Genomic DNA, 115,022 nt, shown 5'->3' with positions numbered 1-115,022 from the left:
AGGAAGCCTATTCAATGGCGATGCTGTTACTTGAAGTGCTGGGCGAATACTCACTGAGTCGTACTATTCAGCTGTTTGCGACCGACCTGAGCGAATCGGCAGTTGCGAAAGCCCGGTTGGGAAGCTATACGCGGGGAGAGGTGATGGATGTATCGCCCCGGCGGCTGCAACGGTTTTTTACCAAAGTAGATGATCACTACCGCATTAATAAATCGGTTCGGGACCTATGCGTGTTTGCGCCCCATAACCTGCTGAAAGATCCACCATTTTCACGACTGGACCTAATTAGCTGTCGAAATCTGCTGATCTATCTTGATACACCTCTCCAGCGCAAAGCCATCATTACGTTTCATTATGCACTGAATCCCAATGGCTATCTGGTTCTGGGTAAGTCAGAAACAGTGGGCACATCGGCTCAGCTTTTTTCGCAGTTGGAAAAGAACTACAAGGTATTCACACGCCGAAATGATGTCGATAGCCGGGCCACCTTTGCCATGACGCCCCGGCAGCTTGATGGCGAAAATCCGGCTCGTCCAATTAGCGTTCCTAAAATCATAAACCCGTTCAATGGCGAAATGGGGTTACGGAACGTGGCATTCGGCTTGACGACAAATTCTGCCTTTGATCTGGATAAACTGGTTGATAACCTGTTGCTTAGTCAGTATGTGCCGGCTAGCGTAGTGGTTAATCAGGATATGGATATTCTTCAGTTTAGAGGCTCAACGGGCTTATTTCTTGAACCCTCTCCCGGCAAAGCTAGCCTGAATCTGATCCGAATGGCTCGCCCTACGCTGGTATTTGAATTGCGAAACGCCATTCATAAAGCACATAAATCGAGTGAGACCGTACGGAAAAGTGGACTGGAATTCAAAGTGCGTAATAAAACGCACTACGCATCGATTGAAGCCATACCCTTGGATACGGCGACTGGTGAGCGGCTGTTTCTGATTATTTTTGAAGAGATAGAACCGCCGACAACTCCCGTTACGCAATCGACCAGCGCCCGAAACAAACGGATCAAAGAACTGGAAACGGAACTGGCCAACCTCCGTGAGGACATGCGTTCGATTATTGAAGAGCAGGAAGCCAGCAATGAAGAGCTCCAGTCGGCCAATGAGGAAATCATCAGCAGCAATGAAGAACTCCAGAGTATTAATGAAGAGCTGGAAACCAGTAAAGAAGAGATCGAATCTACCAATGAAGAATTGCTGACGATCAATCAGGAACTTCAGGTACGAAATGACCAATTGTCGGAAGCGCATCAGTTTTCGGAAGATATTTTCCGAACCATCCGGGAGGCTACGCTGATTCTGGATACTGAACTGCGGGTAAAAAGTGCCAATCCAGCTTTTTATCGGCTGTTTCAACTTACCGAAACGGCAACTGAACGGCGGCTCATTTATGAACTGGGCAACCGCCAGTGGGATATACCCGAACTTCGGTTGATGCTGACGGATATTGTAACTTCAGGAGCGCAGTTTCAGGGATTCGAGCTAACCTATTCGTCGCCAGAAACGGGCGATAAAATTCTGTCGCTCAATGCCCGTCGGGTTGTTCGGCAACAGGATTCTATTCTCCTGGCCATTGATGACATTACCGAGCGTCGAAGATCGCAGGAATTGCTGGCCGAACGGGAGGCTTGGTTTCATCAGATTGCCGACAACGCCCCCACACTCATCTGGGTGACGGATGCCGATGGACATATTACGTTTCTGAACAAAGTCTGGCTCAATTATACCGGACGGAGCATGAAAGATGTGCAGGAGCATGGCTGGGTCGAGAGCCTTCATCCCGACGATCAGGCGGTTTATCAGGTTGCTTACAACCGCAACATTAAAGTTCGGCAGATGTTTAACTCAGAGTACCGTCTCCACCGACGCGATGGTGAATACCGCTGGATGCTGGAAAATGCGCAGCCTTTATTTTCCGCAGATGGTACATTCAAGGGTTATATAGGCTCATCGGCGGATGTTCATTTACAGCACGAGATCAATCAGGAATTGGATCAGCGCGTGCAGAAACGGACTGAGGATGTGGCTAAGCGTACCCGGCAGTTGAGCACACTGGTCGAAAACACACCAGATGTGATTACCCGTTGGGATAGTAATCTACGGCTGCTGTTTGCCAACCATGCGTTTGTCGAGAAAACCGGACAATCGATCGGCGATCTGCTGGGTAAAACCAATGCCGAAATGGGCATGACCGACGACATTGCTGGCCCTTATATGGCTAAACTGCGGTATACATTCGATACGGGCCAATCGCAGGAGCATTATAACGCGTTTCAGACGCAAAGTGGGTTGGCTCAGTTCTATTCGCGCATGGTGCCCGAATTTGGACCCGATAATACGATTGAAAGTGTTCTGGCCATTGCCCGCGATATTACGGATCTGCAAAAGGCCGAACGTGAACTCGAAACGACGGCACTGAACCTCCAGGCCGTTCTGAATAGTTCACCGGCTGCTATCGGGTTTCTAAAGCCGATTCGCGATAGGAACCAGATCATAACGGATTTTCAGCTAGTTGTCTGCAATGCAGAATTTGCGGCTGTTGCCGATTATACAATTGAACAATTGATAGGATCAACCCTCGCTCAGTTGGCTGAAAAACTCTGGCAGGAACAGACCTTGCCCAACGTTCGGCACGTTCTGGAAACCGGCGAACCGTTTCAGGAAGAACGATATGAACCCACCGCCGATCAATGGATGCTTATCACTTTACTGAAATATGATGATGGTGTAGTACTGACCGGGCGGGATATCAGCCTGCTGAAAAAGGCAGAACAGCAGCAGGAACAGTTACTGACTGAATTAGAGAAATCGAACGAGAGCATACAGATTCTGGAACGACTTCGGCAACAACTCCGTGAAAGGAGCGAACTCCTGCGCAGCACCTCGCACGATCTGCGGGGTAATTTTGGTATTATTCAGGGGGCCGCTTCCCTACTCGATTTTGCCAGTTCTGATGACGAACGGCGGCAAATGTTGGTTATGCTCCAGCGCAATATTCAGCAGGCTACCCAACTAATAACCGAAATGCTCAACATGGCCCGGCTGGAAGCAGGGCAGGAAGAGTTGCACATCACTTCGTTTGATGCGGCTGAGTTACTCAACGAACTGGCAGAAAGTGTACGACCGCTTGCCAGAGAACGAAATTTGTGGCTCAAGGTGGAAGGCGATGAATGCTTGATGGTTGAGAGTGATAGCGTAAAAGTTCGTCGCATTGCTCAGAATCTGCTGTTGAACGCCCTGAGTTATACGAATACAGGAGGGGTGTCAATAAGCTGGAAACCGGAGGCTGACCGCTGGCTACTGATAATTGCCGATACAGGACCGGGGTTGCCGGCCCCACCCCATACGAAAACGGGTGAAGGTATTGGGCTGATAATTGTCCGGCAGTTGTGTGAATTACTGGGTGGCCAGATGGCGATAGAGAGCCAGCCCAACAAAGGAACACGTTTTCTGTTATGGTTTCCTCAGAGGTATGGCCGGGATTGACCCTATACCGGACAAATCAGTTATTGATTTTGGGCAATACATCAGCCCTTAAATCGCCAAAGTGTAGTTACTCAGTTAGGGATATGTGTATGGAACTAAAAGTAATCTACTGTTTGTGGTTGATGATGAGCAGAATTACAGGTTTTTAGTTGAACTGATTTTTAGACGGCTTGTACCTCAATATAGCGTACGCTTTTTTCGGGTGGCGATGCCTTTCTGGATTATCTGACCACCGATAGCACAGGGCAGGAACCGGGTTCGAATCGGCTACGGCCCAGCCTGATTCTATTGGATATGCACATGCCTGACCTGAACGGTCTACAAACACTGATGGAACTGCGTCGGAATGAATCCTGGCGTCGTACTCCCGTCGTTATGATGCGTAATGCCAGTTCGCTGGAAGAACGCGATGCCAGTTATGAAGCTGGAGCTAACCCCTTTTTAGTAAATCCCGCTGGGTTGGAGCCACTTCGGGAAACTCTGGAGATGGTCTGTCACTAGTGGCTGCGGATGAATCGGCTGCCCTTTGCCTAGTTAATTATCCGCTGAGTAGCGGCATCAGTGTAACAAACTGTGGACTCAACAGTTTATCCAGCGGAATTTTGGGATCACTACATCAATGAATCGTTTTTTTCGGGAGAATGGGCTATCAGTTGTCCTGCTCATTATTACAGTACTTACACTGGTAGGCCAAACGTTGGTTGGCTGGGCGGTTTTCAATGAGGAACTTCAGGAGTATGGAAAGCCTCCGCTGGTATTAGCAAGTTATCTTACCAGCGGACACTATATCGAAGCCGTCTTTGAAAATTGGGAAAGTGAATTTCTACAAATGGGGCTCTATGTGCTGCTGACAGTTTCCCTGTTTCAGAAAGGCTCTTCCGAATCCAAAAGCCTGACCGAATCTGAAGAAGTGGATCGGGAGCCGCAACCCACTCGCAAAGGAGCGCCCTGGCCCGTTAAACGGGGAGGGTGGATCTCGAAACTCTATCAGAATTCGCTTAGTCTGGCTTATTTTCTGCTTTTTGCCCTTTCGTTCTGGCTACACGCGCTGGGTGGCCTCAAGGAGTATAATACCGAACAGACCCTGAAAGGGAAAGCCGAACAGCTCACACTCGTGGAGTTTATGAGTAGTAGTGATTTCTGGTTTCAATCGCTGCAAAACTGGCAGAGTGAATTTTTGTCGGTGCTGTCAATCGTTGTCCTTTCTATTTTTCTTCGGCAGAAGGGCTCCCCGCAATCCAAGCCGGTCGATGCATCGAATGATGACACGGGCGAATAACCCATTTTACAGTGCTGAGGAGGCTTTCCGTTCTGAAAATACTAGTTTTTGTCGGCCTTTTCTTCTGTCTGGTTTTATATGTCCGAGCCCTGCAAACGATCTTCAACGAGCCTTCGTCTGATATTATGCCGAGAGGTAAGTCACTGGCGTAATAATAGGCCGTTTGAGTAGTGAGGAGATACGATCTTACAGACGACCTATGCGCCCTTGTTATTGATCAATGTCCAGAACTATACGGCCAAAAAACAGTTTTGTCCTTCGGTTTTAAGGCTTGAAGTTCATGGGTTCGAAGCTGTAATAGTCCAACGTAATAAGGACGGATTTGCTGGTTGAATTTGGACTGATCTGGTGTATAAGTCTGAGGACGGGCTCGAATAAAGCATTGTATTCGATATAGAGATAGATCAACAGGCTGATAAGTAGTAGTACCATCGGCCAGATAATGCGCTTTATAAAACGTCGGTTCGATTTCATACAGGAAGCAGGATGTCCCTCGCCAATTGTCGGAGAAGTATCATACATAAGTTCAGCAGTGGAATTGAGTTAGTGACAATGAGGGTATGGGGTTACTGGCCAGCAGCGATCGTTTTTCAGACCGTTATCTTATTTTTTGGCAGCTATATCTGACGTTTGGATGCGTAGAAAGTTAATCAAGTCATCAACTTAATCCGACGCAATGGCAAAAGCAGATGAACTTAGTTACTGGCAACCTTTTACGAAAGCAGGTCAAACGTCGCAATGGGTCAGCGGTCTGAAAGATCATCTAAACCAAGCTACTCAGCTAGAAGATAGTCCCTGGCAATTTGATCGGGGCAGTCTGCAAACCTGCCTGACGCCCAGCTCATTCTGGATCGTATATAGCTTTGCAACGGCTGGAAAACTAGCGATTCGAACTTGTTTTGATCCGCAAACCATTCATGCTGTCAAACGTGGCAAGCAAACCGAAACAACGGTTGAATACCGTATCGATGGATCACTGGGAGCGTTTCGGGTAATGATCGAGCGATGCGTTGACGAGCCCATGCTACTGCGGTATACAACTTCGCTGAAACCGAATCAGGATTTTATTGTAGAAGCTTTCCCTCGTGACGTGTACCTGCTGAACAAAGACGGCGATCCCACCACTACCGAGGGAATGGTATATGTAACCCAGAGTGGCCCAACGGCTGGGCTCACGTATTTGTCCGTTACAAAACCCATCGAAGGTACGCTGCTGTATTTCCAGAATCTGACCGCCCTAAATGATTACTGCCAGCAAACGCACACGGACCCTTCTGGAACGGTGGACGCCCAGTGGCCTGAAGTTGGCTTTTCGCTACCAGCTGCTGAACAACCTCTGAAAGCAGGCAAGGAAGTGATTATATCAGATGCCTTTCTGTACCTCAATGAAGGTATTCCCGCCAACGAGTTTGAGGCTGCCGACATGTTTCTGAAGGCTATACCCTATATCTACCGCCAACTTCCCAAGCCCGAACCCGTTTATTTCGACTGGCCCAAAGCAGCTGAACAGACCATTCGGGCGCTGGCCAATTCGCCGGAATGTGGCCGACGGATCAGAAATCAGTTTTACCTCAATGCCTATGTTAGTGCCACGCAAAAACCACCCGAAAGTATGGTTCAACTGGCTATTCTGGTTCCGCTTTGGGAGTATCAGGAATGGCTGGAAAAACCAGTACCGCTGGTCGAGTTGCTGCAAAAAGCCATCCCCACTTTTTTCGATGAAAAAAAAGCGACGCTTACCCGCTGGCTACCCGGCGAGTCGTTTAAAAAAGATGAGCCCAGTGAAGAAGAAGATATTAATAAGATTGACTCCTGGTATCTGTTACATATTCTGATGAATCTGGGACGGCTGGCCGATAAAGGGAATACCGAAGCCAAAGACTTGCTGTTCCGTTCGCTGGAATTTGTGATTCGGGCTGCCCATCATTTTGGGTACAATTGGCCGGTCTTTTATGATAGTCGAACATTGGCCGTGATCAAGGCCGAAACCAGCGAAGGTAAAGGGGGCGAGTTGGATGCGGCCGGTTTGTTTACGCATGTTATGGTTCAGGCCTACGAGCTGAGTAAAGATCCGCGTTACCTTCAGGAAGCGGAGCAATCGGCCGAACGGCTACGGGGCAAAGGCTTTGAACTGCTTTATCAGTCCAATATCACGATCATGAGTGCTCTGACGCTGGTTAAGCTCTGGCGAATTACGGGCAAACGTCTGTATTTTGATCTGAGCCGGCTGAGCATTGCCAACGTGATTGCCCGTATGTGGATCTGGGAGTGCAACTTCGGACTTGGGCAGTTTTGCAGCACATTCATGGGTGTAGCACCGCTGAAAGATGCGCCTTACCTGGCCGCTTATGAAGAGGCTGAGATCATGGCTACCATGCTCAATTACCTGAAAGAACTCGGTAATGATGTTATCCCGGCTGCTCGGCTGGTGTTTGCCGAATTTATTAAATACCTGCTTCACCGGGGCCGCTATTATTTCCCGTCGGAGCTTCCAGCCGATATGATTTGTTCACAGCCCCGTGAGGGCCGGATGATCCCCGATTTACCAATACCTGTGGAAGACATCTCGACGGGCTGGAAGCAGGTTGGAGCCGTCGGACAGGAGGTATATGGTGGTGCGCTGGCCTATATCCTGACAACCTATGCTTATAAACGCTTCGAGGGCGTGCCCGTCATTATATACTGCAATTATCCTATTTACCAGGCTGACTATCAAATAATTGATCGGAAAAGTGGCTATGCTATTTTTTGTTTAAGTGGTCTGCCTGACTATACCTGTCAGGTGCGGATACTGGCCAAAGGAAGCAAGTTGCCCGCTATCCAATTGCTGGACGAAGACTCCGACAGCCCCAAGCCATTCATGGTTACCAGCAAGGATAAAACGTATCAGGAGTTTACCGTTCCGGGTAATCTACGGCTTCGGTTGGAGTGGGGGCCAACGCCTAAATCGCTTCGGACAACACGGAAGGTCAGCGAAAATCGGGTGCAGAATCAATCGTCAATAAAAACAAAATAGAGCATCCATGAATCAGTCACCAATCCACACAGCGGTTGAGTCGGTGGTCGGCAAACGCATTTTAATTACAGGAGGAACCACCGGAATTGGCAGAGCAATTGCGGTCCTTTTAGGGGCATACGGAGCCCATATCTTCACCTTTGGCCGACATGAGGAGCCCCTAAACGAAGTGATTGAGCAAATCCGGCAGGGGGGGGGGCAGGCAAGTGGTATACTGGCCGACATCGCCAATACCGATGATATTCAGCGGATATTCGAGCAGGCCGATCAGAACCTGGGTGGGCTGGATATGCTCATCAATTGTGCGGCTCTGGCAGCAGCGTCAATTGAAGAAATGGCTGATGCCGACTGGCGGTATGTGATCCAGACCAATCTGGTAGGGTATCTGGCCGCTACTCAGGAAGCACTGAAGCGAATGAAACCTCAAGGGCAGGGGCATATTGTACTGGTCGGTTCGATGAGTGCCAATGTCCGGGAGGAAGGCAGTTCGGTGTATGTAGCCACCAAATCGGCCATTCAGGGATTTGCCGAAAGTTTGCGCAAGGAAGTGAACCCGCACGGTATTAAAATCAGCCTGGTAGAGCCGGGTGCCGTGGGGTCAGATATGCAATCGACTACGCCCGAAGAGGAGCGGGAACGGCAGCAAAAGGGGGATATGCTTCGGGCCGAAGATATTGCCGTTTGTGTCTATTACATTCTGACCCAGCCGAAACGTTGCGATGTGGTTTCGGTGCAGATTCGGCCTCATCTACAACTTATTTAATCACCGAAGGCATGTCTTTCCCGGTTGACAAGCTGATTTTTTGTCCCCACGATATTGACCTGAGCTTTTCGCCCTTACGACAAACCATTAAGGACGAAACGTATGTACTGGGCGCGTTTAACCCCGGTCTGGCCCAGCTGCCCAATGGGAATCTGCTCATTATGATCCGGGTGGCTGAGGCCCTTAACCAGCCAATCATTGGTGAACAGATTCACGCGATTCGCTGGGATGAGCAGGCTGGTTATCAACTGGATGCCTACCCTCTCCATAGTGTCAATGCGGCCGATCCGCGTAAATTTCAACTATTGGGTAATCCGTATAAAGTAATGGCACTAACGTCGTTATCGTGGTTGCTGCCCGTTGAATTGACTGCCGATGGAACAAGTGTTGTGCAGATTCATTACGACAAAATCATAGCGCCCCAGCGAACGCATCAGGAATACGGAGTTGAAGACGCCCGAATCACGAAAATTGATGATACGTATTACATGACCACTTGCTCGGTAAGCGCAGAGCGGCATTCGACCACACTCTATACCTCCACCGACGGACTCAATTACAGGCTGGAAGGCATTATTCTGGATCATCAGAATAAAGATATGGTCTTTTTTGAGGGAAAAATCGATGGCCGGTTTTACGCACTTACCCGGCCTCTGGGCGATTTATATTTTGCGACAAAACCAGCCAGTCCCTATTATGCCGGCCCAACCATCAATCTGGCGCAATCGCCCGACGGGTTGCATTGGAAACCTGTCGATACCCCGTTGATCCGAGCCCGTAAAGGCTCGGCATCAACCATGAAACTCGGCGGTGGAACACAACCTATTCTGACCGATCAGGGCTGGTTAATGCTCTATCATGGTGTTCAGTTGCAGGGTGTTGTTGGTATTTATCGCACGTTCTGGGCCTTGCTGGACGCCCAGAATCCGGGGCAGGTTCTGCATATAGAGGACGTGCATCCCATACTGGAGGCCAGCCCGGAGCTTGTTGAACCGATCAAATACCAGCTTTATTTATCCGACGTCGTATTTACTACGGGTATCCTTGATTCGGGCGATCACTATATCGTTGCTTCGGGTGAGTGCGACCTCGCCTGCCGTATCACGCATCTGCCAAAGAGTCTGTTTCAGGTGCCGGGTTAAAATCGGAAGGTTACCACTCAACTACTCAGAAATGATTGAATCGAATCAATACAAGATGGGTGAACTCGGCTAATGATAGCGGGTGACGAACATAGGGTATGGGGCAGCCGGTTTATAACTGTTGCAGCAGAATAGAAAATAGCCATCTGCCAATGACAAATGGCTATTAAGTACGCATCTGGATCAGAGATGCATTTCCAACTTGAATGTTCTGTAAACGCGTATGAATAACCCGTTGGGATCAACTAGGGTAACAGCAAAATTAGATGAATCCTCCGAAAGGATACTTGTCCAACCGATTAGAAAAAAATTAGAATTGATTAGAATTGTATTAGAAAATCAACCCTGATAATTAAATGTGGAATAGTCTATTTTACTGGCCGTTAGCAATGAAAAGTGCTGCCTTGCCTGACCCTATAAGTTCACGCCCGTGTATTACCTCATTGCATAGTCGTTGGGCGTCGATGAGCGCATAGGCATAGGGAATATGAAGGACGCGACCAGGCGGGTTAGCTGATAAATCGGCATCCCAAAGACCAGCCTGATGCCAGTAATCAAGATGGTCCCAGTCGGGACGGTCAATAATCGGGTACAGACAGATACCCCATAACGGTACACCTGCCTCCACAACAGCCGCACATTCCTCGGCAATCATGGTTATCCATTGGGGGCGATGCTCGCCCGAATGGCTGGTTTCGGTGAGCGCAATCGGCTTCTGATACCGATGGTGGGCTTTCATAAGCAGTTTACGAAGCGGCAACCAGCGTGGGTCAGGTATGGCGTCGCCCCAGGGCAGATAGTCAGTAAAACCAAGTATCCACTGATTGTTATAGTAATAATTGAAGCCCAGTATATCCAGATAGTCGGGTGAGCCGCCCAGATCGGGAGCCAGATAACCCGCCAGCATATCAACAGCCTGGAATTGGGCTTCGTCGGCAATGGCTGCTTCTATGATCTGGTCTGAAGTAGCCTCCAGAGGAGGGACGATTTGAACCAGCGGCTCGGTAGTCAGAATGCGAACGGTAGGATCAATTTCACGCATGGCGGCTACGGCTTCAATATACGCTCGCATCAGTCCTCGTTTCACCTCCCAACCCTGATTGATGCAATATGGCGTGGTTCCCCGTGCATCGCCACCTAGCCAGGAAATGAAACTGACTTCGTTGATAGGCGTTACAATCAGGTCTTCGTCGGGATAGTGGTCACGGTAAAATTGGACAAACGCGCGGCTCAAATCGGCAAAACGACGGGCAAACAGGGGATGTAGGGGAGTTAGGTCGTCGGGATAGCCAAAATGACACAGATCCCAGATTTGCTGAACACCGAGTTTGTGCCCCGTATCCAACAACGTTTTAACCATACTCCAGTCGTATTGATACGCCCGTTTTTCAACCTGGCTCCAGCGGATTCCTTCCCGAACGGTTCGAATCTGAAACGGTAAAAGCCGACGGTAATCGGTCTCGATCAAGTCCAGGTGTCCGGTTTGAGTTAGTAAATCGACCCGATGACCGAAACAATTCAACTGATCGGCGCACTCGAAGCCCGCCCACCAGAACGACTGGAAGGGGTTGTTGTGGTGTAGTGAAGAATCCATAAATGTCAATGCGGTGCAATTCCAGATGTGTCCTTATCCGAAAGAGCATTCACCTGGAAATTGTTTGCGGATTGTCGGGCTAGCACTATGTGGGCGGACCGTCTGCTAACAATTCAGATGTGAAACCAGTCTGTTCGGATAGGATTCCAGCGCGTCGTTAACAACCGTACGCATACACCGTTCATACTCCTGCGACGATTACCGCACATTGCCTTCAGGCAATGTTCATCATTTATATCCTTCAACAGCCCATGTCCGTCCCAAATTTGAAAAAAGAAAAGGCCAGTCCTGTTTCTTCACTGCCTTCAAAGCCCACCCCGTTAATCGATCAGGAGATAACCGATCTAGTGTGTTTTTCTCATCTGCGATGGAACTTTGTTTTTCAGCGTCCCCAGCATTTGCTAAGTCGGGCTAGCCGTCAGTGGCGGGTCTGGTTTGTGGAAGAGCCGATTTATGGCGAAAGCTACCAACTGGAGCTTCGCTCGATTGACCCAAACCTCACCGTAGTTGTTCCGCATATCCCCCATGGCAGCAGCCCTGAAAAAAGCCTTGAACTACAGCGAAGAGCGGTCGATCAACTCATGGCTCAGCATTCCATCCAGGATTTTATAGCCTGGTACTACACTCCGATGGCATTGGCTTTCAGCCGCCACCTGAAACCCCAACTGATGATCTATGACTGCATGGATGAGCTTTCGGCTTTTTTAGGGGCTCCGGCGAATTTGCTGGAACAGGAGAAAGAACTGCTCAAACGGGCTCATCTGGTATTTACGGGTGGGCTAAGTCTATTTGAAGCCAAGCAGGGCCGGCATGAGCATGTATTTGCGTTTCCCAGTAGCATTGATTTTAATCATTTTTCACCCGCCCGAAACGAACTTCCTCTACCTACCGATTTAGTGTCCATTCCGGGGCCTCGTATTGGTTACAGTGGTGTCATTGACGAGCGAATGGATCTTCATTTACTCCGATCTCTGGCTCAAAAGCGGCCCGACTGGCAGTTTACGTTGTTGGGACCCGTGGTGAAAATTGACTGGGCAAACTTACCACAGGCACCTAATATTCATTACCTGGGCTTTAAGCAATATGCATCGTTGCCGCATTATTTTTCTCATTGGGATGTAGCCATCATGCCATTTGCCATCAATGAAGCTACCCGGTATATAAGCCCTACCAAAACCCCCGAATACCTGGCGGCTGGCCTGCCCGTTGTATCGACGCCAATTCATGACGTGGTTAGTATGTATGGCCATCTAACTCCTGTTGCCATTGCGAATTCGCCTGATGCCTTTGAGCAGGCTATTGCCAGAGCCCTGCTCGAAAACAACTCGTGGGAAGAAGTCGATGTGTTTCTGTTGAGCCATTCCTGGGATACCACCTGGGCTGCAATGAGTCAGCTTATTCAGTCGCAATTAGCCTTGCAGTTCGAATAAAGAGTCGAGTAATCAATTGCGAAAAGTGAGGCAATGGGCTGGGGATTGGGGCACTCTGCACGGAATGTAGTGGCCAATCTCTATCTATACTATTATGAGCGAGCGAATGCTGGTTCGCTTTGTCACGATATACCCGTTAAATAACAGGCACTAAAATAGTTTTGTTCTGCGAGGTACAAATTGTACCTCGCAGAACAAAACTATTTTAGTGCCTGTCTGCCTAAACGGTTAAACAGATGCAAGCTTACGTCAACCGACAAAGCCAATTTTAACGTGTGTGCCGTCGCAGTACGGTTTGTTGGTACTACCACCGCACCGGCAGAAGGCGGTTACTTTATTTTTCTGAGTTTCGTGGCCGCTGGCATCTTTTACCCTGAGGTTCCCATATACCAAAAGCGGGCCATTGGGCAAGGGCTCTACAATGCTTCCCGCCTGAATATCGTCGATTTTAACCGGCTCTTCATTTCGGTAATAACTTAGTGCTTTCGATGGACAGCGATCAACCTGGTCAGCAATGTGCTGTGTCGTTGCCCCATCCATATTGACCCATGGGCGTTTTCTTGGGTTGAATACCTCGACCAACTGCGTCCAGCAGATTTTGGAATGAATACAGACGGCCGGTTTCCAGACCACGGTAATCTCGCCATTTGTATAGGTCTTGGTAATGTCGGGTGTGGGGGAATGTTCAGCTTGGCTCATACAATTTAGTTGGTTTGCTTGATATACAGTTTCGGATTCAGTCGCTTCCGTTTGCTGAAATCTGTATACCGGAAACTGTATTTATTTCCCCCATTCGGACGGATTCTGTCGCCAGGCTGCTAACGATTCCATCGCGTCGGCTGGAATATAGTCAAGTGCCTGAGCCTCTTTCAGGAGCGCGTCATAATTACTTAAGCTAACCAGTGGCACACCTTTATTGGCAAAATTCTGATCGGCTATCGGAAAGCCATAGGTGAAAATAGCCGCCATACCCAGCACCTCTGCACCAGCGGCTCGTAGGGCATCGACCACTTTAAGCGAACTACCGCCGGTCGAAATTAAATCTTCAATAACGACTACTCGTTGACCGGCTGACAGATGGCCTTCAATTTGTTTGCCCATGCCATGTACTTTGGGTTCAGGCCGAACGTAGCAGTAGGGCAGGTTTAGTTCGTCGGCCACCAGCACCCCCTGCGGGATACCTGCAGTGGCTACACCCGCAATCACATCAGCCGTTGGAAAGTGCTGCTGAATGGCTTGAGCCAGGGCGTTTTTAATAAAGCTACGAACCTCAGGGTGGGCGAGCGTAATCCGATTGTCACAGTAAATGGGTGATTTCCATCCTGAACTCCAGGTGAAGGGCTCAGCAGGGCGGAGCCGGACGGCCTGTACAGCCAATAGATGCTGGGCTACCGTTTTTTGAATGAGTGAAGAATCCACAGAGTCATAAAATAGTAATGGTCAAAAGTAAGCAAACTCCTTTGGTCCATCAGCACCGACGTGCGAATAATCGATCGATCCTTGCTTTTCAGACAAACAGAAAGACGCGCTTCGGTCGGTTCATGGGTTAATTGTTCCGTTTCATTGGATGGGGTATTGTGAACAGGATATGTGTTCCGTCAACTTTAACAGGCTAAAGGAAAAATACAGATGGCTTACGCTACTAAACGAATCCACAATATAAGAACCGGGCAGACAATTCGCTTCCTGAAAACGAGCGAGGATACCGATGGGGAGGTGCTGGATATGGAGGCTACCTTCAAAGCGCACTCCAGGGAACCTGCATCCCATTACCACCCGTCGCAGGTTGAAGATTTTACTATACTCGCTGGTGAGTTAACCGTTCGGAGCAATGGTCAGACACGGGTTTACAAACAGGGTGAGTCATTCCGCATTCCCAAACAAACAATCCATTCGATGTGGAATGAGGGGGACCAGCAGACGGTAGTCAACTGGCAGGTTCGACCGGCGTTGATCACGGAATATTTTTTAGAAACGGCTACCGGATTGGCGAATGAAGGCAAAACCAATGAAGATGGGGTGCCGCCGTTTTTGCAGGCGGTTCTTCTGCTGAATCGGTTTATGACAGTTTATCGGCTCCCGAAGCCTGCCTTTGCCATTCAGAAAGTGATCTTTACCGCGTTAACACCAGTAGCCTACTTATTTGGCTATCGGGCAACGTACAAAAAGTATATTGACTGATAAGGGGCGATGGAGTGACAATTCGGTTATTTTTCACGATTCAAATGTACTTTGACCGTATCGATTCGAGTGCCATCCATAGATACTATAGTGAATGTAAAGGGCGAAAATTCAATAACCTCGCCAACCTGTGGCACATCTTCGTGGGTGGCCAGAATAAGTCCACCCAGTGTATCATAGCTGCCTTCGGGGATGTTCCAGCCGTAAGTTTCGTTCAGACTATCGATTTCATGACGGGCACTTAGTAGCCAGGTCCGTTCATCAAGCTGTTGCTCAATCCAATCTTCGTTGGTGTCGTATTCGTCCTGAATTTCACCGAAAATCTGCTCCACCATGTCTTCTACGCTCACAATGCCCGCTGTTCCACCGAATTCATCGACTACCAGCGCGAGGCTTTTCCGCTCAGACAAAAACCGCAGGAATAAGTCCTGCGCGGGCATGGTTTGGGGAACGGTAATGATTGGCGTAATGATTTCTTCAATAGTGGCCGGTTTTTTGAACAGGGCCAGCGCATGGCAGTATCCGATTACGTCGTCGATGGTATCGCGGTATACGACAATTTTTGAATGACCACTGTCCTGAAAAGCCTGCCGGAGGTCTTCAACCGAATCGTCGACGGCAACAGCCGCAATTTCAGTGCGTGGCACCAGACAGTCACGTACGCGCACATCCCGAAACTCAATGGCGTTGTTAAAAATCTCGGTATCGACCTCAACTTCTTTTTCAGCGTCGGCTTTTTGATTAAGCTGCTGGAGATACTGGTTGAGATCTGTCAGGCCAAAAACGGGCCGAATTTCCGGGTTTCGTTTACCGAGAATGTACCGAATGAAAAAGCGAGCCGTCCCAACTAACACCCGAACAATAGGAGCAATGGCTTTATAGATTACCCAGAGTGGAACAGCAAGCCCTTCCAGAAATCGGTCGGGATGAATGAGCGCCAGACTTTTGGGAATGTAATCAGCAAACGGCAAGAAAATGATGGTGAGAATAAGCGTCTCAATGGCAATGATGACAAACTCGTGCGCTGCCCAGGCAGGAGGCAGTATCAGTGCCAGTAATGGATTCAAGGCCATGACACCTAATACGGTGTACAGAACCAGAAAAAGCGTGTTTCCGGTTAGCGTGGTTCCAATAAACAGAATTGGATTTTTCAGGAAGCCCGATACTAATTTTTCGCTTAAGGGACCTTGTTTGCTGTGGAGTTCAAAGTACAGCCGGTTTACGGATACATACGCCATTTCGACGGCTGAAAAAAAGCCGGCCAGGACCAGAGCAAGTAAAGCACCAAACAAAAGGGCGTATGATTCCATAGGCATAATAAACGCAGCGTGAAGAATCGCAATTCTTCACGCTGCGTTATCCGTCATTTCTTTTTTTTTTCCGTTCGTCTATCATTTGTTTGATGGTAGGAGAAACGGCTTTTTCTCGTTCGAGTCGTTTATTTTTGAAATATTGGAAAGACAGCAGAAAGCCCAAGCATAACATGAGTAACCAGTAGCTTTCGGCAAACGATGTGCGCTGATACTCCGCAATCCAGAGAATCAGAAAACCGGCAGCCGCCGACAGGAGTAAAATCTCAGAAAGTTTTAGCTTCATGGTTCATTAGCCGTCAATATCTACCGACTGACGACCGTAGGCTATCGACTCTTTTGGAATTCCCGATATCGACGGACTGTCGAAATACTCAGACCAAGTACAACGACCAGTGTACCAATCCAGAGAATATTGATCAGCGGTTTTTCAACGGCTTTCATGACGATATAATCGCGTTGGGTACGGTTCACAGCAAATGAGAATTTGCCCGTGCGCGGGTCAATTTCGTTCAGTTGAATACGAACACCAAGTTCATCGCTGATTTCGGCGGGGTGGGCTACCATTCGGTTTTTGATAACGAAGGCGGGGGTGAGCATATGCTCGCCATTTTTATCGAGCACCCGTACATTCGCCCGAACAGCCGCATCTTCTGGCCCTACTTCAATCCCATCTACTTCGTTCGTGCGTACCACATCGTCCAGAATAGCCACATAGTCGTTCAGGAAGAAGGTATCTTTGATCGCTACAGAATAGGTTTCGGTTTTTTCCCACTTGTTTTCAGCATTCGGGTCAGGCACCGACGATACATAGGTGTACATATCTCGGTCGACCTTATGCCGAATATCAGGCGATGCCAGCAGACCCATTCGTTCGTTTACCTGAGCGCGTGGATACAGGCTAAATACTTTTCCCCCTGGCTCTCGGTATTCAACTTCATAGTAAGTGTTTTCGGGGTAAAGAGCCAGGGTATCCCCTTTTTTGTAATAGACTTTGCCATTCTGCTCAATATCCCGTTGGGCAATGCCATGAAAATCACCTTCGATGACCATTACATCCTTGCGGGAAAGATACCCCGGTACGTCGCGGGCTTCGATACGCTGGCCCCGGTAGGTTAGCTGGTAGGGGCCCATGCGTTCGGGTTGATTCAGCCAAAGCAGTGTATTCTCCTTATTTTCCTTATTATCGTTCTTCGTGAACTCATCCTGTTTGGAAATGAGTAAACCGGTCGTATTCAGCGAAATGACTTTCGAAAAACCTGCCGAATAGAGAATGCCCAGCAGCATCAGGGCCATACCGATGTGGGCAATGGCTCCGCCCGAAAACCGATAATTGCCCCGGATAACACCAATCAGGATAGAACCGTTGGTAACAAGCGCAAAGACTGAAGCCACCAGCAATGCCATGAAAACCGGGTTTTTCATCGATCCGAAGGCAATCAGACCGGCGCTAATGAGTAGCGTAATGATTCCCGGTGTAATAAGCGCATCCCACTTTTTTGCTTCGATTTTCCGCCACCACATAAACTGTCCCACGCCCGTTAGCAGGCAGATGGCAACGAAAAACCAAATCTGGAATTTATTGTAGTGAGCAATCTGATCGGCGGGGAGAGCCAGATTCGTGATTTTGCCGAACGATTCCAGAATCTTCGTGTACACTGGGATCGACGTAGTGGCAATTACCTGAAATGCGGCCAGACAAAGAACAGTGGCTCCCATAAAGAGCCAGAACTCTTTGGTATAGACTGAGGCTTCTTTTTCATCGCTAGGTATGAATTTCCATTTGCTGGCTGCCAGTACAATCGAAACCGCCACAAACACCAGCAGATAGATCAACAACTGGCCGGAAAGGCCAAGATCAGTAAACGAGTGAACCGATGCATTACCCAAAATACCACTACGGGTCAAGAAGGTAGCATAGAGTACTAATAGGAACGTGCTGATGGCCAGAATGATAGCGGTTTTAAGGCCTGTTGAGCTACGCTTGGCAATCAGCATACCGTGAATAGAGGCCACCATGACAAGCCAGGGGACATAGACCGCATTTTCAACGGGGTCCCAATTCCAGTATCCGCCAAAGTTGAGTGTTTCGTAAGCCCAGTAACCGCCCATCATGATACCTACGCCCAGGATCATAGCACCAAAAAGAGCCCAGGGGAGTGCTGGCCGAATCCATTCAGAAGGCTGATTTCGCCAGAGACCCGCTACACAAAACGCAAACGGAACCAGGGTCAATGCAAAGCCAAGAAATAGGGTAGGCGGATGAATGACCATCCAGTAATTCTGGAGCAACGGATTCAGGCCGTTACCATCTTTCGGGATAAAATTAGGGTCTGTAGCGAAGATCGGCGCATCGGGTATCGCATCCCGGAGTAGCAGAAAAGGCGATGAGCCAATTTTAAACGAATCCCCAAAAACAACGCCCAGAATCATGGAGGCAAGGAATGCCTGGACCAAGGCAAAAATAGTCATCATGGGCGCTTCCCATTTCGACCCGGCGGTACGAATCAAAACAGCGCCTAGCACCGCATTCCAGAATAACCAAAGCAGGAATGATCCTTCCTGGCTTTCCCAGAAACAGGCAATCATATACTTGATCGGAAGTGCTCGCGAGGAGTGGCTCCAGGCGTAATGATACTCGAAATAGTGATTGAAAATGATGTAGAACAGGCAGACCGCAACCCCCACAACCGCAGTCCCATGCAGGTAGAAAGCCCAGCGTGCCAGCTTCCTCCAGTCGTCCCGTGTGGGTGGCTCTGTTATTTGAACAGTGGGCTTCGCTTTTCGTTTGGCGGTTTTACCTCCGAAACTTGCTTCGTTGGTGGATTCACCGGCATAGGCTAACTGAGGCTCCTCGACTGCCTGAGTCTGAGTTTTAGCTGGTCGTCCAAGAGCCGACAAAAAATAACCCACCGTTGCCACCAAAGCCGTGACAAAGGATAAGATGACGAAAAAGTGGCCGAGGTTCCCGACAGTTGTGTGTATCATAACTTAAAAAGAGTGAAAGAGCGAAAGAGCGAATGAGTGAATTGTTGCCGGATTGTTTTCCGCTCTTTCACTCATTCGCTCTTTCACTCTTTTTATAGTTGTGCCGTTTTAGCTTCGTGTTCAGTCGTTTCGAGCTTGTTGTTCTGGTATTTCGACGGACACTTCAACAGAATTTTTTTGCACTGGAAATGATCGCCCTGCATCGCTCCGATAACCACAACCTGCTCCGAACGGTCGAAATCCTGAGGTTTAGGGCTATTGTAAATCACTTTCTGAGCCCGTTGGTCATTGTCGACAAGGGTAAACTCAAAGTGATTGGGGTCGATAGCCGGGTTGTAAAACATATCGACAATTTGCCCATGAGAATCCTTTTTGAGTTTGCCGACAACGTGAATCATTTTTTCGTCGCCGTCCTGAGCCATTTTTTCGGCCTTAGTAAAGGTCGTGTATACACTGGCGTCACCTGCCGTGCTGGCAATCACACCAATAGCAATGGCGATAACGATAATGCCGATAATGTGCGAAACTTTCATGGGATTAGTACTTGTTAGCTGTGGTTTGTTTGGGGCTTAATGGCTGATTACAGACGACGATTTTTTCCTGACGTCCTTTTCCAGTTTACTGATTTGGCGGTCCAGCCGAATCAGATAGATGATAATTCCAGCAAATACGGCTGCAATCACGGCAACAACCACCCAGATTTTACCATCGGCTCTTAACCGATCAGCCATTTCAACACCGTCGGCAACGGGCTGCTGGGCGAATAGATGCTGGCTGAGTAACAGAAAAGCGGCTAGTGGCGCTTTTCGTATAAATGACAATCGCATTTGACTACGAAATAGTTAGAAAAATAACGCAAAAATACACTGAATCATTCATGAACACTACATGAGTTTACTCATCGAGGGCCGCTTTTATTCGGCGATAGCGAACGCGCAGTTGGGTAATCCATACCCCCAGCAATGTAAAGCCGATAATAGCCGGATAAAACACCATCCGAAGTCTATTGTCCATGTCGTATTTGCCGAAAGCCGGGTTACCCCCATTACCAGGGTGTAGCGAATCGGTTAGTCGGGGAACAATAAAAATGAGGGGAATAAATACGGCAAACGCAAAGATGTTATAGACGGCCGAAATACGCGCCCGTCGTTGCTCATCATCGAACGATCCGCGAAGGATCATATAGGCCAGATACATGAGCATGGCAATAGCCACACTATTTAGCTTCGGATCGTTGGGCCAGGGTTCGCCCCAGGTAAAATTCGCCCAGATGGACCCTGTTGCACAACCTAAAATACCAAACAAAATGCCCGTATTGGCAAACTCAACGGCCACCACATCGTCATCGAACCGACCATTGCGAAGGTAGCGAATGGAGTAAATGGCCGATGTGAGCAGCAGGGTAATCATCCCGAACCAGAGCGGAACGTGGAAATACACATTCCGGATACTCTCGTTTAAAATCGGTTGCCGGGGCACTACGCCCAGCATACCCTGCAGAATTACATACGTCAGAATCAGAACGGCCAGAGCCTTCCACCAGTTTTTATTCATAAGGTAACGCGGGTGGGAACCCGCATCTTCAATTAAAAAGCGGGTTCCCACCCGCGTTACTTAGCTCCGCCATAAAAACGGAAACAACAACCAGGATACTGTCAGCACAATAGCGTCAATAGCCAGTACTGTACCTACCTCGCTCCAACTCACCGATCGGTCGAGACCGTCGAGTGCATTTTTGGCAATTTTCAACAACGTGAGCAACAAGGGCAAAATGATCGGGAAACTCATCACTGCCATCAACGTGGCTGGGTTTTCTGCTTTGCTGGCAATACCCGATACCAGTGTCAACGAAGAAGCAAACCCGATGGCACCCAGCACCAGGGTTAAAAGGTACAAAGGCATATCACCTACCGGGTTGCCCAGTACAAACGCATACACGCCAAACCCCAGAAACGCTAACACCAGCATCAGCAGGGTATTGTACAGTATTTTTGACAGGATGATCTGCTGGGGGCTGGCGAGTGTATAGTAATAAAGCTGTCGACTGGCCCGTTCCTGCACGAAGCTTTTGGCAATGGCATTGATGGCCGTAAACAGCAGAATAATCCAGAATAGGGTATTCCAGACAATGGGCGTCAACTGGCCACGGCGGGCATTAAAGCTTAGGTAACAGACAAATACGGCACTAACAATGTAAAGTAGCATACCATTGAGTGCGTAGCGTTGCCGCCATTCGAGCAGAAACTCTTTCCGCATCAATGCGCCCATTTGCCTAACCGATTCGACCATACCCTATTGTTTGTTACCGCAAAGTTACGGCAGGCGAAGGAAAGGAGGAAAGGAGATGAGGAGAAAAGCTGTGAAGCGTACAACAATCGGGTTCAAATGATGATCTTTGCCGTTCATTCGTTCATGCATGGATTACGGTTCAATCGGTACGCTTTGTTTCTTCTCGTTTCTGGCGGGTTTTATTGATGCAATCATTGGGGGAGGAGGGCTGATCCAAACGCCCGCCATTCTGTTTACGCTTCCCCAATATCCGGTTCCTACCCTGATTGGCACAACGAAAATTCCCTCGTTGTCGGGTAGCCTGATGGGAGCTTTTCAATACAGCCGACAGGTGGCTGTTTCCGGTCGTTTTATTGGGCCGATGATGGCCATTGCCTTTGGGGCTTCGTGGTTGGGTGCATTGACACTGACACGGGTGCCGAACAGTTTTATGAAGCCATTGGCGCTGCTCATTCTGATCGCTGTCTTTATCTACACGTTTACCAAAAAAGAGTTTGGGCAAGTCCCGCAGGGCGTGGTTACAGAGCGGCAACAGCGCATACGCATGTGGGCAATGGGGGTAATTATTGGGTTTTATGATGGATTTTTCGGACCCGGAACGGGTAGTTTTCTGGTCCTTGGGTTTATTGCCCTGATTGGTTTCGATTTTCTGAAAGCCAGTGCGCATGCTAAACTGGTCAATGCGTCGACTAATCTGGCCTGCACGTTTTTCTTTTCGCAAAAGGGCTATATCCTGTATGCAGCGGCCATTCCAATGGCAGTTGCTAACCTTTCGGGAGCGTTTCTGGGAGCCCGGCTGGCTATCTCAAAAGGTAACCGATTTATTCGGGTATTCTTCCTGCTGGTCATAGCGGCTACCATTCTACGTTTCGCATGGGATTTAACCCATTAACCCTGAACCGGGATGTGCGGGTTATGATTTAATTTTCTTCCACCATTTTTGCATGGGTCCCATCCAGTCGGGAATGTCGAGCCGGGATGGCTCCTGAATGATTGCCAAAACCTGTTGAGCTGTCAGCCGACGTTCGGGCGATACGGTGAGTAGTTTCTGAATCAGTCGCTCGCTGGCGCGAGACAGGTTAGGATTTAGTTTAACTGGCGACAGATAGTCGGCCTTTTGGATCAGTCGTCCGATTTCTGATTCTGTACTCCCGCCAAAAGGCGTATAGCTGGTCAGCATTTCGTAAAACAGGACACCCAGTGCCCAGCAGTCGGAAGCGGCACTGCTAACACCCGAAAACTGCTCAGGAGCCATCGAAGCCATCGTTCCAACTACGTGCCCCTGGCGGGTCAGGCGGGGAGCGTTAGTCTGTCGGGCCAGTCCGAAATCCAGTAATTTAGGCTGACCTTCACGCGTGAGTTTTATATTGCCGGCTTTCAGGTCACGGTGAACAATTTCCCGGCTATGCAGATAATCGAGCGCAGACGCTAGTTGTCCCAGGATTTTCCAGGCTGATTGTTCCGACATAGGGCCATTTCGACGGAGGGTTTGTTGGATGGTTGGGCCTTCTACATACTCCATAACCAGGCATGGAAGCTGACCTTCTACAAAAAACTCATAGATCAGGGCGACGTGCGGATGGCGGACGGAGGCCTGTAAAGCTGCTTCGTTCCGAAACCGTTCCGCCTGTTCCAGTCGGCTTAACAGCTTGATTGCTACGGTACGCTGTGTGGTGTCATGGATGGCCTGATACACCTCGCCCATACCGCCTGAACCGAGCCACTGTACTAACGTATATCCTCGAATAGGTTGATTCATAATATATTAAATTTCTTGTTTCGCGTCTCAAGCATGAAACTAACCTAACACCGTAGCCGCCAGTCGACTGATGTTTAGCGTGCGTGCATTGGAGTCGATAATATCCCGGTACAGTCCTTTTACCTGATAGAGCGATTCATGGGTGCCCTCGCCAATTACATCACCCTCTTCCAGCACGTAAATCTTGTCGGCATCCATAATCTGGCTGATGTTGTGGGAGATAATCAGAACTGTTCGGTCTTTCTTGATAGCATCCAGACTTTCCTTGATTTGCTCCGTCGTAATGGCATCCAGGCTGGCAGTGGGTTCGTCGAGGAACAACACGGGCGGGTTTTTCAAAAACAACCGGGCAATGGCGATGCGTTGTTGCTGTCCACCCGATAACGACCGGGCTTCGGTAGCATAGCCATTGGGTAATTTGAGAACCTGTTCGTGCAGACACGCCTTCCGGGCCGCTTCAATCACGTCTTCGTGCGTAGCTTCCAGACGACCGTAGCGGATGTTTTCTTCAATTGTTCCAGTAAAAATGTGGTTCTTTTGAAGGACTAACCCTACGTTTTCCCGAACAAACGCGCTGTCGTAAGCCGACAGTGGTTGCCCATCCAGCAATACCTGCCCTTGGGTAGGATCATAAAAACCCGCCAACAGATTCAACGCCGAACTCTTACCCGCTCCCGATAGTCCTACAAGGGCCGTCACTTTTCCCGGTTCCAGCTCAATGGTGACGTTACGAAGTGCCTGTTTCCCATTCGGATAGACGAAATCCACGTTTCGCAGTGAAAAATGCCCTTTCCAGGCCGAACTGGTCAATGTACCCGTCTGGGGTAAATATGTGTCGTTTTCGATCATATCGAAGAAGCCTTCGGCATACACAAGGGCTTCGGTATATTCGTCGTAGATGCGGTGGAGATGCCGAACCGGGGCCGATACGTTGTTGAACAGCATAATATGGAGCAGAATAGCCCCAACGGTCATTTGCCGGTTCAACACAAAATAGATAGTGACGACAAAAACCAATATAATCCCGACCTGTTCGGCCACGCTTTTCAGACCATCGAACAGATAATTGGTGCGGTGGTGACGGATTTCGTTTTCGCACAGGTTGCGGTTGATGTCGTGCTGGCGTTGCTGTTCATACGTTTCCCGCACAAAGGACTTTACAACGAAAATGGATTCCAGCAGCCCGAACAGGGCATTGGTCTTGTTTTCCCGAACCTCCTGAATATTGCGTCGAATCTGCTTCTGACGGTTGGTCTGTTCACGACTGATGTATGCGTATAGAGGCAACACCAGCGTCGCAACAAGCCCGACGCCAACATTTTTATTGTAGATCAGGACTAGCGCAAACACCGCATTGGCCAGCATCGGCACTATATCGACAAACAGGTTTTTGACGGTTTTGGTCAGGTTTTCGATGCCTTTGTCAATTCGTTTTTCGAGCTTGCCAGTCTGGTTCTGACTGAGGGCAAAAAACGATAAATGGTAAGACGCAATCCGGCGAATGGTGTAGTCATAGAGGTCGGCCGCCATCCGAAAGCGAATGCGATCACTCAGAAACTTTTGGCCTAGCTGAACCAGTAAACTCAGTAATTCTTTAGTCAAAAGAATAGCGACCAGCGTACCAACTACCCAGGTTACCTCACCTTTATCGATAGGGTGTTTCAGCAGCCCCTGAACGGTATTGACCGTGTACTCCATCACCAGGGGAGTAATCTGTGCCAGTAATGCCCCAACGGTAGTTAGCAGCAGGGCCAGCGCCAGGCTACCCCGGTAGGTGCGGATAAACGGCCAGAGTTTTTGAATGAGTAACCAGGTAGACATGGGTGTAGCTTGGGTTTAAAAATCGATCCGAAATCGTTGGATTATTTCATGTTGATGTGGCCAACAAACTCCTGTGTATTCATCCGACCATCGGACTGGTAATCGTAGAAGAGTTCGGTCATGGAAGCGACAATGTGCGGGTCTTCAGTCAGAAAGGCGGTTAGTTTGGTCGCTCGTCCACTGGCACTTGAGCCGCTACCGAGGATACAGACGCACAGCCCACGGAAGATGCCGGGTTTATTTTCACGAGGTGCACTGATAAACAGTTGGACCGGAAGCGTTTTGTTGACCTTCGATACACGTATGCCCAGTTCCTGCATTTCCTGAATCGCCTGCGAATGATCTTTGTATAACTGGCTAACGAGTAAGGCTTTAGGGTCGGTAGTATCTTCGGTCGACGAGGCTACCAGAAACCGATTATGATGTGGGATATCTTCGCGGCTAGTCAGAATTGCATTGCTACCGGGACGGTACGTTTCAACCGAAATGTGTTCGTTGACGACTTTGCCGAGGTATTTCAGAAACGCATGGGTAGCGCCTTCGTTCTGATCATTGAGGGTGACGAACTCAACGTGGGCATCGCTTCCCATATTTTGCAGATACAGAGCTGCACCTTTTAGTTTATTTTCAATATCGGTACGATCGCGCTGGAGGGCTTCGGCTTTGCGGGCGTAATCAAATTGGGTAGCATTCCGCAACTCATGGGGTTTCAGATTGGCGTGTTTAGCCACATATTCCATGCGATACGGGGCGATGCCTTCAATACGGGCTGTGTTGGATAGCACCAGCAAATCGTTTCCCTGCGACTGCGCTGACTCGACCACTTTGCCAATCCCTTCCAGGAGTTCATCGGCACCTTCCATCAACTGCACTTTTTCGTTGACTTTGCCGCTTACATCAACCATCAGCGTATTCAGTGATTGGGTAGCCTGGACCAGCAGATTGGTCTGGGTTTTGATATGCTCCATTTCCTGCTGATTAATCTTCTCTTTCTGACGATTGGCTTTCTCTGTCGATACTGTTACGAACAGGCCGATGAAAATCCCGACGATACCCCCCAGCAGACCAGCAATGTCAAGCTCGCGAATGTAGCGGTCGAGGCCGGGGCTGAAATAAACTTTCTGATCCGACCAGCCTCCGGTTTTGGGGTCGATCTGAAAGTTGGATAGGTAATGCGCTGAATCATTGAACACGTAAAACCATTTGAAACCCAGTGAGATCAGTAAAGCCACAAAAGGAATCATAAACAGGACTGTAAACAAAACAGGATGCCGACGAATGATTTCGTACAGTACGGTAAAAAAGCCTTCATCTTCAGTTTTGGGATCGACGCCGGTAAATGCGGAGGCAGTTGGGGTAGGCAGAGCGTGTTGCATATGATTTTTGATGATTAACGACATGACAAAGGTCATATCCCGCTCATTGACGAACCATCTACAAACCCCTACATTTGGCCTACAGGAAAACCTATAAATTGCATCTATATGGATTTTGTGGGAGCCTTCCTTGCATTCTACAACTTTCCGTTGTAATCTTGCGTTAATTAAACTGAATCTAAATAAACATTGGCAGTACCCACCATGAGTAAGCGTAGTGTTGCTGATTTGAAAATAGGCGAACGAGCCACTATCCAGTCGTTTGGAAACCAGGTAATGTCGCTTAAACTGCTCGAAATGGGCTGTTTGCCCGGTGCCGAAGTATGTTTATGTGGTAAGGCTCCACTCGGTGATCCAATTTGCCTGGATGTATCGGGCTATTGCCTTGCCCTCCGTAAATCGGAAGCCGCGACCATTTTTGTTGACTAAACTCCAGGCTTGTAGGGGGTAAGCTTTTTTGCCTCCCCAATCTGGCAGACTACAAACTATACCGAGTTGAGTTCCCCCGTAATTGCCCTTGTAGGCAACCCCAATGCCGGAAAATCCTCTTTATTTAATCAGCTAACCGGCCTGCGTCAGAAAACCGGTAATTTCCCGGGGGTTACGGTTGATAAAAAATTTGGAACCTGGTCGATCGATGCGCAGACCGTTGCTACCGTTGTTGACCTGCCCGGTGTTTACTCCATTTACCCTAAGTCGCTCGACGAACAACTCGTTACCGATATTCTGGCAAACCCCGACCACACTGATTACCCCGATGTGGCCATTGTGGTTGTCGATGCCTCGAACTTACACCGAAATTTACTGCTCTTTACCCAGGTTGCCGACCTGGGAGTGCCCGTCATTCTGGCGTTGAATATGCTGGATGTGGCTCATAAGCAAGCCAAGGAGGTTAATGCCGTCAAATTAGCCATGCGATTAGGGGTGCCCGTGGTGCGCATCAACGCGCGAACGGGCGAAGGACTTGACTCGCTCAAAAAAGCGGTTACCAGTCAGATTCAGGAACCAACCTTACCGGGTAAACTATTTTTTGATCCAGCCGACGAAGCGCCCGGCCTGATTGCCGATACCCGACAACAGTATGGTCTTGATAACAATTACCTAGCACTGCAATATGTGATTCAGCACGATGGGTTCACATTTTTAAATCGTCAGCAACAGATTGGACTCGATGCGCTTATTGATAAGTATCAGTTCAATGAACAAACATTTCAGGCAGGAGAAACCATTACCCGATACAAGCGGATTGCAGCCATTGTCGCCGAGACAATGACTAACCAACGACCAATAGGGCAACCTACCTGGAGCCAGAAACTGGATCGCGTGTTGCTGCATCCGGTTTGGGGATACGCCATTTTCGGCTTTATTCTCCTGCTAATTTTTCAGGCCATCTTCGCCTGGGCGCAACCCTTTATGGACGCTATCGACGCGGGGGTGGCCTGGCTGAATGGTCAGCTGAAGGAAAGTATGCCTGCTGGCCCGCTTACCGACCTGCTTACCGATGGGGTTCTGGCTGGCGTTGGAGGGATTCTGGTGTTTATTCCGCAGATTGCTTTTTTGTTTCTGCTGATCTCATTGCTGGAAGAATCGGGATATATGTCGCGCGTGATGGTTATCATGGACCGGATCATGCGGAAATTTGGGCTGAATGGTCGGAGTGTTGTGCCTTTGATTTCGGGTGTAGCTTGTGCCGTACCCGCCATTATGGCTACTCGTAGTATTGGAACCCGTCGTGATCGACTAATTACCATTCTGGTCACTCCCCTTATGAGCTGCTCGGCTCGGCTGCCTATTTATACCATTCTGATTGCGTTGGTGGTTCCGAGTCAGCGTGTGCTTGGTGTTTTTAATTTGCAGGGACTGGCTCTCATGGGGTTGTATCTGCTGGGGTTGGCAAGCGCTTTGTTGGCTGCTTACGTACTAAAGCTCTTTTTGCGCACTAAGGAACGCAGCTATTTCATCATGGAACTGCCGACGTTTAAGCTGCCCCGTTGGAATCACGTTGGTCTTACTGTCTGGGAAAGCGTTCGATCCTTTGTTTGGGAAGCAGGACGGGTTATTTTGGCTATTTCAATCATTTTGTGGGTGTTAGCCAGTTACGGTCCAGGCGATGCAATGGATCAGGCTGAAGCGCGGGTACGACAGCAACACCCCACGTTAGCCACTGATCAACTCCAGAACCAGATTGCATCCGAACGGCTTGAAGCGTCGTATGCTGGTGTGTTTGGCCACTTTATCGAACCGACAATTAGACCACTTGGCTATGATTGGAAAATTGGTATTGCCTTGTTGAGCTCATTTGCCGCCCGTGAGGTTTTTGTCGGGACCATGGCCACGATTTACAGTATAGGGGATGGAGCCGACGAGGAGGGCGTTACGGTTCGGGAGCGACTTCAGCAGGAGCGTAACCCGAAAACAGGTGGCCCTATGTACACACCTGCACTGGCCTGGTCGTTGCTGATTTTTTATGTATTCGCCATGATGTGCATGAGTACGTTGGCGGCTACACAACGAGAAACCAAAAGCTGGAAATGGCCTGGTGTTCAGCTACTCTACATGATGAGCCTGGCTTATCTAGCTGCGTTTGCCACCTACCAGTTTTTGAAATAGTATTCAGTTTACCGTTTACAATAAACCTGGCTAACGAACTAGGCAACGGTTCGCCGTAAACCGAATACTGTATACGTTTACCAAAGGACTCCTTTAGAAATAAGCGGGTAGATATGGTAAAGAATATAAAGCAGTAGGGCAACGGTTAAGCTACCCAGAGCAGTTGTCTGATCGAAGCCAAGACGATCTTTTCGGGAGGGGCGGTTTCCCCTATGCGTAATTTGTTTCACGGGTGGGTCAGTATGAAATTGGGTAGTACAAAATTGAGCGTTTGCCAGTTCTAAAAACACCGCAAAAACCCTGCTTTTAAGTGCGTATTACTACCTGTTCTGACAATCACCTGTCAACATTAGCGTGGCTGGCAGCGGCAGTTGGTTCATAAGACACCGCTGTAGACATAAAGTAACGGGATAACCTTATAGTTTACTAAAATTTTTATCGCTATTCCCAGCGGAGAGCCTCAATAACATCGGAAGCAGTCATGCCAATTGGGCCTCTTTGCTGAGCCACATGGTCGCCTGCTAGTCCATGAGCGAAAACGCCTAGTACGGCGGCTTCTACGGAATCGTAATTTTGAGCTAGTAAGGCCGTTAGTACACCTGTCAGAACATCGCCTGTGCCGCCGGTACTTAAGCCGGGATTGCCGGTTGAGTTGAAATGGATATCCCCCTCTGGGGTGGCAATGGCCGAGAAGGCCCCTTTCAATACCACTACTACGCGATGTTGTTTGGCAAAATCTCTTAGAATGTCCAGCTTCTGATAGTCATTTTCCCATTTTTTTGTTAACCGCTCGAATTCTTTAGGATGAGGAGTCAGAATACTGTTCTGAGGAATATATTTCAGCAAGTCACGATTTTCGGCAATCAGATTCAAGGCATCGGCATCCAGTACCATTGGCTTTTTAATCGATCTCAATAGTCCTTTCAGCATATCTAGTGTTTCGGGGGCTTTGCCAATACCAGGTCCAACCCCCACAGTCGCATAATCGGCTGGGGTTAGGCTACCTATTTCACTAATACCTCGATCAAGTGTGCCTGTTAGTACATTCGCTCCACCGTCGGGACGGCACATGGCTTCGGGAACCGCCGTTTGCAACACGTCGTAGCCACAGCGTGGAATCTGAACAGTCAGAAGCCCAACACCCGAGCGCAAACAGGCTTTCGCGGCCAATACGGCGGCTCCAATTTTACCATAACTGCCCGCGATAAGCAAAGCATGGCCAAACGAGCCTTTGTGTGAATAGCGGTCCCGTTTGCGAAGTAACAGGCGCGCATCCTGAGGCTGGGTGAAGTAGTAAGGAGTTGGGGCCAGATCGATGTACCGTTTACGTAACCGAATATCAACAATATGCCAATCGCCGACAAACTTGCCGTTGGCAGGAAGCATAAATGCCAGTTTAGGCAACTGAAACGTGATGGTATAATCGGGCTCAATAATCGTATCGGTAGCGTCATTGGGCTGATCGGCAAAAAGGCCACTGGCAATATCGACTGATACGACCGTGGCCGGTGAACGGTTGATCGACTCAATAACGCTCTTTACGATACCGTCCGTTGGGCGGGATAATCCTGAGCCAAGAATGGCATCAATGAGTACTTCGTTGTGCCGCAAAGCCGGAATATCCTGAGCCCGCTCAATATAATGAATGGTTTCTACGAGGAGTTTGAGCCGACGATGGTTATGCATAAAATCATCAGACTCACGGGGGGCATATCGAACAACGTATACTTCAATCGGGTAATTACGCTCAAGAAGTAATCGGGCAATCGCTAATCCATCTCCACCATTATTACCTAATCCACAAAAAAGTTTAGTAGGGGTTGTATTCGGAAATTGGCGGGCAAACCAGTCAACAAAGGCAAGTGAAGCACGCTCCATTAAATTGATGGGAGCAATGGGTTCATGTTCAATAGTGGATTGGTCAAGCGCCCGGATTTGGTTAATATTGAGGATTTTCATAAGATCGGTGTCACAAACACAGCGCAATTTTACAAAAGTATTTTCTCCTATCGAGAAAATAATGCTAGTAGTTAACTGGCTTAATTTCAGATAATTATACCTTATTTGCTCTGGCTGATTTTAACATTAGTACAACAAGGTGCATATTTGATCACGGTTTAGAGGGTAAACTTAACCATTTTCAAAGGGTTTTAGACGGTCAGGGAGTAATGTTTGTAAGTGTAGATTATTGGTCCTGAAAGTTAACCTGAAGCGTAGAAGGCTTGACGATCGTTATACTCATTTCGTCGGTTGACGTCAGTAGCATTGGCATCTCTCCGGCTACTACGTAATTCAGGTTTATTTTTGGAAAAGCCTGTTTTAAAGCCAATAAATGGCTACCTCCTAAATGGCTGTCGTTGTTGAAATGCTGATAGAGTCGTTTATTGTGATTTAGGCCCATTTGCCGGGTCACTTCACTTACACTTACTCCTAATGCATCGATGGCATCCCGAAGCCAGGTGCCATCAATTTTAGTGGCGATCTTGGTCACAATCGTAATGTTTCTCATAAATCTATAAGAGTTTGAAATATATTTCACAATATTAAGTAAAATATTACTCATTAATATTGTTTATGTAAAATATATTACTCAATTTTGCTCCTGTTATCACTAATTCTAAAATCAATCATGACAGGAATTCCATTCGAAGAAACCCTTTCACATTGCGTAGCGGATGCCAGAGAGGGCAATCAAGATGGCCACACGATTATGTGCGCCTTTGGTGAGATAACCATTGCAGGTGTTGAGTACCAGATGCAAATACAGCTTATAGCCGATAAAAGATTATGGATTGGCGAAAGTGATGTAGTGCGCTCCGAGGTTGTGAAAGTTCATGATCCCGCTCCCGGCTATAATGCCAACCGATAGTTTTTAGATTACCTCAAATCAGTAGTTCAGTAATACACTAATTCTAAAATCAATCATGAAGAACGAACAATCTGCGCTGGTGCCAGCCGATGCGCAACCGCTACTCAAGCCCTATCAGAAAGTCCACGACCTGACGGGCAAACTGGTCGATAAGTACAAGTATCTCGAAGGGCATCCCCGTCAGTACCGCTTCGACGCCAAAGAAGGTGTGTTTAACATCAACGGCGACGAGAAGCTAGGCCGAACCATCACGTTTCAGCCCATTGCCTGGCGGATATTTACCGACAATATTCTCAACATGGGTACCAAGAACTGGGCCGAGATATTCTTTGTGGACGAAAAAAACTGCGTGTCGGCGATTCTCTTCCACGGGTATTCGGTTGATAATATATTCCGATTGATCGAGCCGTTATACTACGACGATCTGACGCTGGCCGATGTGCTGGTAACGGTGGTAGCTGAGAAAAAGGAAAACAACAACATTCAGCCCAAAGGGGTGTATTACATCGCTACGTTTTCCTATCGCAATGGCGATCCCGAGAAAACAGCCGAACTTAAAGCCTACGCAGCTGATCGGCGGATATTCCGCACGGAAACCCTGACCGACATTGCCAACATCAAAACGGCGATGAACTACTACAATCCGTTTCACAACGGTACGGCTGGCGATTATGGGTTAAAGCTACCGCCTGCTGATGTAGACAGCCAAACTGGCGAAGTCGCTAACTAATCCTGATTCTTTTCTCTCATCACTCAGCCGCCTGGAGTCAGTTTCGGGCGGCTGGGCAAGCCTATTGGGTTTATGAACACGCTTCAATCAGAAATAGCCGACGGGGATCGGGTGCGCGTTGAAGTCTATCGTCGCGGTTTTCATCAGCGCAACTTCGTAGGCGTCTGCAAGGGCTGGACTGCTAGCGGTAAGGTTCGCGTCGTCGAAGACGGAACAAGCAATGTCAAAACGTATAGTTCAGAACACGTTAGAAAGATCAAGGGATGACAGACCATCAATATCGCACAATGAACCGAATCGCCCACAGCGATTTGTGTGAACTGTTTAACCTGCGCATGGGTAAACCTGCGCGAAGCATCGACGAGAAAGCAGCCCGGTTCGGAACCACGTTTCACAGCATGATTCTGGAACCCGAAAAACCAATCGACTGGACACAGCATCACGTCACTGAACGCGCTAAACTTCTTGAGATGGAAAAGTCCTTTCGGGATTTAAGCAAAACCTCGATCCTGGCCAGAGACATGATTGCGATGGGTCAACGCGAAAAGGTTGTTCAATGGATGGACACTTCGACTGGGTTGCCGCTCAAAGCCAAACTGGACGCGCATTATGCAACACCGCTTGAAAGGTTTGGTAAACAGGTCGTTATTGATTTGAAAACAACATCCTGTGAGTCGTCTTACCATTTTTTCAACCGAATGATTGAGTATGGTTATGACCGACAGGCTGCGTTTTATCTGGACGCGGTAGGCTCGGACTACAACTTTTATTTCGTAGCCATTCAGAAGCGCAAACCTTTTGATGTGTTTGAAATTAACATGGCCTTTTCAGTTGATCGTCGGGCGATTATTGATCAGGCACGGGCCAAAAACGCGCGTCTGTTACGCGATGCGTATCAGGAACTCCAGAAACCCGATGGCTGGAGGCCGTCAAGCTGGAGTCGGATTGAGCAGGAGCCTATCAGCACGTTACGGGTATGAAAAAGAAACCGGCTCTACCAGCTCCACCAGCTGGACCGACTTCCATTACCATTTTAGGGAATGAGTACCGAACCGGTGATGAGGTGATTGTCGTAACACCTGAGTTTGGGGCTATGGCTACCTGCATCAAAGGTATGAAGTACAACCCAGGCCAAAAGCCCTACGCTGCCTGGTTAGGCTGGGTTTGCGTACCGGGTTTACCCGGTGCTATCTGTGGTAATCACGGATCAATGAGTATCAGTGGCTTTGAACAGGCTGAGCCTGATACTTGGTGGCAACAGCGGGGCTATACTGAATTCTGGCTTGAAATCTACATGGTTATCTTTTCGAGCGGCATTCACTTAGGGCAAAACAAATTTGGGCCATCTTATCCACGTCATTGGCCTAGCGTATTCAACTGGCGATGCAAACCCGCTGACCATCGGCTCGTTGCTGAAGGCCCAGCTTACCGAGTTGATCATAAGTGGATAGGTTATAATCAGTGGGAAACAATGAAAAACCCACAACCTCTACTCATCGAACGACCCCTATCGATTGAAAAAGCCAAACCGACCGTTCCTGTTCAACTTCAATTATTCTGAAGTCTTCGGATCTAGCCGCTCCCCTGTGAACTCGACATTTTCAGGGAGTAGTTTTAAGCCGAATTGACCATTAAACAGGACTAAGAAGATGAAAGAATATTGGATTGACATAAAAAAGCAGCCACTACCTACCAGTGGCACAGTTATCGTTAGTGTTACCCGTCGTGAACCCATTGCGCCGGTTGCATTTACTTCTGTTGTTCGATGCGATGAAATAGGCCCTATGGATAGCTATGGGGATGTATATATGTACGCCAAAGAAATAACACATTGGATGGAGTTGCCTAAGCCTATGCTCCCCACAGATTTCAACTAACACCACGCCCGCTCCGATGGACGCCGGATAAACCTGAAAAAAGAATGGAAGAGGAAGAAAGTAAGCACAGACTACAGCTCTTACAGAACGAGCTTGTAAGTCATGCGCAGCAAGTTGAATGGACGCTACGCAATTTTGCGCCCAACTGGAAAGTATGCGTATTCGTCTGGAATCCAAAAGAACTAGATGCGAATATTGTTACCATGCCTCAAAGCATTAGCAATGAAGAACTACTTAAGGCAGTAATCCATGCTGTTCAAGCGCCATGATCCACCACTACCCGATTCCCTCTTCTTTTCACTCGCTAACCATCATCACTGTCTGCATCCTGATTCTACTGACCTGTCAGCTGATCGACTCGAAGCCGTCTGTTTCGGTTCGCGTTGTGCTGGGCTGGCTGGTTGGGGTAGGGCTGGGGCTGGTAAAGATGATCTTTGAGGAGTAAGAGAAAGGCAATAGAAAATAATTACATTTGAAGCCTTTCAACACCTTAATCTATATCGATATGTTTATTGAACTCACTACCGAGGGAGGAGGCAAAATGACCTTGAACGTTAATGCAATTTCTTGTTTTTCAGAAGTTATTTCTCAATTGAACGACTGACCGGCTAAAGCCGGTAGATTCACGAAATACGATAAAGCGCACTTGATGAGTCTACCAGCCTTTGCGAGTTGGTTGACGAATCCAAATTAAATCTAAGTCCACAGCCCCTATAATTTGACCGCCCAAGTCAGTTTTTACTATCGCAGTATCGTCTAAATCAGGATCTAATCGAATTAAGGTGCAGGAATCAATTCCATTATCGAATCGAACCCAAACAGGTTTACCAATATTTTCTAATGCTTCCTTGAGAGTCATAGTTGTTAAGAATTATGGGTTTTCGCCGATTTTAAAATTATCCGTTCCAGTAGTTTGTAAGTCCTGCGTTTCGATATAGTGTTTTACCACCTCGTCCGTCACATTACCCGATGAAGCCGCGAAATAGCCTCTTGCCCACAGGTGCCGACCCCAAAACATTTTCGCTAGGTTCTTATCTGTCGATAAGAGCTTGCGTGATGATTTACCTTTCAGGGCTTGCACTAAATCCGATACACTTATGTAAGGTGGAACCGATACGAACAGGTGAACGTGGTCTTTACTTACATGACCAGCGAGTATTTCAACCTCATTCTGTTTACAGATTTCACGAAGAATTGAACGAACATTTTCAGCGACCTGGCCCACCATCACCTGTTTTCGATACTTCGTAATCCATACGATGTGATACTTAATATCGTAGGTCGAGTGTGAAGTCTTTCTGTAATGTTGCATGTTCAATTCGGTGTTTTGCTTTAGAAAAATGCCCTGCATCTTTCTCCATCACGATAAAGTCACGCCCCGTTTCGATACAGGCAATGGCTGTAGTTCCACTGCCTACGCAGTTGTCCAATACAATCATTCCTGGATTGGTATAGGTCTCAATGAAATAGCGGAACAAGGGTACTGGTTTTTGCGTAGGATGCTGAGTGGCTTTGCTGTTATCGCCGAACAGGGCCCCGTTCCAGTTGGAAATCTTAACAACGCTTGTGGGATAGCGAGTGCCACTTTCTTTCCACTGCCAATCATCTCGGCGAAACTCATTATATCCCTCCCATGCTCCAGAATTTTTACGAACCCGGCCTACGTCTTTCCGCGCAACTTTTGTTTTCTGAGGATTGTACACAGGCTGTTTTTTATAAAACACAACGATGTCCTCGTGACAACGAAGGGGTTGCTTCTTCGCATTCAAAAAGCCAGTTGGCAAGGTCTTTTCCCAAGTCAACGTGTATTTGAACAGCTTAAGATTACTGTTAATCAATTGAGTTGTGAACGGTTGAGCAGCCGTAAAAACCATTGCTCCATTATCCTTGATGATTCGCTCATAATGCGACCACAAAGGCTCAAACGGTATAATGGTATCCCACTTGTTTTTAGTGGTTCCGTAGGGTAAATCGCAGAGTATCATGTCAATACTTTTATCTGCAATACCCTTCATTAATTCCAGACAATCGCCTTGATATATCGAATTTACTTGAAGCATTTCGAGGTGTATTTGAGCAGTTAAAATACTGAATATCAATAATATATCCTAATAATTTAACTAAAGTTTCCACCTAAAGCCGGGGGTTTCTCTCCCACTCCCAAAAACTGACAATGAGAAAACAGTATGCTTTAAAACGCTACTGAGTAACCTGCTCTTCTGACGATTTCGGCGCTGGCCGCTCCCCTGTGAACTCGACATTTTCGGGGAGTAGCCCCTCTTTAATCAGATAGGGCACCATCGTATCAAACTGCTTATAGTGCAGCGGACTCCAGTTGATGTCAGGGGGGAGCTGATCGACTGTTGTGAGTGACCAGCCAACACCGACCCGACGTTTGATGTAGTGGCCCGACACACGTAAATACAAGTCTCCATTCCCCGCATTGCAAATTGAATGACTGACCGGCTAAAGCCGGTAGATTCACCTTTTAGGCTGAAAGCCTACTAAAGTTAACTCTACCGGACTACTTCGCCGATTTTAAAATTGTCATCGGATGATTGCTGTAAATCCTGAGTATCGATATACTGCTTTACAACCTCATCAGTAACGTTACCAGACGATGCCGCGAAATAGCCTCTTGCCCACAAATGCCGACCCCAAAACTGCTTGGCTAGGTTCTTATCGGTCGATAATAGTTTACGTGAGCTTTTGCCTTTCAGGGATTGTACGAGATCAGAGACACTTATGTAAGGCGGAACTGATACAAACAGGTGAACATGATCTTTTGAAACGTGCCCTGCTAATATTTCAACTTCGTTCTGTTTACAGATTTCGCGTAATATTGATCGTACATTCTCTGCGACCTTACCAACCATTACTTGTTTGCGATACTTCGTAATCCACACGATATGGTACTTTATATCGTAAGTGCTATGCGAGGTCTTACGGTAGTGGAGCATCGTCAAATTTGACTGTTTGAGGGCGCAAGCCCTCTATGATTTGCTCTCTAACCTGAGCGAGTTTGACTATCTCCTCAATGCTGAATTTGTTAGCGCCTATTTCTTTGAGCTTTTTATCAAACGTTTGAGGGCTCATACCCATTTGTTGAGCAACATAGCTTTTGCTGATAGCAGGATGAGTAATCCACTCATAAGAAGGGTCCGCAATAGGCTTTTTGGCGTCCCCTAATCGCTCATATACTTCAACAAAAACATGAAAAATATAGGTGCTATCGGTTGTATCAGGCAAGTGTCCTTCAAGATCAAAACCGTCAAGGGTATAGTTAGCTTCAATGAAGTCACGAAGCTGATGAGGTCGCGTAAAATTGTACCGCTTATCTTGATAACGTTCCGCCATTTTGCGGAACGATTCAGGATTGGAAACCAGCAAGTCAGCTAATCGGTCTGCGTATCTCTTTTGGTATGAGTCAAGTTTCATGGCTATTCTTCGATTGTGGTGAACTTTATAGTAGCAGCAATGGGCGCAATCTTTTCATTGTATTCCGTAAATGCTTCCATCCAGGGGTCATTGATAGGGTCCATTTGTGGCTGAACCAATCCTGTTTCGCGATGGATGATTGCAACTAACTTGTCGTGAATAGCAGCTTTTGTATTGCTATAAACCAGTTTACTATCATTAGCAAGGGGAGCTTTCAGTCCGAATGTTTTGCCATTTACTGTTACTGTACCTTTGAGCATTGCCATTTTGTTGTTGTTGTGTTTAAGTATGCATCAAAGGTAAGGTGAAAATTTTAACCCTACAAGTATTTAGGTTAAAATTTTCACCTTATATCGAAAATATTTTTGCATGATTGATTTAACGGTAGTGAAACTCTAAAACGTGAAGCTAAAGCGTTCAGCTAAAGCTGAGGGTTTTTCTCCCATTCCCCCAAAGTGACAATAAAATCGATAAGTTTGTGTAAGTGATCACTAATTCTAAAAGAAGGATATGGATGAACAGTCCAATGAAACTGAAAAGCCCTGGTACGATGGATTGACGGATAAGCAAAGGCGGTTTGTAGAGGAGTATTGTAAAACCAGAAACGCAGCTAAAGCCGCACGCGATGCGGGATATTCGGAAAACTCTGATGACGAAATGGGGTATGAAAACCTCAGAAAACCTCAGATTTTAGGAGCCATTAATGCCTATCTGAGCGCCTACTTCATGACTGTTGGCGAATCGACGCAGCGTATATCGGACTTTGCGCGGGGCACAATGTCGCACTTTCTGAAGATCAATGAATCGGGCCGGGTCACGATCAATCTAGCTCATGAGGAGGCTAAAGACTACATGCACCTCATCAAAAAAATTAAGCAGAAAGTAACGACCCGCTACGATGACAGCGGCTCAACCGAAGAGGTTTGGACTGAAATCGAGCTTTACGATTCAATGGCAGCAAATCGGCTGATGTTGGAGTTACATGGCAAAGTCATTCAGCGAACCGATCATACGACGGGCGGTAAGCCAATACCTACGCAGCATCGGGTTGTTTTCGAGGACTATAGTCAAAAGTCATGACGGATTCGCCAGTTATTTTCGAGTCACGCTTTACTTTTAATCGGCTGTATAAACCCGTATTCACAACGCAGGCCCGGTATATTGATTGCTGGGGTGGCCGTGGTCGGGGTGGCTCGCATTTCGCTACGGACTACTTTTTGTACCTGATCCAGCAACCCGATTACTTTCGTGGATATCTGATGCGTGAAGTGCTCAACGATGTTCGTGAGTCGCTTTTTCGGGACATGCTGGACCGGATGGATGAAAAAGGAATTGATTACAAAAGCCGAACGAGCCGCTTTCTGGTTAACGATCATCACATGTCCATTACGGACCTGGTTACAGGTAATCGCATTTTGTCGAAAGGATTTAAAAAACAGTCTGGCAAGCAGACGGCTAAGTTAAAATCACTCGCTGGCGCTACGCATGTAATTATTGAGGAAGCCGAAGAGGTTGAAGAAGATGAGTTCATGAAGCTGGATGATAGCTTTCGAACCAAAAAGGGTAATATCCAGATTATTCGGCTTTTCAACCCACCCCGAAAGAATCACTGGCTGATCAAGAAATATTATAATTTACAGGAAGCCAGTTTAATTGATCATCAGGGCGATATAGTTGAAGGGTATTATCACGCAACGCCTAAACAGATACCCAACTTTCTGTCTATCTTTTCCACATACAAGGATAACCTTAGAAACCTCAACCCTACGTTCGTTGCCAATCTGGAGAGTTATCAGATATCACGGCCGGACTGGTATTATACGACAGTACTAGGATTAGTGTCAGAAGGGGCAAAGGGGCGTATCTATAAGAACTGGAGACCATTTCCAGCTAAAGACTTTGACTCAATTCCTTATCCATCGGCCTATGGTCTGGATTATGGATATTCTACCGATCCAGTTGCGCTCATTGAGGTAAAAGCCCATAATAACAAGCGATGGATTCGGCAATTGATTTACAAACCTGGACTTAGCAATGCATCACTGGCTACTCGCATGAAAGCCGTTGGTGTCGGCAAAAAAGTAATTGTTCCAGATAGTGCTGAGCCAAAGTCAAATGATGATCTGATTCGAGATGGATTCAATATTCATCCAGCTGTAAAAGGTGCTGACTCTGTTTTGTTCGGTATTCGTCATTTACAGGGGCTAGAGGTGTATTACACCGATGATAGTTACGACCTGGAAAATGAATATCAGGAGTACCGATGGCAACTCGATGCCAACAAGGAGCCGACCGACCAACCAGAAGATAAAAACAATCACCTGATGGACGCCTTTCGATACGTGGATACGAAATTATATACAACACCACCTCCACCAGTCCGACCTAACCGGCCGCAAAACCGAAGCTACGGCAGTGGCCGATAAAACTGTTTGGAATTTAATTTTTTGCTTATCTTTACCACATCTTCACTTATCGCCATTACCGGACAAAGGGGCTGACCGGCGGCATTAGACACTCTTCATGGGCCAGTTTAATCCGTTCGTCTGTCCGAAGTCATCGGCATTGACGACAATCCCATCTACCGATTGCCCTATTCGCTGGGATCAGGTAATTGCTTTTGCTGTACACCGCAAGGGTTCCTCCCTTTTTACACCTACCACCATCAAGGCGTCTAGCAACTGGACAGATGCGATAGCCGATACGGATGATGGTAAAATCACATTAACTCCTGCATTCTCTGGGTGGACATTTCCCAAGTCGGAAATCACAATTGAGGGGGAAAATGACAATAGTACCATTGGTGGATTAGGTTCTATCGGTGGCGGTAATGTTATTCGCCCGGTCGGGACGTTCCGCAACAAAAGTAGCGCTGCCATGAAAGCTTTATCAAGCTATACGGCAGAATCATCTAATGACTCAGCGCCAAAGGTTGAAGTCTTTTTTATTAATGTTTATGGTCAAATCATTGCCAATTCGGATGGTACTGGATTTGATGCCACAAACATTACGGTTACGGATACGTATTCCGATGGCTTAAAAAAGGACAACATGAATGACGTAAGCATGTCATTACCGTATGGTTGGTCTTTTGACGCTACGTTATACACGCCTTCGTTCGACATCAAAGCGCTTCTGCCGAAGTAATCACTCAACCCTGCATAGTAGATTCTATGCAGGGTTATATCTGTTTACGCGATGGCGGCTGATACAGTTGAGTTAAAGACCCGATCGGGTAAAAAGACGTATTCGCTTCAGAAGGCAGAAAACATTCTGAAAATTGAAGCGCAGCACAAGTTTGGCGATTATTCGCTTCCAGACAAATCCCCTTTTGAATTTGTAAATGGTTCTCTCCGACGCCGACGCCCTAAATCTGCTAACGAATCCGAAACATCTGAGCGAAAAAGCTGAGGCTTTACGCTGGCAGAATCGGGTGCGATTTCACGGGCTATCGGTTCGGGATAAAGCGGCATCGGCTTACTGGCCAACGTTCAAGCGGTGGGTGTTCGGCATGATCCTGGTGGATGATAAGCGCGATTTATTCGATACCATCTTTCCATTTCCAGTACCGACAACCCGTCTGCTGGCCGAGGCCCAGGACGCCTTCATGAAGCTGTTCGACGCCGTCAACCCTAAACTGACCATTGTTGGTCCTGAAGGTGTTGAAGCAGATTTTCTGGCCTACCTGGAAGAAATCAAGGAGCCTGATTTCTGGCGCGATGAAGCGATTGCGGCTTTGTTTGAATCCCACGAAGATTTACTTATTGAGGATTTGGCGCCGGGAACTGGAAAGCCTCGGCCCATTCACTTCCGGGTCGCGCTGGATTCTGTTATTAGTCTGGAGCTAAAGCCCGACTCGACGGCTGAGTGTATTGCCTATCATGCCGCCGATGGTTCGGCTGTCGTTATCGACGATCAGTCTTACCGGGTGTTTGTGAAAAGCAACGAAGGGGATTCGGGTTATGCCAAGCCGATTGTTTTTGCCCATAATCTAGGGTATTGTCCGGTTCGCAAGCTTTGGGATGAACGCATTCTTAATCATCCGATTGCCTCTGCGTCAATCATTGACGAAATCCTGTCTGCACTGGATTGGTACGCCCTGATTCACGTGCTGTACGATATGTTCAAGCTCTACGGGGCTATTCCTATCTACTACGGAGCCGAAACAGCGGACGACCTGCCAACAAGAACACCCACTGTTCCGACTAACGCAGACGGGACGCCGGATGCTGGCTTTATGGGGGCTTGCGAAGCCGATCGGCCATCGGGCGGCAATTCATTTATAGCACCGGGTGATTTCTGGCGCATTCCACCAGGCGGGGACTTGAAAGTGCCGCCTGTTGGCATTGTGGAGCCGTCGACCGACACACTCAAATTTCATCAGGAAGATCGGCAGATGCTCTATGATGAACTGCTCAAGTACCTGATTGGAAAAGGTGGTGAGTCGGTACTGATGAATAAAGCCGTTAATGAAAAGCAGGCAACGGGCACCTTTACCAGCATGGAAAATGTGCTGTTGTACTTATCACGCCACCTGTCAGCCGCCCGAACCCACTCGCTGCAAACCAAAGCCGATCTGCGGTATGGCGTTGGGCGAGTAAAAGTGAGTTTTAGTTTCGGGAGTGACTTCTACCTACAAACCGAAACCGAGCTATGGGATAGTTTGGCAAAGGCCCGAACAGCTGGTTCTCCACAAACGGTCTTACTGGAAAAAATTGAGCGCATCCAATCCTTTCGGCTCCGATCAGGCGGGGATGCGACCCGCTCCCAGATACTACTGGACCTGGAACCACTTCGCGAACAGCCCATCAGTTCGCTGACGGGCCTTGTCGCACTGGGCCTGATTGATGGCGAAAAGCTGGCTGTCAAAGTCAATTTTTTAGACCTCATCAGCGAGATGGAGCGCGAATACGGGGCAGACGTCTCTGAGCTCGGCTCTGCCCTGCCGTATCCAACACGCATTGATAAATTTAAACAATACCTATACAGTCATGTCCAATACACGAAACCAGAACCCGCCGGAGCCAACAGTTCCGCAACCAACAGTAGCGCCAACTGAGGGCCAAAATCCAGCGCCAACCACTACACCAACAGAGCCAGCACCCGAAATTGATCCGATCCCCCCCCAACAGCAGGCACCCGCGATCGATCCGGCTGCCTTTGCCAAAATGCAGGAGCGACTCGATGCGCTGGAAAAGCAAAATGCTGAATTAACAGCCAAAGCACATATAGTGGCCCCAGTAGTAACAACAGCCACAGTTAAACCAGTCACCGGAAGAGGTGGGGTTTGGGTTGATCAGTGGCGCACAACATCGGTCAGTGGTGAAACCATCAAGATCGACAAGCAAAAGCAGTACTACGATTCAGATAAATTCGATCAACTCAATGCCAAAGACGATCGAGGTCGTTCGGGCTTTGAAAATTTAGGGATTAGCTATAAAATCACGGAAGATTTGCGAAACAAGTGACAATAGATAGTTTTTGTTGATAAATTCGCAATAAATAACGCTAATTCTAAAACATAAAGCTTAATGCCAGAACTTGAAACACCACCGGCTCCAGCGCCTGCGCCAACGCCCACATTTGATCCCAATGCTGCGGTGTCGAATTTACAGTCGCTGGGTTACCACGTCTTCGATAAGGGGTATCAGTTTGACAAGGCCCAGGCCGAAAAGGACCCATTTTTAGGTCCAATTGTTTCGAAGGTTATCGCCGATAAAGTATCCGAAATCGGCCTACGTACGGATCAGGATATTTTTGATTCGACGGGTATTCCCAAGCAAAACAAGGATGAGAAATGGTATGATTACTTGAAGCGTGCAGCCGCCACGCTTCGCGATCAGGCTAAAGCTAATCCGGATGTTGATAAGATCAAGACCGACTACCAAACGCAGTTGACGTCGAAAGATCAGACTATCGCTGAGATTTCGCTGGTCAATGCGATTGGGGGCCTGAATCTTAATGTATCACCTGAATCGCTGGAGTCGCAGCGTGAATTGCTGGTGATGCGCGCCCTGAGTTTGCCGCACCGGATTGAAGGCCGTAATATTATCTTTCAGAAACTGGCCGATAACGGAGCACTCATTGATGTAATCGATACAACAACGGGAGCACCGATGGCAGCAGCTAAATTTCTGGAAACCCAGTTCAAACCATTTTTAAAAGTTGAACAGCCAGCGCCTGAAGGCCCAAATAAGCCGCCGAAACCAGCCAATACCAATAAGGCCATTCCAACGAATGTTGACGAGATCGGGGCCGAATTGATTGCGGAAGGGTTTATGCCGGGGCCTGAATTTACGGCGGAGGTGCAAAAGCGCAAAGTACAGTATATGATTAAATAGTACCCGCATCGAATGCGGTTCGCTTGTGTCCAAGGGGTGGACGAGGAGGCTTTTTTTATCGTTTAGTCCAATGTTTAACCGACTTCAAACCCAGCGCAAAGGGGCTGTCATGGGTGAGCGTCATAACCTCACACTGTCATGCCAGCAGGCTTGCCACTTACCCTGCCGACTGCCTATACCGCAGCGGTCGGCCGTTACAACACCGCATCGCTAGAATTCGAGCAGCGGAAAGATGAATACAATGCACTGGCGGCCTTTATTCGGTCGTCTCCTTCGCTGTTGTCGCAAACCGACATCAACCAGGAGAAGCAATCGTTTGAGCGTCCGTACCAGATCCCGGTAATCAAACGGGTTGCCATCAACCTGGTCGACGGTCGGATTTGCGATCTGGACGGTCAGGAGGCCAGTACGGACATGGTGGTAATTACGTTTACCACAAAAGGTTTCCGGGTGAAAGTGCCAACTGAAATGCTGGATCAGAACTACGTTCGCTACGTGGATTTGCTGTCTGATCTGATGTATCACGCCTGGCATGCCTGGTATGCGTTCATGGAAATCAACTGCGTTAACTACCTGGAGGCTAACAAAAGCACGTCGCTGGTAGCTGAACCAAACTTCTTTACCCAGGATAGTGCGGCTTACGTGGGTGTGATCGGCATGGATTTCTATTCAGCATATCGTTACGTGACAGGTCGTAACCTGCTGTCAGCAAATGGTAAATTGCTGGATGTTATGTCGGGCGCGTCGATGGTGACCCGTTACCGCATGGGGGCCAATGGAGCCAACAATGCAGTCAATCAGGCGATGTTCGTCGGTGGCGCTGATCCGTATCCATCGAATTTCCTGACTCCGGATTCGGGTTATCAGGAAACGCATTACCTGTTTCCGGTTGGCGCTGTGGGTATTTACCACTGGCTAACCCCAAATGCGCGTAATCGCAAGGTACAGGTAGCGGGTCAGGATTTCTGGTGGAGCGAGAAAGATCCGATGTTTGGTTATTTCAACGCCAGCGTCCACTACCAATCAAAGTGTCAGGAGAAAACGATTGGTACCGGGGGCGCGACTGAGCCTGTCTACTACGACATCTACGAATACACGATCGATCCGTCGCTCCAGAAGTCGTACACGTCGGTAGTGGGTGAATCGCCGATTATCAAGTACAATCTGGCTCCTGCTGTTATCTAACGAATGAAGGAGTCTGGTAATCGGACTCCTCGTTTTATTGTTTCATTTTAAGCAATCATATCCATGAAAAAAGCCATTGTTTATGCCCTGTTAGGCTGTTTGATACTGCTTAGCGCTGGCGTTTTTGCTCAAAGTGTCGTCGTACCCCCGTCCAAACAGGTTATCCCTACTGCAACGCGGGTATTTTCAACGACGGCCACAAATAAAATTACCTTTCAGAATGGCACGGCCGGCCGGGCAGTTTCGGTTACCAAGGGTACGACCCGTATCGTAGCGGATAAGACCAATTTCGGGGCGAATGTAGCCGTTATTCAAACAGGTGACGGTGCAGTTATCTGGTCAGGTCGGGCGAATACCTTAACTATTTCAGGAGTTAGCAGTACAACAGCGACAAAGGACAGTCTGAATCGAAAGTGGCTCGACGATAATTTAGACAGGTAAAAGGTTACTCAAAAGATTACTACTCAAAGCCCCCGCTACCGTCATTGGTGCGGGGTTTTTGGGTGAAAAGCACGCCGATTATGTACAACGTCACTGCGGTAACTGAAGCCCTGCGCGGCCTGGTTGGATTCCGGCCCCATATGGACGCATCGATGGAGCCACTGGCTGCTGACTTAACGATTTGTCGCTCCGGGCTGTGGATCGATAAAGCACACCCGCTGATTACGGCTAAAATTCTTAATAATGTAGCTGTTGATACCATTACGCGAAGCTCCGAACCTAATGATGAATCAGATAGTAATTCGGAAGCCGAAGCTGTTGATACTTTACTATCGTTTTTAATTCGGGATACAATCGACGGGGCCATCGCCGATGTACTGAGCGCACTTCGGACCCGAAAACTATTGCGTTATGAAGTCAAAAGCCTACTACCACTAACGCAGCTTTACGACGGCGAAGGAAGTATTTCGGATCTGATTCAGCCCGCAGGTCGGTTCGTAGGGCTTCAGTTAATCACTAACGATGAGGAGCTAGCCCTGTTACCGAGAAAACTGGGCTTACAGTTTACCGGACCCGTTACCGATTTGCCAATTTACGTGCAGATGGGTGATGGTAACTTGGTACAGAAAACAACGGTCAGTACAACCAATTCCAACCGGATGCAGTGGGCTACGATTAATTTAACCCTGTCAGGCGCATCGTACTACTATATTGGTTATTTTGAAGATAACCTGCCTGATGGCGTTCAAGCCATTCGCCGGGCCAAATCAATTGGAAACTATAGCTGTGGCGGCTGTTATCCACCTGATACTACGCTGTGGAATCGCTGGCGGTCATTTATTTCCGTTAAGGCGGTTCGTCGGGATAACGAAGGCGACCCCTTCGACTCAATCGACGATATGAACTACGGTTTAAATCTGGCACTGGCTGTAGGGTGTGATTTTGGTAGTCTGATTATTAGCCAGCAGATGCAACTCGCTGAGGCTATTCGTCAGCAGGTTATTGTTAAACTGCTCAGCGAGATTGCTTACTCGCAGCAAATCACTACACTGGAACAGCAGGTGCGTCAGAATGCAATGTTTGCGCTCAAAAATGGAGAGGAAGCGAAACTGGAAAAGCTACTTGATGCGCTGGATATTGATTTATCAGGCTTATCGGCTCGCTGTTTGCCTGATACAAGATCGGCAACCATGCCCGTGCGCCGTACGGTATTTAACCCCAATCGTCGATGATTGCTATTCTTGACCAACTCGACCGTATAGCTGACATTGACCTGGAACAGGTTTGTGAGCAAACGGTTATGCAGCATGAAGCGCAAATCACGGATTTTAACCGGAAACAACTGGATAAGGGGCTTAGAAGTGATGGTAGCGATTTAGGCCAGTACAGCAGCATCAAATACAAAGGACGTTTACGTCCTGTCGATCTGGATTTGACTGGCGCTTTTCGTGATTCATTCCAGGTTGACCCGGAAACGGGCGGTTTTATTATCAATGCAACGGATTCGAAAACCGAAAAGCTACAGACAAAATATGGCGAGGATATTTTAGGGGTTCCAGATCAGGATGAGGAGGAAGTAGGCGAATGGTTGCAGGATGCTCTAATTACAGAAATTGACGATCGGATATGACAAACCTTGACGCGGCCCTATTGCCGATACTGGACTCCATTCAAGCTCAAATCAATGTGTTTACCCAGGTGTACGGCCGACTTCGTATTGAGATGGTGAAAGGGGTTGATAATCTGGTATCAATCGACAAGGACAAACCCCGCAAGCTGCCTGTTTACTGGGACCAAACCAAGAAACGATCTATTCCAATCCTGCCTGACCAAAAGAAAGGGGGATTGCTGTTTTTTGTAACAACTGGCGCTGTCAAGGTTGTCAATCCAGAGCCTGGCTGGGTGATTCAAACCCAAACACAAACCAAACAGTACCCATTGGCGCTACTGGCGTGGTGGGATTCCAGCAAGCAGGCTTTTTCACGGGAACAGGTGCAGTTGGCCATAGAAACGGCGCTTGGCTCCTGTTTTGACTGGCAAACTGAATCCATCGAAGATCAACTTGCAACCCGCGTGTTTCGCGATCTGGATTACGATTTCACGAATCATGGGTATCTGATGAATCCATTTGTTGGTTTACGAATTGAGGGCACCTTAACCGTTGTCGAAAGTTTATGCAACTCCTAGAATTTGTCACCCTGTCGGCGCTGACCATTGCAGGCGTCCTATTCTGTCTAACCAAATGGGGCTTTCTGGCTTGGTATAGTGTGTACCGCAAGAACTGGATGCCGCCAGCGGACTGTTATTTCTGTATGAGCGCCTGGACGTCATTTCTGGGTTCATTATATTATTTTGAAATGACAATAGGTGAACATTTTTCTTTTTCATACACACCTACCACAAGCGATGCCTGGGTGGTTATCATTTCAGCCATTAGCGCACTGGCCATCGCAACCCTGTCAGCCTTTTTCTGTAGTATAATTATTCAACCAGAATGAATTTTATTATTTCGTACGGCGTATACCCATTTGATTTGATGGTGTCAATTGGCGAAGACACAGAAACGGTAAAAAAGCGGCTTTCGAAAACAAACTTAAGTCGACTGGATATTGAACAGACGGATGTTTATGAGATTGTTGGTAAGGGTAGAACGGTAATGTTTAGCAACGGTGCAACCCTACTTCGCCTGCCACACCTACCAGAAACCCCGTTTGAGTTTGGTGTTTTATCGCACGAAATATTCCACTGCGTTCATTTCCTGTTTGAGAAAATCGGAATTAAGTTATCAATGGACAGTGATGAAGCTTTTGCTTATATGGTTGGCTATATTACATCAGAGATTTTCCATAGAGCCAAACTAACCATACCATGCAATCCCTAACCCTACCCACTGGACAGACAATCCGGTATTATTCTGATCTTGACGAATTTCCTGCTGAGCGACGGTCGTACCTGACCCGCTACCAGATCGAAGCGGCCGAAATCGACCTTTCGCCCGAAGCCATTGCCGACCGATTGGGACTGATTTTGCAATACAATGCGGAGGGTAGAGGGGCTGATGTAGCTGTTTCGCTGCAAAATCTGCTTTTTTCCTTCAACATGATCCGAATGAATTATGCACCCGACGAACTGAGCTTTGGTGTGCTGATTTATGATGTCGATGGAGTAGCGGTTACTGATCTATCACCCGAGGGATTGCATCGAATACTAAAACCCCTACAGATTCCGCTCACTATAATTCAGCAGGTGCTGGATGACGTAAAAAAAAACTCTCAGACGACCGAATCCGTTATTTCCCTCGGTTTGCAGGGGATGCTCAGATAAGCTATCAGGAATATGTCGATGCACTGTGCGCTGATGGCATCGAGGCGACTGACGAATCCGCTGTCCGGCTCAAAGCCATTGAATTTGCTATTTTTGGGGAGACCAATAGCCCACACATACTAATGCCCGGCGACGAACGCAATGCGGCTGATGCCGATAAAAAAGCGATGGAGAGTTTGTTTGCAGCCTTAGAAGAACGGGGCGTTCATCAGCCTAAAAAACTGACCGAATTTGAGGTGTACGCCAGACTGGAGGAGTACAGAAAGAAGCCAAGAACTGAACGCTAAATTTTCCCTATCTTTACTACACTCAAAGGGGCTGGGTAAATATAGGCAAGCGTATTGGTTCGCTGCCTGTGCATGATTCATCGCCATGCGTGCTACTCGCGCCAATCTGCTGAGCTGGCTTACTGCAACAGCCAGCATCCCGTTTCCCCGAATAGTTCCTGATTGCCGAACATCAGCCCTGGTTACGTATCCCGGTGAAGAGACCCGGTTCTATATGAACCTGGCAACGCCTGTTGCGCCAAACTTAGGTGGCCCAGTCGTTACACTCATTGAGGCCCGTAATTCGGGCGCATCGGCATCGGTTACGGCCAGTCTGGAAATCGATAGCATAGCGTTGGGGCAAAGTTGTTTGTTCGGAACGTTAACCTGTCCATCAGTTTCGCCTGGTCTATATCGCTGGAAGATTGTTTGGGGGCCTTCCACCTGGACATCTTCACTGATTGAGGTACTAAGTCAGATGGACGCAGAAGTGCAGAGTATTCGGACTGTGCTGCATCACGCGAAGACACTGTTTGGGGTTCGCTACCCCTGGCTTGATTCCGAATTTACGTGCGCATTTCGGGTTCGGATGGTTCAGATCGGCGTTCCCGAATTTCCGACCGAATCCAGTTCGTACCGGGAAAGTACGACGGGTGAGCCGATCAATTATAATCAGGCATCCGATAAGGTGCTCAAATTTCAGGTACCCTATGCCGATTCCGATCATCTGGAAGGTATACAGTGGATGTTGCTGCACGATTCGATCACCTTCAACGGAATACCTGTCCGCACCCGCGATTTTCTGACGCCCTCACCGGGCCGATCGGCACTGGCCCCTGCTCAGTTTTCCGTAACCGACCTATCCTTTGCGTATCCTTTGATTTCTTAACCCATGGCGAAACGAATCAATTTTTCCGAACTGATTGATCTGGACGCTTACCACAGGGGAGTCGCCAAATTGGCGCAAGCCTATAGCCATAAGCCAATTGATGAAAAGCGACTGGCTTACCATGTAAAACAACTTCTTAAGAAAATAATCCGCTTTTAGGTATGGCCAAACGTCGCATTGAGTATCAGGAAATGGTCGATTTGGATGGCTACCGGAAAGCGGTAGCGGATGCCAAAGCAGACTATAAAGATTTTGTCGATAACGTTACCCGTCTGAATAAACAGATGGGCGACTCCATCCTGCAAAGTCTGAATGCGCTGGAAATGATCCGCAAAGGCAATGCCATGGCCGGTAGTAACCGCGAAATGGAAGAGTATGCCAAGGTGGCTATGGTGACAACGCAACAGCTTCGAGACCAACGGGCAGCATCGGCGGCATTAACAACAACGAATCAGCAGTTAGATAAGGCTTATTTCACCTTAATCGAACGACTGGAAAAAGTTGTAGCTGCCTATACTGCCAATGAAGGGGTTACAAGTCGGGACATTCAGTTAAAGAAGCGGCAGGCGGCTGAAATTGTCAGTCTGGATAAGCAGTTAAACCAGCTTAATAAGTCCGTCAAAGCGAATACGGATTCCGTAAAGGAGATTACAGGGCAGTACAATTTGCTCGAAAAAGAACTAAAAGAAGCTAGGTCCGCACTCAAAAGCCTGGATGGGGCTTTTGATCCATTGACAGGAAAAATTAACCGGACCAATGCTACCGCTGTGGTGTTGGCAAATAAAATTACAACTGCCGATACGGCTCTGAAAAAGATGGCGGCTACTATGGGTCAACATCAATTAAAAGTCGGACAATACGAAAATGCGCTAAATGGATTAGTCAATGGTGGATTTGTTGGACTAATTGGGTCGCTTGGAGTCGTTGGAATTGCTTTTACTAAAGTCATTCAAATTGCGGGGCAGGCTATTGATAAGATGAGTCAGTTCGAACAGATTCGGGCGGGACTTAAAGCAGTAACTAAAGACACCAATGACTTAGGAAGCTCACAACTATTTTTAGAAAAAACAGCCGACTCCTTAGGCATTAGTGTAGCCACATTAACCGATAGTTACAAAGGTATTAAGGTGGGTACGCGCGATACAGCACTGGAAGGCAAGGAGGCAGACCGGATTTTTAAGGCATTCACGACCCGATTGGCTGAGTTAAAAGCCCCGGCCGATAAATCTTACTCTGCCTTAAAAGCCCTAAGCGATATGCTTAGCCGAGGCAATATTACCGCAGATGACCTTAAGGATCAGTTAGGTCAGGCCATTCCAGGGGCTACCAAGTTGTTTGCAGACGCCCTCGGCGTTAGTACTGTGAAGCTACAGGACATGATGCAAAAAGGGGAACTGTTAGCCATTGATGTATTACCTAAAGTAGCGACACAACTTGAAAAAACATTCAGCGGAACAGCCGCTGAGAATGTCGAATCACTGGTAGGCGCTACGGCTAGACTGGACAATCAGACGGGCCTATTACTGGATACCTTCAATCAGACATTTGGCATTACCAGGTTCTTTGCCAGTATTAAAAATGGCATTGCGGACACATTATCAAATATGAGAGCCGCCATGCAGAGTAAAGATTGGGCCGCGTTTTTTCTGTCGCTTAATCCTAAGACATGGACGCTGGCCCAGTATCGGATAGATGTCGATAGTAGCTACAAGAAAGCGATTGACGACTTTATTTCTATGCCAGAAAACATGCGGAAGGCTAGATTAGACATATTGAAAGACTTAGCCGCAAATGCAAAAAATGTCGGCGAAACACTAGCTGGTACAGCACCCGAACGAGCACAGGCGCTTACTGATTACAAGAAATACACTGAACAGCTTACCATTTTGACCCGTGAGCACATCAAGCAAACCGCAAAAGATAGGGAACAAGGACGCATAGACGAACGGGAGTCAGACAAGAAATACCATGAGGGCCGCATTGAGGCTATCCGTAAGCAGGCACAGGAACTTTCATTGGCTGAACGAAATGCCCTTATATCTCGCTATCAAGGACAAATTAGCCAGGATCAATCAACTATTCAGAAACGGCCCGACTTGGTCAACTCCTTAACGCGAGACATTAACTACGCCAAAGAGTTTATTAAAGCTATTCAGGATGTAAATAAAGAACTGGAAAAGAAAGACAAAAAAGATGCAGAGCGGGATGCTAAAGCCGCAAAACGGGCCGCCAGCGTGGCCGCTAATCGAGCCAAACAGGAAGCCGAACAGCAACTGCGCAATTCATTGGGTGTAGTATCAGCCTCTACAGGCGAACAGTTAGGTGATTTGACCAGTAAGCACGAGCAGGATTTAGTTACCGATCAGCAGTACATAATGGCTCGGTATAACATTACTGTATCGGGCATAAATAAACGCCGGGCATTACTGATAGCGGCTGGTAAGCAAGAAACGGACGATTACGCCAATCTAAATAAAGAACTGGCTAAAGCAGATGCCGATTACCAGAAAGGAAGGGCCGATATTCAGGAAAAAGCCTTTAAGAAGGTTTTTGATGCCGCTAAAAAGGCAATTGTTGGCGATGAGAACACGATCAAAACCAATCTGAAGAATCGACTCGCTGATCTGGAAACTGCATTTGAAGCTGAGCAGGGCCGGGTTCGCGCGGCTGTTACCAAGCGGCAAATCACTCAGGAAGAAGGTGCTCAGCGCATTCGTGATCTGGAACTTCGTTATTTAGATGATATTGTCAATGCCACCGTTGCCGCTTCGGATACCCAGCAACAAGCCATCGCCCGACGGATTGATGAACTTAAAAAGCAGGGAAAAACACAGGCGCAGATCGAACAGATTCTGCAACTGGAAATTGAGGAGACGCGAAAAGCCACCGAAGAGGCCGATGTCGCCCGTGATAAACGACGGGTTGACCGGGCTAAAAAACTGGCCAAAGATGAAGAGGATATTGAGCGCGAACATCAGGATCGTATTCAGAAAATTCAAAATGCTGCTTTGGATAATCTGTCGACGGCCGTTTCGTCGTACTTTGATGTTCGGGCAGCTTTTCTGCAACAGGATCTGGATAATCTGGAAAAACAGAAACAGTACGAACTGGATTTGGCAGGATCAAATGATGAGCAGAAAAAAGCAATTGAGTCTAAGTACGCCCAGCGACAAAAGCAGATCCGTCGTAAACAGGCTGAAGATGAGAAATTAGCAGCTATCTTCTCTATCGCCATTTCAACCGCCAAAGCTGTTGCCGAAGCTTTGCCTAACTTAGTATTAGCAGCTCTGGCTGGCTCGCTGGGCTTAATACAGGGTATTGCTGTGGCGGCCAAACCCCTTCCCGAATTCTGGAAAGGTACGCAGGATGCACCCGAGGGACCCGCCTGGGTAGGGGAGCGGGGTTATGAGTTGATTGAATCCCAAAAAGGGGGTAAACCTTATTATCGTCTGGCTGCCGAAAAGCAAATTATGTATCTCAATCGACATGACCGGGTTATGACCCATCAGGAAACAAAACAGTTTTTGCGGGTTAATACCGAACTGGCGCAGGACGTTCGTTCGGCCCCAGGGGGCAGTATGTATTCTCCGGTTGTCCAAGCCGGACCATCGGAAGAGTCCATGGAACGGGCGATGCGCAATGCATTGGCGGGATTGCCAGTTGAGGAAAATCACTGGGATGAGTTAGGATACCGACGGGCGCAACGCAAAGCTGATCAGCACCGGGCTTGGGTGAAGAACCATTTCAGTTTGCCCAAAAACTAGAAATCAGATTTCGGGGTTTTCAGTGCCCTGTTTAATGATAATAATAGTGTGTACACCTGGTCATTGGTCTGATCGTAGACTTTTTGCATAAACCCTTTCGAGGCACCTTTCACGGTTTCGATCGGCCCTTGAATTGTCTTGACGCGAACAAAGAAATTATCAATTGTTGCGCGGTAGCGACCGTCTTTGATTTCTACGCTAATACTATAGTCAACGTCTGTATCCTGTGGAATGCCGATACTAGTCGGCCGAACAATAAATGTACCCTTTCCGGAAAGTTCGCCCGTTGCTGCATCACTGATTTGCAAGGAGGCATTAGCTGATTTGTAGGTTTGAGCAAACCAGCGACGGGCGCGCTGGAATAATTCATCTTTATTCGTATTACCAATCTGCTCAACAACTTGATACTGGACGCGTCCAGTCGCATCCAATGGCAAGACCTCGCCTAATTTAGTGCTGTTGGCGGGTTTGCTTTGAGCGATCACGTTTAACGATACCATCAAAACCAGAAAAACAGCTTTCATTTGATATAGTTAGTTAACAACCACAACCTTTACCAACAGTCCAAAAGCATCTGGGCTGTATATTACAATCGGACTTATTGTATTTTGAGCAACCGCATTGTGATGTCTTCGAAGGGCCTGGATCGCCACCTCCACAACTTAATAATCCAAGAATAAAACAAAAGGACATAATCTTTTTCATAGGAAGATTTGGTGTGATTTAAGGTCAAAAAATATCAATTCAACCTAGCAAGCAATCGTTCGTGTTTAATCAGAAGTTCGGCATAATCCCCCTCCTCCAATTCCCGCACCCGATTAATGGCTTCATTTAGCAAATCATTCATTTCGTTAAACGCCTTTCTCATTTGAGCCTGCGACTCCATCATACGATCATCGGCCTCTGTCATCAAGATAGCCCGTTCGGCGGCCTCATTAACCAGACGGGTAGCCTCTGTCCGGAACCGTTCAAATTCGTCTCTATCCTGTTGGTATCGGATCAGTTCAACGTCTTTAATGCTCCGCTCTAATTTGCGTTTTTCTCTGGCAAAGCTTTCCCGTTCAACCTGACGGGTGATAAAAAAAGCGAGTATGGCGCCGATACAGAAACCGATAAACATAGCACCTAAAGTACTTGATGCCCCCAAAATACTATCCACACTTTTGGCAAGTGGCGTAAACACGGTGGCAAGTGGCTAAAATTCGTATCTTTACCCTACTCAAAAGGCTCAGTAATGATACCGCTAAGGGGCAGCGCATTACTCAATGCCTTTCCGCCTGCTTATGGCACTGCCCAGCCCGTATTCCCTGCCTGATCTGTTTTATGGCTCTGCCGACGCCGATCACCGCATGTCGGATGCAGATACGTACTTTCGACTGGTTTCCCCTGCCCTCAACCAAATCATTTCGATTCGCGAACCAATCGGCTGGGATGGCGCAGAATGGACACTTGAAAGGGATACCCAATGGCATGGTATTAATTTCGAATTTACGGGCGAAGAAGCGGTTTTGCGATTCCAGCAGGTTGAAGCAATAGATTTTATTGAATTGAATTACAGTCGATCTGGACCTAATGTAACGCTTTTTCTGGAATGGGGCCTGACGGACAATACGGGCGATCTTGCCCTGCAAACACTTCGGCTCAACCTGGCCAAACGAAGCAAAAAAGGAGGAGAATTGACCATTCCGGCCGAACGTTACAGTGTTCACCCTGATATTCGGGCGGGATGGGACACTGTGCTTTCCATGGACCAAAAAAAATCTCTGATTAATGACAGTAGCAATAATCCGGTTGCAATCACTCCTCCAGCGCCATCTATTCTGGTTCTACACTCGCAGCGCATCAAAAAAACAACGACAATTAAACCGATGCCTGATTTTCAGGATACGGATTGGGTGAGTTTTCAGAATGATGGAACGAGTGTTTTGCAAGGAGGATCTGTAGGGCAATCGGTAGGGCAATTTCAGGCATTTCGGCATTTCTTACTCTACTTTCCGCTAACAGTAGAACGGGCTTCACCCGCCGAGGTGGATACTTATTTAGGCAATAACCTGGAAGTTGACACATCATTACCCCAGTCATCGGGTCATGCCCTTTTAAAGATTGCAACTGATGGAGAATATACATTCTCCGTTGTTATTGATTTTCAAGTGGACTGCCGATTGCAACGAGCTGCTATTTCCATTTCTCCGCCTAAAATTGATGATTATACGCTGAACTGTTATCTGGTTGTAGGTAATACAAAACATGTAGTAGGTTCGCAAATAGCTGGATCGCCGGGTAGTCGGTTTATGGGAGTAGCAAGGTACACGGCCAGTCTAACATACACAGAAAAACTCCCCAAAAATACGGATGTTTATTTTTATGCAGAACTGGTAATCAATCCAAGCCGGGCGAATTGGCGCGGAACCGACGTACGTCTATTGGTATACTCAGCCTCGATTAACATCACCGCAAACACCTACGCACCGCCATCAGCCTGTCCAGCCTATCCGGTTTTTGACGTATTATCCCACTTCATGGCCTGCCTGACAGGCCGCCAAAATGCAGTTCAAAGTAGTTACTATTCGTTTGCTGGTAACGATCAGCCGACTGACGGGGGCGGCTCGCACCGTCTCATTACAAACGGCTACTACGTACGGGGTTTTACAGGCAAGCCAGTTCAGAACTCCATGCAAAAATTCCTGTCGAGTTTGCAGGCGATCGATGCGATTGGTTTATCCTACAAACCGACGGATGATGGGGATGTGCTGGTCATTGAACCTATTGCCAATTTCTACCGGGATAACAAAATGCTGAGCCTTTCTTCGTATTCAGTTATCGAAGAGGAGACGGCTGGTGAGTACCTAAATACGGGTGTGGAGGTTGGTTATAGTACCTTTCCCGATGAGGGGCCACAGGTGCTCGATGAGTTTAACACCAAACAGCAATACGCTTTGCCGATGCGCGAAGGAGCGACCTATAGTGCCGTTTCGGATTTAATTGCCTCGGGTTACGCACTGGAGATGACCCGGCGCGCGCAGTTTTCGGCGCAACCGAACGATTCAACAACTTATGATGATAACAACTTCATTGTTTGCGCATCCCAGCTTGCCCAATTAACCCCCGAACACAGCGAAGTAACAGTAACGGCCGTATTTTTTATGGTAGCCGGCAAAGCCAGTCTTGTATTTGATCTGTTTTACAAACCCGCCTGGATGGCAAAAGGGGTTACATTTCTGGTATCAGGGACTGAGCATAACGATGGGGTTTATAAGGCCATTGATTATCTGGATAGTTACGTTGGCAATAAAAATCAGGCAGTTGTAACGCTGGATCGACAGATTACGGAGGAATTGGTCGTAGCTACGTTATCCGTATCGATGGATTTTGCGTTTCAGGCCGAACGGGATGAAAGCTTTGAATCGGTAACGGGTGTACTTGATCCGGAGACGACTTATAATCTCAGGCTGGCGCCCCGGTTTAACCTCCTTCGTCATGCGCCCTACATTGCTGGTGGGCTAATTTATAGTAATGGCTCGGAGCCTATTCGCTGCACGTATGTCAAGAATAACGGAACGCTTCGCACCAAACTGGCAGACAATGCAGAGGGTGATTTGAATATTGACAGTCGAAAACTCATTCAGCATAATGACGACTTAACGGTAGCCGATCTAAAATATCCAATCAAACCAATCTGGAAACCGGAACGGATCAAGATTAGCACGAAATTGAGTACAGGGCAAATGCTGTTCTTACGGGCCTGTTTGACGGGCGCTCACCCAGACCCTACACTTCATTATGGATTTATTGAACTAACGGGTAGTAATGGAGTTATTGAAGGATTCCCACTAAGTATCAGCTTCAAACGGTCGACGGGCGAGGCTATATTGATACTACTTAAAAAATCGCTATCTTTAAGCCAGTTACAAGGGCAAAGGGGCTGCTCGTTCTATGGCGCATATGTGTTTAATGTCTTTGAGGCATCACAACCTGGCGCAATAGACCCCTGGATCGAACAATGTACGTTCGATAATTTCCAGTAAAGCAGCCATTTCGTTGCTCATGCCTACTCCCCAGAAAATTCTCCCTGGCGACTCGCTTGAAACAGGCTTTCGGGCGAAGTACAATTCTACTGTCGGGTCAGTTTCAATCGCTGCACAAATTAATAGCAATGGCGTTGTCAGCTTTTATGGGCTGGATAACGCCCTTTTATTTTCTGTCAATCTAGGATCGGTACTGGCCTTTAAGAGCGACATACCCCCGCCGTATGATGGGCACCCACAATCCTTTAACTCCGCTTCAGAGGAGAGCGAGGGGGTGCTCAAGTTGGCTAACGAGGACGAGGCAAAGGCTGGTACTGACGAATTTAAGGCTATGACCCCCGCCAAGACATTGGCCATGTTGCTAAGTTTTGGTATTGTAAAAGTTAACGAAAATGGGGGGATTGTTTTTAATACAGGTCAGTTAAGTGACCTGCAAACTGTTCTTGGCAACGGTGCCGATACGGACATTATGCCGTTCTTCCGGGGAAGCATTGCGGCTGATGTTCCAGATAAACCGACTGGGGCGAAATATCCCTATCTATCGGTTGCTCCCGATGGTCAGTTTTATAAGGATGGCACAACAACACCGACCGATCCGACCGATCCAACAGACCCCACCGATCCCACCGATCCTACGCCGACCGACCCAACGGCTGACGAAGAAGAGGTTTGGGACAACTTCAAACACTACGACGAAGTAGCTGGAGACCTTGGCGATATATTCGTTACCTGTGACCGGGCCGAATTCACACCCATTGATAATGCACCTGTTTCGCGGGGTGTATGCCGCATCATCGATGCAGCCCATAGTAACCCACTGCTTTGTAAGGAAGGCTTAAGTATTCAGTTACAGGTCGAAGAACTCTTTACAGATGATCAATGGCGGGTAACTACGCATGCCGTGTCTAACTGGCGGTTGGTCAATTCAATATCAGGCCAGTCCATTTCATCTGGCGGCCTGTTTGCCATTGCTCAAAACTCATTATCATCTGACGGGTCAAACGGAGTCAGGGCCGACGTTGCCGATGGGTTCGGGACCGTAGAGGGGGTTATTCAACTATCCAAAAATAATCCTCCTGTATGGGACATTCCGGTAGCGTTCCTGACGGGCTATAAGGATCAAACCAACTCATTTAATTGGGCGGCTAATCATGCCAGAGACCAAGATAACGATAACCTCACCTGGTCGATGCAGTACTCAACTGATAACAGTACGTGGGGGGCTATGCCTAGCTGGGCAACGTTTGACGCTGGTTTACGCAAGTTCACCTATACCGCTCCTGGCCTTTCGGCTGGCGGGTATTCGAGTACCTACTATTTCCGTCGTATCGTGAACGATGGACGCGGAGGGATCGCGTATGATCCATTTTTCTTAATAATAACCTTAGCTCCATAATGGCATCTGTTTTTTCAGTTCGACGACGCATCGTAAATAAGAAAACTGGAGCGATTAAGCTTGAAGAAACGCGGTGGGGTAGCTATTCCAGTACACTAACCTGTACGCAGCAGGAAGTGGCCTTTTTGACTTTGGGGGGCACTCAAAAGATGGGTAACACCATCGCAACGCAACCCGTACCCGAGCAGGGTAAACACCTCGAACCAAGGGACTGTACCGGAGCATCGTTACCGGACATATTCGTGACCTGTACGCGGGACGATTTCACCCCCTACACGACACCACCGCCAACCACAAACTATAACTCTGATGGTGCATTAGGAGGGCACTTTGTTGTATGAGTACTTACTACGAAAAGCGGATCAGTGCCGATGGTACTGTTTCGTATCGCCCCGAATCAACGGCAGGAAGTGAATATTTTAAAGGTGATCCAATATCCCAGTTACCACCGGGTGCAACGGCTGTAAGGCTGGCCAGTCGGGTAGGTCGGCCACATACCTACGAAGCGGGAAAAGCTCAGGTAAACTTTATCGACATTGGCGGCAGTAAGTCAAAATACTTTATGTCGGTCGACTTTCGGCCGTCAACCATCAATCATGCCCAGTGGATCAGGTTCGGCAATAGCAAGATTTCCAAATGGTGTAGCGATCAGGCAGACGGTACAAACAAATTCAGTGACCTACCAGAGTTCCGAAAGTTTGACTATTCAGTAGAAGGCGGTGTATTGGCGAATCCGTCGGGCGGCCCGCGCCTTGCCGGACACTATTTCTATACGGCAACAGCTACCCAACTGGAAGCCGCTTTTATGAACAACATCCCGCGCTATGGTGCTGGCGCTCATTGGATGGCAAACATAGAAGAGTCTAACTATTGGATATGGGACTACTACGACAACCCAAGTCCTAACTACCCTCCTTGGGATGCTGTTAAAACCCAGAAAATAAAGTGTTACTCCGATGGTGTAGAACGGACGCTGGAGCAATTACGGGCTGATGTTGGTAGACGCACTGCTGAACAGAACGTCCGTCGTTCTATCGGCTTTGCCCTCTTCCTGCAAGTAGCTGGCCGTGGTGGTGCTTACGCGGCCTTTGGTTCGTCGGCCTGGCAAGGGGAACCCCGCACCAACTGCCTGACCTACATCAACCGCTTCCTTGATGATGCCTCGATCGATGTGAGGTACGTAGAAGGCTATACAGGTGTACCGGGCAAGGTGACCTTCTCAGGCGTGACCAATGGGCAGGCTTATAGCCGTACCTACGAGAACATGACGGGGAGCTTCTATAAGTTTGAGACGTTCCATCTGGATTACCATTACTATTTCTCGTATGAGTACTTAGGCAGCAACTTTAATGCAGAACCCGATTACCCGACCCTGTACGCCAACTCAAAAAACATTCACCCTTTTGCGCGTGAGGTTGGGCATTGGATGGCTAACCGGATCAGGCTACAGGATGTACACGGCGGTAAGCTTATTCCATCGGTTCGTATGCATGAGCTGGAGTATGAAGGCGATGGTTCATACAAAGAGCGCACACCGGCCGGTTTTGGCCTAAAACCCAACGCATGGGGTGATGGCGGAAACCCGAAAATTTACGTAATACCCTACGTCATACGGATCATGCGTATGGCTCACCACTTCTTAGAGGGCGAAACCGAGGGGTCAGGATTCCACATCTTTCACGCTGAAGGTGCCCCTAATCAGGGTATTGTGTACAGCTTCACCCAGGAGAAGTATAACCTTCACCTGCACACGGTTTCGGCTCTATATGCAGCCGCAAGGGACATGGAAACGATTTTAGACAAAATAGTAGACACTACCCTAACGTGTGACATTGATATAAAGATCGGTAATACAGGCTCTTTCCAGTCAGTCAATGGAGCAACAGCCTATGCGTTCGGTCCTGATGGTTCACGAGGTACAATGTTGCCCTGTGCGATTACTCGGCACAAAACTACCAGTGAGGGGCTGTACGTCATTTTCATGATGGCCATGGATCAACCATGGGGAACGACTCGCACCGACGTTATACGCATTCCCGGAGTCGGAAACGGGAATACCATCAAATGCACGTATAAAGGACCGGACTTACAGGTGTTTGAAGTCCTGTTCCCTTCTGGCGTTTCAAACACTGAATTCACCGCACAAAGCATCATACCCGCCTGGACAAAGCCCGGCTATGGTGGTATCGTAAACAGTTAAACATTTATCAGGATGGCGTTAGGCATTCAAATACTCAGAGTTTGGAAACGTGTCTTAAATGTGGAAGACTATAAGGTTTCGGCAGAGCGAGACACCTTGGTTTATCCGTTAACGGATGCTGGTGACGCGAAGTTGGCCAGTGATGCCGAAAAAGGGTACCTCAATTTAACGGTCGACAATGGGGCTATCATTCCCAAAGGCACTATACCTCCATTGGTAAAACCAGACGCGCCCACTGGCGGTGGTGGCGGAGGTGGTGGCGGTAGCGTTCCGGCCTATAACTGGAAAGAACAGGCCGAAAACGGTACGGGTACAGGAGACTGGTATCATGGCGATGCCGTAGGTGATGGCAACGTTCGGGGGCCATACGGCAACAGTTCGCAGTACCTTGAATTTTATCCCAAAGGTGTACCGATTACAGCCAATAATTACAAGCTTGAAATGCGGGTACAGACCAACTATGATACTGGCGCAACGGGCGAGGTTGGTAAAATTCGGGTCATCATCAATAGCGGCTCACCAATCGACATTGAGAACGTGCGGGGCATGGGCGGTAAGAAGAGCACCTACTACCTGGAAAACCTGACCCTCAGCGCAGGCGATAACAACAAGATCCGCTTCGAAGGTCTGTTCCGGGACTATGCGATTGACTACATCATTGTTTCACGTCCAGCCAGCTCCTAGTTATGCGACTCATTAAACTCCTTTCTATAATACTGCTGATGCCCCTGCTGGCATCGGCACAGCTTTTTACCTGGGAGGGTGTACCGGGCCAGCCCACGACCAAGCTATTTACGCTACAGTCCGACTGGAGCGGTACGGTTACCGTTACCGCCTATTATTCGGACGGTGGTCAGAAAGTACCGGATCGACTGCAACCTAGTTTTACCAAAACAGGACTAACCATTTCAGCGCTGTTTTCGGGAACGGCTACGTCGGGTCTCCCCAACAAAACATTTGTGGCTATTGCCACGGGTAACGTGGTTAGAATCCGGGGGAACTTAGTTCTAAAACCCCTCGCCGATCAGGTCTTTGCAGTTGGACAGGCCTCGGCCACAACGCCTGGCTACCTGTCGGCTCAGGACTGGAATACGTTCAACAATAAGCAGAACGCATTAGGGTTTACCCCGTTGAATCCAGCCAACAACCTGTCTGAGTTAATCGCCAATGCAATGGCTGTTCGGGCTAACCTGAACATCAAGAGCATGGCCAGCCAGGAAAACTTTCAGGTAGCCATAACCGGGGGCAACATCAACAACCTAAGTACGCTGACGGGGGCAAGCGGTGTGTTTTCAACGTATCTACAAGCGGGTGGTGTACGGTTGACGCCGATCAATAACAATAGCCAGAATCTGGTATTGGGCTATGATCAGAGCGCAGGCAAAACGTTTATCAATTCCTGGAACGGCAAGCCGCTGAATCTGAACCCTTCGGGAGGGCAACCCGTCAATGTCGGTGCAGCGTTGAACGTGACAGGCCCTATCAGTACGTCAGGCGATATAACATCCACCATCGGCACCATTACAGCCCCTTACCTGTACATTCCTGAATACACTAATGTGGGTGGTGGCTTCTACTCGTCAGGTCCTGCGCTGTTCGACAACGTAACAACGTTTTCAAATACAGTCACGGTTAACTCAAATCTGATCGTTACCGGACCAATTACGACCACAAACACAATCAATGGGGTAGCCGCATCGAAGTTCCCCTATCTGGATGTAACCAGCTCGATACAGGGGCAACTCAATAGTAAGGGGGATGCGTTTCAGTCGGGCAATAATGTATTTACCGGTGACAATGAATTCGATGGAACCACAAGCTTCTTTGGCCCTGCAGCGATTAGCGGGGGAGCCACCTTCGATGGAACCACAAATTTCAATACAGGCACCACAACCTTTAATAACAATGTGGTGCATACGGCCCCAGTCTCGATGAGTAACGGCCTGACTGTTAACCAGCTTAAACTGTCTTCGGTCAACACGGCCCCTTCGTCCTCCACGGCCGCTGGCAGTCCGGGCGAGATTCGTTTTGCCGCCGGTGCTCTGTATTTCTGTATTGCTACCAATACCTGGGTCAGAGCCGTCTTCAGTCCGTTTTAATAGCTAATACACATGGCCCTAACCACGCTCACCGATAAACCTAAAACGCTCAACCTGCAAGGGTATCCGGGCAACAGCCTGACTGTCGAACTGACGATTCAGGGCGATAGCCCTATGCCCGTTGTGACGAGCCGTACCTACTATGCGGGTACGGATACGCTGCTAACCAACCGGCAGGCTACGGTCAGCAGGAGCGGTCGCGTCGTAACGATTCGGTACGAAAACACAACAGATTTTGGGGATGCCTATCACGAAATTCTGTTCGACAATCGCAAGGTACTGGCTGGCTCGATAAACATTACGCGTAGTACGATGACTGGGCCATCGCTTACCCAGGCACAGATTGTGATTGCCGATCCGGCCAGCCCGTTGCAGGTTGAAATTGTAGGGTATACGGTTTCGGGCAGCACCATCATACCAGAGGAGTTGACTGATCACCTGACCGATTATAACAATCCGCATCAAACCACAGCCGCGCAAGTTGGCTTGGGTAATGTCGATAATACGTCCGATGCCAATAAGCCCGTGTCCACGGCCCAGCAAGCAGCCTTGAACGGCAAGGTTGATAAAGTAATGGGTAAGCAGCTTTCAACGGAGGATTACACAACGACCGAAAAGAGCAAACTGTCCGGCATTCAGGCAGGCGCTACGGCTAATAGTTCAGACGCTACGTTACTGGCCAGGGCAAACCATACCGGAACGCAGTCGGCTGATACTATCACCGACGGCACGACGAACAAAGCGTACACCGCTACCGAAAAAACGAAGCTGGCGGGTATTGCTGCAGGCGCAACGGCTAACGACACTGACACCAACCTGAAAAACCGTAGCAACCACACCGGCACCCAACTGGCCGCTACGATTTTGGACTTTTCGAGTGCAGCCGATGCCCGGATTGCGTCTCAGAAAGGACAGGCCAATGGGCTGGCTACACTGGACAGTTCGGGTACGGTTCCTGCTTCGCAGCTACCCAGCTACGTGGATGATGTACTGGAATTCGCAACACAGTCCGGCTTTCCGGTAACGGGCGAAGCGGGTAAGATTTACGTCACGTTGGATACCAACAAGACGTATCGATGGTCAGGGAGTGCCTACGTTGAAATCGCTTCGTCGCCGGGTTCGACCGATTCGGTAACGGAAGGCAGCACCAACAAGTATTTTACTGAAAGTCGGGTACGCTCTACACTGCTTACTGGCCTTGTTGCAGCCGTGTCGCGGGTGCTACCTGTCGATACAGACAGCCTGTTAACAGCATGGGGCAAGGTGGTTAAATTCCTGACGGATCTAAAAACCGTAGCGTTCACCGGTGCTTATTCGGATTTGACGGGTACGCCAACGTTTAAGACGATCAACAGCAATTCAATTACTGGCACTGGCGATATTGCCATTACCAGCAACCCGGTCACGACCACAACCAATTCCAGCGCATCGGGTAGCATCAGTTGGGCGTGGTCAACAGCGATCAACGTGTTTAACGTGACGACATCGGGGAACTGTACGTTTGCCAATCCGACTGGATTAAGTTTTGGTCAGCAGGGAATTTTGCTGGTAACGATTGGCGGAGCAGGGCATACGCTTAGTTTCGGTACGAACTGGAAATGGCCGAATTCGACTACACCCACGTTTCCGACGACTTCGGCTAGCGTTATTGAAATCAGGTTGTTTTCGGATGGTACGAACGTGTATGCGGAGTGGGCGAATCCGACCAGTTTGGTAATTGGCCCTACAGCCAGCCAAACAACAGCCCTTATAACTGCTAGAAACACGTCGAATGCGAACGCGAATGACGTTGAATGGGGACATCCTACTAGTGGCTATATGGCGACACTGGGGCACGAAAGCACGACGGGCAACCCCTTTGTTGCTTTTTTCGCTCAGGCAGGTACTGGTAATGCTACGTTTCGCACCAGAGGCTTGAAAGGCGTGGTTGTTAAGCCAACCACATCAGGAGATTTGACATTCAACTCCATTGCGTCGGCTAATGCTGACAATCAGGCAGCTACGGAATGGGGGCGGTTCGCTGTTAGTGGTGAACTAATGATCAACACAACGACCAACAATTCACGCGATAAGTTACAGGTCAACGGCTCAATCAGCTTCAATTTCGCATCCGGCAGCGCAGATCCTACAACGACAGACCTTCCTTCGGGTAAGTCAATCCTCTGGAAGAACACCACATCAGGCACAATCAAATGGTACGTCAACGATGGCGGTACGATCAAATCGAGTGTAGCCTTCTCATAACCTCATCCAACGACCATGACAACCGAACTACTCGACTACTTTGCGGCCAACCCGTTCCTGCTGAAAACGAACTGGCTCAACTTTTCAGAGCAGGACATAGCCTACCTCATCTCGACAGGCAGTGTGAAAAAGCGTCCTGAATACCATGTCAATCTGAGTTCAGACGGTCCCTATGATACGGGTTCCGCCGAAGGTCGATTGACCTATGTACACATGCAGCCAGTGCCCGAAGGATTCAATGAGGAAGCCTTGAAAGCCTGGAAAGCGCAGGGGTTTACCAATGCATTCGTGCTAAACGGAACACTGGAAACGATTGTGTACGATAGTCCCTGGTCAGTTGATTTCTTCGATCAACAGGAGATGGAGTTTACACTTGGAGCTATTCTAAGCCTACCCAAGAAACAGGCAGCACTAACAGCCATCAACGGCGGGTTCCCCAATATCGTCATTCGGGTGAAGCCTGCCGAAAGCCAGACTGAGCCAACCTGACGGTTAGACGAAGCGCCTACAAGAAAGTAACACAGTACCCACTCAACCGAAACCTTAATCATGAAGGAAGCTTATAGTATTTATCAATCCATTCCGAGTGACGTACTGATTGCAATGTGCCTATTCTTAGGCGCCATGGCCCGGTTAGCCCGGAATGAGTCGATTAGCTTTTGGGCGGCCGGGAAAGAGTTTTACTATTCAATTATCACCGGGGCCTGCATAACGGGCGCGGTGATCTGGCTGGCTGACTGGGATTTGAAGACGGGCTGGTGGGTCGCACTGGCTGCGCCCATGGCCTGTTCGGTGATCGTTGAAATCGCCCACAAGAAAGCGGAACAGATCCGCGACATGAGTCTATCCGAAACGATTCTTTTCATTTTCGATGAACTTAAAAAACGTCTCACCAAAAATCCAACTACGTAATCTGTATGAAAACCCTTGTCGATCTTCTGCTTTTCTTTTCGGCCATCGGGTCGGTGTTTTTTGTAGCCGTACTGGCTAATGTCCCAACCCGCGTACGGATGGCGGTACTGACGATTCCCCCGTCGTTTTTTATGGCGTTTTTGCTGCATTTACGGTGGGCAAGGCATCTGGATTGGGGCCTGACGGCCGTGGGGCTGTCGATCATCGCATCGGCACTATTGGGCTTTCAGTTTATTCATGATACACCCCTTTCCAAAGAAGTGCGCAAGCAGCTACTCAAACGGTTCGGCATTATCTGCGGCCTGTCAGCCCTATCGGCTGGACTCGTTACGGCCCTGGTTGTCAATAGCCACAGCGAAGCCATCAGTCCGTCAGCGGGTACTATCACCGCGCCAAGCTCGCAAACGGTAACAGTCAGCGATTCGACAGCGCGCGCCATTCAGGGATTTAACCGCAACCGTGATGAAAAATAGAGTCCTGCATTACCTGATCCTGATGCTTGTGCTGTCAGCCTGTATTCTACTGTGTCAGCTAGGCAAAGCCCAAACCATGCCCCTTGTCCTGAATCCCGATCCGGCGTTCTGGCATGCTAAATACGAACAGCAGAAGTCCCGCGCTGACTCATTGGCCTATTGGGGTACGAAAGCGATTACCGGACTGGAAAAGCACTTACAGGCCGCTAACGATACGATCAAGAATCAGAATACAGTCATTGCTACGGTTGTGGGCGATCGCAATCAGGCTACCGATCGGGCCATCAAAGCAGAGAGTCAGGTAGCGAAGCTCGAAGCGGACAGACCAAAAACAAGGTTTGGGCGAATCTGGAAAGGATTCGTGACGGGGTTTAAAATCGCCCTGCCAGCCTATGGCGTCGGGTTTATTGTCGGTCGGTTTCGTTAATAATTAAATCGTTTCCAGTATGTCAAATCTCGCTCAGAACACCTCGTTAATCCCTAAAGTAGTTGAAGTCGCCAAACGCTTTATTGGCGAAAAAGAAACGGGCAATAATGCAGGCTTTGCCGATCTGGCCTTTCAGAAAGAAATGCAGACATCAGGGTTTATGCGCGGCATGAGCTGGTGTGCGCTGTTTGTTGAAACCGTTTTCCGGATTGCGCTACTGGAGGAAAAGCGGCCAGCCCTCTGGAAGAACATCGAAAACCTGTTTTCAGCCAGCGCGATTGAGACACTGACCCGCTTCAAGGAAAAAGGCTATACCGTCCGGCAAACTCCGCAGGTAGGCGATCTGGCCATCTGGCGACATGGCCCCGGTCCAGCTGGGCACATCGGCATCGTCGTCGATGCGGGAAACCAGAAGCTAAAAACGTTTACGACCATCGAGGGTAATACGAATCTGGCCGGTAGTCGGGAAGGAGATGGTGTATTCCTCAAAACACGCACGTATGGCTCACCAATCAGCAATAAGCCGGGCACATTCAATTTACTAGGCTTCGTTGCTCCTGTCAGTTAAGTAGAGTTAGTTTTTTCATGTAGAATAGATTATGGGTTTAAAAACAAAACAGCCTGATCTCGCTTGAGGTCAGGCTGTTTTTTGTCAATCACTCAGAAAAATATTCCCGGGATTGGGCAAAAAATATTCCTAGGCTTTATAGATCATCATTATAATCGTCGTCTGATTCCTGCAAAGGCTCGTTCTGAGCAGACCTTAGTGCCAACAATCGCTTTTCCATTTCGCGTAAATCCCACGCTTCAATGGGTTTGGTTTGCAGTCGTTCAGCCATCGCTGTTGCTACCTCTTCCGTAACTGGATTGATGGCATACACAGCAGACGGATTTACGATTCGACTGTAGGCTCCCTGGGTAGACGTTTCTGGGACATCGATACGAATAAAGTTGCCGCCAAGGTTGTATTCACTTACTTTGCCAGCCATGCGGTTATGTCCAAAAAGTTCGACAACAGCGTATAATTCGAGGGGTTGGGCTTGTTGGTTCATATAATCAGTTGGTTTATCACGTTTTTTGCAATTTTTCGCACGCTTTCGGAAATTATTCTCCCGATTCAGTATAAAGTGGATGACCCGGCCGTTTGACCAATATCCTACCTAACTCCATCATCGTTACTGCCTGAGCTCCTAATAAAATCGCTTTAGCCTTTTTGCTGGAGCATATATCGAAGTGCTCATTGTAGGTGCCTTTATCCTGAATCCATTTGCGATTGACGCCAATCTGATCAGCCATCGACAACAGTTCTTCCGATGTATCAGCAATCATGTGGCACATCTTCATGCCACGGTAAGGCGCATACATATTATCAATGTAGACCATGTTATCTCGGGGCATTCTTTAGAATATAGTAGCGCAGATAGGCAGGATAAGCTTTCGGGTGAAGCTGTTCAGGCGTTGGCGCATAAAACGAAACGTCGGAAGGGACGTCTACATCAAACACTCCTAACGCTCCCTTTACCGGAAACTTACGGGTGAGCCACCGAAGGTCTTCCAGGATCAACGCCCAAGCTCCGACATACACCTTGATACAAGCCTCATCCTCATGAGCCTCTGTCATAGGCATAATATCTACAACGTTTGCCACGCAGGCCGCTAGTCCAGCATTAGGCGTTCGACTGGATTTCGAGCCTGTAAAAAGGGTTTGGCCCCGATGGTTACGCATAATCCAGTTCTTTCGGCTTTCGATCGTTTTCAGCTTGTATTCGACTAGCGTTAACCACGGATGGGGATTGTGCGCGCTATCGTCCTGTAGGGTGATTGCTTTCATCGGAGTCGTAGTTGCCATTGGAAATTCCAGCCGTGTTTAGCCAGTACATATTTTTTGAAATCCCGAAACTGTTTGAGAGGGCTAAAGACCTGTATACGCCATTGCCAGAATCGCCATTTCGGATGCTGATACCATTTCCGGTTGACGCCTTTGTAGATTCTGAAAATCTTCTGCATTCGATGGATCATTTCTTCGTCGCTTACATCATCTGCGTAAGGACGATCATTGTATACGCCTACATGACAATCCTGCATCCAATGGCGAAGGTTATCGACTTCATTGGTAATCAGATCAGCCGCTTTGGCTTTCTCCTTTTTTGTCAAATGTGGGTAGCTCCAGTCAGTTGCGCCATCGGGCTCCTGATAATGCCAGATATCAATCAAGGGCATGACATGGTCATATTGAACAGTGGGTTTACCTTTCTTACGAAATCTGATCGCAAGACTAAAGGCTAGAATAGAGGAGTCTTTCATTGTCTGGTGTGGTTAGGCGTTAAAAAATGACAACAAATGCTCCTCGGGTATTTCGATACCCGCTTCGTCTTTCAGGTGCTCCAGAAACTCACTGATCAGGTTCATGTTGGTTTCGGTGCGCTGTTCAAGCTCTCTGACTTCCTGTTCTTCTGTATTAGTTGGTCGATTCTGACAGAGCATATTCAGGAATCGAATGGCCCCTTTGTTGCTGATGTCATGTATCTCAGCAGAGCCTACGGAGGGTATGCCGCTTTTAATGACCTCAGCATAACAGTCCTGCATGCAAACTGCAATGTTAGCCTGATAGGCATAAAACAAATCAGGGTCCTTTTTGAGGGCAGTTGTGAGGACATCAACTGCCTGTTTGGTTGTCATTTTCATCTCGTTTTTGATTTTAGAATTAGTGCTTTGGTACTTATGAACAAACCGAATCCCAAACTCAGGCGTATATATCACTAGCCTCCACCGATTGGGTCGTTTAAGGTTCGTCACCCGTAGGCTTAGGATTCGGTTGGTTCGTTAGGCAGGTTTACGCAGGTGGACCGCGCAGGTAGATAGGCATGGCTAAACGGGAAAATCTTGGATTTGCAGATGGTCAGGCCACTCACTCGCATGAATACCATGCCGCGATTTTAAACCAAGATGTTTGGAGAGGTGTGTACCAAGTTGCTTGACAAAAATGTGGGTGTATCGCTCCGATTGTACTTCCCGATTAGCCCACTCATAAGCACCAATGATGGTTTGTATCCACTCCTGTTCGCAGGGCCGGTAGCGGTATTTCCCGTTATCGTTGCCCGACTCCCCGCCGATGATGATCCAATCGACTTCGCCAACGAATCCACTGGTCAAAGGGCCAATCAGCGGCTCGAAACTGATAAATTTGATTTTAGCAGGTATCTCTTCCAGTACACCAATCCGGCTAACAGCATCCTGATTTTCGACCGTTACACCCAACCAGACGTTATCGTAGCCATCGCCCCAATCATTGGGTAAATGATCAGCAACCCGTTCAATGCGTTTGGTTAAAATCTGGTAGGTCAGATGCGGAGTCTGTTTGATAATTGCCCATAGCTCATCCCGCCAGGCGTCAGCCTCTTCAATGAAAAAGTCTGACCAGGAGCAGGTAAATACACGCATCGGCTCTTTAAAAGCCTTTTTGCGGAGCGGAGCATAAAATGTCGCGTCCGACGATCGGTGCACGCGCTTGGGGTCCTGCTTATGCATTTCCTTATCGCGGTACATATAACAGAACTTACAGCCTTCGGATACTTTTCGGCAACCCTGATGCGGGTTCCAGGTAGCATCAGTCCAGCCTATTGTAGTTTTTTCAGCCATTAGGGAATTATTTAAGAGATGGAAAAATTTCGTTGATGGCCTCGATGCGCTGCTGACGAATGTGCGGAGGCATATCATGTGGTAACCCTGCCTGATATTCAAGTTTCATCATCTTGAGTCGCTGGATGCCGAACGCGTCGATCATCCATTGCGCCAATTTTGAATAGTGTTTAGGCGCTACCACGGGCGTTTTGCTCTTTGCCATAATTCTTCGAAGCGGGTTAAGAATGGCTGAGCCCAAACGAGCCCAGCCATATCCGCACTACACTTCTAAAAATTCACTGTAAAGGACTAGCTGTCAACTGATTCGTTGACACTGGATTCAAAGTTCATTTCCAACTGGTTAATGTCGACGGAGGTATGGCCATCCTGCGCCAGATCCTCCATGCGCTGTTTAAAGTCAGTCTGCCAGTCTTCGGCAACCGGGTGCCAGACGCCCAGAATCGGCGATTTAACAACGCCGGTAATTGTGTGGGAACTGAGCCAGTTTTTCATATAAGCTTCGGCCCGTTTTTCCGCATCAACCACATCGGCAGCGGCAACCAGATGGAAGCTTGTCGTTTTCTTTTCGTCAATTGAATCTTCCGACACAACCGTCACTTTGTAGAAATCGCCACCAACGTAGGGCTCGTAGACATTTTCGAATTTGACCTGCGCGATCGATTTGACTTCGAATTCTTTCAGGCGATCTTCAACGATTTTGAAGATTTGCGCTTCGACATCCGTAAAACTGACCCCATCATGCAGAAACGATTCGTTGATGGTTTTCCATTTGCCCGTCGCATCCTGCGTACGGTAGCTGATTTTTGATTGGAACCAGAGCGGCATAATTGAAATGGATTTTAGAATTAGTGTTGAACTTGAATTATCGGTAACACCACGCCAGCCGCATCGCATCGCGGGTTTCAGGATTCGATTGACCCTTATAGCCTGTTTGACGAGCAATCATTTCGGCATCCCATTTGTGCATCGTCGGCTTAATGGGCCTTACTTCGTGATGGTTAGCTTGTAAAAAATTGAGCATACTTAGCCCTACGCCAGCGTTTAAGCCGACATCCCGGGCAACCTTTTCCCGAACTGCTGCAACGTATTTGGCCTTGACCGCTTCAGATGCATTTTTGAGATGCAGCGGAAGTTTGATAGCGTGATAGTTTACTTTCTCATTCAGCCAGCCGGCATCTAAAACGAACAGCGCTGAACCGGGTGCATAAGCCGTTGCCTTGTCGATGAATTTCCAGAACGGCAGCGGCAACACTTCGATGAATCGGTTCTGAGAACGTGACCAAACGGCCCATCCAGATTTGTCGATATCTGGATCAATGCCGATCACCAGATCAATGCGAAGGTTTAGAATCGGCAGTTGATTCGTTTTGAGGATAGGGGTTTTCATATGCGTAGGCTGGGGGCGTCAGGGCTAAACTCAATCAGGTTGAACATCTGAATCATCCGGTCGTACACCCGGCCATCATAGGAGCGCTGTATCTCTTCATCACTGGCATTGGTCGTCAGGTGGGTAAACGGACCACGAGCAACCCTGTAGCGGGTTTGCAGGATAATATCGAGTAGGTTAACTTTTGCCCCCATGTAGGTCGCTTCGCCTTCAGCGCCGAAATCGTCCAGATGCAAACCAAGATGTGAATGGCCGTAATATTTTGAGGCTGCCGGGCTGGGAATGAGGCCAGCATACCGATCGATCAGAACCGAACCGCCTTCGTCTTTTTTGCTGTAATCCGTCGCCAGGGCAATGCAGGAGACGGTCAGGAACGGTGCGTACGGATTTCGGGCAAACAAATCCAGCATATCCGATTTGCCAACGCCCCGTGGGCCGCACAAAAGAATACCTTTGTTGAGCGAAAATGAACCCGCTTCAACACCCATCAGCTCGCAGCCTTCCGTTTCAAACCGGGCATCACCCGTAAAGTATAGACACAGCGTCTGGTAGATGTGCCGATTCCACCTGGTTAGCGTAAACGGATTGCGCCAGAATTTCTCCCTGGCCATCTGCGCACCCCGCTTCTGAATTTCGGCCATTAACAGGTCGGGGCTATTGGGTACAAACGCATCGGCTTTGCGCTTTTCGGCGGCTTTCTGACCTTCCAGAATATAGTGTTTGGCTTTTTGGCCACTAACCAGCAGATGCGCCAGATTCTGAACTAACCAGTCCTGCTCTTCCTCTTCGGACAACTGAGGCCAGGCTGACGACGGATAGCCACTATTCGCCGGAAGCCTTACGGTTAAAACCCGTTCGGGTTGCTCCAGGGGTTTCGGCGGAAATGGGTATTCTTGGGCCGCTTGGCCGATGGCCGTTAACGTGGGTGTTTTTCGTGTTTCCATTGCGTTGCTTGAACTTTTCAGGGAAGAGGCCTTGGTAGCCGTTTGAGATTGAGTTGTTGATGCAGGCGGTTAATTCGGATTCGGTCAGCGGAGATAGTTCGTTGATCTGCGCTTGAATGCTGTCGGCGCGCAATTTTTTTTTGAATACCTTGGGGTTTTGGCGAAAGGGTAGCCATCGGTTCTGGTAAAGCTCAATCATGGCCGTTGTCCAGTCTGGCGGGAACGACGCGTATATTTTTTTTTGTTCAGCGGCTAGCCATTTTTGATGATCTGAAAAACTAATTTTTAAAACCGACCAATACGAGGTCGGCGCATTTGCGCCACTGACTGTATATTTTTTTTCTATTTTACTTTCACCTTTATTTTCATCTTTATTTTCAGTCCTTATATATGGCTCTGTAAAATCTTTGAAGAGGGTCTGTAAGATTTTTACATAGGGTCTGTAAGAATCTTGAAGAGGGTCTGTAAGAATTTTATATAGGCTCTGTAAAACTTTTACAGTGAGTTTACTTGACTTCTGCCACCCCTCTGTAAGATTTTTACATAGGGTCTGTAATAGTTTTAAAGAGGGGTACATAATCCGTTTATTACCTTCCTCTTTACCAGCTTCAATGATGATGTAGCCTTTTTCTTTTAGGTGTTTAAGTGTCTGACTGACGGTGGTAGTCGTTAGCCGTGTTTGACTAGCCAGATGGTCATTTTGTGCCCGGCAAACCCCAACGCGGGAAAGCATGACGACCTGAGCCGCCAATACTTTCTCGGTGAGATTTAAATCGGTTATGGCCAAAATTTCGGCTGGCAACCAAATGCCGGTAAATTCATTCATGATTCAGATACTGAATTGTCACGGAACTCATTAAAGCTCTTGTAGGATTCGTCGATCGACGGGTCCGAGTCAATCCGTGGTTGTTGCTCTTCTTTGATTTCTTCCACGGTGTTGCGTATACGCTCAGGCAGATGGCCAACTAGTTCGCGCAAGAAATGGCGGGTTACCGTTAATTCCTGAGGATTTCCTGAGTTACTCTTAGTCCATCCAGACGTAGGTGACTCTTCAAAGTGAAGGCCATCATATCGGAATTGATAGGTATAAAGCGATATGCGGGTAATGTGATCAAGGAGAAAAACAAAATCAGAATCAAGATCAATCGAGCTACCAATCAGATGAATTCGAATATTGAATTCGTTTCTTTTTGTGTTGAATTTTGGTAAAATCAACTTCTTAAAGCCTGTACAATAACGGCATACTTGAAGTAGCGCATCAATTCCAATCTTGTCTCGTTTCAGCTCGTAGATGTCAATCGTAAAATGGCGAGTCATTATGTAATCATTAGAAAAAATATCAATAGGCTCCCATCCACGGCCCTCATAGGTCACCGTTATTAAATCCGCTATTCCATAGCTTCCCAAATTCACCTGACGATAGGCTTTCCCTGTTATCATTAAGCCGCGTTCCTGTAAAAAATCAAGACCTTCCTTCGTTTTACAGGCATCGTAAATCATGTCTTCAAGGTCTTTTTCAACTAATTCCATGAGTGTTTTTCGGGGTTTGGTGAAGCCCACAATATCATGTGTCAAAAGCTTATTTTCAAGGCCAAAACGGGCCAATCGCAGCGGCTACAGCACCCAGCGCAAACAGCACGAGCACCGGCCAGAAAACAGGTTGATTGCGTCGGTTACACATGGCCTAACAGCTGCAGGTGTAGCGAACAAATCCAGTGCATCGCGTAGCCGATCGTAGCCAGACAGCATACAATCGCTATCCATTCAGAGATGGTGTAGGTTGATTTGTGCATGGCCTTAAAAAGGGGTGTTGCGTGAGGGTGAATTATAGTCCCAGCCGGGCCCTTCTTTCAGCAGGCTGATGCGGTAAGACAGACCAGCCAGTACGTCGTGATAGGCGTAACAGTGATCGAGCGTCTGCTGATCAGCCGTAATCGTTTTCAGAAGCGCCAGTTCGAGCCGAAACCGAAAGAACGCCCACAGGATGCGCGTGTGGTGTACCTGTCGAAAATTCTCCTGGTAGTAGGTTTCGGCGGCCCGTCGCACGTAGGCCAGCAGCTCAAATCCGCGCATTTGCTCCTGTTGTTGCAGCAGGTAAAACGCAATGAGCCAGACCTCCAGATCGTACTGAATGCGTTCGACATCGCCCATGTACTGGACAGGAAGTTCATCCCAAAGGATTTCCAAGAACGCATGCGCTTCGCGGTGGGCGAGTTGGTGACGGAGCTTAGACACGGCTCACCTCCTTTTGGTTGACAGCGAGCCAGTGACGTTCCAGATTCCAGAAAACGGCCTGTAAGTGATGGACTGAGCGAATAGCTATATCGAATCTACGTTCAGATGCATCAGTAAACACGAAGTAGTCAGACGTTTGGGCCCAGTTAATTGAGCAGGCTGTGTAAGATTCGTCACTGTCTTCATATCCACCTTCCAGTTCGAACCGGTTGTCACAATCAACGAACCCCAGATTTTCCAACCATTCAGGCGTGATTGGTATGGGTTGGAAATTGCTGTAACTGAAATAGCCGTAGGTTTCAGGTTTACCAACCTCCTGACCTGCCAGACACTTACCAATACCTTTTACTTCGATAATGCGTCCGTCAAAATGCTTTACGTAACTCCCTACGCACAAGTCCTTTGGATCAATAGTTGTCTGGCTCATTGGGCAGGTGCGCTAATAATCAGACCTAACCGCACCAGACCAAATCCTAACAGCACGACCAGAAACCCTAGTATCTGATCACGTTTCGCGCTGTACCAGCGAATGATTCGGCGCTGGAGCCAGAATAGACGCTCACTTTTCAAATCATCCCGCAGGTAGCGGTAGGCTTCGGGTAAAAACGCCAGTACCATAATCGTGCAGACGATCAGCGAGCCATAGAGTAAAACAAAGCCTAGTGTCATGCCAGTGTGGAAGTTTGAGGGACATCAACTTGAATCAACTCTTTCGCACTGATGGCAACCTGAATTCGGGTTGGGTTTGCGCCCCAATACGGAGCAAAACGAGCCATCGAAAAGCCTTCCAGCTTTACCTCTTTGCCATTGTAGATGTAGAGATTCGCATTGCCATAGGCCTCAACCGTCGCATTGCCATAGGCCCGAACCGTCGCATTGCCATAGGCCTCAACCGTCGCATTGCCATAGGCCCGAACCGTCGCATTGCCATAGGCCTCAACCGTCGCATTGCCATAGGCCTCAACCGTCGCATTGCCATAGGCCTCAACCGTCGCATTGCCATAGGCCTCAACCGTCGCATTGCCATAGGCCTCAACCGTCGCATTGCCATAGGCCCGAACCGTCGCATTGCCATAGGCCCGAACCGTCGCATTGCCATAGGCCTCAACCGTCGCATTGCCATAGGCCTCAACCGTCGCATTGCCATAGGCCTCAACCGTCGCATTGCCATAGGCCTCAACCGTCGCATTGCCATAGGCCTCAACCGTCGCATTGCCATAGGCCCGAACCGTCGCATTGCCATCGACCTGGTGGAACCCAGAAATGTAAATTCCAGCAGCAATCAGATCCGCTTCGGGAAATAGTTTCAGTGTATCCAGATCGATTACTTTATAGGCTATACACCAATTAAAATTGTCTTTTATGACGGACAGCAATCCGGCGTCAGTCGTTGAGCGAAGTGCTTTGGCGTATTCGCCTGAGCAAGCCTGAGCGGACTTGGCTCGTGAGGTAATCAGGTCTTTGCGCTCTTGAAATGTGTTCATTGCAGTAGAGGGAGGGTCTATGGTTAGGAAAAGACGTTGTTTTCGATGGACCGTACTTCGTTCATCACACTGTAGGCGATCTGCTCAATTGTCATCTCGTCATGAACAGGCACCCAGATTCGTTGCTTTACATCCCCAGTATCAGGATACTTACCATCTTCATCGCGGTCTATCGCCCCATTGTAGACGGCCGTGCGCACGTTGAATTCCAGGCACCGACAGCCGTGTTTGCGGTTATCGTCGTGAAACTCGATCGACTTGCAGTAGGGACCTGCGAGCGTTTCGACCAGGTACTCGAGTTCGGAAAAATCCTGATCCGCATCAATGTCAGCCAGCGTCAAGGGTTTGTTGTTGCGGTAATGATCGACCATTTGAAGGGTCGGAGTGGCTAGTTTTTGCATACCTTTACAGCTTATTTTAGAATTAGTGTTTACAGGCAGGGCGGCAGTTGCTCCCTGCCTGTTTTGTTTTTAGAATTAGTGTTTACAGGCTGCCCCGATGTGCGCTTAGGTAGCCAGACCAGGGACTTTGAAGGAGATTTTAGAATTAGTGCACTTATGGCCGGGCCGCCGGAGCGGTTAGGCTGTTATTCGTTTGATTGCGGAAACGACTCGCTTGTCAGCGGAGGCTGGACTAACCAGTGTCGATTCGATGTATTTTCTCAGGGCGTCAGCGGCAAACAGCGGCTTTTTGCCTTCGTATCGGTAGATGAGTTTTCCCATACGCATTAGCCGGTGCAACGTCGATTCTGAGCAGTTGAGGGCCTGCATTGCCTGACGACGGTCCATCCATTCGCCCCCTACGCCAATCAGGTAAGCAACTTGTCGGGTTAGGTCGGCTACCTGCTGTTGCAGGGCTTCGAATTCTTCGTAGCTGGGAACGTTCATGGCAGATTAGGCGGGATTAAGATCAGCGATTCGATTTTTCAGAATCGATTCAGCAACGAGTTTGCTGGCTTTTGTACAGGCGAGTTCACATTCGGCATTACCGCGTAAATCGTGCTGCTCAATCTTTTCCTCTGCCAGCAGTTCAGCAAACCGCACGGCTCCCAGTTCGACTTTATTCAGATTGTCACGAACACTGGCTTTATCGGGGAGTCCCTTTTTATGACGAACCACTTCGGTCGTGCCGCCAAACAGAGGTGTATAAATTGCATTGGTGCAGTTGCGGAACCCTTCCCGTTCAACGCCATGCTTGGACAGGGTAGCCGTGAAGGATTTGCGCTGGGCCACTCCCTGAATCCGCTCTTCAATCCACTTGTCTGATTTACCCTGTTTCTTCCAGCCACGAACAGCGCGCTCAGTACCCCGCTGGAGAGCGAGTTCAGGATTACGCTCTTCTTCGAGTCGTTCCAGAAACGCCTGATTGACTAAGACAGCCAATTCGGGGCTCAGGTACTGAGCATATTCAAGTGCGATTTGCTCAATTGCCCAGGTACCGCCGTGTTTGCCTCGCTTGGATTTTAATTGTGATTCAGGGTCACATTTAAGGATTCTGGCTGAAGCTTTAATGTAAGCCTTTGTTTCATCCTGCTTTTGCCACTGAGCCGGCGCCTTGTTTTCATCGCTGCCAGCAAGCCGCCAAAGGTCGGTCAGGCTATAGAAACCATCCGCATCCCGACGAACGGCGCTTTCATGTCCATTGAATCGAATGAGTGATTTCATGGACTTAGGCGGCTAATGGTTTTGCATATGGGTCATATGACTCCATCCACTCCACTTCAGTTTCCGAAACTAGATTGTAACCACCTGTCTTATTTCGGAACGTTCCCTCGCTAATACCATGAGCCTCACAGAACTTTTGCTTTACTGTTTGGCGCTGAGTGAAGCTTAACCGCTCATAGGCTATTTTAAACCGTGCGCTTAACTCCTTCGACCGCTTGCTTAAATGTTTCGCTTTACTTATCATTGTGTTGCATAGGTTTGCTATGAATTGTCACTCAACTTCATTAGAAAGCCATGTACAAATGTAAGTCATTTGACCTGAAACAAGCAAGTATTTTGACCGAAATTATTTTGGAAAAGGATAAAAATGACCTGCCGATAAGCGAAAAGTCGCTTCGGTTAATTGAATTGAGGCAGTCATTAGACCTTGAGGTGCCGCAAATGGCTGCTAGACTTGAAATGAATGACTCGAATTACAGGAAGTTAGAAAACGGTAAAAGGCCAATAGGGAAGCATCTATCCAAGTTAATAGTTGAGTCATTTGACCTGTCGAAGATTTGGTTTGAGACCGGCCAAGGTGAAATGTTTGCACCTAAAGGTGAAGTAGAGCTTGAATTTATTGATGATGACGAATATGAGAGTGCCATCCTGCCGTACTATCCAATACCATTAGAAGGAAATTTTAACGAAATGTCTGACCCGGAATCGAATTATGGGAAGGCAGAGAAGATCAAAGTGATAATTAGGAGAGGGGAGAATGTTGAGCGAAATGTTGTCTTTCAAGTCAGAGGACAAAGTATGTATCCAAAGTATTCAGAAGGAACGAAAGTCAGGTGCAAGCTTGTGAATCCAGCCGACTGGGAGTACTTATCGTCGGGGGTTTATGCGATTAGTTACAACGATTCTTTTGTTGTGAAGCGGGTTAAGGACAATGACCTATTGACTAGAGGCCTATTGGTTCTTCATTCGGATAACTCGGATTATGGCAGTACACCCGTTCCGATTGATCAAATCCATCACATATGGCGAGTGATACGTATAGTTGATTCGCCTGCTGATTAACCAAGATCAAACATCCGCACCATGAAACACCTATTTACCTTTCTCTTTGCTATAGCTATATCTAGCCAGGCTATTGGTCAGACGAATTATGTTGCCACGTCACCCTTATCTGCAACACCTTCTGCATTCAATACGATAGTAGGGCCAGGGGCTGGAGCTTCTATTACTACAGGTGCATTTAGTAGCTTTTTAGGTTATCAGGCTGGTAAAAATAATTCTAGCGGAGAATCTAATACTTTTATTGGCTTTACGGCTGGAGAGGCTAATACGACGGGAACAGCCAATACATTTTTAGGAAGGTCAGCGGGGAGTCTAAATATCAACGGTTCTTACAATGTCTTTTTAGGTCTTAATGCAGGAGCAAATAATAGAACAGGATCAAATAATACGATAGTCGGAATTGATGCTGGTTACACAAATTCGTCTGGTTCCTATAATACGTTTCTAGGAGATTTTGCAGGCTTTTCAAATACATCAGGTGGAGGAAATGTTTTTATTGGCTCAGCAGCTGGAAAATATAATGTTGAAGGTATAGGAAATGTATTTACAGGATATCAATCTGGCATATACAATACAAAAGGAAGCTACAATACCTTTAATGGATACAGTTCAGGCTTGTATAATACTACTGGTAGTTCTAATGTGTTCGTTGGATATAGCACTGGTAACGATAATAAAATAGGCGAAAGGAATGTTTTTACGGGTAGCAATTCAGGTATACGAAATACTACAGGTTCAAACAATGTCTTTTCTGGATATTTATCTGGTGCCGGAAATATAACTGGCAGTAATAATGTGTTTCTAGGAGATTCAAGTGGCTTCTTTAATAATGGTGGTAACAATAATATTTACATTGGATCTAACGCTGCATATAATTTAAATTCAGGATCAAATAATATTATTGTTGGCCCTAATTCGGGTACAGCCATTACCACTAGCGACGACAATGTTCTGATGGGGTATAACTCCCAGGCTGAAGACGGGCTTCAAAACGCCATCGCCATCGGTTCCAATAGCCGGGTAGCTGTCAGTAACGCTATGATCTTAGGCAACGGAGTGAATGTGGGTATCGGCACCTCAGCACCAACCAGCCGACTTCACATCCGGGCTGATCAGGCAGATCAATCTGGTATACGATTGGAACAACTCACCAGCGATAGTCCAGTGTCTGGTGCTTCTGATCAGTTTCTAACGGTCGACGACCAGGGTAATGTGGTTAAAGCCCGGTACCAGCTCCGCGTACAGGATCCGTCCCAATGGAGTGATAAAGTCTTTAGGCCGGACTACTCACTTCAATCACTTCCAGCCGTTGAAGCCTACATTCAGCAAAATGGTCATTTGCCCGATGTACCCTCAGCTGACGAGGTGGCTGCTAAAGGGGTTGATCTGGTCAAAATGAATGCGCTACTCCTTCAAAAAATTGAAGAACTAACGATGTATAGTATTCAGCAACAGAAGGAAATTGAAGCCTTAAAGCATCTGATTAGAAGGGTCACAAAAAAGCACAAACAAAGGCAATGATCTTAACTTCAAATGCCGTTTGTGACAAAACGACTACACGAAATAAGGGAGTTTTTGAAATTTACAATACACCTATTTTTAGCCACACACTATATGACAGTTTACGAACAACTTTCATTTGCGACAATTAAAATTAATTGTGTGCGTCATAACGGTTCAACAAGTTCAGGTACAGGTTTTTTCTTTAATATTCAAAGAAATGGAGATATATCATTGCCTATAATTATTACTAATAAGCATGTTATTCGAGATGCCGCTGTAGGGACATTGAATTTTACCACAAGAAATGCTGATGGCACTCCTAATCTTACCAATCATTACCCGATAATTATACAAGGTTTTGAACAAGGCTGGACTCTGCATCCAGATCCGGATGTTGATCTTTGCGCATTTCCATTGGCTCCAATGGTAAACCTAGCTAAAGGAAAAGGGGTTGATATTTTTTATATCGCAGTAGGTAAAGAAATATTACCTACACAAGAGCAACTGGCCCAACTGGATATGCTTGAGGATGTTATTATGGTTGGGTACCCAAATGGTTTTTCTGACACCACAAATAACAAACCAATATTTAGACGAGGGATAACAGCGACGAGTATCAAATTAAATTATTGCGGCAAGCCGGAGTTTTTAATAGACTCAGCAGTTTTTCCGGGTTCAAGCGGTTCGCCTGTGTTTATTGCTAATAGTGGTAGTTACACAAGTGGGAATAATATTGTTCTTGGGTCTAGAATTTTATTGGTCGGTGTCGCTTATGCTGTCTACCAACACAATGCTATGGGGCAAATTATCCAAACTGCTATAAATCAAATAAACTTAAGTGTTATTACTGGTGTGCCGAATCATATTGGAATCATCATTAGATATGATAAGATTCTTGACTTTGAGAAATTCTTCAGTCTTGATGTTTAAAATAGCCCCCAAACTACGTAACCCATCATCAACAATTTCTGGATTGCCAATTTCGTGATCAATTGCCACGGTTAACCGTTTGCCAGAAAGACCCTTTAACTGATTGATCTTATCCATAGCCTTTCGTTTTGGTAAGAACGTAAATGTAGTCATTTTGATTTCATTGTCAAGCCAATGCCTTATCGCCTAAAATTGCTTCGGAGAAAAGTCCACTACGAAGCGCTCATTTCGGCCAACATGCTGGAAGTGAAGTTTCGAACCCAGCAAAAACAGGATTTTACGGCCGTATCCGATATGTACACATCAGGCATGGCCTACAAAGCAGCCCATCTGGAAGTCAGTAATTTACTCAACAAATAGGAATGGGAGCGACAACGTTAGCCGTTCGGCTCAAGCCTGAACCCAACCGGGATGGTGAGCATGTGATTCGAATCCGCATTACCCGTGACCGATCGGCCAGCTTTTGGGCGTTAAATATGGCCGTAGCCGAAAAGCATTTCGACGAAAAGGGAAATAAGGAACGGGCTAACTGGATCCGCAAATCATACCGGGACTATAAACTTTATAACGAGCGCATCCGGGAGGCTTACCTGAAAGCTGAACAGGCCGTTGCTTTTTTTGATAAACGAGATAGCGAATATTCCGCAATGGATGTCCGCAATTATCTGGAGATTGGCGGGTTCCCTGACAGACTTTTGCCCTTTTTTGCCGACCATATTGCCCACCGTCGCCGGGTATCTGGCGAGAATCTGGGAAAGATTCAAACGGCAGATACCTATGAGGCTACCTTAAAAGTACTTAGGCTCTACGCACGTGAGCTCTACTCAATTCATAAATCAACGCCCAATGAAGAGGTCGACGCCCGTAGCTGGATGCTGGGCAAGCTGACTAAAAAAGATATTCTGGACCTGAAGGCCTGGCTTCAGAAGCATTACGCCCAGAACTCGGTCAATACCTACCTGACCAAGCTTCGCCATGTTCTGTTTCAGGCAGCCGAAGTGGGGTTAGTGAGTTACGATAAGTTTCCGATGCGGGGGGTATCGATCGTGTCGACCAGAAAGAAGGTGGATCGCTTACAGCAGGACGAAATTGACCAGCTGGCCAGCGAGCCTGCACCCAAAAAGCATACGGGCGGTAGACGGGCCATTACGGAGGTGAGTCACGCTCAGCCGCTAGCCCTGGCCATGTATTTTGCTCATGGTGCCAGGTTAGGCGATGCGATTTTGTGGCGGGTCGAAAACTACGTGATTGAAGGCGATCAGCACCGACTCAAGTACACGACCACAAAAAGCAAAAAATCGTTGAGTGTGCTGCTCGATGAACAGGCCATTGAGCTACTGAAACCCTACTTAACTGACGAAAAAGAGAAGCCAAAGCCACCCAAAGCATTTCTGTTTCCGTATCTTCCCGATGATTTTGATAAACTATCGACCGCAGATCAGTACATTCATCTGCGCAGAGCCAAAATGCGCGCCCGTCAGCAGATTGGTAAACTGGGTCAGCGCGTTGGGTTGACCAAAAAGGTAACTCCGCACGTGATGCGGCACAGTTTTGCCGATATGATGCGCCGGTCAGGAGTGCAGCTGGAGACCCGTCAGGAGGCTTTAGGGCATTCGGACATTAAAACGACCCGGAATTATGAAGAACAGTTTGACCAGGAGGCCGTCGACAGGGTGAGTTCACTTTTTAAACGAACGACCAAATCAGGACAACAATAGGACAACAGATGTAACAGGAAGAGGCAGTAAGGGACAGTCAGCGGCTAGGTTGTCGCATTAATTGACAGTAAATAACTTCCTAAAACTGCTAGCTTATTTGTTCCTATCGAGAAATTTACTATCTTTGCGGCTCAATTCGCAAATACTTATCTGGCGATTATATACAGTCATGAGCGACTTAATCAAATTAGTGGAGGCAGACAACGCGCAGCGTCGCACCGAGTTGCCCACATTCCGGGCGGGTGATACGGTGAACGTACACGTTAAAATCCGCGAAGGAAATAAAGAACGTATTCAGGTATTTACGGGAACGGTTATTCAACGCCGGAACCCAAGCACGGGTGGTGAAACCTTCACTGTCCGTAAAGTATCGAATGGCGTAGGCGTTGAGCGTATTTTCCCATTGCTGTCGCCCAATATCGACAAAATCGAAGTGGTTCGGTTGGGTAAAGTTCGTCGGGCACGGTTGTTCTATCTTCGTGGTCGCCAAGGTAAGGCGGCTCGTGTGAAAGAGCGCAAGCCTAAAGCAGTGGCAGCTTAATTTCCTGTTTTGTTTGCCTAAAAGATCAAAAGCTGCCTGAAAAGGTAGCTTTTTTTATTATCTCATAGCTTAATGCCATGACTTTCGACTTTTATAAATACCAGGGCACCGGAAACGATTTTGTAATGATCGACGACCGTAGCCAGACCTTTCCGGCTTCCGATCAGGCTCTGCTAGAACGCATTTGCCACCGTCGGTTTGGGGTGGGGGCGGATGGACTTATTCTGCTCCAGAATGACCCTAATTACGATTTTCGGATGGTTTATTTCAATGCCGATGGTGCCGAAGGCAGTATGTGCGGAAATGGGGGCCGATGTATTGTCCGGTTTGCACACGATCTTGGCCTGTTTGAGAAGGAAACCCGCTTTATGGCTGTCGATGGTGAACATACTGCCGTAGTCAGTGATGACGAGATTTTTCTGAAAATGAGTAATGTGTCGGGCATAGAAAATCGGGGCGGATTAACGTTCCTGAACACGGGATCTCCACATGTCGTTCAGTTTGTTGATGATCTGGAATCGCTGGATGTTGTGGCGGAAGGGCGTGCTATTCGGTACGGTGCTCGTTTTCAGCCCGGTGGAACGAATGTCAATTTCGCCCAGCTAATTGATGAACACACGTTGTATGTCAGAACGTATGAGCGAGGTGTAGAGGATGAAACGTATTCATGCGGAACGGGTGTCACGGCTGTAGCTCTGGTTGCGTATCAGCAGTTGGGTATGGTCGAGCCAGTGTCGATCCGGACGATGGGAGGGAACCTCCGGGTTTCGTTCGATCCTACGAGTAAGGAACAGTTTGAGAATATCTATCTGATTGGGCCTGCCAAACGGGTATTTACTGGGCTGATAACTGTTTAGGGGTATACGTAGTTAAGTAAGATACCGATCTGAACAGTATGTATTTACTACCGAATGATTCATTATAAAAACAAAGGATTACTCTCTTCCATCTGGCATTTTCATACGGGCCCTACAGCCAAAGCCCTGCTTCGCCGACTTGTAGTAGTCGCTATCTACGTGACCATCGTTACGATTGGCGAGATGCATTACACGGACTTAATTTTAAAAGACACCCCAGGGCCGTTTCTGAGTGCCATGGGAATTCTGCTGAGTTTGCTACTGATTTTTCGGACCAATACGGCCTACGATCGGTTTTACGAAGGGCGGCAAGCTTGGGGTACTTTGGTGAACAACTGCCGAAATCTGGCTATCTTTTTTAATGCGGTTTTGCCAGAGGGAGATTCAGGCAGTCGTGCCTTCTTTGCTAAAGCGATTTCCAACTTTCCATTTGCCCTCAAAAATCACTTGCGGGATAGCTCTGGAATTGATGAGCTGGATATGGTCGAAGAAGGCGAGCGACGGGATCTGCGCAACTTCGATCATAAACCGGCGGGTGTTTCCAATCAGCTTTGGGTCAAAACGGAAATACTGTATCGGGAAGGATATTTGTCGGAGTCGCAGCATATTAATGTGAACCAGCATTTGACTACTTTGATGGATGTTTGTGGGATTTGTGAGCGGATCAAAAGCACACCGATTCCATTCTCTTATATGCTGTTTATCAAGCTGTTTATCATGCTCTATGTACTGTTGCTGCCGTTTACTGTCGTTTCTGTATATGGCTATCTGACTATTCCAGCTGTACTACTCACGTCGTATATTCTGGTTGGTCTGGAGATGATTGGTGAAGAGATTGAAGAACCGTTTGGTTTGGAACGTAATGACCTTCCCTTGAATCAGTTAAGCCAACTGATTCGGGTAAATGTACACGATATTCTACAGATTCATCTGCCGCACGTTGAAAAGCAGGCTGCCAGGCCCGGATTCACCATTATGACATAAGGGAGTATGATTTAGGGAATAGAACACGCAGTCTTTTTTAATCATACATCTTCAATAATTCCGCCGTGCAGATGATAAATCGTTTTGAGCTGAAACTCAGGTTGTCGTAGTAAATCTTTGGCCGCTACACGACTTCGTACCCCGTTTGTACACATCACAATGATGGTATCGTAGGGGAGTAGCTCAGACTTGCGTTGGCGTATGTCCGGTAAAGGAATGTTTAGCCCACCTAGGTTGAATTCGTCGAACTCCCACTCATCACGGACATCCACTACGGCTGTATTAGGCTGCTGACGTACTCGTTCAAGTTCGGCTAACGTAATGTCGGTGTATGAATGTGTAAGCATATACGCGCATAACATCCAATTCCTGCGAGCTGTTCCGAAGGCATTCTAAAGTTTCTTTATCAATAAAATGTGTATTTCGCTCACTTTATAGCGATTTCCCCATCCACATTCCAGATCAACTTGCTTTCCTGTTTCGATAAAGCGGACAATGGCCGTACGCTCCGACGGTTTTGGGTGCGCAGGGAGCTCATTCAGGGCTAGTTCGAAAATGGGTCGCGTAGCCAAACTTGGTTTAAACAAATTCGCTGTTGACTGGGAAGAATTGCTATAAATCCGAATGTGGCTGTCACAACCGTCGACAAAAAGCTGGTTCTCGTAAAGATCGGCAGTTTCAACGCGTTGAACCCCTTCTGGAATATTATCCGAATGACAGCCGATCAAAACGAATGCAATTAGTAGGCAAAATAGTTTCATGGCCGAGGTTTATTTGTGAAATAGACTCCAGTAAACGACGAATCGTTGGAAGGAAATGACTATCAATAAGGAAAAATCTGTCAATCTGTCAGATTACTCCATACTGGAACAGGATTTGAGAAAAGGGAGCTAGATTATAAGACTATACTCATAGCTAACTATCTATTTATGGAAGCCGTACAGAATGAAAAAGGGCAGATCTCGATTCATACAGAGAACATCTTCCCGATCATCAAAAAATTCCTTTATTCCGACCACGAAATTTTTCTGCGCGAGCTAGTTTCCAACGCCGTTGATGCTACTCAAAAACTACGTCAGTTGTCGTCATTTGGTGAGTTCGGTGGCGAACTCGGCGATTTGAAGGTGACGGTATCGCTGGATGAAGACGCTAAAACAATTACCGTTAGTGATAATGGTATCGGTATGACGGCCGATGAAATCAAAAAATATATTAACCAGATCGCTTTCTCTGGCGCAACGGATTTTCTGGAAAAATATAAAGATAAAACAGACGATAAGGGGCAAATTATCGGCCATTTCGGGCTTGGCTTTTACTCGGCCTTTATGGTGGCAGAGAAAGTTGAAATCATTACCAAATCCTATCGGGATGGTGCTGAAGCCGCTCGTTGGGTGTGTGACGGGTCAACCGAGTTTGAATTGACACCCGCCGAACGCACCGAACGTGGAACGGATATTATTCTGCACATTGCTCCCGATTCGGAAGAATTTTTGGCTAAAGGACGGTTGCAGGGAATTCTGGATAAATATGCCCGGTTCCTGCCGGTTCCCGTTGAGTTCGATGGCAAAGTCGTGAACAATACGTCGCCAATCTGGACAAAATCGCCTTCTGAACTCACCGACGAGGATTATAAATCGTTCTATCGGGAGTTGTACCCGATGAGCGAAGAACCCCTGTTCTGGATTCATTTGAACGTCGATTATCCGTTCAACCTGACGGGCATTCTGTACTTCCCCCGGATTAAGAACGAACTGCGTTTCCAGCGCGAAAAGATCCAGCTTTATAGCCGTCAGGTATTCATTACCGACGAGGTTAAGGACGTTGTGCCCGACTTCCTGATGATGCTTCACGGGGTTATCGATTCGCCCGACATTCCGCTCAACGTTTCCCGGAGCTTCCTGCAGGCCGATGCCAATGTGAAGAAAATTAATGGCTATATCACCCGTAAAGTCGCTGATAAGCTGAATGAACTGTTCAACGCGGACCGAAAAGCCTTCGAGGAAAAATTCGATGACATCGGCCTGTTTATTAAATACGGCATTCTGAGCGATGACAAATTCTGGGAAAAAGCTAAATCGTTCGTTCTGCTGAAGAACACGGAAGGAGCGTATGCTACACTGGATGAGTATCGGGAGAAAATTCAGGCCAATCAGACCGACAAAAACGAAACGCTGGTGATGCTATATACAACCGATGTCAAGCAGCAACATGCGTACATTGAGTCGGCTACGCGTCGGGGCTATGATGTGCTGAGAATGGATAACGTGATCGATGCGCACTTCATCAATGCGCTGGAGCAAAAACTCGAAAAAGTTCACTTCCAACGGGTAGATGCCGATACACTCGATAAACTGATTGATAAGGGCCTGAACAACGAGAGCGTTCTGTCGGAAGCTGATAGCACCAAACTGAAAGAAGTGTTCGATACCGTGTTAGACAATAAAATGCTCAATGTGAGTGTGGAAGCCCAGCCCGTCGACGAACTGCCGGTTACGATCACTTTCCCTGAATTTATGCGTCGTATGAAAGATATGGCGGCTCTATCGGGCGAACAGTCATTCTACGGAAATCTGCCTGTAACGTACAATGTCGTCGTCAACGCCAATCACCCGATTACGGCCAGAATCCTGGCTGAAACGGATGCGGATGCGCAAAAAGCGCTGGTGAAACAAGTGTATGATCTGGCGCTACTGTCGCAAAATATGCTTTCTGGGGCTGATCTGACCGCGTTTGTAAAACGCACAGTAGCTGGGTTATAAGGCTATAGGTAAAGTATATGGCGGGCCGATGCGACATTACAGCGCATCGGCCCGCTGTTTATACTCGCCCGTTGCTGCTACGAGGTATCTTGGTGATTGGATTGCTTCCCTGTTTAGCTGGGCGGGTGAACCATATTTTACGACGGGCGGTTAAACGTCCGAGTACAAATAGGAGCAGTAAACCAATCAGTACGATGGCAATGAGTGGCAGAAAGATCGTAACTAAAGATAGCCCTACAGAGGCTACGTTTTCGCCCGTAGCTACAACTGGATTGGCCACTCCGCCCGTAGTAGCTGTTGAACCAAGGCGTAACAGGCTGGTTCCTGCCTGAATAATACCTGCTGAACTGCCGCCGAGCATCAGCCCAAGTCCCCAATGCAGAATGGGATTATCGATATGCAGGAACGATGTACTGAGCAACGTTCCTGCAATAATCGATGTGGGTGTGGACAGCGTATCTAGCGCGTTGTCTAGCCAGGGAATATAATAAGCTCCCACTTCAACTGCTGTGGCTACCGTTAGTCCTAAAAGAGCGGGCCACTGGCCTATCCATTCGAAGCCATGAACGGGACCAATAAACCCCAGTTTTGTACCAATGCTGGCAATTAGTAGCGGCACAAAAACCCGAAAACCGCAGCAAGCCGCTAAACCAACGCCAATACAGGCGCTCATGATCCATTCGAGGGACATAAGGATGGAAAACCTTTATGTAAAAAACTGTGGACTAAAATTCATTAAAAAAGCCTCATCCGTTGCTCGTGTCAACCCGGTGTAAAGCCAGCGCACAAATTCGTCGTTGACCTGCCCATCGGGCAGGAAACCCTGATCGATAAATATGGCGCTCCACTGACCACCCTGTGCTTTATGACAGGTAAGCGCGTAGGCAAACTTTACCTGGAGAGCATTCAGATAAGGGTCTCGACGAATGGCTTCCGTTCGCTCCTTTTTGCTTTTAATATAGAAGTAGTCTTTCATGACACTTTCATACAAGCCCTTATACTGGTCGGAGATTAGCGATGGCGATGGCGAGTACAACGTATCAAGGATGATTTTGGCTTCAAAATCAGGCTGATCGTCATAGTCAACCATGCGTAGAGTAACCGTGGCGAACCGGAAACCATGCATTTCTTCTTTATTCCGAATCTTCTGTACTTCTACAAACTCACCATTGGCCAGAAACCCAGCGGGCGAGTCTTCATCCAGAATGGTGTAGTTGTTTCGGGCAATCATAAGCATATCACCGGCATCCAGCTCTTCTTCGCATTGGTCGATCATCCGTCTTACAAACTGATTGTACTGGACGGCTGTTTTGTTCGATCGACAAATAATGGCGGTATTTTCGCGCCCATACTTATCATAAGCGTATCGGATGCCATCTTCCAGCTTGGTAAGGGGCATTCTGTAGATGTCGTTAAACGGCTGGACAACCAGCCGTATGGCTGGAGTTTCCGACGCAGAACTTACCGGCTTATCACTTAATAAAGCATCGAATCCAACCCCCTTTGGCGTGGAGGAAGGAGAGCCGTCAAGAAGCATTCGCAGATTGGTGGCGTTGTAGAGAATGCCTGATTCTTCATCCTGCCGCATCACTTCCGTTAATTCCTGGTCATAAACCGTCATGTCGAACGAACTGGCGAGAAAGCCACGGTCAAGAGCAGGGCTTAATTCCTGCCCAATAGGAGGTAACTGAGCCGTATCGCCAACCAGCATAAGCTTATTGCCGGGGCTCTCAAAAACAAAATCGATCAGATCGGTCAGAAGACCTTTTCCGCCAAATTCAGCTTCATCAGAAATCATGGAGGCCTCATCAACAATAAAAAGCGTGTCTTCGTGATAGTTTTTCTGCCGTTGAAAGGCCAGGACACCTGATCCAGGATCAGCCACCTGACGGTAAATTTTCCGATGGATGGTTTGGGCTGGTTTCTTGGCGTAATTAGTCATCACTTTAGCCGCCCGTCCTGTAGGGGCTAATAAGACAGATTTATAGCCAAATCGGGGAAGTACTTTGATGAGTGTTCCAACCAGCGTTGTCTTACCTGTACCGGCATAACCACGGAGCAGAAAACAGTCTCGATAATGTTCGTATTCTTCGCGGGTGATGAACGCGCCAATCTGATCAAAAAACTGAATCTGGCCAGCGGTGGGCTTAAAAGGGAAACGTTTAGCCAGTAACTGAGCGGCTGTTTGGGTTTCGTTCATGCTTCTAAGTTACAAAAAAAGGAGGAAAGACGAAAGGGGTATCGCAGCAGAAAATCAGAGATAAATCAGGGCCAGCGTAACTGAATTTTATCATTTTTTAATTCTTTCTTCCTTTCGCTTTCATCCCTAACTCCTTTTTTTTATCTTCACCCACCACTAAATCCTTCTAACTCAAATGAAAATACGTCAAATTCTTCAGGGCAAATCGATTAATGCCCTCTATTCCGTTTCATCGGATCAAACTGTACTCACAGCACTGGAGCTAATGGCTGATAAGAACATTGGGGCGGTGTTAGTGGTAGACAAGGGAGCATTGACCGGAATCTTCTCTGAACGGGATTATGCTCGGAAAATCGTCCTGAAGGGGCGCCATTCGGATGATACTAAAATTGCTGATGTCATGACGGCCAATGTCATAACCATTGCACCGGATCAAAGTCTGGAAGAGTGTATGCGCATTATGTCGGATAAGCATATTCGTCACCTGCCCGTAATGGATAAAGGGGAACTGGTAGGCATTATTTCGATCAATGACGTAGTAACGGCCATTATTCGGGATCAGAAGACACGGATCGATTCCCTCGAAAGCTATATATCGGGAACGTATTAACGAGTAGGAGTGAGTAGGTAGGCGTGAGAATGGCTGAAGCAGGATAACTGCGACTGGAAGGATTCTAACTGGCAGCTACTCGCTCCTACTACTTAAAATTTTCTACCTTTGCGTCCCCAAACGATGAACAATGCATGACAGAGGTAGATTGGCCCCGTCAGGAGGTACAAAAGTTATATGGACATCGGATTCGAGTTCGGGTTTGTGGGTTGTGTCGCGAAGGAAACCAGTTGCTGATGGTTCGTCACCGGGGTCTCGGCCCAACCAATACGTTCTGGAGCCCTCCGGGTGGAGGCATACAATTCAGCGAAAGGGCCCCTGATGCATTGGTTCGGGAGTTTAGGGAAGAAACGGGACTCGCTGTTGACATTGGCGGCATGCTCTTTGTTAGTGAATTTGTTCAACCACCTCTTCACGCTCTGGAGTTATTTTTTGCCGTTAAAATCAAAAGTGGTGACCTGAAGCTGGGTTATGACCCCGAAATGAGTCAAGATAATCAGCTTATTGAAGAAGTGAAATGGATGCATTTTGATGACATAAAGCGGTACCCGGTTCAGGAAGTACATCACGTGTTTCAACATTGTCAATCACTTGACGAGATGTTCCAATTGAGAGGGTACGTGCCGTGAAGGTAAATACAACTGGTTATTAGTTGATTGAATCGTTTTTTTACTGCTTAGTTATTTGAATTTGTGCAACTTGCTGTGACCCTTTCGCCTACTGTAACTATCCAAGCCGATTCGTTCGACCCACGACGTACCGACCAGTCTGTTCTATGCCTGGAAGTCGGGAAAGATCGGTTTCAGGTATTGGTTCAGAATGGTCGTAAGCAGGCGCTATATCTTGAAGATTACACGTTTCCATCGCTCCTGACCAACCATTTACTGACGGATGTATTGCCGGATATTTTTCGGGATCATAAAGTGCTGTCGGCAGGTCCATGGCAGGAAATTCGAATAGGCATCAATTCGCCTTCGTTCACCCTGGTACCTCAGCCATTATACCGGAAAGAATATGCGAGTAGTTATCTGGCCTTGATGCGAGGGAGTGAACTGCCTGCTCACGAATTTGCACAGGCTTTTCTTCATACCAATGAGGGGTTTCTGACCGTATTTAATCTGGAACATCCATTGGCCGATTTCTTTTCGGAAATGTATCCCCTTCAGCCATTGACATTTGTGCATCAGACGAGTGCCCTGGTGCGGGCTACTGCCGATCTGGATCGCCGTTCGCTGACGCCAAATACGGTTTATTTATATTTTGAAGACGAATTTGTTACAATTCTATACCGGAAAGACCACGAGTTGCGCTATTGTAATCGATTCGGGTATAAGAACGTGCAGGATTTAGTGTATTATGTGCTTTATATACTTGATGAGCAAGGGTTGCCTACGGATATAAGTAGTATATCACTGTATGGTGAAATTACCCCTTTTTCGGAAGCCTATACTGAACTAAGTCGCTTTCTGCCAAACCTTTCGTTCGGGCAGATTCCCCCCGGATTATCACTGGTAAACGAATTTGACGACCTGCCAGCGCACCGTTACTTAAGTTTATATGGATTAGGTTTATTAAGTGAATGAAAGATTGAAAGAACGAATCCACTTCCGGGAAATTGATCGCTCTTTCGCTCTTTCAATCTTTCGCTCTTTATGAAACGAATTGCTTTGTTCCCAGGCTCATTTGATCCATTTACGAAAGGCCATGAAGACATTGTGTTGCGGGGCTTACGATTGTTCGATGAGATCGTGATTGGTATTGGACGAAATGCTCACAAAGATCGTTATTTCCCACTCGATCAGATGATTCGCCTGATTGAGGGAGCATTTGCCAACGAACCGGCCGTACGAGTCATTAGTTATGATGGCCTAACGGCTCATGTTGCCAAAGAAGTGGGCGCCCGGTTTTTACTTCGGGGGTTGCGTAACACCACCGACTTTGAGTACGAAAACGGTATCTCACAAGTTAATCGATACGTTTACGAAGGGGTCGAAACGGTATTCCTGATCACCTCGCCCCATCTGGCCCCCATCAGTTCGAGCATTATTCGTGACCTGCATCGCTATGGGCAGCATGTCAATGAATTTCTACCCTACCCATTGGATGACCTGCATCTGGTAAAGTAAGTTTAAGTACCAGGAGCGGTCCCACTCCTGGTACTTAAACTTACTCCACTTTTTGCCCTTTGCCCGCTTCGTCGATGACGTACCGGATAGAACTGAAGGAGTTGGTTAAAGCCAGTTTTGTTTCGCGCCAGTTGAGCCAGGCTAATTTTTCGATATCTTCATCTTCCTGTGGAGTCATCCGGCTATCGTCGAGTGCGGTCATACGGTACCAGCGCGTACGTTTCAGAATACGGCTCCCATTGAGCGTATAGGTGTGCCAGGTAGTGCAAATGCGTTCCCCAACCGCTACCTCAACGTTGGTTTCTTCTTCTACTTCACGCACGGCCCCTTCTTTGGAAGATTCGCCGGGGTCTAATTTCCCTTTGGGCAAATCCCAGACACCCCGGCGGAACATCAGCAGCATTTTATCGCCCTTATAGACAACCCCTCCGGCTGCCTTGATCACTTTAAAAGGCTTTTTCATGGCTTCTTCACAGGCCTCTTTATCCAGACAACCCAGTGTAATAGAAAGCAGATTACTAGTCTCTGATCGTTGAAGCAATGTAAGGAGTTTGCTCACGGTTGCTGGATTGGCATTCAGAATTAGTAGGTGCCCGTGCAGGGATTCGGCTTTAAGAGCCTCTAAACGAGCATCGACAATCTCATCATAATCTGTAAAAGAGGGTTGAGAAGCCGACGTTGAGCCGGTCAATTGAGCAGCGGCTTTGGGACCAATGAGCCGAATTGGTTGGTCGTTAATGAAAACAATCATCAGAGCATAGGCGGTTCGAACTGTAAAAGTAGTAAAATGGACGGTCAGTCGTATGGTCGATACAGTTGCAAACCAGTTCAGTTTCTATATTTTTGCAACAGGACAACCTTCTTCCTTCGTGGAACTCCTTATAATTCTACTACTAACCATCCTGAACGGTGTGTTCTCGATGTCGGAAATTGCCTTAGTTTCTTCGCGCAAGTCTAAATTAGAAACCGCAGCCAAAAACGGTGATCGTCGGGCACAGGTGGCGCTCGATCTGTCGAACTCTCCCAATCGATTTTTGTCGACTGTACAGATCGGGATTACCTTGATCGGTATTTTGCTCGGTATTTTTTCGGGCGATAAACTGACGGACGATGTTCAGAACTTTGTAGTTCAGGTTTCCTTCCTACAGCCGTATGCCCATTCGATTGCCGTTGTGCTGGTGCTGCTTCTGTTAACGTATCTGTCGTTGGTGTTTGGTGAGCTTGTTCCCAAACGTATTGGCCTGTCGAATCCGGAAGGAATTGCCAAAACGATGGCCGGGCCGATGATCTTCTTATCAAAACTAACCTCGCCATTTATTGCCCTGCTCACCGTTTCAAGCGATTTGTTGCTCAAGCTGCTGAATATAAAACCAAATGAGAGCGCAGTAACGGAAGAAGAAATCAAAAGCCTAATTCAAGAGGGAACCTCCGGTGGAGCTATCGAAGAAATTGAGCAGGAGATTGTACAGAATGTCTTTCAGCTCGGCGACCGTAAGGTTACCTCATTAATGACCAACCGGCAGGAAATTGTTTATCTTGATCTGGAAGATGATCCGGCTGAGAATAAAGCTAAAATACTGGAATACAAACACTCCGTCTATCCACTTTGTAACGGCGGGGTCGATGATGTAGTTGGCCTGATTTATTCCAAAGATTTTCTGGGGAAAGATCTCGATACCGAACTGCTGCACTTGAAAGACATCAAGCGAGATGCCTTATTTGTCCCTGAAAACAACCGGGCGTATCAAGTGCTGGAGCGTTTTCGGGAACGGCGCCAGTATGTTGGTGTCATTGTCGATGAATACGGGGGCATACTTGGTATTATCACACTCAACGATATTCTGGATGTGCTGGTTGGCGATATTAATGACGATGTCAATTCAGATTACGAAATCCGCGAGCGTGAGGATGGTAGCTTCCTGATTGATGCCCAATTACCGTTTGAAGATTTCCTGTCGTATTTCTCAATTAATATCAGTGCTCAGGCTAAGCGTGAACTGACGGGGTTCGACACCCTCGGGGGGTTTGCGTTGCATATTTTGAAAGACATTCCCAAGACGGGCGAGTCATTCGTATGGCATGGGTATCGATTTGAAATTATGGATATGGATAAAAGTCGGATCGATAAAATACTGGTCAGTAAATTAGGCGAAGAATAAACCCACAATAGCATTTACAAGGCGCCCGGCAAAAATTGTCGGGCGTTTTTGTTTGTCACAACCGGACTGAATATCCTCAAATTCTAGGATATGAAATCGTCAATTTTAAGGATTTTCGTTCGGCCCACAAACGCACAACTTTGTACTGTTATCCAATAGCCATAAAGTAACAGGTGCCCAGAGCAGGCTATTGAGCCAGATGTATATAGAATTAGGTTTTTGGATATTTATTATTCAAATTACAGCGGTCATACCAGTTACATAAATAGCCATGCGTATTCTACTTGCCGAAGACCACCGGATATTGCTGGATAGTTTAGCACTGCTTCTGTCGAGCATTGAAGGTATTGAAGTGGTTTCTAAACATACCAATGGCAAGCAGGTACTGACCTCACTAGAAATAGAATCCAATATTGACCTGGTAGTTTCTGACCTGCAAATGCCAGTAATGGGAGGTATTGAATTGACACTTCAGCTCCGCGAACGCTTCCCACATGTACGAATTTGTCTATTGACGGTAGCCGACCAACCGGAGGCCATAAAGGAAGCAGTACGGGCAGGGGCCGATGGCTACGTACTAAAAAGCGCCGAGCGGTCGGAATTGGAAATGGCGTTGACGATGATCGAAAAAGGGCACAAATTCTACACCCAGCAAGTACTGATGCAGTTGGCTAACGAAACAGGTCTGGAATTAGCCCCCGTCGTTGATAAGCCCCAAAAGATTGCCATTACCCAACGCGAACTGGACGTATTGAAACTAATTGCTCAGGAGTATTCGGGTACGCAGATTGCCGAAAAGTTATTCATTAGCCCGACCACGGTAGAAACCCACCGCAAGCATTTAATGCAGAAGCTGGGCGTTCAGACTACGATAGGCCTGGTTAAATATGCCCTTAAATTTCAGCTTGTTTGACTAAATCAGTTCACTTTTAACTTCCACTATTTGTATGATTGATACAGTACACCGACTGATTCCTTTGCAGAGTTTTGCCCGTATTAGCGGAAATACGGCTGTACTCATTGATGAAAAAGGCGACCTTATAGGTCAAAATCCACTCTACTTTACCGATGATGCATTGGCTAATGATGTCGTCTTTACAACCATAATTCAAGGAGAATCGATTAGCTTTATAAATACCCAGGTTGAGTTGGATGAGCATTCATTTGCAACGTATCATGAACTTGCCCGTACGTTCAAAGAATCAGGTAAGCCTTCATTTGCGACTGCAGCGGCCTACAAGATCCTGTCGGAATCGACAGATGGCAAAAACCCGATTAAACGTCCTCCATTGAAAATGGAATTGGAACCGCCACACATATAATTAAAGTGAAATAGTGTAACTACCATTATCCAAATCCCTATTGGCTTGAACAGTCTCAATGGGGATTTTTATGTGTATGCGAGTTCCCTTTTCAGTCGGTCGAAGCGTATCGAACGCACCACCAAGGGATTCTAATCGGGTCTGTATATTCTGCAAACCAACACCCCGTTTACCATGACTTTTGCTTAAACCAATCCCATTATCACTAACCTCCAGATCGATACTGAATTCTGCTCGGGTCAGGCGAATATCGACCAAGGTAGCCTGGGCGTGTTTAATAGCATTATTGATCAACTCCAGTACAATACTGTACACATTGAATTCAATAGCTAGTGGAAGCCGTTCGGTTAAGGCAGTTGTAGTAAGCAAAAATTGAAGGGGGGAATTCTGATTCAGCTTATTGATCAAGGTGGTCAGCGTTGTATCAAGGCCTTCTTTTTCAAGCTCTGCAGGCAGAATGTTGTGTGAGATGTTTCGCACTTCAGAGTAAGCGTTCTGGATTAGTGATTTTACGTTTTGATAAACAGATTGCTCTGATTCCGACAGGTTTTGCGGGTTAAGGTACTGAATACTCATATTCACGGCACTAAGCAAACTGCTCAGATTGTCGTGCAGTTCGATGGCTACTCGTTTTCGTTCTATCGTCTGTCCCTTAAATAGTGCTTCCTTGATTTCTTCATTTTTTCGAATCAGTTCACTATTCGCCGTGACAAGTTCTGCCGTGCGTTCTTGTACTCGTATTTCAAGTGTTTTGTTGACATCGGCGAGCTGTTTTTGCGCGTTCTGAAGTAGAATTCGCTGCTGGTTAATTTCCTGGTTTTTTGTTTGCAGCCGTCTGTTATTCCAAAAGAGTAAGCCCGCGATGAGTAGTATAACGGCAATACCTAAAAACAGACCATTTCGTGTTTGAGCCAGTTGTTGATTTTGATTTTGCTGAGCCAGTAATTGGACCTGTTTTTGTTGTAAAGCGTTTTCCTTCTGTACATTGTCGTACTGAGCCTGTAGTGATTCGATACGTTGCTCGTTTCTTTCTTTCGATAAGCTATCTTTCAGTAAGACGCAATTTTCGTAGGCTTTCAGGGCTTTTGCTGGTTGGCCTGTATGTTTGAAAATGATATAGTATAATTCCTCTGCTTCACGTGCTACACTACTGATATTGGACCGGGTAGCCGTTTGTCGGGCCATTTGGCAGTATATCAAGGCTTGCTGCCATTTTTGCTGTTTTATAAATAAGCGGCTTATATTAAGCAGAATAGCGCCTTCCATGTCTTTGCTGCCAACTTGTCGGGACAGGCTTAACGATTTCTGGTAAAAGACCAGTGCATCGGGTAGATTGCCCATTGCTTTATAAACCCATCCAACGGCATGGAGGCCCTGCGCTTCGAACCATTGATCATGTTGAGTTTTGGCCAGCTCATAAAGCTCCTGATTGATTCGTAAGGCATCCGTTAATTTACCTTGCTCCCGATAAACAGATCCGAGCGAATTCAGGATTGGTAATTGAATTTGTGGATCAGGATGCTGGCGTAGAATGGCAAGCCCTGCCAAACAAAGCTTCTCCGCCTTTGGGTAATCGTTCAGACTTGTATAGGCATGAGCCAGCGCTCCCTGCGACATGGCTATCCGGCCGTACTGGTTTAATTTTTCTGCCAGTAAAAGTGCTTTGTAATGAAACTGAATACTTTGGTAGTGGTCTCCTTTTACCTGATAGAGATAACCCGCAAACTGATAAGCATAAATTAGCTCTTTCTGTAACTGAGGACGGCTACAAAGCCTAAGCATCAGGTTTGTGTAATGTACCGACGAGTCCAGGTTAATATCGACAAAGTCGTTCATGACTGCTCTTAGTGTCTTGTAAAGGAGCGTGTCTCTTGCATACCCATCTGGCTGTTTGTCCAGTTTTCTTAATGCTCGTTTCAGACTGTCGATCTGACTCGTCTGCGCCAGACAGACCTGCCCGAAAAGGAATAAGGTAAGTAGAAGCTTTTTCATCGAATGGTGGATTACGAACAAACATACTAAGACCAGCTTAATTTCCAATCTGGGAGACTGGGTTAACATAGTACGACAATATCCTAGAATTCAGGGATATAAAATCGTCAAAATCCGGGATTTCGGCAGCAGACATAGATGCGGACCTTTGGCCTGTTCATTCGGAGTTCGCTGCAAACTCTATGGATGGGCGCTAAAAATCTGCTCTGTCATTCAGAAAATCAAAAAAGCCATGAAATCCTCATTTCCGCTTCTCTCCACGCTGTTTTGCCTATTGTTGTTATGGGTTACTTCCTGTAAGAAAACGGAGGATACCCCATCGCCCGGTGGAGGGACAACCACGCCAACCACCAAGAGTTCGGCCAAATCCATTACAACTTTTGCATTTAATGCCCTTAGCCCGGTCGTAAACGCCACAATTGATGCTACAGCCAAAACTATTTCGGCAACTGTCGCTGCTGGAACGGACGTAACGAAACTGGTGCCGACTATCACGATTTCGGACAAAGTAACAGTATCGCCTGCGTCAGGCGCGGTACAGGATTTCTCAAAGTCGGTGACGTATACCGTTACGGCGGAGGACGGTAGTACGCAGGCGTATACGGTATACGTTATAGTAGCCAGTGCAGGCAATGCAGGAGTAACGGGTAATAATCTGATTTATCTCTATGTGGCTACTTCTGCAACGGATAATTCTACGGGCAAACTCAATTTTCATTACTACATCAAAGCCTACAACATCACTACCGGGCAGGAGGCAGGCTCTATATCGCTCGGTTCCAGAAAAGAAGGAGATGGTACCTACGAGTCGGCCTATGCTGCGTATCCTGAAGTGTACAATAATGGGGTGCTGTTCGCTGCCAGTGAGGGGAAAATGAGCGCACTGGATGTTGCCACTGGAAAAACCAAATGGACTACTAGTTTAAGTTATTATTCGCCTGGAAGTTCGAACGGCGAGACCAGACACACGGTAGATGGTGGCGTACTCTTTGCAACAGGGTCTTCATCAAAAACCATTTTTGCCCTGAGCGAAGCTGACGGCAGTACGAAATGGACATTTGAGCATACGGATAATATAAATACCCTCACGGCTATAAACGGTGTACTCTACGTAGGTTATGGTGATGCAAACTACAGTGGCGGACTGCTGGCCATAGATGTAAGCACGGGAAAGCAAAAATGGGCTATAAAATCCATAGGTGTGTACTCAAACCCGGCTGTGGTAAATGATGTGGTGTATTATGGCGATTACAAAAACAAAGTTTTTGCTGTAGAAGCCGCTACAGGTACTAAAAAGTGGGAGTTCGCTGCGGCAGGTGCTGTAACGGGTAGCCCCACCATTACGGATGGCATCGTCTATATAAGCAGCGAAGACCGGAAAATTTATGCGCTGGATGCTGCTACCGGTACAAAAAAATGGGACTTCACCGCTCCCGGCAAGTATGGAATTAGCCTAACCGGCGATGCATCTACACTTTATGCCGTAGCCTACAATAATTCAAAATGGACTTTCTATGCCTTGGATAAGAAAACAGGCACTAAAAAATGGGAAGCTACGCCATCCACCTCTACAAATGAGACAACACCCGTTGCGGCTGGCGGTATGCTGTATTATGGCACGCTGGCCCTTGAGGCTGCTACCGGAGCAGAGAAAAATTTAGGCTTCAAGGGCACAAGCCCCTGTGTAGTAATAAGCGGGAAATATGTGGGCAGCAATACCAGTGGCTTGATGCAGTAAAGTTTTTAAAAAGAGACAATCATGAAAATATCACGCTTTACGCTGCTATTGGCGGCTCTCATCACAGTCTTTCTAACGTCCAGTAGCTCATCCTGTAGCAAAGAAGACAAAACCCCCACGCCCGATTTGTCAAAAGGCTACCCGGACGCTTTTACCAACAAAATGTCGCCTAGAAAACTGGCGAACCTGAAAAAAGCAGGTGCAACCATCTACGAAGGGCAGGACCCACCCGCCCTCGACGGTACTTTTAAAGCGGTTGAGTTCATTTATTCGGATTCAGACGGGATAGATGTGGGAGAGAAGCTGACGGGGTTTACTGATTTCCAGTTCTCAAAATTTGAAGACCATAATAAACAATGTCTGATCGACTGGGCTCAATGGAATGATAAAGACGGAAGCTTGATTGGAACCTCCGAAGGAGGAGGCAAGTATTTCCCTATGGCTGGACATGGCAACAACTTCACGGTGGATGCTGCTGAGCAGATCACGGATGCGAAGACTGGAAAAAAGTATGACTATTACAGCTTTTATTCAGGACAGGTAACTGCCGATGGAATTAAGAACTGGGAAAGCGGTCTCTACGAAGTTGATCAAAATGACAACATTACCTGGATACGGATTTTTCACGATACGGATAATTTTCTACCCAGAGAGATCCTAAAACCCGGTGGGCGACGTGCTGTAGTTTCAGGTAACGATCTAACGGCAATAACCAGAAATTCTGGTAAAAAGCTAATCACTCAATCACAACGATAAACAGTATCAACTCCACGAGAGCTACTAATTAAAAGTGCTTATTCAGTTGATATATAGGGGATAACACTTCCAGTAAGATCAGTCAAATAGTTTTTACATTTACTTACACTCAAATCATGCCAACTCCTAATCATCAGGGGCCTGCTTTTGCGCCCATCAGCGTTCAATTAAGGGGAAGCTTTTTTAGCCCTATTACCCCTGTTTCTAATTTCTCCGCAATCGTCAATGCGCAGAAGTCGCATTATCTTGCCGCACCGGGAATAAGCTATGCCTTACCATCCACAATTATTCAAAGAGGTCGGCTGGGAATGGCTAATCTGAGCGTCATTACTGACCTTATCCACTCCAATCAGTTAGAGTCAAAAACGACTAATTTTGCGAATGTAGTGGCTGACAAATGGTCGATACTTCAGCAGGATTTAACCCAAATGTTACGAAACTTACAGCAAGATCGGAATACTGCTGAGTTCGAACGTACAGTTAGGGAACGAGCCTCTCAGTCTAAAGACGAGTATAATCAGGCAGTTGATGACTATGTCGATCAGATCATTACACTTGGTACGAAACATCCACAAATACAGAATACCACTATTGTCACCGTTAACGATGTATTTGATGTAGTTAGCTCCGCAGCTCAGTCAGTATACCAGTTTTTTGACGATTTACTGGGTCAGGTTCGAGAGGTTATTGACTCTATAGTTGAGTGGGTAAGCGAAACAATCAATAAAATTGGTGAAACCATTGGAGATGCTGTTTCTAGTGTGGTAAGCGCAATAGGTGATCTATTCTAATCGGTTAGTTGTCAGTATACACTAATAAAGTCGTCACTGACTATAGCTCATTTGAGTGGATAAGGTCAGTAATGGCTTTATTAGTGTATACTGGACACAGGCGATGACGAAAGTTTCTCAAAACACATGATGCTGTTTTCAGGTTATAGGTGAGAATCAAACTCATCGACAGACATGCGATACTTCATGCCAAATTCCAGCGAACTGACTGGCGGTCCTACAAGCCAGCGGTCTGTCGGCAAGGTACCTTCGGGTATGGACAATGATCCGAACGCCGACGAGGAAGTAATTGACCAGCGAACGGGCGAAGACTATCCCAAACCTGTTGATGCTGATCAGAACCAGCCAGAAAATACACAATCGGCAAAAATTGCTCCCGACGATCTAGCAGAATCAATTGCGTATGCCATTGATGGAAGTGGCCCCGGCCCAACGAACGAAACGCCAAATGTGTCAGCACATAAAGTGATCTCTGAAGGGATAACGGGAGCAGGTCCTGAAGAAGAGGATGAAAATCTGAAGAAGAAATTGAAATCGTAAATAAAACGACTTTCAACAAGAGAAAGGGCTCGTACAGCTTAGTGTGCGAGCCCTTTCTCGTATTAAGATCAGACAACCTCTTTGTACTGCATTCGGTATAGATTGGCGTAGAAGCCTTCGTGTTGAAGCAGCTCTTCGTGATTACCTTGCTCAACAATCTGGCCTTTATCGACAACAATGATGTTGTCTGCTTTCTGAATCGTCGACAGGCGGTGAGCAATGACGATGGCTGTTCGACCTTTCATCAGTTTGCTAATGGCATGCTGAATCATTTCTTCCGTTTCGGTATCAACCGATGAGGTGGCTTCGTCCAGAACAATAATTCTTGGGTCTTGTACCATGGCACGCACAAACGAAATCAGTTGCCGCTGACCGACCGAAAGCGTGGAGCCCCGTTCCATCACATTGTATTGATACCCACCTGGCAAGCGCTCGATAAATTCATGAACGCCAACTAGCTTGGCCGCTTCCACAATTTTTTCGTGACTGATCGATTTGTCACCTAGCGTAATGTTGTTTTCAATAGTGTCAGAAAACAGGAATACATCCTGCAAAACTACCCCGATGTTTCGTCGTAAATGACCAAGTTCGTAAGTATGGACATCAACGCCATCGACGGTGATCTCTCCCTTGTTGATGTCGTAAAAACGGCTGAGCAAGTTGATAATAGACGATTTTCCAGCACCTGTAGCACCGACAAAAGCGACTGTTTCGCCCGCTTTAACCTGAAATGAAATGTTGCGTAGCACCCAGTCTTCGTTGTTGTAGGCGAACCAAACGTCCTTGAAGGCTACATCGCCCCGAATTGTGGTAGGAGCATACGTGCCATCGTTCGCTGTGAACTCGTTGCTATCCAATAATTTCAGAATCCGGTCGGTGCTGACAATACCCATTTGGAGCGTGTTGAAGCGGTCGGCCAGCATCCGAATGGGTCGGAAAAACAGGTTGATGAACATCACAAAGGCCGTAACCGTACCAAACGTAACGTCGGAATGGATTATCTGCGTGGCCCCGTACCAAACCACCAGCCCAACCGCTACGGCTGAAATAATATCGGCAACCGGGTAGTAAATGGAATAGTACAGAATAGACCGGATGTTGGCATTCCGGTGTTCGGCGTTGATGGCACGAAATTTTTCAGCTTCAATTTTTTCACTGCCGAAAATCTGCACGATGTTCATTCCCGTAATATGCTCCTGAACAAAGGCATTAAGATTGGCCACCGCCGTACGCACTTCATTGAACGATTTTTTGATCTTTTCCTTGAAAACATACGTGCTGAACAACATCAGCGGAATGGTCGATAAACTAATAGCTGCCAGCCGCCAGTCGGTATAGAACATCACGCCAATGATGAGGATCAATTGTAAAATGTCGCCTGCAATGGCCGCCATCCCTTCACTAAATACGTCAGCCAGAGTCTCGACGTCCGAAATGGCGCGGGTAACCAGTCGACCTATGGGGGTGTTGTCGAAGAACTTCAATCGAAGATGAAGTATTTTTCGGTAAAGCTGCGTCCGAATATCCCGGATCACGTATTGACCAAGCCAGCCCGACAGGTACGTATTGGAGAATTGAACCAATGCCTGTAAGACTAATACGCCAATCATAACGAACAGCATCTGATTAAGCCGATGATAATTACCGACAGCGATGATATTATCGATGGTGTACCGAATCAGCAAGGGTAATAACGGGGCCAGGCAGGCTGCCGTCATAATAATGCCAATCAGGAAATAAAAGCGAGCTTGATAGGGCTTAACAAATGCGTAAAGTCTTCGGAGAATAACCCAGTCGAAAATCCTTCCGCTTTTCTGTTCTTCGTTCACGGGGAAATAAAAAGGCGAGTTCAAAAGGAGTAACAGGATTTTTCGGCTGAACGTTTCCCAAATGGGATTTCGAATCGAAGGAATCAGTAAAACCAGGTTACGTGGCCGCTTTACGGTACAAAACCAGAAGCTTCCTGTTATGAATCGCCGACAATTTGTTCAGAATACCGCCGTGGCTGGATTGGCTACGCAGATTTTGCCATTCCCAATTTTTGGTCGAAACGCACCCAGCGAAAAAATCAATATTGGTCTGATTGGCGTTCACTCGCGAGGGAGTTGGCTGGCCGGTATTTTTTCGAAGTTGCCCGGTGCCGAAGTGGGGTATATCTGCGACGTAGAGGATGGGGCTATCGCAAACGGATTGAAGGCTGTCGATAAAGCCGGACAAACGCGCAAGCCTACCGTTATTAAAGACCTTCGGAAGTTACTCGAACAGAAAGACCTCGATGCGGTGGCCATTGCTGCTCCTGACCATTGGCATGCCCCGGCGGGTATTCTGGCCTGTGCGGCAGGTAAGCATGTATACGTCGAGAAGCCATGTGGACATAACCCACAGGAAGGGGAGTGGCTGCTGGAAGCAGCCCGTAATCATAACCGTATCGTTCAGATGGGTAGCCAGCGTCGGTCGTGGCCCACGCTTCAGCAGGCCGCTCAGGATATTCGTGACGGGGCCATTGGGCGACCGTATTTTGCCCGGGCCTGGTACTATAATAACCGGAAACCGATTGGCAAAGGGAAGGCTATTGGCGTGCCATCAACACTCAACTGGGAGTTGTGGCAGGGGCCAGCCCCTCGAATGAATTATCAGGATAATGTGGTGCATTACAACTGGCACTGGTTCTGGAACTGGGGTACGGGTGAAGCCTGCAACAACGGCACACATGAAATTGACTGCTGCCGCTGGTTGATGGGCCTGGATTTTCCAACCAAAGTTACCTCGGCGGGTGGGCGTTATGCCTACTCCGGCGACGATTGGCAAACACCGGATACCCAACTGGCAACGTTTGAATTTGGCGATAAGGCTACCATTACCTGGGAGGGGCTAAGTTGTCAGGCGTTTGGTCCCGAAAAAAGTGGTCGTGGATTTACCATTTATGGCGATAAAGGCGTGCTATCGGCACCGGAAAGCGGCCCCGATTATCAGATTCTGGATTTGGCAGGGAAAGTGGTGAAAGACGTAAAAGGCGATGCCCCTACGAGTGCCTCGTCGACCAATGCGGTCAGCCCCGGTGGGGAACGTCTCGACGCCTATCATCTGGATAATTTCCTAGAAAGTATTCGGGGTAAATCCAAGCCCAATGCCGACATTGCGCAGGGGCATAAATCCGTGTTGCTGTGCCACTTAGCCAATATCGCTCAGCGCACGGGAAGTATTATTCACACTGACCCGACAAACGGCCATATTCTACACGATAAAGACGCGCAGAAATACTGGAGCCGTGAATACGAAAAAGGCTGGAAACCAATTGTGTAGGATTGAAACGAAGCGTGGTTAGGGATAGTTAGGAATGGTCAGGCATAGTTAAGACTTGCAAAGCGATACCTGACCGTTCTTGACTATATCTGACTATTATTGACCATATTTGACTATCCCTGATCAGTTAATTCAATGAATCGACGGACGTTTACCCAGTTAGCGGCTGCCTTTCCGATTAGTTTTCCGTTTAATTCAGGTGCTAAACGTGCCAATTCGTTAGAGGCTAGTGCAATCGACGATCGGGCCTACTGGCTGCAAATCCTGTTAAAAATAGCCGATCCGGTGTTGTCGGCTTTAGCACAGAATCGACTGAAAGCAACCATGCCGGTTGAGTCGGCTCCGGGGCAGGAGGAAGGGCGTAAAGTCGTATCGCATCTGGAAGCCCTCGGACGAACCATCACCGGACTGGCCCCGTGGCTGGAGTTAGACGCCGACGACACAGCAGAAGGAAAACAACGGCAACGCTATCTGGAACTGGCCCGAAAAGCGATTGCCAATGGGGTTAATCCGCAATCACCCGATTACCTGAATTTTACCAAAGGCGGGCAGCCGCTGGTCGATGCCGCTTTTCTGGCACATGGACTCGTGCGCTCGCCGAAACTCTGGAAAGCATTGAGTGCTGACGAACAGGCTCTGGTGGTAAAGGCTCTCCAAGCCAGTCGGGTTATTAAACCCGGCTATAACAATTGGCTGCTATTCAGTGCGATGGTCGAAGCGGCTTTGCTAAAGTACACGGGTTCGGGCGATGAACTACGGATGGATTACGCCATTCGGCAGCATCAGAATTGGTACAAAGGCGATGGCGCTTATGGCGATGGCCCCGATTTTCACTGGGATTATTACAATAGCTATGTAATCCAGCCCATGTTGCTGGATGCTGTGTATGTGCTGGTAGAGGCAGGAAAAGCTGATAAGACACTGTATGAATCGCTACTGGCACGGGCGCAACGCTACGCGATCGTGCAGGAGCGACTAATTGCAGCAGATGGATCTTTTGCGGCTTTTGGCCGTTCGTTGGCCTATCGATGTGGGGCCTTTCAACTACTGGCCCAGCTGGCTTTGCAGAAAGTACTCCCGCCCGAACTAGCGCCCGCCCAGGTGCGGTCGGCACTTACGGCCGTTATCAAACGAACCATGGATGCCCCCAATACATTCGATGCTAAAGGGTGGTTGCAAATTGGTTTGTGCGGTCATCAGCCGTCCATTGGTGAAACATATATTTCGACCGGAAGCCTATACCTATGCTCGGTGGCATTCCTACCACTTGGACTACCCGCTTCTGATCCATTCTGGGTATCCCCAGCAACAGACTGGACCGCCAAAAAGATATGGTCGGGGCAGGATGTCAAAACCGATCACGCCATTAAGGGTTAAGAAGCTCACTACAAAAAAAGCCGGAGAGAGAACATCTTCCGGCTTTTTGATACGATGGATAACGGATTGACTATTAACTTACCGTTCCGCCATTCCAGACCGTTTCGCCTGGCGTAATCAACGATAGTTTACCGTCACGGTCTTCGGCCATCAGAATCATACCCTGCGACTCCAGGCCCATCATTTTGCGGGGAGCCAGATTCGCCAGGAAGGTTACCTGTTTTCCGATCACCTCTTCGGGAGCAAAATGCTTGGCAATACCACTCAGAATCTGCCGCCCCCCCAGGCCATCATCGACTTTTAACTTCAGCAGTTTATCACTTTTCGGAACCCGTTCGGCTTCGGTAATGGTGCCAACCCGAATATCCATTTTGGCAAAGTCATCATACGTGATTTCGGACCGGATTTGAGGCACTTCTTTTGTCGCTAACTCATTCATGCGTTTGGCATTCAGTAATTTTTGAATCTGTCTGTTGATCTCCTCATCTTCTATTTTGGCGAAGAGCAGATCGGCTGGACCAGCCGGAGCCTGTCCGAGAGCATGCCCTTCGACCAGTAAGTCGGCCCGGCCCGCATTTACCCAGGTGAAATGGTCGGTAATGGCGAGTTGGGTGCGTATTTTCTGCGCCGTAAAGGGTAGGAAGGGTTCACATACAATGCTCAGATTCGCCGTAATCTGAAGGGCGATGTTCAGAATCGTATGGGCACGTTGCGGATCGGTTTTGACGGCTTTCCAGGGTTCAGTTTCGGCCAGGTATTTGTTGCCCAGTCGCGCTAAATCCATCAGATACCCCAACGCTTCCCGGAATCGGTAGTTACTGATCGACTGACCAATACGATCCGGGAACAACGCCAGTTCGTCCAGCACCTGCTGATCGTATTCGGTGAGAGACCCTAAAACAGGGACACGGCCATCAGCCATTTTGTGGGTCAATACCACGGCCCGGTTTACGAAATTGCCGAGAATACCAACCAGTTCGGAGTTGTTACGGGCCTGAAAATCTTTCCAGGTAAACTCGCTGTCTTTGGTTTCTGGTGCGTTGGCCGCCAATACGTAGCGTAGGACATCCTGCTTGCCCGGTAGTTCTTCCAGGTATTCGTGTAGCCACACCGCCCAGTTGCGTGATGTACTGATTTTGTCGCCTTCGAGGTTCATAAACTCATTGGCAGGTACATTGTCGGCCAGAATGTAGCTACCCTCGGCCATCAGCATCGCCGGGAAAATGATGCAGTGGAATACGATGTTGTCCTTACCGATGAAATGTACCAGTTTGGTGTCTTTATCGCGCCAGTACAATTCCCAGTCACGGCCTTGTTCGGCAGCCCACTCTTTGGTCATGGAAATGTAGCCGATTGGGGCATCGAACCAAACATACAGCACTTTTCCTTCCGAGTCGGGGAGGGGAACTTTAATACCCCAATCGAGATCGCGGGTCATGGCGCGGGGACGCAAGCCTTCTTTTAGCCATGACTGGCACTGACCAAATACGTTGGTTTTCCATTCGGTATGGCTGTTGACGTATTCCTCAATTTTGGGCTGCATCCGATCCAGGGGCAGAAACCAGTTTTTGGTAGCTCGCAATATCGGTTTCGATCCGGAAAGCATCGAATGAGGTTCGATCAGTTCGGTAGGGCTGAGGGCCGTGCCACAACGCTCACACTGATCGCCATACGCATTCGGGTTTCCACAAACGGGGCAGGTGCCCACAATGTATCGATCGGCCAGGAATTGCCCGGCAACTTCATCGTAATACTGTTCGGTTACCTCTTCATCGAAATCCCCGTTATTGTAAATATTCAGGAAGATTTCCTGCGAGGTTTCGTGGTGAATCTGATTCGAGGTTCGTGAATAAATGTCGAACGAGATACCGAAGTCTTCAAACGCTTTTTTGATCTGAACGTAGTACTTATCGACTACCTGTTGTGGCGTGATGCCTTCTTTTTTCGCTTTAATGGTAATGGGAACGCCATGTTCGTCGGTGCCGCTGATGAAGGCGACATCTTTACCCGTTGAACGTAAATAGCGTACATAAATGTCGGCGGGCAGGTAGCAACCGGCAATATGACCGATGTGAATCGGGCCGTTGGCGTAAATCAGGGCCGCCGTAACGGTATAGCGTTGTGGATTTTCGAGAGCCATAAAGTTGGTTTTCAGTTTACGGTCTTCGGTTTACGGTGGCTGGCGTAAGACTCAAGGAGCCTCAACAGCGTAAACCAAAGGCTATAAACCTTATTTGTCCGCAAAATTAGCAATTCAGTCCCGAACGTTGTTATGTTTACACAATCAGTACAGCCGAACTGCTATGGATAACAATACCCCCGATACGAATAATTTCCTTAACTGGGTCGAAATCAAAAACTTCAAGTCCATTAAAGACCTACGGTTCGATTGCAAGCGGGTAAACATCTTTATCGGCAAACCAAATGTAGGGAAGTCGAATATTCTGGAAGCACTGGGGTTGTTGGGTGCTGGATATGATGAGAGTAAATTTTTAAAAGGGGCAGTTCGGTATACCAGTATTAAGCATCTGTTCTGGGATAATGATACTGGGATTAATATTGAGATATCGACTGAGCACAAAAAAATAATAATTGCTCGCTTGCCAACATTAAGAGTAGTACTTGATGACAGTCAATATTCAGACGGTGATACTAATTTTACCATTGTTGGAGAGGGAGCTGGGATTCGTAACATCGATGAAAAGGGAAATTTGAGCAACGTATTATCAACGAATCCAGATAGTAGAAAGGATTTCGATAATCAATTTAAAATAATTAAGAAGTACGATTATGCTAATCTCACCAAATTTGATAATCTATTCCAAGGTTTCTTGATACCTCCAGGTGGTCCTAATCTTTATTCAGTAATTAGAAGGAACCAAGAATTATGGGCAGAGTTTGCTAGACTGTTTACAGAGCAGCAATTGGAGTTTGTACTCTACGACGAAAAGCAAGAATTTATTCTTCAAAAAAGAAATGGTCCACTTATAACCCAATACCCCTATTTCTCCATTGCCGATACCTTCCGGCGGTTTATGTTTTATATCACAGCCATTGAGTCCAATAAGAATTCCGTCATTGTTTTTGAAGAGCCGGAAGTTCATTCGTTTCCCCCGTACACACAGGAAATGGCCTATCGGATGATTTATGATGACGATAATCAGTATTTCATCTCTACGCATAGCCCCTACATGCTTCATCCATTTATCGAAAAGATGGATTATAAAGATCTGAACGTCTTTATTACGTATTATAAAGATTATCAGACTTATGTAAGGCCGTTGACAGAAGAGGAGTTTACGGATATTCTGGATTACAGTACCAACGTTTTCTTTAATCTTAGACGATTTGAACCCAATGCCTGAGCGAATTCGTCTGTATCCCGAATGTCATGCCGATACTACACTCATCAATTATTTTGTTCAGAATAGCCAGCTAATTGAGCATTCCGCTGGAATAAATGAAGTGTCAAAGTCGCTGGAAAATGCAAAATCAGACGCTACTCTTTTGTTGGGAATTGTGGATAATGATAAGCACAAACCAAGATATTTGCAGGCTTTTGAGCCATTAGAAGAAGAAAACAAAGTTTGTTTAAAGCAGAAAACTGGGTCAAACCAATACTTGATTATCATTGACAAAGCTATTGAAACCTTTCTGCTTTGGAATGCCGTTCAAGTACACATTCAGGTAACTGATTATGGATTTAGTACCAATATTAAGCAGTTGGGAGCGAAGTTGAAAAGTCAATCTATCGAAGCCGATCCTAACTACCTCCAACTTCTTACGGACCTTCACGCGCTAAAGGCGCCTGGCTTTCTGACACTTGAACGCATCCTGAATGACTTCATCGTTACGTAATCCTGTTTTTGTTACCGGTGCTACGGGTTTTATTGGCTCGCACATTGTTCGGCGGTATCTAGCCGATGGACATCCGGTTTCGGTATTGTATCGGCCATCGAGTGGGTATGGCATGCTGGCCGATGTGGCCGAACAACTTACCTGGCACGAAGGCGATGTGCTGGATATTCCGTCGCTGGAAGCGGCTATTCTGTCGGGTCCTGAATCCGGTAGTTTAGATGTGATACATGCGGCAGCCATCGTCTCGTTTGTTCCGAAAGACCGGGACCAGATGGAGCGGATCAACGTGGAGGGAACGGCCAATGTGGTGAATGTATGCCTGAAAGCGGGCGTTCGGAAACTTGGCTACGTTAGTTCGGTGGCGGCAGTCGGGCGGCCAATAGCGCATAACGACGATTCGCAGACGCCTTTCCAGATCAATGAGAGTCAGAAGTGGGAAGACTCACCGAATAATTCCGTGTATGCCAAAACAAAATACCGGGCCGAACTGGAGGTTTGGCGGGGAGTAGCCGAAGGGTTAAATGCAGTCATGGTGAATCCGTCCATTGTGCTTGGTGTTGGCGACTGGCGTCGGAGCAGTTTGCAGCTTATCAAGTATGTGTACGACGAAAAACCGTTTTACCCGGCTGGTCTGGTGAACTATGTCGATGTGCTTGATGTAGCTGATTCATTAGTTCAATTGATGCAGTCCGACATTAGCGCCGAACGCTTCATTCTGAATGCAGGCACCATTTCGTACCGTTCGTTGTTAGAACAGATAGCCGCCGTGCTGGGCAAACGTCCGCCAAAGGTGCGGGTACCCACTTCGTTGACACGCTTGCTCTGGCCTCTGGAGGCTGTTCGGGCGTGGCTAACGGGTAAAAATCCGCTGATCACCCGCGAAACGGCGCGGTCGGCGAGTTCGCATTACCAGTACGATGGCCGGAAAATTGAGCAAGTGCTTCGTTTTCAATACAGGCCTTTAAGTGATACGTTGAAGCGGGTGGCAACTGCCTTTAACACGCTCCCGATGAGTCGTTAATTTTCTCGGTTGGGGGGTTGCAGTTTCGCTTTTTTGGGTATATATTTCACTGCCAAAGGATAAATCGCACTGATTGATGCGGCCCCTATCCTGATTTACGGTGTACGATTTATACATCATGATGCTATCGTGAGGTATGAACCGTAACTCGTGAATCGTACCAGAACCGGCTGCCCGGTTGTAAATTATCTATACATGGAGCAAGAGTTCGAAGAACGAGAAGGCGATATAAAAGAATCAATCCGGCGTTTTGAGCAGATGCTGGACCAGCAGCAAAGCCAGTTTTTCGATCTGGATGTCTATGAGCAAATGGTTGAGCACTACCTCAATCAGGGCGATTTAGACAAGGCGTTCAAAGCCGCCGAATCAGGTCTGGAGAATTTCCCCTATGCGCTGGAGTTGATGCTCGACAAAGCCCAGATTCTGGCTAATTACCAACGATTCGACGAGTCGCTGGAGTTACTGGAACGGGCTTCGTTGTTTAATCCCGGCGACCTCGATGTGCCGTTCATGCAGGGTTCTATCCTCAACATGGCCGGTCGGTACGAAGAGTCGATTCAGGTACTGGAAGAACTACTCGACCGGGCTGAGGATAAAGATGACATCCTCTTTCAGTTGGGCCAGAGTTACCAGAACTGGGGGAAATACGACGAAGCCATCAAGCAGTACAAAAAGTCGATCGCGCTTAACATTAACAATGAAAACGCCCTCTATGAACTGGCCTTTTGCCTGGACGTGACCGGCGAACTGGAGAATAGCCTGAGCTATTACCAGCAATTAATTGATACGGACCCTTATTCGTACAATGCCTGGTATAACATGGGCATTGCCTATAGTAAACTGGCCCGTTATGTCGATGCCGCTGAAGCCTACGATTATGCCGTTCTGATTAAAGAAGACTTTGCGTCGGCTCATTTCAATCTGGGTAATACGTACATGAATCTGGGCCTATTCGAAAAGGCCGAGCACTGCTACCGGGAGACCCTTAAATACGAAGAGCCAACGGCGGATACCTACTGCCATCTGGGGGCTAGTCTGGAAAAGCAGGATCGGTTGCCCGAAGCCATCAAGGAATACCGGGAAGCTTTAAAACTCGACCCCATGTGGGATGAAGCCTGGTATGGTGTCGGTGTTTGCCTGAGCGAGTCGGGTAAATGGTACGAAGCGTTACCCTTCCTGCAAAAGGCGGTTAAACTAAATGATCAGAACGGTGAATATTATATCGCCGTTGCTGAGACTGAATACAAAGTTGGGAATGTGATTTCGAGCGTCGAAGCGTTCGAGAAAGCTGCCGAGGTCGATGCAGAAAACCCGGATGTTTATCTGACGTGGTCACTGGTTCCGTTTGATCAGGGCGATTTCCTCCGGGCCAACGACATTATCCAGTCAGGCATCAACGATATGCCTGCCGAAGCCGATTTGTATTATCGCTCAGCGGTGTATCTGATTCACGCGGGTCATTATCGTGAAGCCCTCATCCAACTGGAAGCGGCCTTATCACTTGATTACGACGCGCATGTGCAATTGTTCGAGTTTTTCCCGGAACTGGAAAAACAGAAAGCCC

The 115,022-nt window shown here is 47.6% G+C and carries 126 protein-coding genes (2 of these 126 cut by a window edge); 74 read left to right on the top strand and 52 right to left on the bottom strand.

Annotated features, from left to right (window positions below):
- From B5M13_RS19370 to B5M13_RS19340, 6 genes are all read left to right on the top strand, one after another.
- On the top strand, positions 1–3,497 hold the 3' portion of the coding sequence (locus B5M13_RS19370) for a CheR family methyltransferase (RefSeq protein WP_080057234.1). The gene continues 1,021 nt to the left of window position 1, outside the view; the window shows 3,497 of its 4,518 coding nt (coding positions 1,022–4,518); its start codon lies off the left edge, out of view; the stop codon is at positions 3,495–3,497.
- Positions 3,498–3,797: 300 nt separating this feature from the next.
- Positions 3,798–3,998, top strand: coding sequence for a response regulator (locus B5M13_RS19365; protein ID WP_170061157.1), 201 nt, complete (start codon positions 3,798–3,800; stop codon positions 3,996–3,998).
- A gap of 118 nt (positions 3,999–4,116) precedes the next feature.
- On the top strand, positions 4,117–4,776 hold the full coding sequence (locus B5M13_RS19360) for a DUF6766 family protein (RefSeq protein WP_080057232.1): 660 nt from the start codon (positions 4,117–4,119) through the stop codon (positions 4,774–4,776).
- A gap of 676 nt (positions 4,777–5,452) precedes the next feature.
- The gene (locus B5M13_RS19350; protein WP_080057230.1) at positions 5,453–7,792 is read left to right on the top strand and encodes a hypothetical protein; all 2,340 of its coding nucleotides are present in this window, start codon (positions 5,453–5,455) and stop codon (positions 7,790–7,792) included.
- Between the two features lie 7 nt (positions 7,793–7,799).
- On the top strand, positions 7,800–8,555 hold the full coding sequence (locus B5M13_RS19345; protein WP_080057229.1) for an SDR family oxidoreductase: 756 nt from the start codon (positions 7,800–7,802) through the stop codon (positions 8,553–8,555).
- 11 nt (positions 8,556–8,566) lie between these two features.
- Entirely contained in the window at positions 8,567–9,697 is a 1,131-nt protein-coding gene (locus B5M13_RS19340; protein WP_080057228.1) for a glycoside hydrolase family 130 protein, read from the top strand.
- A gap of 373 nt (positions 9,698–10,070) precedes the next feature.
- Here the strand turns inward: B5M13_RS19340 and B5M13_RS19335 are convergent, their stop codons facing one another.
- Positions 10,071–11,291: a glycoside hydrolase family 1 protein gene (locus B5M13_RS19335; RefSeq protein ID WP_080057227.1), complete on the bottom strand. Its 1,221-nt coding sequence runs from the start codon at positions 11,289–11,291 to the stop codon at positions 10,071–10,073.
- 251 nt (positions 11,292–11,542) lie between these two features.
- Between B5M13_RS19335 and B5M13_RS19330 the strand changes: the two genes are divergently transcribed.
- Complete coding sequence (locus B5M13_RS19330) at positions 11,543–12,721, top strand: glycosyltransferase (protein ID WP_080059992.1); 1,179 nt, start codon at positions 11,543–11,545, stop codon at positions 12,719–12,721.
- Between the two features lie 249 nt (positions 12,722–12,970).
- Here B5M13_RS19330 and B5M13_RS19325 read toward each other — a convergent pair whose 3' ends face one another.
- Positions 12,971–13,420, bottom strand: a complete 450-nt coding sequence (locus B5M13_RS19325) for a (4Fe-4S)-binding protein (protein WP_080057226.1) — start codon at positions 13,418–13,420, stop codon at positions 12,971–12,973.
- A gap of 81 nt (positions 13,421–13,501) precedes the next feature.
- Positions 13,502–14,140: an orotate phosphoribosyltransferase gene (gene pyrE, locus B5M13_RS19320; protein WP_080057225.1), complete on the bottom strand. Its 639-nt coding sequence runs from the start codon at positions 14,138–14,140 to the stop codon at positions 13,502–13,504.
- A gap of 210 nt (positions 14,141–14,350) precedes the next feature.
- Between pyrE and B5M13_RS19315 the strand changes: the two genes are divergently transcribed.
- Positions 14,351–14,902 (top strand): cupin domain-containing protein, encoded by a 552-nt coding sequence (locus B5M13_RS19315; protein ID WP_080057224.1) that lies wholly within the window; start codon positions 14,351–14,353, stop codon positions 14,900–14,902.
- A gap of 26 nt (positions 14,903–14,928) precedes the next feature.
- On the opposite strand, the gene B5M13_RS19310 is transcribed toward B5M13_RS19315, so the two are convergent.
- From B5M13_RS19310 to B5M13_RS19280, 7 genes are all read right to left on the bottom strand, one after another.
- On the bottom strand, positions 14,929–16,212 hold the full coding sequence (locus B5M13_RS19310) for a hemolysin family protein (protein WP_080057223.1): 1,284 nt from the start codon (positions 16,210–16,212) through the stop codon (positions 14,929–14,931).
- Positions 16,213–16,258: 46 nt separating this feature from the next.
- Positions 16,259–16,498, bottom strand: coding sequence for a hypothetical protein (locus B5M13_RS19305; protein ID WP_080057222.1), 240 nt, complete (start codon positions 16,496–16,498; stop codon positions 16,259–16,261).
- A 41-nt stretch (positions 16,499–16,539) separates the two neighbouring features.
- Entirely contained in the window at positions 16,540–19,200 is a 2,661-nt protein-coding gene (gene ccsA, locus B5M13_RS19300; protein ID WP_080057221.1) for a cytochrome c biogenesis protein CcsA, read from the bottom strand.
- Between the two features lie 92 nt (positions 19,201–19,292).
- On the bottom strand, positions 19,293–19,733 hold the full coding sequence (locus tag B5M13_RS19295; protein WP_080057220.1) for a cytochrome c maturation protein CcmE domain-containing protein: 441 nt from the start codon (positions 19,731–19,733) through the stop codon (positions 19,293–19,295).
- A 36-nt stretch (positions 19,734–19,769) separates the two neighbouring features.
- Positions 19,770–20,027: a CcmD family protein gene (locus B5M13_RS19290; protein WP_080057219.1), complete on the bottom strand. Its 258-nt coding sequence runs from the start codon at positions 20,025–20,027 to the stop codon at positions 19,770–19,772.
- Between the two features lie 67 nt (positions 20,028–20,094).
- On the bottom strand, positions 20,095–20,754 hold the full coding sequence (gene ccsA, locus B5M13_RS19285) for a cytochrome c biogenesis protein CcsA (protein WP_080057218.1): 660 nt from the start codon (positions 20,752–20,754) through the stop codon (positions 20,095–20,097).
- A 60-nt stretch (positions 20,755–20,814) separates the two neighbouring features.
- Positions 20,815–21,489, bottom strand: a complete 675-nt coding sequence (locus B5M13_RS19280) for a heme exporter protein CcmB (RefSeq protein ID WP_080057217.1) — start codon at positions 21,487–21,489, stop codon at positions 20,815–20,817.
- Positions 21,490–21,616: 127 nt separating this feature from the next.
- Between B5M13_RS19280 and B5M13_RS19275 the strand changes: the two genes are divergently transcribed.
- On the top strand, positions 21,617–22,381 hold the full coding sequence (locus tag B5M13_RS19275; protein WP_080057216.1) for a sulfite exporter TauE/SafE family protein: 765 nt from the start codon (positions 21,617–21,619) through the stop codon (positions 22,379–22,381).
- A 21-nt stretch (positions 22,382–22,402) separates the two neighbouring features.
- On the opposite strand, the gene B5M13_RS19270 is transcribed toward B5M13_RS19275, so the two are convergent.
- From B5M13_RS19270 to B5M13_RS19260, 3 genes are read right to left on the bottom strand one after another with little or no spacing between them, the layout of a single operon-like run.
- Positions 22,403–23,248 (bottom strand): serine/threonine protein kinase, encoded by an 846-nt coding sequence (locus B5M13_RS19270; RefSeq protein ID WP_080057215.1) that lies wholly within the window; start codon positions 23,246–23,248, stop codon positions 22,403–22,405.
- Positions 23,249–23,287: 39 nt separating this feature from the next.
- Positions 23,288–25,069, bottom strand: coding sequence for an ABC transporter ATP-binding protein (locus tag B5M13_RS19265; protein WP_080057214.1), 1,782 nt, complete (start codon positions 25,067–25,069; stop codon positions 23,288–23,290).
- Positions 25,070–25,110: 41 nt separating this feature from the next.
- A complete protein-coding gene (locus B5M13_RS19260) occupies positions 25,111–26,445 on the bottom strand; it encodes a hypothetical protein (RefSeq protein WP_155297298.1) in 1,335 nt (444 codons plus the stop codon).
- 204 nt (positions 26,446–26,649) lie between these two features.
- Between B5M13_RS19260 and B5M13_RS19255 the strand changes: the two genes are divergently transcribed.
- Together B5M13_RS19255 and feoB are read left to right on the top strand one after the other, a co-directional pair.
- Positions 26,650–26,874: a FeoA family protein gene (locus B5M13_RS19255; RefSeq protein WP_080057212.1), complete on the top strand. Its 225-nt coding sequence runs from the start codon at positions 26,650–26,652 to the stop codon at positions 26,872–26,874.
- A 66-nt stretch (positions 26,875–26,940) separates the two neighbouring features.
- Entirely contained in the window at positions 26,941–29,055 is a 2,115-nt protein-coding gene (gene feoB, locus B5M13_RS19250) for a ferrous iron transport protein B (RefSeq protein WP_080057211.1), read from the top strand.
- A gap of 77 nt (positions 29,056–29,132) precedes the next feature.
- Here feoB and B5M13_RS33730 read toward each other — a convergent pair whose 3' ends face one another.
- The 3 genes from B5M13_RS33730 to B5M13_RS19235 all read right to left on the bottom strand — a co-directional run bounded on the left by B5M13_RS33730 (position 29,133) and on the right by B5M13_RS19235 (position 31,564).
- Positions 29,133–29,285: a hypothetical protein gene (locus tag B5M13_RS33730; RefSeq protein ID WP_170061156.1), complete on the bottom strand. Its 153-nt coding sequence runs from the start codon at positions 29,283–29,285 to the stop codon at positions 29,133–29,135.
- Positions 29,286–29,496: 211 nt separating this feature from the next.
- Positions 29,497–31,014 (bottom strand): NAD(P)H-hydrate dehydratase, encoded by a 1,518-nt coding sequence (locus B5M13_RS19240; RefSeq protein ID WP_080057209.1) that lies wholly within the window; start codon positions 31,012–31,014, stop codon positions 29,497–29,499.
- Positions 31,015–31,240: 226 nt separating this feature from the next.
- A complete protein-coding gene (locus B5M13_RS19235; protein WP_080057208.1) occupies positions 31,241–31,564 on the bottom strand; it encodes a hypothetical protein in 324 nt (107 codons plus the stop codon).
- A gap of 120 nt (positions 31,565–31,684) precedes the next feature.
- Here B5M13_RS19235 and B5M13_RS19230 point away from each other — a divergent pair, with 120 nt between their 5' ends.
- The 7 genes from B5M13_RS19230 to B5M13_RS34215 all read left to right on the top strand — a co-directional run bounded on the left by B5M13_RS19230 (position 31,685) and on the right by B5M13_RS34215 (position 34,976).
- The gene (locus B5M13_RS19230) at positions 31,685–31,924 is read left to right on the top strand and encodes a hypothetical protein (RefSeq protein WP_080057207.1); all 240 of its coding nucleotides are present in this window, start codon (positions 31,685–31,687) and stop codon (positions 31,922–31,924) included.
- A 55-nt stretch (positions 31,925–31,979) separates the two neighbouring features.
- A complete protein-coding gene (locus tag B5M13_RS19225; protein WP_245859394.1) occupies positions 31,980–32,654 on the top strand; it encodes a hypothetical protein in 675 nt (224 codons plus the stop codon).
- 287 nt (positions 32,655–32,941) lie between these two features.
- Positions 32,942–33,634 (top strand): PD-(D/E)XK nuclease-like domain-containing protein, encoded by a 693-nt coding sequence (locus B5M13_RS19220; protein ID WP_170061155.1) that lies wholly within the window; start codon positions 32,942–32,944, stop codon positions 33,632–33,634.
- Positions 33,631–34,215 (top strand): hypothetical protein, encoded by a 585-nt coding sequence (locus B5M13_RS19215; protein WP_080057205.1) that lies wholly within the window; start codon positions 33,631–33,633, stop codon positions 34,213–34,215. The genes B5M13_RS19220 and B5M13_RS19215 overlap by 4 nt, the downstream gene beginning before the upstream one ends.
- Positions 34,216–34,303: 88 nt before the next feature.
- Entirely contained in the window at positions 34,304–34,531 is a 228-nt protein-coding gene (locus B5M13_RS34665; RefSeq protein WP_080057204.1) for a DUF551 domain-containing protein, read from the top strand.
- Between the two features lie 44 nt (positions 34,532–34,575).
- Positions 34,576–34,800 (top strand): hypothetical protein, encoded by a 225-nt coding sequence (locus tag B5M13_RS19205; protein WP_080057203.1) that lies wholly within the window; start codon positions 34,576–34,578, stop codon positions 34,798–34,800.
- Positions 34,797–34,976, top strand: a complete 180-nt coding sequence (locus B5M13_RS34215; protein WP_080057202.1) for a hypothetical protein — start codon at positions 34,797–34,799, stop codon at positions 34,974–34,976. The genes B5M13_RS19205 and B5M13_RS34215 overlap by 4 nt, the downstream gene beginning before the upstream one ends.
- Positions 34,977–35,186: 210 nt before the next feature.
- Here the strand turns inward: B5M13_RS34215 and B5M13_RS19195 are convergent, their stop codons facing one another.
- The 7 genes from B5M13_RS19195 to B5M13_RS19165 form a co-directional block, all read right to left on the bottom strand.
- Complete coding sequence (locus B5M13_RS19195; RefSeq protein ID WP_080057201.1) at positions 35,187–35,390, bottom strand: hypothetical protein; 204 nt, start codon at positions 35,388–35,390, stop codon at positions 35,187–35,189.
- 12 nt (positions 35,391–35,402) lie between these two features.
- Complete coding sequence (tnpA, locus tag B5M13_RS19190) at positions 35,403–35,843, bottom strand: IS200/IS605 family transposase (protein WP_080057200.1); 441 nt, start codon at positions 35,841–35,843, stop codon at positions 35,403–35,405.
- Entirely contained in the window at positions 35,800–36,591 is a 792-nt protein-coding gene (locus B5M13_RS19185; RefSeq protein WP_080057199.1) for a DNA-methyltransferase, read from the bottom strand. The genes tnpA (B5M13_RS19190) and B5M13_RS19185 overlap by 44 nt, the downstream gene beginning before the upstream one ends.
- Positions 36,592–36,730: 139 nt before the next feature.
- Positions 36,731–36,946, bottom strand: a complete 216-nt coding sequence (locus B5M13_RS19180) for a hypothetical protein (protein WP_155297297.1) — start codon at positions 36,944–36,946, stop codon at positions 36,731–36,733.
- 101 nt (positions 36,947–37,047) lie between these two features.
- Positions 37,048–37,491, bottom strand: a complete 444-nt coding sequence (tnpA, locus tag B5M13_RS19175) for an IS200/IS605 family transposase (protein WP_080057197.1) — start codon at positions 37,489–37,491, stop codon at positions 37,048–37,050.
- Positions 37,475–37,969 carry a hypothetical protein gene (locus tag B5M13_RS19170; RefSeq protein WP_080057196.1) on the bottom strand — a complete coding sequence of 165 codons (495 nt, stop codon included), beginning with the start codon at positions 37,967–37,969 and terminating at the stop codon, positions 37,475–37,477. The genes tnpA (B5M13_RS19175) and B5M13_RS19170 overlap by 17 nt, the downstream gene beginning before the upstream one ends.
- Positions 37,970–37,971: 2 nt before the next feature.
- A complete protein-coding gene (locus B5M13_RS19165; protein ID WP_155297296.1) occupies positions 37,972–38,235 on the bottom strand; it encodes a hypothetical protein in 264 nt (87 codons plus the stop codon).
- 244 nt (positions 38,236–38,479) lie between these two features.
- Here B5M13_RS19165 and B5M13_RS19160 point away from each other — a divergent pair, with 244 nt between their 5' ends.
- The 18 genes from B5M13_RS19160 (at position 38,480) to B5M13_RS19085 (ending at position 54,179) form a co-directional block, all read left to right on the top strand.
- On the top strand, positions 38,480–39,049 hold the full coding sequence (locus B5M13_RS19160) for a terminase small subunit (RefSeq protein ID WP_080057194.1): 570 nt from the start codon (positions 38,480–38,482) through the stop codon (positions 39,047–39,049).
- Complete coding sequence (locus tag B5M13_RS19155; protein WP_080057193.1) at positions 39,046–40,395, top strand: PBSX family phage terminase large subunit; 1,350 nt, start codon at positions 39,046–39,048, stop codon at positions 40,393–40,395. The genes B5M13_RS19160 and B5M13_RS19155 overlap by 4 nt, the downstream gene beginning before the upstream one ends.
- A gap of 97 nt (positions 40,396–40,492) precedes the next feature.
- A complete protein-coding gene (locus tag B5M13_RS19150) occupies positions 40,493–41,116 on the top strand; it encodes a hypothetical protein (RefSeq protein ID WP_080057192.1) in 624 nt (207 codons plus the stop codon).
- A gap of 196 nt (positions 41,117–41,312) precedes the next feature.
- Positions 41,313–43,028, top strand: a complete 1,716-nt coding sequence (locus B5M13_RS19145; RefSeq protein WP_080057191.1) for a hypothetical protein — start codon at positions 41,313–41,315, stop codon at positions 43,026–43,028.
- Positions 42,961–43,437, top strand: coding sequence for a hypothetical protein (locus B5M13_RS19140; protein ID WP_080057190.1), 477 nt, complete (start codon positions 42,961–42,963; stop codon positions 43,435–43,437). Before B5M13_RS19145 ends, B5M13_RS19140 begins: the two co-directional genes overlap by 68 nt.
- Before the next feature lie 63 nt (positions 43,438–43,500).
- The gene (locus tag B5M13_RS19135; RefSeq protein WP_080057189.1) at positions 43,501–44,310 is read left to right on the top strand and encodes a hypothetical protein; all 810 of its coding nucleotides are present in this window, start codon (positions 43,501–43,503) and stop codon (positions 44,308–44,310) included.
- 138 nt (positions 44,311–44,448) lie between these two features.
- Positions 44,449–45,495 (top strand): hypothetical protein, encoded by a 1,047-nt coding sequence (locus tag B5M13_RS19130; RefSeq protein ID WP_080057188.1) that lies wholly within the window; start codon positions 44,449–44,451, stop codon positions 45,493–45,495.
- 63 nt (positions 45,496–45,558) lie between these two features.
- The gene (locus B5M13_RS19125; protein ID WP_080057187.1) at positions 45,559–45,936 is read left to right on the top strand and encodes a hypothetical protein; all 378 of its coding nucleotides are present in this window, start codon (positions 45,559–45,561) and stop codon (positions 45,934–45,936) included.
- A gap of 80 nt (positions 45,937–46,016) precedes the next feature.
- Complete coding sequence (locus B5M13_RS19120) at positions 46,017–47,168, top strand: hypothetical protein (protein WP_080057186.1); 1,152 nt, start codon at positions 46,017–46,019, stop codon at positions 47,166–47,168.
- The gene (locus tag B5M13_RS19115) at positions 47,165–47,566 is read left to right on the top strand and encodes a hypothetical protein (protein ID WP_080057185.1); all 402 of its coding nucleotides are present in this window, start codon (positions 47,165–47,167) and stop codon (positions 47,564–47,566) included. The genes B5M13_RS19120 and B5M13_RS19115 overlap by 4 nt, the downstream gene beginning before the upstream one ends.
- Positions 47,563–48,123: a hypothetical protein gene (locus B5M13_RS19110; protein ID WP_080057184.1), complete on the top strand. Its 561-nt coding sequence runs from the start codon at positions 47,563–47,565 to the stop codon at positions 48,121–48,123. Before B5M13_RS19115 ends, B5M13_RS19110 begins: the two co-directional genes overlap by 4 nt.
- A complete protein-coding gene (locus tag B5M13_RS19105; protein WP_080057183.1) occupies positions 48,111–48,434 on the top strand; it encodes a hypothetical protein in 324 nt (107 codons plus the stop codon). The genes B5M13_RS19110 and B5M13_RS19105 overlap by 13 nt, the downstream gene beginning before the upstream one ends.
- Positions 48,431–48,817, top strand: a complete 387-nt coding sequence (locus tag B5M13_RS19100; protein ID WP_080057182.1) for a hypothetical protein — start codon at positions 48,431–48,433, stop codon at positions 48,815–48,817. The genes B5M13_RS19105 and B5M13_RS19100 overlap by 4 nt, the downstream gene beginning before the upstream one ends.
- On the top strand, positions 48,805–49,260 hold the full coding sequence (locus tag B5M13_RS19095) for a hypothetical protein (RefSeq protein WP_080057181.1): 456 nt from the start codon (positions 48,805–48,807) through the stop codon (positions 49,258–49,260). Before B5M13_RS19100 ends, B5M13_RS19095 begins: the two co-directional genes overlap by 13 nt.
- A 122-nt stretch (positions 49,261–49,382) precedes the next feature.
- On the top strand, positions 49,383–49,547 hold the full coding sequence (locus tag B5M13_RS33500) for a hypothetical protein (protein WP_155297295.1): 165 nt from the start codon (positions 49,383–49,385) through the stop codon (positions 49,545–49,547).
- A gap of 85 nt (positions 49,548–49,632) precedes the next feature.
- The gene (locus B5M13_RS19090) at positions 49,633–50,415 is read left to right on the top strand and encodes a hypothetical protein (protein ID WP_080057180.1); all 783 of its coding nucleotides are present in this window, start codon (positions 49,633–49,635) and stop codon (positions 50,413–50,415) included.
- Between the two features lie 3 nt (positions 50,416–50,418).
- Positions 50,419–50,574, top strand: coding sequence for a hypothetical protein (locus B5M13_RS33495; RefSeq protein ID WP_155297294.1), 156 nt, complete (start codon positions 50,419–50,421; stop codon positions 50,572–50,574).
- Positions 50,575–50,576: 2 nt separating this feature from the next.
- Positions 50,577–54,179 carry a tape measure protein gene (locus B5M13_RS19085; protein ID WP_080057179.1) on the top strand — a complete coding sequence of 1,201 codons (3,603 nt, stop codon included), beginning with the start codon at positions 50,577–50,579 and terminating at the stop codon, positions 54,177–54,179.
- On the opposite strand, the gene B5M13_RS19080 is transcribed toward B5M13_RS19085, so the two are convergent.
- Entirely contained in the window at positions 54,176–54,703 is a 528-nt protein-coding gene (locus B5M13_RS19080; RefSeq protein ID WP_080057178.1) for a DUF4468 domain-containing protein, read from the bottom strand. The two genes, B5M13_RS19085 and B5M13_RS19080, sit on opposite strands and share 4 nt — an antisense overlap.
- Before the next feature lie 215 nt (positions 54,704–54,918).
- On the bottom strand, positions 54,919–55,362 hold the full coding sequence (locus tag B5M13_RS19075; RefSeq protein ID WP_155297293.1) for a hypothetical protein: 444 nt from the start codon (positions 55,360–55,362) through the stop codon (positions 54,919–54,921).
- A gap of 100 nt (positions 55,363–55,462) precedes the next feature.
- Between B5M13_RS19075 and B5M13_RS19070 the strand changes: the two genes are divergently transcribed.
- Genes B5M13_RS19070 through B5M13_RS19015 form a run of 12 tightly spaced genes read left to right on the top strand, consistent with a single transcriptional unit; the run spans position 55,463 to position 68,523 of the window.
- Positions 55,463–58,204: a hypothetical protein gene (locus tag B5M13_RS19070; RefSeq protein WP_155297292.1), complete on the top strand. Its 2,742-nt coding sequence runs from the start codon at positions 55,463–55,465 to the stop codon at positions 58,202–58,204.
- A gap of 19 nt (positions 58,205–58,223) precedes the next feature.
- A complete protein-coding gene (locus tag B5M13_RS19065) occupies positions 58,224–59,600 on the top strand; it encodes a hypothetical protein (protein WP_080057175.1) in 1,377 nt (458 codons plus the stop codon).
- Entirely contained in the window at positions 59,600–59,941 is a 342-nt protein-coding gene (locus B5M13_RS19060) for a hypothetical protein (RefSeq protein WP_080057174.1), read from the top strand. The genes B5M13_RS19065 and B5M13_RS19060 overlap by 1 nt, the downstream gene beginning before the upstream one ends.
- Entirely contained in the window at positions 59,938–61,800 is a 1,863-nt protein-coding gene (locus tag B5M13_RS19055; RefSeq protein WP_080057173.1) for a hypothetical protein, read from the top strand. Before B5M13_RS19060 ends, B5M13_RS19055 begins: the two co-directional genes overlap by 4 nt.
- Positions 61,801–61,860: 60 nt before the next feature.
- Positions 61,861–62,484 (top strand): hypothetical protein, encoded by a 624-nt coding sequence (locus B5M13_RS19050; protein ID WP_155297291.1) that lies wholly within the window; start codon positions 61,861–61,863, stop codon positions 62,482–62,484.
- Positions 62,485–62,486: 2 nt separating this feature from the next.
- Positions 62,487–63,899 (top strand): hypothetical protein, encoded by a 1,413-nt coding sequence (locus B5M13_RS19045; RefSeq protein ID WP_080057171.1) that lies wholly within the window; start codon positions 62,487–62,489, stop codon positions 63,897–63,899.
- A gap of 12 nt (positions 63,900–63,911) precedes the next feature.
- Entirely contained in the window at positions 63,912–66,143 is a 2,232-nt protein-coding gene (locus tag B5M13_RS33820) for a hypothetical protein (RefSeq protein ID WP_179950454.1), read from the top strand.
- Between the two features lie 15 nt (positions 66,144–66,158).
- Positions 66,159–66,632: a hypothetical protein gene (locus tag B5M13_RS19035; RefSeq protein ID WP_080057170.1), complete on the top strand. Its 474-nt coding sequence runs from the start codon at positions 66,159–66,161 to the stop codon at positions 66,630–66,632.
- Between the two features lie 60 nt (positions 66,633–66,692).
- Complete coding sequence (locus B5M13_RS19030; RefSeq protein WP_080057169.1) at positions 66,693–67,055, top strand: hypothetical protein; 363 nt, start codon at positions 66,693–66,695, stop codon at positions 67,053–67,055.
- A 5-nt stretch (positions 67,056–67,060) separates the two neighbouring features.
- Positions 67,061–67,528: a hypothetical protein gene (locus B5M13_RS19025; RefSeq protein ID WP_080057168.1), complete on the top strand. Its 468-nt coding sequence runs from the start codon at positions 67,061–67,063 to the stop codon at positions 67,526–67,528.
- Positions 67,518–67,955, top strand: a complete 438-nt coding sequence (locus B5M13_RS19020; RefSeq protein WP_080057167.1) for a hypothetical protein — start codon at positions 67,518–67,520, stop codon at positions 67,953–67,955. The genes B5M13_RS19025 and B5M13_RS19020 overlap by 11 nt, the downstream gene beginning before the upstream one ends.
- 19 nt (positions 67,956–67,974) lie before the next feature.
- Positions 67,975–68,523, top strand: coding sequence for a CHAP domain-containing protein (locus tag B5M13_RS19015; RefSeq protein ID WP_080057166.1), 549 nt, complete (start codon positions 67,975–67,977; stop codon positions 68,521–68,523).
- A gap of 136 nt (positions 68,524–68,659) precedes the next feature.
- Here B5M13_RS19015 and B5M13_RS19010 read toward each other — a convergent pair whose 3' ends face one another.
- The 19 genes from B5M13_RS19010 to B5M13_RS18925 all read right to left on the bottom strand — a co-directional run bounded on the left by B5M13_RS19010 (position 68,660) and on the right by B5M13_RS18925 (position 79,311).
- Positions 68,660–69,007 carry a hypothetical protein gene (locus tag B5M13_RS19010; protein WP_080057165.1) on the bottom strand — a complete coding sequence of 116 codons (348 nt, stop codon included), beginning with the start codon at positions 69,005–69,007 and terminating at the stop codon, positions 68,660–68,662.
- Positions 69,008–69,059: 52 nt separating this feature from the next.
- A complete protein-coding gene (locus B5M13_RS19005; RefSeq protein WP_218919450.1) occupies positions 69,060–69,353 on the bottom strand; it encodes a DUF4031 domain-containing protein in 294 nt (97 codons plus the stop codon).
- The gene (locus B5M13_RS19000) at positions 69,340–69,804 is read right to left on the bottom strand and encodes a hypothetical protein (protein WP_155297290.1); all 465 of its coding nucleotides are present in this window, start codon (positions 69,802–69,804) and stop codon (positions 69,340–69,342) included. The genes B5M13_RS19005 and B5M13_RS19000 overlap by 14 nt, the downstream gene beginning before the upstream one ends.
- Positions 69,783–70,259 (bottom strand): hypothetical protein, encoded by a 477-nt coding sequence (locus tag B5M13_RS18995; protein WP_080057162.1) that lies wholly within the window; start codon positions 70,257–70,259, stop codon positions 69,783–69,785. Before B5M13_RS18995 ends, B5M13_RS19000 begins: the two co-directional genes overlap by 22 nt.
- 12 nt (positions 70,260–70,271) lie before the next feature.
- Positions 70,272–70,640 carry a hypothetical protein gene (locus B5M13_RS18990; RefSeq protein ID WP_080057161.1) on the bottom strand — a complete coding sequence of 123 codons (369 nt, stop codon included), beginning with the start codon at positions 70,638–70,640 and terminating at the stop codon, positions 70,272–70,274.
- 183 nt (positions 70,641–70,823) lie between these two features.
- Entirely contained in the window at positions 70,824–71,594 is a 771-nt protein-coding gene (locus B5M13_RS18985; RefSeq protein WP_170061154.1) for a DUF5131 family protein, read from the bottom strand.
- Between the two features lie 7 nt (positions 71,595–71,601).
- Positions 71,602–71,799, bottom strand: coding sequence for a hypothetical protein (locus B5M13_RS33490; protein ID WP_155297289.1), 198 nt, complete (start codon positions 71,797–71,799; stop codon positions 71,602–71,604).
- 86 nt (positions 71,800–71,885) lie between these two features.
- On the bottom strand, positions 71,886–72,422 hold the full coding sequence (locus B5M13_RS18980) for a DUF4494 family protein (protein WP_170061153.1): 537 nt from the start codon (positions 72,420–72,422) through the stop codon (positions 71,886–71,888).
- A 37-nt stretch (positions 72,423–72,459) separates the two neighbouring features.
- Positions 72,460–72,984: a hypothetical protein gene (locus B5M13_RS18975; protein WP_080057158.1), complete on the bottom strand. Its 525-nt coding sequence runs from the start codon at positions 72,982–72,984 to the stop codon at positions 72,460–72,462.
- Entirely contained in the window at positions 72,981–73,778 is a 798-nt protein-coding gene (locus B5M13_RS18970) for a P-loop NTPase family protein (protein WP_080057157.1), read from the bottom strand. Before B5M13_RS18970 ends, B5M13_RS18975 begins: the two co-directional genes overlap by 4 nt.
- 28 nt (positions 73,779–73,806) lie before the next feature.
- The gene (locus tag B5M13_RS18965) at positions 73,807–74,754 is read right to left on the bottom strand and encodes a hypothetical protein (protein ID WP_080057156.1); all 948 of its coding nucleotides are present in this window, start codon (positions 74,752–74,754) and stop codon (positions 73,807–73,809) included.
- Positions 74,751–75,458 (bottom strand): hypothetical protein, encoded by a 708-nt coding sequence (locus tag B5M13_RS18960; protein ID WP_155297288.1) that lies wholly within the window; start codon positions 75,456–75,458, stop codon positions 74,751–74,753. The genes B5M13_RS18965 and B5M13_RS18960 overlap by 4 nt, the downstream gene beginning before the upstream one ends.
- Positions 75,459–75,725: 267 nt before the next feature.
- Positions 75,726–76,163, bottom strand: coding sequence for a hypothetical protein (locus B5M13_RS18955; protein ID WP_155297287.1), 438 nt, complete (start codon positions 76,161–76,163; stop codon positions 75,726–75,728).
- Positions 76,156–76,590, bottom strand: a complete 435-nt coding sequence (locus B5M13_RS18950; protein ID WP_080057153.1) for a hypothetical protein — start codon at positions 76,588–76,590, stop codon at positions 76,156–76,158. Before B5M13_RS18950 ends, B5M13_RS18955 begins: the two co-directional genes overlap by 8 nt.
- A complete protein-coding gene (locus tag B5M13_RS18945; protein WP_080057152.1) occupies positions 76,587–76,832 on the bottom strand; it encodes a hypothetical protein in 246 nt (81 codons plus the stop codon). The genes B5M13_RS18950 and B5M13_RS18945 overlap by 4 nt, the downstream gene beginning before the upstream one ends.
- A complete protein-coding gene (locus B5M13_RS34730) occupies positions 76,829–77,647 on the bottom strand; it encodes a hypothetical protein (protein WP_245859392.1) in 819 nt (272 codons plus the stop codon). The genes B5M13_RS18945 and B5M13_RS34730 overlap by 4 nt, the downstream gene beginning before the upstream one ends.
- Before the next feature lie 23 nt (positions 77,648–77,670).
- Positions 77,671–78,048 carry a hypothetical protein gene (locus B5M13_RS18935; RefSeq protein WP_080057151.1) on the bottom strand — a complete coding sequence of 126 codons (378 nt, stop codon included), beginning with the start codon at positions 78,046–78,048 and terminating at the stop codon, positions 77,671–77,673.
- A gap of 177 nt (positions 78,049–78,225) precedes the next feature.
- Positions 78,226–78,534: a helix-turn-helix domain-containing protein gene (locus B5M13_RS18930; protein WP_080057150.1), complete on the bottom strand. Its 309-nt coding sequence runs from the start codon at positions 78,532–78,534 to the stop codon at positions 78,226–78,228.
- A 6-nt stretch (positions 78,535–78,540) separates the two neighbouring features.
- Positions 78,541–79,311: a KilA-N domain-containing protein gene (locus tag B5M13_RS18925; protein WP_080057149.1), complete on the bottom strand. Its 771-nt coding sequence runs from the start codon at positions 79,309–79,311 to the stop codon at positions 78,541–78,543.
- Between the two features lie 336 nt (positions 79,312–79,647).
- On the opposite strand from B5M13_RS18925, the gene B5M13_RS18915 reads away from it, so the two are divergent.
- The 8 genes from B5M13_RS18915 to B5M13_RS18880 all read left to right on the top strand — a co-directional run bounded on the left by B5M13_RS18915 (position 79,648) and on the right by B5M13_RS18880 (position 86,906).
- Positions 79,648–80,373, top strand: a complete 726-nt coding sequence (locus tag B5M13_RS18915) for a S24 family peptidase (protein WP_155297286.1) — start codon at positions 79,648–79,650, stop codon at positions 80,371–80,373.
- A 21-nt stretch (positions 80,374–80,394) separates the two neighbouring features.
- Positions 80,395–81,894: an autotransporter outer membrane beta-barrel domain-containing protein gene (locus tag B5M13_RS18910; protein ID WP_080057146.1), complete on the top strand. Its 1,500-nt coding sequence runs from the start codon at positions 80,395–80,397 to the stop codon at positions 81,892–81,894.
- A gap of 93 nt (positions 81,895–81,987) precedes the next feature.
- The gene (locus B5M13_RS18905; RefSeq protein ID WP_170061152.1) at positions 81,988–82,806 is read left to right on the top strand and encodes a S1 family peptidase; all 819 of its coding nucleotides are present in this window, start codon (positions 81,988–81,990) and stop codon (positions 82,804–82,806) included.
- A gap of 174 nt (positions 82,807–82,980) precedes the next feature.
- Positions 82,981–83,166, top strand: coding sequence for a hypothetical protein (locus B5M13_RS18900; protein ID WP_080057144.1), 186 nt, complete (start codon positions 82,981–82,983; stop codon positions 83,164–83,166).
- A gap of 2 nt (positions 83,167–83,168) precedes the next feature.
- Positions 83,169–84,524, top strand: coding sequence for a tyrosine-type recombinase/integrase (locus tag B5M13_RS18895; protein ID WP_080057143.1), 1,356 nt, complete (start codon positions 83,169–83,171; stop codon positions 84,522–84,524).
- 169 nt (positions 84,525–84,693) lie between these two features.
- Positions 84,694–85,065 carry a 50S ribosomal protein L19 gene (rplS, locus tag B5M13_RS18890; protein WP_080057142.1) on the top strand — a complete coding sequence of 124 codons (372 nt, stop codon included), beginning with the start codon at positions 84,694–84,696 and terminating at the stop codon, positions 85,063–85,065.
- Between the two features lie 77 nt (positions 85,066–85,142).
- Positions 85,143–85,922 carry a diaminopimelate epimerase gene (dapF, locus tag B5M13_RS18885; RefSeq protein ID WP_080057141.1) on the top strand — a complete coding sequence of 260 codons (780 nt, stop codon included), beginning with the start codon at positions 85,143–85,145 and terminating at the stop codon, positions 85,920–85,922.
- A gap of 54 nt (positions 85,923–85,976) precedes the next feature.
- On the top strand, positions 85,977–86,906 hold the full coding sequence (locus B5M13_RS18880; protein WP_080057140.1) for a bestrophin family protein: 930 nt from the start codon (positions 85,977–85,979) through the stop codon (positions 86,904–86,906).
- Positions 86,907–86,947: 41 nt separating this feature from the next.
- On the opposite strand, the gene B5M13_RS18875 is transcribed toward B5M13_RS18880, so the two are convergent.
- Both B5M13_RS18875 and B5M13_RS18870 read right to left on the bottom strand, forming a co-directional pair.
- Positions 86,948–87,253, bottom strand: coding sequence for a rhodanese-like domain-containing protein (locus B5M13_RS18875; RefSeq protein WP_080057139.1), 306 nt, complete (start codon positions 87,251–87,253; stop codon positions 86,948–86,950).
- A gap of 45 nt (positions 87,254–87,298) precedes the next feature.
- On the bottom strand, positions 87,299–87,667 hold the full coding sequence (locus B5M13_RS18870; RefSeq protein ID WP_080057138.1) for a hypothetical protein: 369 nt from the start codon (positions 87,665–87,667) through the stop codon (positions 87,299–87,301).
- 168 nt (positions 87,668–87,835) lie between these two features.
- Between B5M13_RS18870 and htpG the strand changes: the two genes are divergently transcribed.
- The gene (htpG, locus tag B5M13_RS18865) at positions 87,836–89,665 is read left to right on the top strand and encodes a molecular chaperone HtpG (protein WP_080057137.1); all 1,830 of its coding nucleotides are present in this window, start codon (positions 87,836–87,838) and stop codon (positions 89,663–89,665) included.
- Positions 89,666–89,723: 58 nt separating this feature from the next.
- On the opposite strand, the gene B5M13_RS18860 is transcribed toward htpG, so the two are convergent.
- Both B5M13_RS18860 and B5M13_RS18855 read right to left on the bottom strand, forming a co-directional pair.
- Positions 89,724–90,356, bottom strand: coding sequence for a DUF4126 domain-containing protein (locus B5M13_RS18860; protein WP_080057136.1), 633 nt, complete (start codon positions 90,354–90,356; stop codon positions 89,724–89,726).
- A 15-nt stretch (positions 90,357–90,371) separates the two neighbouring features.
- Entirely contained in the window at positions 90,372–91,865 is a 1,494-nt protein-coding gene (locus B5M13_RS18855; RefSeq protein ID WP_080057135.1) for an ATP-dependent DNA helicase, read from the bottom strand.
- A gap of 175 nt (positions 91,866–92,040) precedes the next feature.
- Here B5M13_RS18855 and B5M13_RS18850 point away from each other — a divergent pair, with 175 nt between their 5' ends.
- The 4 genes from B5M13_RS18850 (at position 92,041) to coaD (ending at position 94,601) form a co-directional block, all read left to right on the top strand.
- Positions 92,041–92,475, top strand: coding sequence for a CBS domain-containing protein (locus tag B5M13_RS18850; RefSeq protein WP_080057134.1), 435 nt, complete (start codon positions 92,041–92,043; stop codon positions 92,473–92,475).
- 134 nt (positions 92,476–92,609) lie between these two features.
- Positions 92,610–93,104, top strand: coding sequence for an NUDIX domain-containing protein (locus tag B5M13_RS18845; RefSeq protein WP_080057133.1), 495 nt, complete (start codon positions 92,610–92,612; stop codon positions 93,102–93,104).
- A gap of 63 nt (positions 93,105–93,167) precedes the next feature.
- A complete protein-coding gene (locus tag B5M13_RS18840) occupies positions 93,168–94,058 on the top strand; it encodes a DUF3822 family protein (protein ID WP_245859390.1) in 891 nt (296 codons plus the stop codon).
- Positions 94,059–94,127: 69 nt separating this feature from the next.
- Positions 94,128–94,601 carry a pantetheine-phosphate adenylyltransferase gene (coaD, locus tag B5M13_RS18835; RefSeq protein WP_080057132.1) on the top strand — a complete coding sequence of 158 codons (474 nt, stop codon included), beginning with the start codon at positions 94,128–94,130 and terminating at the stop codon, positions 94,599–94,601.
- A 40-nt stretch (positions 94,602–94,641) separates the two neighbouring features.
- On the opposite strand, the gene B5M13_RS18830 is transcribed toward coaD, so the two are convergent.
- Entirely contained in the window at positions 94,642–95,352 is a 711-nt protein-coding gene (locus B5M13_RS18830; protein ID WP_080057131.1) for an NUDIX hydrolase, read from the bottom strand.
- 118 nt (positions 95,353–95,470) lie between these two features.
- On the opposite strand from B5M13_RS18830, the gene B5M13_RS18825 reads away from it, so the two are divergent.
- From B5M13_RS18825 to B5M13_RS18815, 3 genes are all read left to right on the top strand, one after another.
- The gene (locus tag B5M13_RS18825; RefSeq protein ID WP_080059989.1) at positions 95,471–96,760 is read left to right on the top strand and encodes a hemolysin family protein; all 1,290 of its coding nucleotides are present in this window, start codon (positions 95,471–95,473) and stop codon (positions 96,758–96,760) included.
- Positions 96,761–97,031: 271 nt separating this feature from the next.
- Positions 97,032–97,673, top strand: coding sequence for a response regulator (locus tag B5M13_RS18820; RefSeq protein ID WP_080057130.1), 642 nt, complete (start codon positions 97,032–97,034; stop codon positions 97,671–97,673).
- A 34-nt stretch (positions 97,674–97,707) separates the two neighbouring features.
- Complete coding sequence (locus B5M13_RS18815; RefSeq protein WP_080057129.1) at positions 97,708–98,082, top strand: hypothetical protein; 375 nt, start codon at positions 97,708–97,710, stop codon at positions 98,080–98,082.
- On the opposite strand, the gene B5M13_RS18810 is transcribed toward B5M13_RS18815, so the two are convergent.
- On the bottom strand, positions 98,083–100,074 hold the full coding sequence (locus tag B5M13_RS18810) for a tetratricopeptide repeat-containing sensor histidine kinase (RefSeq protein ID WP_080057128.1): 1,992 nt from the start codon (positions 100,072–100,074) through the stop codon (positions 98,083–98,085).
- A gap of 232 nt (positions 100,075–100,306) precedes the next feature.
- Here B5M13_RS18810 and B5M13_RS18805 point away from each other — a divergent pair, with 232 nt between their 5' ends.
- The 4 genes from B5M13_RS18805 to B5M13_RS18790 all read left to right on the top strand — a co-directional run bounded on the left by B5M13_RS18805 (position 100,307) and on the right by B5M13_RS18790 (position 103,899).
- Positions 100,307–101,812, top strand: a complete 1,506-nt coding sequence (locus tag B5M13_RS18805; RefSeq protein ID WP_080057127.1) for an outer membrane protein assembly factor BamB family protein — start codon at positions 100,307–100,309, stop codon at positions 101,810–101,812.
- 21 nt (positions 101,813–101,833) lie between these two features.
- On the top strand, positions 101,834–102,568 hold the full coding sequence (locus B5M13_RS18800) for a hypothetical protein (RefSeq protein WP_080057126.1): 735 nt from the start codon (positions 101,834–101,836) through the stop codon (positions 102,566–102,568).
- Between the two features lie 116 nt (positions 102,569–102,684).
- Entirely contained in the window at positions 102,685–103,359 is a 675-nt protein-coding gene (locus B5M13_RS18795; RefSeq protein ID WP_080057125.1) for a hypothetical protein, read from the top strand.
- A 186-nt stretch (positions 103,360–103,545) separates the two neighbouring features.
- The gene (locus B5M13_RS18790; protein WP_245859388.1) at positions 103,546–103,899 is read left to right on the top strand and encodes a hypothetical protein; all 354 of its coding nucleotides are present in this window, start codon (positions 103,546–103,548) and stop codon (positions 103,897–103,899) included.
- A 68-nt stretch (positions 103,900–103,967) separates the two neighbouring features.
- Here B5M13_RS18790 and B5M13_RS18785 read toward each other — a convergent pair whose 3' ends face one another.
- On the bottom strand, positions 103,968–105,728 hold the full coding sequence (locus tag B5M13_RS18785; protein ID WP_080059988.1) for an ABC transporter ATP-binding protein: 1,761 nt from the start codon (positions 105,726–105,728) through the stop codon (positions 103,968–103,970).
- A 139-nt stretch (positions 105,729–105,867) separates the two neighbouring features.
- Between B5M13_RS18785 and B5M13_RS18780 the strand changes: the two genes are divergently transcribed.
- Both B5M13_RS18780 and B5M13_RS18775 read left to right on the top strand, forming a co-directional pair.
- Positions 105,868–107,202 carry a Gfo/Idh/MocA family protein gene (locus tag B5M13_RS18780; protein WP_080059987.1) on the top strand — a complete coding sequence of 445 codons (1,335 nt, stop codon included), beginning with the start codon at positions 105,868–105,870 and terminating at the stop codon, positions 107,200–107,202.
- A gap of 135 nt (positions 107,203–107,337) precedes the next feature.
- A complete protein-coding gene (locus B5M13_RS18775) occupies positions 107,338–108,579 on the top strand; it encodes a DUF2264 domain-containing protein (protein ID WP_080057123.1) in 1,242 nt (413 codons plus the stop codon).
- A 73-nt stretch (positions 108,580–108,652) separates the two neighbouring features.
- Here the strand turns inward: B5M13_RS18775 and metG are convergent, their stop codons facing one another.
- Complete coding sequence (metG, locus tag B5M13_RS18770; protein ID WP_080057122.1) at positions 108,653–110,719, bottom strand: methionine--tRNA ligase; 2,067 nt, start codon at positions 110,717–110,719, stop codon at positions 108,653–108,655.
- Between the two features lie 163 nt (positions 110,720–110,882).
- Here metG and B5M13_RS18765 point away from each other — a divergent pair, with 163 nt between their 5' ends.
- From B5M13_RS18765 to B5M13_RS18750, 4 genes are all read left to right on the top strand, one after another.
- The gene (locus tag B5M13_RS18765; RefSeq protein WP_080057121.1) at positions 110,883–111,944 is read left to right on the top strand and encodes an AAA family ATPase; all 1,062 of its coding nucleotides are present in this window, start codon (positions 110,883–110,885) and stop codon (positions 111,942–111,944) included.
- Positions 111,937–112,437 carry a hypothetical protein gene (locus B5M13_RS18760; protein ID WP_080057120.1) on the top strand — a complete coding sequence of 167 codons (501 nt, stop codon included), beginning with the start codon at positions 111,937–111,939 and terminating at the stop codon, positions 112,435–112,437. The genes B5M13_RS18765 and B5M13_RS18760 overlap by 8 nt, the downstream gene beginning before the upstream one ends.
- Positions 112,418–113,458, top strand: coding sequence for an NAD-dependent epimerase/dehydratase family protein (locus B5M13_RS18755; RefSeq protein WP_080057119.1), 1,041 nt, complete (start codon positions 112,418–112,420; stop codon positions 113,456–113,458). The genes B5M13_RS18760 and B5M13_RS18755 overlap by 20 nt, the downstream gene beginning before the upstream one ends.
- 195 nt (positions 113,459–113,653) lie before the next feature.
- Positions 113,654–115,022 carry the 5' portion of a tetratricopeptide repeat protein gene (locus B5M13_RS18750; RefSeq protein ID WP_080057118.1) on the top strand. 35 nt of this gene lie beyond the right edge of the window, so 1,369 of the gene's 1,404 nt are visible here — the first part of the coding sequence; the start codon lies at positions 113,654–113,656; the stop codon falls past the right edge of the window.

The organism is Spirosoma aerolatum, assembly GCF_002056795.1.
In the GTDB taxonomy this organism is placed as follows: domain Bacteria; phylum Bacteroidota; class Bacteroidia; order Cytophagales; family Spirosomataceae; genus Spirosoma; species Spirosoma aerolatum.
This window is presented reverse-complemented; position numbering and strand designations above follow the sequence as displayed.

Coding starts and splice junctions, on each gene's coding strand:
- B5M13_RS19365 (WP_170061157.1), top strand. CDS start 3,798: ATGCCTGACCTGAACGGTCTACAAACACTGATGGAACTGCGTCGGAAT.
- B5M13_RS19360 (WP_080057232.1), top strand. CDS start 4,117: ATGAATCGTTTTTTTCGGGAGAATGGGCTATCAGTTGTCCTGCTCATT.
- B5M13_RS19350 (WP_080057230.1), top strand. CDS start 5,453: ATGGCAAAAGCAGATGAACTTAGTTACTGGCAACCTTTTACGAAAGCA.
- B5M13_RS19345 (WP_080057229.1), top strand. CDS start 7,800: ATGAATCAGTCACCAATCCACACAGCGGTTGAGTCGGTGGTCGGCAAA.
- B5M13_RS19340 (WP_080057228.1), top strand. CDS start 8,567: ATGTCTTTCCCGGTTGACAAGCTGATTTTTTGTCCCCACGATATTGAC.
- B5M13_RS19335 (WP_080057227.1), bottom strand. CDS start 11,291: ATGGATTCTTCACTACACCACAACAACCCCTTCCAGTCGTTCTGGTGG.
- B5M13_RS19330 (WP_080059992.1), top strand. CDS start 11,543: ATGTCCGTCCCAAATTTGAAAAAAGAAAAGGCCAGTCCTGTTTCTTCA.
- B5M13_RS19325 (WP_080057226.1), bottom strand. CDS start 13,420: ATGAGCCAAGCTGAACATTCCCCCACACCCGACATTACCAAGACCTAT.
- B5M13_RS19315 (WP_080057224.1), top strand. CDS start 14,351: ATGGCTTACGCTACTAAACGAATCCACAATATAAGAACCGGGCAGACA.
- B5M13_RS19310 (WP_080057223.1), bottom strand. CDS start 16,212: ATGGAATCATACGCCCTTTTGTTTGGTGCTTTACTTGCTCTGGTCCTG.
- B5M13_RS19305 (WP_080057222.1), bottom strand. CDS start 16,498: ATGAAGCTAAAACTTTCTGAGATTTTACTCCTGTCGGCGGCTGCCGGT.
- ccsA (WP_080057221.1), bottom strand. CDS start 19,200: ATGATACACACAACTGTCGGGAACCTCGGCCACTTTTTCGTCATCTTA.
- B5M13_RS19295 (WP_080057220.1), bottom strand. CDS start 19,733: ATGAAAGTTTCGCACATTATCGGCATTATCGTTATCGCCATTGCTATT.
- B5M13_RS19290 (WP_080057219.1), bottom strand. CDS start 20,027: ATGCGATTGTCATTTATACGAAAAGCGCCACTAGCCGCTTTTCTGTTA.
- ccsA (WP_080057218.1), bottom strand. CDS start 20,754: ATGAATAAAAACTGGTGGAAGGCTCTGGCCGTTCTGATTCTGACGTAT.
- B5M13_RS19280 (WP_080057217.1), bottom strand. CDS start 21,489: ATGGTCGAATCGGTTAGGCAAATGGGCGCATTGATGCGGAAAGAGTTT.
- B5M13_RS19275 (WP_080057216.1), top strand. CDS start 21,617: ATGGATTACGGTTCAATCGGTACGCTTTGTTTCTTCTCGTTTCTGGCG.
- B5M13_RS19270 (WP_080057215.1), bottom strand. CDS start 23,248: ATGAATCAACCTATTCGAGGATATACGTTAGTACAGTGGCTCGGTTCA.
- B5M13_RS19265 (WP_080057214.1), bottom strand. CDS start 25,069: ATGTCTACCTGGTTACTCATTCAAAAACTCTGGCCGTTTATCCGCACC.
- B5M13_RS19260 (WP_155297298.1), bottom strand. CDS start 26,445: ATGCAACACGCTCTGCCTACCCCAACTGCCTCCGCATTTACCGGCGTC.
- B5M13_RS19255 (WP_080057212.1), top strand. CDS start 26,650: ATGAGTAAGCGTAGTGTTGCTGATTTGAAAATAGGCGAACGAGCCACT.
- B5M13_RS19240 (WP_080057209.1), bottom strand. CDS start 31,014: ATGAAAATCCTCAATATTAACCAAATCCGGGCGCTTGACCAATCCACT.
- B5M13_RS19235 (WP_080057208.1), bottom strand. CDS start 31,564: ATGAGAAACATTACGATTGTGACCAAGATCGCCACTAAAATTGATGGC.
- B5M13_RS19230 (WP_080057207.1), top strand. CDS start 31,685: ATGACAGGAATTCCATTCGAAGAAACCCTTTCACATTGCGTAGCGGAT.
- B5M13_RS19225 (WP_245859394.1), top strand. CDS start 31,980: ATGAAGAACGAACAATCTGCGCTGGTGCCAGCCGATGCGCAACCGCTA.
- B5M13_RS19220 (WP_170061155.1), top strand. CDS start 32,942: ATGAACCGAATCGCCCACAGCGATTTGTGTGAACTGTTTAACCTGCGC.
- B5M13_RS19215 (WP_080057205.1), top strand. CDS start 33,631: ATGAAAAAGAAACCGGCTCTACCAGCTCCACCAGCTGGACCGACTTCC.
- B5M13_RS34665 (WP_080057204.1), top strand. CDS start 34,304: ATGAAAGAATATTGGATTGACATAAAAAAGCAGCCACTACCTACCAGT.
- B5M13_RS19205 (WP_080057203.1), top strand. CDS start 34,576: ATGGAAGAGGAAGAAAGTAAGCACAGACTACAGCTCTTACAGAACGAG.
- B5M13_RS34215 (WP_080057202.1), top strand. CDS start 34,797: ATGATCCACCACTACCCGATTCCCTCTTCTTTTCACTCGCTAACCATC.
- B5M13_RS19195 (WP_080057201.1), bottom strand. CDS start 35,390: ATGACTCTCAAGGAAGCATTAGAAAATATTGGTAAACCTGTTTGGGTT.
- tnpA (WP_080057200.1), bottom strand. CDS start 35,843: ATGCAACATTACAGAAAGACTTCACACTCGACCTACGATATTAAGTAT.
- B5M13_RS19185 (WP_080057199.1), bottom strand. CDS start 36,591: ATGCTTCAAGTAAATTCGATATATCAAGGCGATTGTCTGGAATTAATG.
- tnpA (WP_080057197.1), bottom strand. CDS start 37,491: ATGCTCCACTACCGTAAGACCTCGCATAGCACTTACGATATAAAGTAC.
- B5M13_RS19170 (WP_080057196.1), bottom strand. CDS start 37,969: ATGAAACTTGACTCATACCAAAAGAGATACGCAGACCGATTAGCTGAC.
- B5M13_RS19165 (WP_155297296.1), bottom strand. CDS start 38,235: ATGGCAATGCTCAAAGGTACAGTAACAGTAAATGGCAAAACATTCGGA.
- B5M13_RS19160 (WP_080057194.1), top strand. CDS start 38,480: ATGGATGAACAGTCCAATGAAACTGAAAAGCCCTGGTACGATGGATTG.
- B5M13_RS19155 (WP_080057193.1), top strand. CDS start 39,046: ATGACGGATTCGCCAGTTATTTTCGAGTCACGCTTTACTTTTAATCGG.
- B5M13_RS19150 (WP_080057192.1), top strand. CDS start 40,493: ATGGGCCAGTTTAATCCGTTCGTCTGTCCGAAGTCATCGGCATTGACG.
- B5M13_RS19145 (WP_080057191.1), top strand. CDS start 41,313: ATGGTTCTCTCCGACGCCGACGCCCTAAATCTGCTAACGAATCCGAAA.
- B5M13_RS19140 (WP_080057190.1), top strand. CDS start 42,961: ATGTCCAATACACGAAACCAGAACCCGCCGGAGCCAACAGTTCCGCAA.
- B5M13_RS19135 (WP_080057189.1), top strand. CDS start 43,501: ATGCCAGAACTTGAAACACCACCGGCTCCAGCGCCTGCGCCAACGCCC.
- B5M13_RS19130 (WP_080057188.1), top strand. CDS start 44,449: ATGCCAGCAGGCTTGCCACTTACCCTGCCGACTGCCTATACCGCAGCG.
- B5M13_RS19125 (WP_080057187.1), top strand. CDS start 45,559: ATGAAAAAAGCCATTGTTTATGCCCTGTTAGGCTGTTTGATACTGCTT.
- B5M13_RS19120 (WP_080057186.1), top strand. CDS start 46,017: ATGTACAACGTCACTGCGGTAACTGAAGCCCTGCGCGGCCTGGTTGGA.
- B5M13_RS19115 (WP_080057185.1), top strand. CDS start 47,165: ATGATTGCTATTCTTGACCAACTCGACCGTATAGCTGACATTGACCTG.
- B5M13_RS19110 (WP_080057184.1), top strand. CDS start 47,563: ATGACAAACCTTGACGCGGCCCTATTGCCGATACTGGACTCCATTCAA.
- B5M13_RS19105 (WP_080057183.1), top strand. CDS start 48,111: ATGCAACTCCTAGAATTTGTCACCCTGTCGGCGCTGACCATTGCAGGC.
- B5M13_RS19100 (WP_080057182.1), top strand. CDS start 48,431: ATGAATTTTATTATTTCGTACGGCGTATACCCATTTGATTTGATGGTG.
- B5M13_RS19095 (WP_080057181.1), top strand. CDS start 48,805: ATGCAATCCCTAACCCTACCCACTGGACAGACAATCCGGTATTATTCT.
- B5M13_RS33500 (WP_155297295.1), top strand. CDS start 49,383: ATGCCCGGCGACGAACGCAATGCGGCTGATGCCGATAAAAAAGCGATG.
- B5M13_RS19090 (WP_080057180.1), top strand. CDS start 49,633: ATGCGTGCTACTCGCGCCAATCTGCTGAGCTGGCTTACTGCAACAGCC.
- B5M13_RS33495 (WP_155297294.1), top strand. CDS start 50,419: ATGGCGAAACGAATCAATTTTTCCGAACTGATTGATCTGGACGCTTAC.
- B5M13_RS19085 (WP_080057179.1), top strand. CDS start 50,577: ATGGCCAAACGTCGCATTGAGTATCAGGAAATGGTCGATTTGGATGGC.
- B5M13_RS19080 (WP_080057178.1), bottom strand. CDS start 54,703: ATGAAAGCTGTTTTTCTGGTTTTGATGGTATCGTTAAACGTGATCGCT.
- B5M13_RS19070 (WP_155297292.1), top strand. CDS start 55,463: ATGGCACTGCCCAGCCCGTATTCCCTGCCTGATCTGTTTTATGGCTCT.
- B5M13_RS19065 (WP_080057175.1), top strand. CDS start 58,224: ATGCCTACTCCCCAGAAAATTCTCCCTGGCGACTCGCTTGAAACAGGC.
- B5M13_RS19060 (WP_080057174.1), top strand. CDS start 59,600: ATGGCATCTGTTTTTTCAGTTCGACGACGCATCGTAAATAAGAAAACT.
- B5M13_RS19055 (WP_080057173.1), top strand. CDS start 59,938: ATGAGTACTTACTACGAAAAGCGGATCAGTGCCGATGGTACTGTTTCG.
- B5M13_RS19045 (WP_080057171.1), top strand. CDS start 62,487: ATGCGACTCATTAAACTCCTTTCTATAATACTGCTGATGCCCCTGCTG.
- B5M13_RS33820 (WP_179950454.1), top strand. CDS start 63,912: ATGGCCCTAACCACGCTCACCGATAAACCTAAAACGCTCAACCTGCAA.
- B5M13_RS19035 (WP_080057170.1), top strand. CDS start 66,159: ATGACAACCGAACTACTCGACTACTTTGCGGCCAACCCGTTCCTGCTG.
- B5M13_RS19030 (WP_080057169.1), top strand. CDS start 66,693: ATGAAGGAAGCTTATAGTATTTATCAATCCATTCCGAGTGACGTACTG.
- B5M13_RS19025 (WP_080057168.1), top strand. CDS start 67,061: ATGAAAACCCTTGTCGATCTTCTGCTTTTCTTTTCGGCCATCGGGTCG.
- B5M13_RS19020 (WP_080057167.1), top strand. CDS start 67,518: ATGAAAAATAGAGTCCTGCATTACCTGATCCTGATGCTTGTGCTGTCA.
- B5M13_RS19015 (WP_080057166.1), top strand. CDS start 67,975: ATGTCAAATCTCGCTCAGAACACCTCGTTAATCCCTAAAGTAGTTGAA.
- B5M13_RS19010 (WP_080057165.1), bottom strand. CDS start 69,007: ATGAACCAACAAGCCCAACCCCTCGAATTATACGCTGTTGTCGAACTT.
- B5M13_RS19005 (WP_218919450.1), bottom strand. CDS start 69,353: ATGCCCCGAGATAACATGGTCTACATTGATAATATGTATGCGCCTTAC.
- B5M13_RS19000 (WP_155297290.1), bottom strand. CDS start 69,804: ATGGCAACTACGACTCCGATGAAAGCAATCACCCTACAGGACGATAGC.
- B5M13_RS18995 (WP_080057162.1), bottom strand. CDS start 70,259: ATGAAAGACTCCTCTATTCTAGCCTTTAGTCTTGCGATCAGATTTCGT.
- B5M13_RS18990 (WP_080057161.1), bottom strand. CDS start 70,640: ATGAAAATGACAACCAAACAGGCAGTTGATGTCCTCACAACTGCCCTC.
- B5M13_RS18985 (WP_170061154.1), bottom strand. CDS start 71,594: ATGGCTGAAAAAACTACAATAGGCTGGACTGATGCTACCTGGAACCCG.
- B5M13_RS33490 (WP_155297289.1), bottom strand. CDS start 71,799: ATGGCAAAGAGCAAAACGCCCGTGGTAGCGCCTAAACACTATTCAAAA.
- B5M13_RS18980 (WP_170061153.1), bottom strand. CDS start 72,422: ATGCCGCTCTGGTTCCAATCAAAAATCAGCTACCGTACGCAGGATGCG.
- B5M13_RS18975 (WP_080057158.1), bottom strand. CDS start 72,984: ATGAAAACCCCTATCCTCAAAACGAATCAACTGCCGATTCTAAACCTT.
- B5M13_RS18965 (WP_080057156.1), bottom strand. CDS start 74,754: ATGAATGAATTTACCGGCATTTGGTTGCCAGCCGAAATTTTGGCCATA.
- B5M13_RS18960 (WP_155297288.1), bottom strand. CDS start 75,458: ATGGAATTAGTTGAAAAAGACCTTGAAGACATGATTTACGATGCCTGT.
- B5M13_RS18950 (WP_080057153.1), bottom strand. CDS start 76,590: ATGAGCCAGACAACTATTGATCCAAAGGACTTGTGCGTAGGGAGTTAC.
- B5M13_RS18945 (WP_080057152.1), bottom strand. CDS start 76,832: ATGACACTAGGCTTTGTTTTACTCTATGGCTCGCTGATCGTCTGCACG.
- B5M13_RS34730 (WP_245859392.1), bottom strand. CDS start 77,647: ATGAACACATTTCAAGAGCGCAAAGACCTGATTACCTCACGAGCCAAG.
- B5M13_RS18935 (WP_080057151.1), bottom strand. CDS start 78,048: ATGCAAAAACTAGCCACTCCGACCCTTCAAATGGTCGATCATTACCGC.
- B5M13_RS18930 (WP_080057150.1), bottom strand. CDS start 78,534: ATGAACGTTCCCAGCTACGAAGAATTCGAAGCCCTGCAACAGCAGGTA.
- B5M13_RS18925 (WP_080057149.1), bottom strand. CDS start 79,311: ATGAAATCACTCATTCGATTCAATGGACATGAAAGCGCCGTTCGTCGG.
- B5M13_RS18910 (WP_080057146.1), top strand. CDS start 80,395: ATGAAACACCTATTTACCTTTCTCTTTGCTATAGCTATATCTAGCCAG.
- B5M13_RS18905 (WP_170061152.1), top strand. CDS start 81,988: ATGACAGTTTACGAACAACTTTCATTTGCGACAATTAAAATTAATTGT.
- B5M13_RS18900 (WP_080057144.1), top strand. CDS start 82,981: ATGCCTTATCGCCTAAAATTGCTTCGGAGAAAAGTCCACTACGAAGCG.
- B5M13_RS18895 (WP_080057143.1), top strand. CDS start 83,169: ATGGGAGCGACAACGTTAGCCGTTCGGCTCAAGCCTGAACCCAACCGG.
- rplS (WP_080057142.1), top strand. CDS start 84,694: ATGAGCGACTTAATCAAATTAGTGGAGGCAGACAACGCGCAGCGTCGC.
- dapF (WP_080057141.1), top strand. CDS start 85,143: ATGACTTTCGACTTTTATAAATACCAGGGCACCGGAAACGATTTTGTA.
- B5M13_RS18880 (WP_080057140.1), top strand. CDS start 85,977: ATGATTCATTATAAAAACAAAGGATTACTCTCTTCCATCTGGCATTTT.
- B5M13_RS18875 (WP_080057139.1), bottom strand. CDS start 87,253: ATGCTTACACATTCATACACCGACATTACGTTAGCCGAACTTGAACGA.
- B5M13_RS18870 (WP_080057138.1), bottom strand. CDS start 87,667: ATGAAACTATTTTGCCTACTAATTGCATTCGTTTTGATCGGCTGTCAT.
- htpG (WP_080057137.1), top strand. CDS start 87,836: ATGGAAGCCGTACAGAATGAAAAAGGGCAGATCTCGATTCATACAGAG.
- B5M13_RS18860 (WP_080057136.1), bottom strand. CDS start 90,356: ATGTCCCTCGAATGGATCATGAGCGCCTGTATTGGCGTTGGTTTAGCG.
- B5M13_RS18855 (WP_080057135.1), bottom strand. CDS start 91,865: ATGAACGAAACCCAAACAGCCGCTCAGTTACTGGCTAAACGTTTCCCT.
- B5M13_RS18850 (WP_080057134.1), top strand. CDS start 92,041: ATGAAAATACGTCAAATTCTTCAGGGCAAATCGATTAATGCCCTCTAT.
- B5M13_RS18845 (WP_080057133.1), top strand. CDS start 92,610: ATGACAGAGGTAGATTGGCCCCGTCAGGAGGTACAAAAGTTATATGGA.
- coaD (WP_080057132.1), top strand. CDS start 94,128: ATGAAACGAATTGCTTTGTTCCCAGGCTCATTTGATCCATTTACGAAA.
- B5M13_RS18830 (WP_080057131.1), bottom strand. CDS start 95,352: ATGATTGTTTTCATTAACGACCAACCAATTCGGCTCATTGGTCCCAAA.
- B5M13_RS18820 (WP_080057130.1), top strand. CDS start 97,032: ATGCGTATTCTACTTGCCGAAGACCACCGGATATTGCTGGATAGTTTA.
- B5M13_RS18815 (WP_080057129.1), top strand. CDS start 97,708: ATGATTGATACAGTACACCGACTGATTCCTTTGCAGAGTTTTGCCCGT.
- B5M13_RS18810 (WP_080057128.1), bottom strand. CDS start 100,074: ATGAAAAAGCTTCTACTTACCTTATTCCTTTTCGGGCAGGTCTGTCTG.
- B5M13_RS18805 (WP_080057127.1), top strand. CDS start 100,307: ATGAAATCCTCATTTCCGCTTCTCTCCACGCTGTTTTGCCTATTGTTG.
- B5M13_RS18800 (WP_080057126.1), top strand. CDS start 101,834: ATGAAAATATCACGCTTTACGCTGCTATTGGCGGCTCTCATCACAGTC.
- B5M13_RS18795 (WP_080057125.1), top strand. CDS start 102,685: ATGCCAACTCCTAATCATCAGGGGCCTGCTTTTGCGCCCATCAGCGTT.
- B5M13_RS18790 (WP_245859388.1), top strand. CDS start 103,546: ATGCCAAATTCCAGCGAACTGACTGGCGGTCCTACAAGCCAGCGGTCT.
- B5M13_RS18780 (WP_080059987.1), top strand. CDS start 105,868: ATGAATCGCCGACAATTTGTTCAGAATACCGCCGTGGCTGGATTGGCT.
- B5M13_RS18775 (WP_080057123.1), top strand. CDS start 107,338: ATGAATCGACGGACGTTTACCCAGTTAGCGGCTGCCTTTCCGATTAGT.
- metG (WP_080057122.1), bottom strand. CDS start 110,719: ATGGCTCTCGAAAATCCACAACGCTATACCGTTACGGCGGCCCTGATT.
- B5M13_RS18765 (WP_080057121.1), top strand. CDS start 110,883: ATGGATAACAATACCCCCGATACGAATAATTTCCTTAACTGGGTCGAA.
- B5M13_RS18760 (WP_080057120.1), top strand. CDS start 111,937: ATGCCTGAGCGAATTCGTCTGTATCCCGAATGTCATGCCGATACTACA.
- B5M13_RS18755 (WP_080057119.1), top strand. CDS start 112,418: ATGACTTCATCGTTACGTAATCCTGTTTTTGTTACCGGTGCTACGGGT.